The sequence below is a fragment of the Flavobacterium sp. genome (genome assembly GCF_044361015.1).
GTDB lineage: Bacteria > Bacteroidota > Bacteroidia > Flavobacteriales > Flavobacteriaceae > Flavobacterium.
In genome coordinates, this window is sequence record NZ_JBIKJL010000001.1 from 57,672 (window position 1) to 173,014 (window position 115,343).

The 115,343-nt window shown below is 32.2% G+C and carries 114 protein-coding genes and 2 pseudogenes (2 of these 116 cut by a window edge); 82 read left to right on the forward strand and 34 right to left on the reverse strand.

Annotated features, from left to right (window positions below):
- Positions 1 to 207 carry the 5' portion of a lycopene cyclase family protein gene (locus ACIQ2Z_RS00245; RefSeq protein WP_396182173.1) on the reverse strand. It extends 945 nt beyond the left edge of the window, so 207 of the gene's 1,152 nt are visible here — the first part of the coding sequence; its start codon is at positions 205 to 207; the stop codon falls past the left edge of the window.
- A 66-nt stretch (positions 208 to 273) separates the two neighbouring features.
- Complete coding sequence (locus tag ACIQ2Z_RS00250) at positions 274 to 792, reverse strand: hypothetical protein (RefSeq protein ID WP_396182174.1); 519 nt, start codon at positions 790 to 792, stop codon at positions 274 to 276.
- Positions 793 to 851: 59 nt separating this feature from the next.
- On the opposite strand from ACIQ2Z_RS00250, the gene rpiB reads away from it, so the two are divergent.
- The 10 genes and pseudogenes from rpiB to ACIQ2Z_RS00300 all read left to right on the forward strand — a co-directional run bounded on the left by rpiB (position 852) and on the right by ACIQ2Z_RS00300 (position 9,852).
- Entirely contained in the window at positions 852 to 1,283 is a 432-nt protein-coding gene (gene rpiB / locus ACIQ2Z_RS00255; protein ID WP_396182175.1) for a ribose 5-phosphate isomerase B, read from the forward strand.
- A 462-nt stretch (positions 1,284 to 1,745) separates the two neighbouring features.
- Positions 1,746 to 2,651: a cation diffusion facilitator family transporter gene (locus ACIQ2Z_RS00260; protein ID WP_396182176.1), complete on the forward strand. Its 906-nt coding sequence runs from the start codon at positions 1,746 to 1,748 to the stop codon at positions 2,649 to 2,651.
- Between the two features lie 131 nt (positions 2,652 to 2,782).
- Positions 2,783 to 4,918 (forward strand): Tex family protein, encoded by a 2,136-nt coding sequence (locus ACIQ2Z_RS00265; RefSeq protein WP_396182177.1) that lies wholly within the window; start codon positions 2,783 to 2,785, stop codon positions 4,916 to 4,918.
- Between the two features lie 32 nt (positions 4,919 to 4,950).
- Complete coding sequence (locus ACIQ2Z_RS00270) at positions 4,951 to 6,255, forward strand: AAA family ATPase (RefSeq protein ID WP_396182178.1); 1,305 nt, start codon at positions 4,951 to 4,953, stop codon at positions 6,253 to 6,255.
- On the forward strand, positions 6,252 to 6,941 hold the full coding sequence (locus ACIQ2Z_RS00275; RefSeq protein WP_396182179.1) for a retron system putative HNH endonuclease: 690 nt from the start codon (positions 6,252 to 6,254) through the stop codon (positions 6,939 to 6,941). Before ACIQ2Z_RS00270 ends, ACIQ2Z_RS00275 begins: the two co-directional genes overlap by 4 nt.
- Positions 6,942 to 6,958: 17 nt before the next feature.
- Positions 6,959 to 7,066, forward strand: a pseudogene (locus tag ACIQ2Z_RS00280) (S1 RNA-binding domain-containing protein); the annotation flags it as partial.
- Positions 7,067 to 7,095: 29 nt separating this feature from the next.
- Positions 7,096 to 8,829 (forward strand): SWIM zinc finger domain-containing protein, encoded by a 1,734-nt coding sequence (locus ACIQ2Z_RS00285; RefSeq protein WP_396182180.1) that lies wholly within the window; start codon positions 7,096 to 7,098, stop codon positions 8,827 to 8,829.
- Between the two features lie 26 nt (positions 8,830 to 8,855).
- A pseudogene (locus tag ACIQ2Z_RS00290) lies at positions 8,856 to 8,957 on the forward strand (S1 RNA-binding domain-containing protein); the annotation flags it as partial.
- Between the two features lie 20 nt (positions 8,958 to 8,977).
- A complete protein-coding gene (locus ACIQ2Z_RS00295; RefSeq protein WP_396182181.1) occupies positions 8,978 to 9,283 on the forward strand; it encodes a DUF6922 domain-containing protein in 306 nt (101 codons plus the stop codon).
- Positions 9,238 to 9,852: a nucleotidyl transferase AbiEii/AbiGii toxin family protein gene (locus tag ACIQ2Z_RS00300; protein ID WP_396182182.1), complete on the forward strand. Its 615-nt coding sequence runs from the start codon at positions 9,238 to 9,240 to the stop codon at positions 9,850 to 9,852. The genes ACIQ2Z_RS00295 and ACIQ2Z_RS00300 overlap by 46 nt, the downstream gene beginning before the upstream one ends.
- 65 nt (positions 9,853 to 9,917) lie before the next feature.
- Here ACIQ2Z_RS00300 and ACIQ2Z_RS00305 read toward each other — a convergent pair whose 3' ends face one another.
- A complete protein-coding gene (locus tag ACIQ2Z_RS00305) occupies positions 9,918 to 10,118 on the reverse strand; it encodes a twin-arginine translocase TatA/TatE family subunit (RefSeq protein WP_396182183.1) in 201 nt (66 codons plus the stop codon).
- A gap of 171 nt (positions 10,119 to 10,289) precedes the next feature.
- On the opposite strand from ACIQ2Z_RS00305, the gene ACIQ2Z_RS00310 reads away from it, so the two are divergent.
- The 17 genes from ACIQ2Z_RS00310 (at position 10,290) to ACIQ2Z_RS00390 (ending at position 28,028) form a co-directional block, all read left to right on the forward strand.
- Positions 10,290 to 11,159 carry a M23 family metallopeptidase gene (locus ACIQ2Z_RS00310; protein WP_396182184.1) on the forward strand — a complete coding sequence of 290 codons (870 nt, stop codon included), beginning with the start codon at positions 10,290 to 10,292 and terminating at the stop codon, positions 11,157 to 11,159.
- Positions 11,160 to 11,161: 2 nt separating this feature from the next.
- Positions 11,162 to 12,670 carry a GH3 auxin-responsive promoter family protein gene (locus ACIQ2Z_RS00315; protein WP_396182185.1) on the forward strand — a complete coding sequence of 503 codons (1,509 nt, stop codon included), beginning with the start codon at positions 11,162 to 11,164 and terminating at the stop codon, positions 12,668 to 12,670.
- A 67-nt stretch (positions 12,671 to 12,737) separates the two neighbouring features.
- On the forward strand, positions 12,738 to 14,432 hold the full coding sequence (locus ACIQ2Z_RS00320; protein ID WP_396182186.1) for a DUF6909 family protein: 1,695 nt from the start codon (positions 12,738 to 12,740) through the stop codon (positions 14,430 to 14,432).
- Positions 14,433 to 14,437: 5 nt separating this feature from the next.
- On the forward strand, positions 14,438 to 15,403 hold the full coding sequence (locus ACIQ2Z_RS00325) for a hypothetical protein (protein WP_396182187.1): 966 nt from the start codon (positions 14,438 to 14,440) through the stop codon (positions 15,401 to 15,403).
- A gap of 19 nt (positions 15,404 to 15,422) precedes the next feature.
- Positions 15,423 to 16,286, forward strand: a complete 864-nt coding sequence (gene rfbA / locus ACIQ2Z_RS00330) for a glucose-1-phosphate thymidylyltransferase RfbA (RefSeq protein ID WP_396182188.1) — start codon at positions 15,423 to 15,425, stop codon at positions 16,284 to 16,286.
- A 110-nt stretch (positions 16,287 to 16,396) separates the two neighbouring features.
- Entirely contained in the window at positions 16,397 to 16,948 is a 552-nt protein-coding gene (gene rfbC / locus ACIQ2Z_RS00335) for a dTDP-4-dehydrorhamnose 3,5-epimerase (protein ID WP_396182189.1), read from the forward strand.
- Positions 16,942 to 17,814, forward strand: a complete 873-nt coding sequence (gene rfbD, locus ACIQ2Z_RS00340) for a dTDP-4-dehydrorhamnose reductase (protein WP_396182190.1) — start codon at positions 16,942 to 16,944, stop codon at positions 17,812 to 17,814. The genes rfbC and rfbD overlap by 7 nt, the downstream gene beginning before the upstream one ends.
- On the forward strand, positions 17,811 to 18,872 hold the full coding sequence (locus tag ACIQ2Z_RS00345; protein WP_396182191.1) for an NAD-dependent epimerase/dehydratase family protein: 1,062 nt from the start codon (positions 17,811 to 17,813) through the stop codon (positions 18,870 to 18,872). Before rfbD ends, ACIQ2Z_RS00345 begins: the two co-directional genes overlap by 4 nt.
- 2 nt (positions 18,873 to 18,874) lie before the next feature.
- Positions 18,875 to 20,791 carry a hypothetical protein gene (locus tag ACIQ2Z_RS00350; protein ID WP_396182192.1) on the forward strand — a complete coding sequence of 639 codons (1,917 nt, stop codon included), beginning with the start codon at positions 18,875 to 18,877 and terminating at the stop codon, positions 20,789 to 20,791.
- A gap of 2 nt (positions 20,792 to 20,793) precedes the next feature.
- On the forward strand, positions 20,794 to 21,858 hold the full coding sequence (locus ACIQ2Z_RS00355; protein ID WP_396182193.1) for an NAD-dependent epimerase/dehydratase family protein: 1,065 nt from the start codon (positions 20,794 to 20,796) through the stop codon (positions 21,856 to 21,858).
- 2 nt (positions 21,859 to 21,860) lie between these two features.
- Positions 21,861 to 22,589: an FkbM family methyltransferase gene (locus ACIQ2Z_RS00360; RefSeq protein ID WP_396182194.1), complete on the forward strand. Its 729-nt coding sequence runs from the start codon at positions 21,861 to 21,863 to the stop codon at positions 22,587 to 22,589.
- Positions 22,586 to 23,320, forward strand: a complete 735-nt coding sequence (locus tag ACIQ2Z_RS00365) for a glycosyltransferase family 2 protein (RefSeq protein ID WP_396182195.1) — start codon at positions 22,586 to 22,588, stop codon at positions 23,318 to 23,320. Before ACIQ2Z_RS00360 ends, ACIQ2Z_RS00365 begins: the two co-directional genes overlap by 4 nt.
- Before the next feature lie 49 nt (positions 23,321 to 23,369).
- Positions 23,370 to 23,906, forward strand: a complete 537-nt coding sequence (locus tag ACIQ2Z_RS00370) for a hypothetical protein (protein WP_396182196.1) — start codon at positions 23,370 to 23,372, stop codon at positions 23,904 to 23,906.
- A gap of 59 nt (positions 23,907 to 23,965) precedes the next feature.
- Positions 23,966 to 24,625, forward strand: coding sequence for a class I SAM-dependent methyltransferase (locus tag ACIQ2Z_RS00375; RefSeq protein WP_396182197.1), 660 nt, complete (start codon positions 23,966 to 23,968; stop codon positions 24,623 to 24,625).
- A gap of 27 nt (positions 24,626 to 24,652) precedes the next feature.
- Positions 24,653 to 25,927, forward strand: a complete 1,275-nt coding sequence (locus ACIQ2Z_RS00380) for a flippase (RefSeq protein WP_396182198.1) — start codon at positions 24,653 to 24,655, stop codon at positions 25,925 to 25,927.
- Positions 25,928 to 26,731 carry a glycosyltransferase family 2 protein gene (locus tag ACIQ2Z_RS00385; RefSeq protein WP_396182199.1) on the forward strand — a complete coding sequence of 268 codons (804 nt, stop codon included), beginning with the start codon at positions 25,928 to 25,930 and terminating at the stop codon, positions 26,729 to 26,731.
- Between the two features lie 367 nt (positions 26,732 to 27,098).
- Entirely contained in the window at positions 27,099 to 28,028 is a 930-nt protein-coding gene (locus ACIQ2Z_RS00390; RefSeq protein WP_396182200.1) for an O-antigen ligase family protein, read from the forward strand.
- Here ACIQ2Z_RS00390 and wecB read toward each other — a convergent pair.
- Positions 28,006 to 29,118, reverse strand: coding sequence for a non-hydrolyzing UDP-N-acetylglucosamine 2-epimerase (wecB, locus tag ACIQ2Z_RS00395; protein WP_396182201.1), 1,113 nt, complete (start codon positions 29,116 to 29,118; stop codon positions 28,006 to 28,008). The genes ACIQ2Z_RS00390 and wecB overlap by 23 nt on opposite strands.
- 75 nt (positions 29,119 to 29,193) lie before the next feature.
- Between wecB and ACIQ2Z_RS00400 the strand changes: the two genes are divergently transcribed.
- From ACIQ2Z_RS00400 to ACIQ2Z_RS00425, 6 genes are all read left to right on the forward strand, one after another.
- Complete coding sequence (locus tag ACIQ2Z_RS00400) at positions 29,194 to 30,297, forward strand: glycosyltransferase (protein WP_396182202.1); 1,104 nt, start codon at positions 29,194 to 29,196, stop codon at positions 30,295 to 30,297.
- Positions 30,298 to 30,360: 63 nt separating this feature from the next.
- Positions 30,361 to 31,494, forward strand: a complete 1,134-nt coding sequence (locus ACIQ2Z_RS00405; RefSeq protein WP_396182203.1) for a DUF1972 domain-containing protein — start codon at positions 30,361 to 30,363, stop codon at positions 31,492 to 31,494.
- The gene (locus ACIQ2Z_RS00410) at positions 31,436 to 32,821 is read left to right on the forward strand and encodes an O-antigen ligase family protein (protein WP_396182204.1); all 1,386 of its coding nucleotides are present in this window, start codon (positions 31,436 to 31,438) and stop codon (positions 32,819 to 32,821) included. Before ACIQ2Z_RS00405 ends, ACIQ2Z_RS00410 begins: the two co-directional genes overlap by 59 nt.
- The gene (locus ACIQ2Z_RS00415) at positions 32,766 to 33,749 is read left to right on the forward strand and encodes a UDP-glucuronic acid decarboxylase family protein (protein WP_396182205.1); all 984 of its coding nucleotides are present in this window, start codon (positions 32,766 to 32,768) and stop codon (positions 33,747 to 33,749) included. The genes ACIQ2Z_RS00410 and ACIQ2Z_RS00415 overlap by 56 nt, the downstream gene beginning before the upstream one ends.
- A gap of 1 nt (position 33,750) precedes the next feature.
- Positions 33,751 to 35,118, forward strand: coding sequence for an undecaprenyl-phosphate glucose phosphotransferase (locus ACIQ2Z_RS00420; RefSeq protein ID WP_396182206.1), 1,368 nt, complete (start codon positions 33,751 to 33,753; stop codon positions 35,116 to 35,118).
- Entirely contained in the window at positions 35,118 to 35,897 is a 780-nt protein-coding gene (locus ACIQ2Z_RS00425) for a glycosyltransferase family 2 protein (RefSeq protein WP_396182207.1), read from the forward strand. Before ACIQ2Z_RS00420 ends, ACIQ2Z_RS00425 begins: the two co-directional genes overlap by 1 nt.
- On the opposite strand, the gene ACIQ2Z_RS00430 is transcribed toward ACIQ2Z_RS00425, so the two are convergent.
- Entirely contained in the window at positions 35,872 to 37,200 is a 1,329-nt protein-coding gene (locus ACIQ2Z_RS00430; RefSeq protein ID WP_396182208.1) for a phenylacetate--CoA ligase family protein, read from the reverse strand. The two genes, ACIQ2Z_RS00425 and ACIQ2Z_RS00430, sit on opposite strands and share 26 nt — an antisense overlap.
- 127 nt (positions 37,201 to 37,327) lie before the next feature.
- Here ACIQ2Z_RS00430 and purD point away from each other — a divergent pair, with 127 nt between their 5' ends.
- Complete coding sequence (gene purD / locus ACIQ2Z_RS00435; protein WP_396182209.1) at positions 37,328 to 38,602, forward strand: phosphoribosylamine--glycine ligase; 1,275 nt, start codon at positions 37,328 to 37,330, stop codon at positions 38,600 to 38,602.
- Here the strand turns inward: purD and ACIQ2Z_RS00440 are convergent.
- On the reverse strand, positions 38,594 to 38,824 hold the full coding sequence (locus tag ACIQ2Z_RS00440) for a uracil phosphoribosyltransferase (protein ID WP_290861086.1): 231 nt from the start codon (positions 38,822 to 38,824) through the stop codon (positions 38,594 to 38,596). The genes purD and ACIQ2Z_RS00440 overlap by 9 nt on opposite strands.
- Before the next feature lie 46 nt (positions 38,825 to 38,870).
- On the opposite strand from ACIQ2Z_RS00440, the gene ACIQ2Z_RS00445 reads away from it, so the two are divergent.
- Entirely contained in the window at positions 38,871 to 39,812 is a 942-nt protein-coding gene (locus ACIQ2Z_RS00445; protein ID WP_396182210.1) for a hypothetical protein, read from the forward strand.
- Here the strand turns inward: ACIQ2Z_RS00445 and upp are convergent.
- Positions 39,807 to 40,460 carry a uracil phosphoribosyltransferase gene (gene upp / locus ACIQ2Z_RS00450; protein ID WP_396182211.1) on the reverse strand — a complete coding sequence of 218 codons (654 nt, stop codon included), beginning with the start codon at positions 40,458 to 40,460 and terminating at the stop codon, positions 39,807 to 39,809. The genes ACIQ2Z_RS00445 and upp overlap by 6 nt on opposite strands.
- A gap of 69 nt (positions 40,461 to 40,529) precedes the next feature.
- Between upp and ACIQ2Z_RS00455 the strand changes: the two genes are divergently transcribed.
- Positions 40,530 to 41,135, forward strand: coding sequence for a DUF4254 domain-containing protein (locus ACIQ2Z_RS00455; protein WP_396173772.1), 606 nt, complete (start codon positions 40,530 to 40,532; stop codon positions 41,133 to 41,135).
- Between the two features lie 140 nt (positions 41,136 to 41,275).
- Positions 41,276 to 42,274, forward strand: coding sequence for a glycosyltransferase family 9 protein (locus ACIQ2Z_RS00460; protein WP_396182313.1), 999 nt, complete (start codon positions 41,276 to 41,278; stop codon positions 42,272 to 42,274).
- Between the two features lie 41 nt (positions 42,275 to 42,315).
- On the opposite strand, the gene ACIQ2Z_RS00465 is transcribed toward ACIQ2Z_RS00460, so the two are convergent.
- Together ACIQ2Z_RS00465 and ACIQ2Z_RS00470 are read right to left on the reverse strand one after the other, a co-directional pair.
- Positions 42,316 to 42,624, reverse strand: coding sequence for a hypothetical protein (locus tag ACIQ2Z_RS00465; RefSeq protein ID WP_396182212.1), 309 nt, complete (start codon positions 42,622 to 42,624; stop codon positions 42,316 to 42,318).
- A gap of 83 nt (positions 42,625 to 42,707) precedes the next feature.
- A complete protein-coding gene (locus tag ACIQ2Z_RS00470) occupies positions 42,708 to 43,760 on the reverse strand; it encodes a 2Fe-2S iron-sulfur cluster-binding protein (RefSeq protein WP_396182213.1) in 1,053 nt (350 codons plus the stop codon).
- 129 nt (positions 43,761 to 43,889) lie between these two features.
- On the opposite strand from ACIQ2Z_RS00470, the gene ACIQ2Z_RS00475 reads away from it, so the two are divergent.
- The 22 genes from ACIQ2Z_RS00475 (at position 43,890) to ACIQ2Z_RS00580 (ending at position 68,504) form a co-directional block, all read left to right on the forward strand.
- Entirely contained in the window at positions 43,890 to 45,362 is a 1,473-nt protein-coding gene (locus tag ACIQ2Z_RS00475; protein ID WP_396182214.1) for a DUF5687 family protein, read from the forward strand.
- 27 nt (positions 45,363 to 45,389) lie between these two features.
- A complete protein-coding gene (locus ACIQ2Z_RS00480) occupies positions 45,390 to 46,085 on the forward strand; it encodes an ABC transporter ATP-binding protein (RefSeq protein ID WP_396182215.1) in 696 nt (231 codons plus the stop codon).
- 142 nt (positions 46,086 to 46,227) lie between these two features.
- Positions 46,228 to 49,068, forward strand: a complete 2,841-nt coding sequence (locus tag ACIQ2Z_RS00485) for a gliding motility protein (RefSeq protein ID WP_396182216.1) — start codon at positions 46,228 to 46,230, stop codon at positions 49,066 to 49,068.
- A gap of 8 nt (positions 49,069 to 49,076) precedes the next feature.
- The gene (locus tag ACIQ2Z_RS00490) at positions 49,077 to 49,484 is read left to right on the forward strand and encodes a polymer-forming cytoskeletal protein (RefSeq protein WP_290861120.1); all 408 of its coding nucleotides are present in this window, start codon (positions 49,077 to 49,079) and stop codon (positions 49,482 to 49,484) included.
- Positions 49,453 to 49,680 carry an AtpZ/AtpI family protein gene (locus tag ACIQ2Z_RS00495; protein ID WP_396182217.1) on the forward strand — a complete coding sequence of 76 codons (228 nt, stop codon included), beginning with the start codon at positions 49,453 to 49,455 and terminating at the stop codon, positions 49,678 to 49,680. The genes ACIQ2Z_RS00490 and ACIQ2Z_RS00495 overlap by 32 nt, the downstream gene beginning before the upstream one ends.
- A complete protein-coding gene (locus ACIQ2Z_RS00500) occupies positions 49,677 to 50,075 on the forward strand; it encodes a hypothetical protein (RefSeq protein ID WP_396182218.1) in 399 nt (132 codons plus the stop codon). Before ACIQ2Z_RS00495 ends, ACIQ2Z_RS00500 begins: the two co-directional genes overlap by 4 nt.
- 117 nt (positions 50,076 to 50,192) lie before the next feature.
- Positions 50,193 to 51,332 carry a F0F1 ATP synthase subunit A gene (atpB, locus tag ACIQ2Z_RS00505; protein ID WP_396182314.1) on the forward strand — a complete coding sequence of 380 codons (1,140 nt, stop codon included), beginning with the start codon at positions 50,193 to 50,195 and terminating at the stop codon, positions 51,330 to 51,332.
- Positions 51,333 to 51,364: 32 nt separating this feature from the next.
- Positions 51,365 to 51,559, forward strand: a complete 195-nt coding sequence (gene atpE / locus ACIQ2Z_RS00510) for an ATP synthase F0 subunit C (protein ID WP_207758934.1) — start codon at positions 51,365 to 51,367, stop codon at positions 51,557 to 51,559.
- Positions 51,560 to 51,633: 74 nt separating this feature from the next.
- Positions 51,634 to 52,134 (forward strand): F0F1 ATP synthase subunit B, encoded by a 501-nt coding sequence (locus tag ACIQ2Z_RS00515; protein WP_396182219.1) that lies wholly within the window; start codon positions 51,634 to 51,636, stop codon positions 52,132 to 52,134.
- Positions 52,134 to 52,667 carry an ATP synthase F1 subunit delta gene (atpH, locus tag ACIQ2Z_RS00520; protein ID WP_396182315.1) on the forward strand — a complete coding sequence of 178 codons (534 nt, stop codon included), beginning with the start codon at positions 52,134 to 52,136 and terminating at the stop codon, positions 52,665 to 52,667. Before ACIQ2Z_RS00515 ends, atpH begins: the two co-directional genes overlap by 1 nt.
- Before the next feature lie 23 nt (positions 52,668 to 52,690).
- Entirely contained in the window at positions 52,691 to 54,268 is a 1,578-nt protein-coding gene (atpA, locus tag ACIQ2Z_RS00525) for a F0F1 ATP synthase subunit alpha (RefSeq protein WP_396182220.1), read from the forward strand.
- 88 nt (positions 54,269 to 54,356) lie between these two features.
- Positions 54,357 to 55,214, forward strand: a complete 858-nt coding sequence (gene atpG, locus ACIQ2Z_RS00530) for an ATP synthase F1 subunit gamma (RefSeq protein ID WP_396182221.1) — start codon at positions 54,357 to 54,359, stop codon at positions 55,212 to 55,214.
- Positions 55,215 to 55,453: 239 nt separating this feature from the next.
- Entirely contained in the window at positions 55,454 to 60,028 is a 4,575-nt protein-coding gene (locus ACIQ2Z_RS00535; protein WP_396182222.1) for a T9SS type A sorting domain-containing protein, read from the forward strand.
- Between the two features lie 5 nt (positions 60,029 to 60,033).
- Positions 60,034 to 60,963 (forward strand): T9SS type A sorting domain-containing protein, encoded by a 930-nt coding sequence (locus ACIQ2Z_RS00540; protein ID WP_396182223.1) that lies wholly within the window; start codon positions 60,034 to 60,036, stop codon positions 60,961 to 60,963.
- Positions 60,964 to 61,030: 67 nt separating this feature from the next.
- Complete coding sequence (locus ACIQ2Z_RS00545) at positions 61,031 to 61,462, forward strand: GNAT family N-acetyltransferase (RefSeq protein ID WP_396182224.1); 432 nt, start codon at positions 61,031 to 61,033, stop codon at positions 61,460 to 61,462.
- Complete coding sequence (locus tag ACIQ2Z_RS00550; protein ID WP_396182225.1) at positions 61,462 to 61,881, forward strand: hypothetical protein; 420 nt, start codon at positions 61,462 to 61,464, stop codon at positions 61,879 to 61,881. The genes ACIQ2Z_RS00545 and ACIQ2Z_RS00550 overlap by 1 nt, the downstream gene beginning before the upstream one ends.
- Before the next feature lie 174 nt (positions 61,882 to 62,055).
- Positions 62,056 to 63,525 (forward strand): lipopolysaccharide biosynthesis protein, encoded by a 1,470-nt coding sequence (locus tag ACIQ2Z_RS00555; protein ID WP_396182226.1) that lies wholly within the window; start codon positions 62,056 to 62,058, stop codon positions 63,523 to 63,525.
- Positions 63,526 to 63,960: a dUTP diphosphatase gene (gene dut, locus ACIQ2Z_RS00560; protein WP_396182227.1), complete on the forward strand. Its 435-nt coding sequence runs from the start codon at positions 63,526 to 63,528 to the stop codon at positions 63,958 to 63,960.
- 100 nt (positions 63,961 to 64,060) lie between these two features.
- The gene (locus tag ACIQ2Z_RS00565; RefSeq protein ID WP_396182228.1) at positions 64,061 to 65,071 is read left to right on the forward strand and encodes a sugar phosphate nucleotidyltransferase; all 1,011 of its coding nucleotides are present in this window, start codon (positions 64,061 to 64,063) and stop codon (positions 65,069 to 65,071) included.
- 61 nt (positions 65,072 to 65,132) lie between these two features.
- Positions 65,133 to 66,485: a tetratricopeptide repeat protein gene (locus ACIQ2Z_RS00570; RefSeq protein ID WP_396182229.1), complete on the forward strand. Its 1,353-nt coding sequence runs from the start codon at positions 65,133 to 65,135 to the stop codon at positions 66,483 to 66,485.
- Positions 66,482 to 67,255, forward strand: coding sequence for a DUF4292 domain-containing protein (locus ACIQ2Z_RS00575; protein WP_396182230.1), 774 nt, complete (start codon positions 66,482 to 66,484; stop codon positions 67,253 to 67,255). Before ACIQ2Z_RS00570 ends, ACIQ2Z_RS00575 begins: the two co-directional genes overlap by 4 nt.
- A gap of 10 nt (positions 67,256 to 67,265) precedes the next feature.
- On the forward strand, positions 67,266 to 68,504 hold the full coding sequence (locus tag ACIQ2Z_RS00580) for a murein hydrolase activator EnvC family protein (RefSeq protein WP_396182231.1): 1,239 nt from the start codon (positions 67,266 to 67,268) through the stop codon (positions 68,502 to 68,504).
- A 69-nt stretch (positions 68,505 to 68,573) separates the two neighbouring features.
- On the opposite strand, the gene ACIQ2Z_RS00585 is transcribed toward ACIQ2Z_RS00580, so the two are convergent.
- On the reverse strand, positions 68,574 to 69,083 hold the full coding sequence (locus tag ACIQ2Z_RS00585) for an acyl-CoA thioesterase (protein WP_396182232.1): 510 nt from the start codon (positions 69,081 to 69,083) through the stop codon (positions 68,574 to 68,576).
- 112 nt (positions 69,084 to 69,195) lie between these two features.
- A complete protein-coding gene (locus ACIQ2Z_RS00590; protein WP_396182233.1) occupies positions 69,196 to 70,170 on the reverse strand; it encodes an SPOR domain-containing protein in 975 nt (324 codons plus the stop codon).
- Positions 70,171 to 70,356: 186 nt separating this feature from the next.
- On the opposite strand from ACIQ2Z_RS00590, the gene dprA reads away from it, so the two are divergent.
- The gene (gene dprA / locus ACIQ2Z_RS00595; RefSeq protein WP_396182234.1) at positions 70,357 to 71,460 is read left to right on the forward strand and encodes a DNA-processing protein DprA; all 1,104 of its coding nucleotides are present in this window, start codon (positions 70,357 to 70,359) and stop codon (positions 71,458 to 71,460) included.
- Here dprA and ACIQ2Z_RS00600 read toward each other — a convergent pair whose 3' ends face one another.
- Together ACIQ2Z_RS00600 and trpS are read right to left on the reverse strand one after the other, a co-directional pair.
- On the reverse strand, positions 71,461 to 71,889 hold the full coding sequence (locus ACIQ2Z_RS00600) for a hypothetical protein (RefSeq protein ID WP_396182235.1): 429 nt from the start codon (positions 71,887 to 71,889) through the stop codon (positions 71,461 to 71,463).
- Position 71,890: 1 nt separating this feature from the next.
- Positions 71,891 to 72,862 (reverse strand): tryptophan--tRNA ligase, encoded by a 972-nt coding sequence (gene trpS / locus ACIQ2Z_RS00605; protein WP_396182236.1) that lies wholly within the window; start codon positions 72,860 to 72,862, stop codon positions 71,891 to 71,893.
- 137 nt (positions 72,863 to 72,999) lie between these two features.
- Here trpS and ACIQ2Z_RS00610 point away from each other — a divergent pair, with 137 nt between their 5' ends.
- Entirely contained in the window at positions 73,000 to 73,746 is a 747-nt protein-coding gene (locus ACIQ2Z_RS00610) for a lysophospholipid acyltransferase family protein (RefSeq protein WP_396182237.1), read from the forward strand.
- Between the two features lie 31 nt (positions 73,747 to 73,777).
- Here the strand turns inward: ACIQ2Z_RS00610 and ACIQ2Z_RS00615 are convergent, their stop codons facing one another.
- The 4 genes from ACIQ2Z_RS00615 to ACIQ2Z_RS00630 all read right to left on the reverse strand — a co-directional run bounded on the left by ACIQ2Z_RS00615 (position 73,778) and on the right by ACIQ2Z_RS00630 (position 79,992).
- Positions 73,778 to 75,094 carry an ammonium transporter gene (locus ACIQ2Z_RS00615; RefSeq protein ID WP_396182238.1) on the reverse strand — a complete coding sequence of 439 codons (1,317 nt, stop codon included), beginning with the start codon at positions 75,092 to 75,094 and terminating at the stop codon, positions 73,778 to 73,780.
- A 197-nt stretch (positions 75,095 to 75,291) separates the two neighbouring features.
- The gene (locus ACIQ2Z_RS00620) at positions 75,292 to 75,738 is read right to left on the reverse strand and encodes a hypothetical protein (RefSeq protein WP_396182239.1); all 447 of its coding nucleotides are present in this window, start codon (positions 75,736 to 75,738) and stop codon (positions 75,292 to 75,294) included.
- A 14-nt stretch (positions 75,739 to 75,752) separates the two neighbouring features.
- Positions 75,753 to 77,102 (reverse strand): DUF5689 domain-containing protein, encoded by a 1,350-nt coding sequence (locus ACIQ2Z_RS00625; protein ID WP_396182240.1) that lies wholly within the window; start codon positions 77,100 to 77,102, stop codon positions 75,753 to 75,755.
- A gap of 10 nt (positions 77,103 to 77,112) precedes the next feature.
- Positions 77,113 to 79,992 carry a carboxypeptidase-like regulatory domain-containing protein gene (locus ACIQ2Z_RS00630; RefSeq protein WP_396182241.1) on the reverse strand — a complete coding sequence of 960 codons (2,880 nt, stop codon included), beginning with the start codon at positions 79,990 to 79,992 and terminating at the stop codon, positions 77,113 to 77,115.
- 135 nt (positions 79,993 to 80,127) lie between these two features.
- Here ACIQ2Z_RS00630 and ACIQ2Z_RS00635 point away from each other — a divergent pair, with 135 nt between their 5' ends.
- The 4 genes from ACIQ2Z_RS00635 (at position 80,128) to ACIQ2Z_RS00650 (ending at position 84,013) form a co-directional block, all read left to right on the forward strand.
- Positions 80,128 to 81,171 (forward strand): endonuclease/exonuclease/phosphatase family protein, encoded by a 1,044-nt coding sequence (locus ACIQ2Z_RS00635; RefSeq protein WP_396182242.1) that lies wholly within the window; start codon positions 80,128 to 80,130, stop codon positions 81,169 to 81,171.
- Positions 81,172 to 81,235: 64 nt separating this feature from the next.
- Positions 81,236 to 81,772, forward strand: a complete 537-nt coding sequence (locus ACIQ2Z_RS00640; protein WP_396182243.1) for a 3-hydroxyanthranilate 3,4-dioxygenase — start codon at positions 81,236 to 81,238, stop codon at positions 81,770 to 81,772.
- 190 nt (positions 81,773 to 81,962) lie between these two features.
- Positions 81,963 to 83,516 (forward strand): aldehyde dehydrogenase family protein, encoded by a 1,554-nt coding sequence (locus ACIQ2Z_RS00645; RefSeq protein WP_396182244.1) that lies wholly within the window; start codon positions 81,963 to 81,965, stop codon positions 83,514 to 83,516.
- 125 nt (positions 83,517 to 83,641) lie between these two features.
- Positions 83,642 to 84,013, forward strand: coding sequence for a hypothetical protein (locus ACIQ2Z_RS00650; RefSeq protein ID WP_396182245.1), 372 nt, complete (start codon positions 83,642 to 83,644; stop codon positions 84,011 to 84,013).
- Between the two features lie 184 nt (positions 84,014 to 84,197).
- On the opposite strand, the gene ACIQ2Z_RS00655 is transcribed toward ACIQ2Z_RS00650, so the two are convergent.
- The 6 genes from ACIQ2Z_RS00655 to ACIQ2Z_RS00680 all read right to left on the reverse strand — a co-directional run bounded on the left by ACIQ2Z_RS00655 (position 84,198) and on the right by ACIQ2Z_RS00680 (position 88,603).
- Positions 84,198 to 84,569: a PhnA domain-containing protein gene (locus ACIQ2Z_RS00655; RefSeq protein ID WP_396182246.1), complete on the reverse strand. Its 372-nt coding sequence runs from the start codon at positions 84,567 to 84,569 to the stop codon at positions 84,198 to 84,200.
- Positions 84,570 to 84,692: 123 nt separating this feature from the next.
- The gene (locus ACIQ2Z_RS00660; RefSeq protein ID WP_396182247.1) at positions 84,693 to 85,178 is read right to left on the reverse strand and encodes a DUF6646 family protein; all 486 of its coding nucleotides are present in this window, start codon (positions 85,176 to 85,178) and stop codon (positions 84,693 to 84,695) included.
- A gap of 143 nt (positions 85,179 to 85,321) precedes the next feature.
- On the reverse strand, positions 85,322 to 86,050 hold the full coding sequence (locus ACIQ2Z_RS00665; protein WP_396182248.1) for a metallophosphoesterase: 729 nt from the start codon (positions 86,048 to 86,050) through the stop codon (positions 85,322 to 85,324).
- A complete protein-coding gene (locus tag ACIQ2Z_RS00670; RefSeq protein WP_396182249.1) occupies positions 86,043 to 87,194 on the reverse strand; it encodes an ATP-binding protein in 1,152 nt (383 codons plus the stop codon). The genes ACIQ2Z_RS00665 and ACIQ2Z_RS00670 overlap by 8 nt, the downstream gene beginning before the upstream one ends.
- 78 nt (positions 87,195 to 87,272) lie before the next feature.
- Entirely contained in the window at positions 87,273 to 87,665 is a 393-nt protein-coding gene (locus tag ACIQ2Z_RS00675) for a four helix bundle protein (RefSeq protein ID WP_396182250.1), read from the reverse strand.
- 68 nt (positions 87,666 to 87,733) lie between these two features.
- Positions 87,734 to 88,603, reverse strand: coding sequence for an aldo/keto reductase family oxidoreductase (locus tag ACIQ2Z_RS00680; RefSeq protein WP_396182251.1), 870 nt, complete (start codon positions 88,601 to 88,603; stop codon positions 87,734 to 87,736).
- Positions 88,604 to 88,861: 258 nt separating this feature from the next.
- Between ACIQ2Z_RS00680 and ACIQ2Z_RS00685 the strand changes: the two genes are divergently transcribed.
- The 8 genes from ACIQ2Z_RS00685 (at position 88,862) to ACIQ2Z_RS00720 (ending at position 97,766) form a co-directional block, all read left to right on the forward strand.
- The gene (locus ACIQ2Z_RS00685) at positions 88,862 to 89,866 is read left to right on the forward strand and encodes an AAA family ATPase (protein ID WP_396182252.1); all 1,005 of its coding nucleotides are present in this window, start codon (positions 88,862 to 88,864) and stop codon (positions 89,864 to 89,866) included.
- Between the two features lie 68 nt (positions 89,867 to 89,934).
- Positions 89,935 to 90,801, forward strand: a complete 867-nt coding sequence (locus ACIQ2Z_RS00690) for a DUF58 domain-containing protein (protein WP_396182253.1) — start codon at positions 89,935 to 89,937, stop codon at positions 90,799 to 90,801.
- Between the two features lie 49 nt (positions 90,802 to 90,850).
- Positions 90,851 to 92,461: a hypothetical protein gene (locus tag ACIQ2Z_RS00695; protein WP_396182254.1), complete on the forward strand. Its 1,611-nt coding sequence runs from the start codon at positions 90,851 to 90,853 to the stop codon at positions 92,459 to 92,461.
- 2 nt (positions 92,462 to 92,463) lie between these two features.
- Positions 92,464 to 93,465, forward strand: a complete 1,002-nt coding sequence (locus ACIQ2Z_RS00700; RefSeq protein ID WP_396182255.1) for a VWA domain-containing protein — start codon at positions 92,464 to 92,466, stop codon at positions 93,463 to 93,465.
- Between the two features lies 1 nt (position 93,466).
- Positions 93,467 to 94,507 carry a VWA domain-containing protein gene (locus ACIQ2Z_RS00705; RefSeq protein WP_396182256.1) on the forward strand — a complete coding sequence of 347 codons (1,041 nt, stop codon included), beginning with the start codon at positions 93,467 to 93,469 and terminating at the stop codon, positions 94,505 to 94,507.
- The gene (locus ACIQ2Z_RS00710) at positions 94,504 to 95,250 is read left to right on the forward strand and encodes a tetratricopeptide repeat protein (protein WP_396182257.1); all 747 of its coding nucleotides are present in this window, start codon (positions 94,504 to 94,506) and stop codon (positions 95,248 to 95,250) included. Before ACIQ2Z_RS00705 ends, ACIQ2Z_RS00710 begins: the two co-directional genes overlap by 4 nt.
- A gap of 5 nt (positions 95,251 to 95,255) precedes the next feature.
- Entirely contained in the window at positions 95,256 to 97,013 is a 1,758-nt protein-coding gene (locus tag ACIQ2Z_RS00715; RefSeq protein WP_396182258.1) for a BatD family protein, read from the forward strand.
- Positions 97,014 to 97,022: 9 nt separating this feature from the next.
- Entirely contained in the window at positions 97,023 to 97,766 is a 744-nt protein-coding gene (locus tag ACIQ2Z_RS00720) for a tetratricopeptide repeat protein (protein WP_396182259.1), read from the forward strand.
- On the opposite strand, the gene ACIQ2Z_RS00725 is transcribed toward ACIQ2Z_RS00720, so the two are convergent.
- Positions 97,750 to 98,277: a CvpA family protein gene (locus ACIQ2Z_RS00725; RefSeq protein ID WP_396182260.1), complete on the reverse strand. Its 528-nt coding sequence runs from the start codon at positions 98,275 to 98,277 to the stop codon at positions 97,750 to 97,752. The two genes, ACIQ2Z_RS00720 and ACIQ2Z_RS00725, sit on opposite strands and share 17 nt — an antisense overlap.
- A 123-nt stretch (positions 98,278 to 98,400) precedes the next feature.
- On the opposite strand from ACIQ2Z_RS00725, the gene ACIQ2Z_RS00730 reads away from it, so the two are divergent.
- The 3 genes from ACIQ2Z_RS00730 (at position 98,401) to ACIQ2Z_RS00740 (ending at position 100,309) form a co-directional block, all read left to right on the forward strand.
- Positions 98,401 to 98,757 (forward strand): hypothetical protein, encoded by a 357-nt coding sequence (locus tag ACIQ2Z_RS00730; RefSeq protein ID WP_396182316.1) that lies wholly within the window; start codon positions 98,401 to 98,403, stop codon positions 98,755 to 98,757.
- An 84-nt stretch (positions 98,758 to 98,841) separates the two neighbouring features.
- The gene (gene pheS / locus ACIQ2Z_RS00735; protein ID WP_396182261.1) at positions 98,842 to 99,861 is read left to right on the forward strand and encodes a phenylalanine--tRNA ligase subunit alpha; all 1,020 of its coding nucleotides are present in this window, start codon (positions 98,842 to 98,844) and stop codon (positions 99,859 to 99,861) included.
- Positions 99,862 to 99,901: 40 nt separating this feature from the next.
- Complete coding sequence (locus ACIQ2Z_RS00740; RefSeq protein WP_396182262.1) at positions 99,902 to 100,309, forward strand: hypothetical protein; 408 nt, start codon at positions 99,902 to 99,904, stop codon at positions 100,307 to 100,309.
- Positions 100,310 to 100,376: 67 nt separating this feature from the next.
- On the opposite strand, the gene ACIQ2Z_RS00745 is transcribed toward ACIQ2Z_RS00740, so the two are convergent.
- From ACIQ2Z_RS00745 to ACIQ2Z_RS00765, 5 genes are read right to left on the reverse strand one after another with little or no spacing between them, the layout of a single operon-like run.
- On the reverse strand, positions 100,377 to 101,372 hold the full coding sequence (locus ACIQ2Z_RS00745) for an NAD(P)H-dependent glycerol-3-phosphate dehydrogenase (RefSeq protein WP_396182263.1): 996 nt from the start codon (positions 101,370 to 101,372) through the stop codon (positions 100,377 to 100,379).
- Positions 101,373 to 101,399: 27 nt separating this feature from the next.
- Positions 101,400 to 102,200, reverse strand: coding sequence for an SDR family NAD(P)-dependent oxidoreductase (locus ACIQ2Z_RS00750; RefSeq protein WP_396182264.1), 801 nt, complete (start codon positions 102,198 to 102,200; stop codon positions 101,400 to 101,402).
- Entirely contained in the window at positions 102,187 to 104,577 is a 2,391-nt protein-coding gene (locus ACIQ2Z_RS00755; RefSeq protein ID WP_396182265.1) for a M28 family peptidase, read from the reverse strand. The genes ACIQ2Z_RS00750 and ACIQ2Z_RS00755 overlap by 14 nt, the downstream gene beginning before the upstream one ends.
- Positions 104,578 to 104,602: 25 nt before the next feature.
- Positions 104,603 to 104,953, reverse strand: a complete 351-nt coding sequence (locus ACIQ2Z_RS00760; protein WP_396182266.1) for a hypothetical protein — start codon at positions 104,951 to 104,953, stop codon at positions 104,603 to 104,605.
- 4 nt (positions 104,954 to 104,957) lie between these two features.
- Complete coding sequence (locus ACIQ2Z_RS00765) at positions 104,958 to 105,518, reverse strand: hypothetical protein (RefSeq protein ID WP_396182267.1); 561 nt, start codon at positions 105,516 to 105,518, stop codon at positions 104,958 to 104,960.
- Between the two features lie 282 nt (positions 105,519 to 105,800).
- On the opposite strand from ACIQ2Z_RS00765, the gene ACIQ2Z_RS00770 reads away from it, so the two are divergent.
- The 4 genes from ACIQ2Z_RS00770 to ACIQ2Z_RS00785 all read left to right on the forward strand — a co-directional run bounded on the left by ACIQ2Z_RS00770 (position 105,801) and on the right by ACIQ2Z_RS00785 (position 107,614).
- Entirely contained in the window at positions 105,801 to 106,130 is a 330-nt protein-coding gene (locus ACIQ2Z_RS00770; protein WP_396182268.1) for a single-stranded DNA-binding protein, read from the forward strand.
- A 117-nt stretch (positions 106,131 to 106,247) separates the two neighbouring features.
- Positions 106,248 to 106,574, forward strand: a complete 327-nt coding sequence (locus tag ACIQ2Z_RS00775) for a single-stranded DNA-binding protein (RefSeq protein WP_396172384.1) — start codon at positions 106,248 to 106,250, stop codon at positions 106,572 to 106,574.
- Positions 106,575 to 106,594: 20 nt separating this feature from the next.
- Complete coding sequence (locus tag ACIQ2Z_RS00780; RefSeq protein ID WP_396172375.1) at positions 106,595 to 107,047, forward strand: HRDC domain-containing protein; 453 nt, start codon at positions 106,595 to 106,597, stop codon at positions 107,045 to 107,047.
- A gap of 96 nt (positions 107,048 to 107,143) precedes the next feature.
- Positions 107,144 to 107,614 carry a CBS domain-containing protein gene (locus ACIQ2Z_RS00785; RefSeq protein ID WP_396172376.1) on the forward strand — a complete coding sequence of 157 codons (471 nt, stop codon included), beginning with the start codon at positions 107,144 to 107,146 and terminating at the stop codon, positions 107,612 to 107,614.
- Here the strand turns inward: ACIQ2Z_RS00785 and ACIQ2Z_RS00790 are convergent.
- From ACIQ2Z_RS00790 to metG, 5 genes are all read right to left on the reverse strand, one after another.
- Positions 107,611 to 108,513, reverse strand: coding sequence for a histone deacetylase (locus ACIQ2Z_RS00790; RefSeq protein ID WP_396172377.1), 903 nt, complete (start codon positions 108,511 to 108,513; stop codon positions 107,611 to 107,613). The two genes, ACIQ2Z_RS00785 and ACIQ2Z_RS00790, sit on opposite strands and share 4 nt — an antisense overlap.
- A 16-nt stretch (positions 108,514 to 108,529) precedes the next feature.
- Positions 108,530 to 109,939 (reverse strand): hypothetical protein, encoded by a 1,410-nt coding sequence (locus tag ACIQ2Z_RS00795; RefSeq protein ID WP_396182269.1) that lies wholly within the window; start codon positions 109,937 to 109,939, stop codon positions 108,530 to 108,532.
- A gap of 31 nt (positions 109,940 to 109,970) precedes the next feature.
- Positions 109,971 to 110,669 (reverse strand): HAD family hydrolase, encoded by a 699-nt coding sequence (locus ACIQ2Z_RS00800; protein WP_396182270.1) that lies wholly within the window; start codon positions 110,667 to 110,669, stop codon positions 109,971 to 109,973.
- Positions 110,666 to 111,232, reverse strand: coding sequence for a transposase (locus ACIQ2Z_RS00805; protein ID WP_396182271.1), 567 nt, complete (start codon positions 111,230 to 111,232; stop codon positions 110,666 to 110,668). Before ACIQ2Z_RS00805 ends, ACIQ2Z_RS00800 begins: the two co-directional genes overlap by 4 nt.
- Positions 111,233 to 111,313: 81 nt before the next feature.
- Positions 111,314 to 113,380 (reverse strand): methionine--tRNA ligase, encoded by a 2,067-nt coding sequence (gene metG, locus ACIQ2Z_RS00810; RefSeq protein WP_396182272.1) that lies wholly within the window; start codon positions 113,378 to 113,380, stop codon positions 111,314 to 111,316.
- A gap of 432 nt (positions 113,381 to 113,812) precedes the next feature.
- Here metG and ACIQ2Z_RS00815 point away from each other — a divergent pair, with 432 nt between their 5' ends.
- Together ACIQ2Z_RS00815 and ACIQ2Z_RS00820 are read left to right on the forward strand one after the other, a co-directional pair.
- A complete protein-coding gene (locus ACIQ2Z_RS00815; RefSeq protein WP_396182317.1) occupies positions 113,813 to 114,709 on the forward strand; it encodes an LD-carboxypeptidase in 897 nt (298 codons plus the stop codon).
- 403 nt (positions 114,710 to 115,112) lie between these two features.
- Positions 115,113 to 115,343, forward strand: partial view of a YraN family protein gene (locus ACIQ2Z_RS00820; protein WP_396182318.1) — the 5' portion only. It continues 129 nt past the right edge of the window; 231 of the gene's 360 nt are visible here — the first part of the coding sequence; its start codon is at positions 115,113 to 115,115; its stop codon lies off the right edge, out of view.

The following is a 115,343-nucleotide window of genomic DNA, read 5'->3' on the forward strand; positions in this document are numbered from 1 at the left end:
TGCTTTTTCCCAAGTTTTGGATAGGATGGAGTCGAATTCACCATAGGGTTTTTCCCAAAAACACCAAGTTCGGTCGTTTTGATTTTTGATTTCTTTATCAATGAGAAGAATTGATTTGTCATCAAACCAAGAATCATTCGCCATCCTATAAGCGGTGAGCAAACCTGATAAACCGGAACCGAGGATGATGTAGTTGTATTTTTTCATTGCTGTTTTTTTGCCGCTGATTCGTTGATTATTAATTTACTTATAAAACAGGAATCAGCTGCATCTTTAAAATCTATTCTTAAAATTCTTAAAATCCTCATTCAATCCCTTAAAATCCAAAACGCCTTTTCTGTTTTTCAAATGATCCAAAATAACAAACGTTTTTTCAATCCGTAGGTGTGAACTTTTGTATTTGTTTACCACATGAATTAGCGTTCGTTGTTTTCCGGGTGTGAGTTGATGAAAGAGTTCACTTCCTTCGGGGTCGCTGAAAAAAACTTCTTGCATTTCCTCGGAAAGGGGCATTCCGTATTTACTTTCGTCTTTCACTAATACTACTTCAATTTCGTCGTTTAAAAGTAAATTCAGTTTTTTACAGACTTCTCTATTCAATAAAATGTAATGAAAAGTCACTTTTGGAAGCATCGCACAATGAAAAGAATACTCGTTTTTTAACGTGCAAATAAAACGTTTGTCTTTAGCTTCAGTATGTAATTGTTGAAAAACGGACTCCGGGATTGGGATATGTAATTCCCAATACAAAGCTTTGTCATCAAAGGAGCAAATCTGTCCGTTAAATTTCATACCGAGCTCATTGAATTTGATTATTTTTGTAAAGATAAAAATAACAACTTAACGATAGTATGAAAATATCCATTGGAAACGACCATGCAGGTCCGGATTACAAAAAAGCAATTGTAGCATTTTTAGAGAAAAATGGTCACCAAGTATTTAATCACGGAACAGATATGGAAGACAGTGTCGATTACCCTGATTTTGGACATCCCGTTGCAACGGATGTGGAAACAGGAAAGGCAGATTTGGGAATTGTAATATGCGGCAGTGGAAACGGCATTGCCATGACGGTTAACAAACACCAAGGTATCAGAGCTGCTTTATGTTGGACCAAAGAACTAGCAGGTTTAGCAAAATTACATAATGATGCTAATATTATCAGTATTCCGGCACGATTTACTTCCATTCCGCAAGCAGTGGAAATGGTGGATACTTTTTTGAAAACAGAATTTGAGGGAGGAAGGCATCAGAATCGAGTGAATAAAATAAGTTGTTCATAACGATTTAAACCATTAAGGAATTAAGGTTCATTAAATTATGTTCTTAATTTTTCTTAGGGGTTTAAAATATTATTACTTTAAAACTAATGAATGGTATAATTTATAAAAATTGGGCCTTTAGATTTTTTGTTTATTTTTTTATTATAAATGTTATTCTGTTTTTTACAACAGTTTACTACACTAATTTATATGTGGATAATTATAGTGGAGGAAAATCATTTAATTATTTGATTATAAATATTTTAAACATTATTTTTTTTATTGGAGTAATTGTATTTTTAATAGCAAGTTTTATAAGGAAAGAAAAAAGAGATTTTAAATTTTATATTCCTCTTTTTGGAATATTTTTAATTTACTTACTGATTATTTTATTAGAATATTTTTTTAAGCATTAATTTTTCAAATAAAATTTTTTCCTTATTGAACCTCATTTCCTTAATGGTTAAAAAAAAATAAAACCAAATGTCCACCAACCCTAGAATTCACAAACACAACGTAAAAGGAAATAATTTAATTTATTCCATTTTACTCAACACCCTTATTACAATTGCTCAGGTGATTGGTGGAATTGTATCGGGAAGTTTGGCATTGATATCAGATGCGTTGCACAATTTTTCGGATGTATTATCACTTATATTTAGTTTAGTAGCTCACAAATTATCTCGTCGTAAAGCATCCGTTAATCAGACCTTCGGATTCAAAAGAGCCGAATTGATTGCTGCGTTTATAAATGCATCCACTTTGATTGTCGTTGCGTTTATATTGATCTACCATGCCATGATCAAAATCATGAAGCCAGAGCCTATAGATTCTAACTTAGTAATTTGGTTGGCTCTTTTAGGAATTGCAGTTAATGGTTTTTCTGTTTTATTACTTCGTAAAGATGCCGCTCACAATTTAAATATGAAATCGGCTTATTTGCATTTGTTTACAGATATGATGGCATCTGTTGCTGTTTTAACCGGAGGAATATTGATGAAGTATTACCAAATTTATTGGGTAGATAGTGTATTAACGATGCTCATTGCTATTTACTTAATTGTGGTAGGTATTGATTTGTTTTTAAAATCTACCAAAATGCTAATGCTGTTTACGCCTGAATACATTGACATTAAAGACATTGTTCGCGAAGTTCATCAAATTAAAGGAGTAGGGAAGTTACACCACATTCATGTTTGGCATTTGAATGAAGAAGAATTGCATTTGGAAGCTCATTTAGATTGTGCTGCTGACATTAAAATGAGTGAATTCAACGATTTATTACATGAAATTGAAGAAGTACTTTATGAAAAATTCAATATCAACCACGTGAATATTCAACCGGAATTTCAAAAAGTGGATCCAAAAGATTTTATTGTACAGGATTGATTTTATGTTAATTTAGTCAGTCTAATGACTCAGATTAGCTAAATTCAGTCAGTTAATTGATGGATTTTTCATTTTTTTTGCATTTACATGATAAAATTTCAACAAAAAAATCACTTAGAATTTATATCGTAATGACCAACATACAGTTTATACAAAACCAACTCAATGTACCCGTTAAAGGAATTGAAAACACCATAAATTTGCTTTCCGAAGACTGCACCATTCCCTTTATTTCCCGTTATCGCAAAGACCAAACCGGCAATTTAGATGAAGTGCAAATTGAACAAATATTTAAACTCAATAAACAATTTGAAGAGATTGTCAAACGAAAAGAATCGATTTTAAAATCGATTGACGAGCAAGGACAATTGACAACGGAATTAAAAGCAAAAATTGAAATCAGTTTCGACTTACAGGAAATAGAAGATTATTATTTACCCTATAAAAAGAAGAAAAAAACCAAAGCCGATACCGCTCGCGAAAAAGGATTAGAGCCGTTGGCTAAAATCATCATGGCTCAAAATAGTGATGATATCGAGTTTATTGCTTCTAAGTATTTGAATGACAAAGTAGCCAATGAAGACGAAGCCTTGCAAGGAGCTCGCGACATCATTGCCGAATGGATCAATGAAAATAGTTTTATGCGTAAAAATCTGCGTCGTTTGTTTCAACGAAAAGCCATTGTTTCAACGAAAGTGGTGAAAAGCAAAAAAGATGATGAAAATGCTCAAAAATTCAATCAATATTTTGATTGGGCGGAACCACTTTCTAAAGCACCTTCGCACCGGCTGCTGGCGATGCTTCGTGCAGAAGCCGAAGGTTTTGTAAAAATGAATGTCGAAATTGATCCCGAAGGTTCGGGAGCAGAAGCTCTGGAATTCATTGAAAATAATACTATTAAAAACAATAAAGAAACGGCACATCAACTAAAACTAGCCATCAAAGACAGTTACAAGCGATTGTTAGAACCTGCTATTTCCAATGAAACACTACAAGAATTTAAAATGAAAGCCGACGCGAAAGCGATTGATGTTTTTGCTCAAAATTTAAGTCAGTTATTGCTTGCTCCTCCTTTGGGAGAAAAGCGAATTTTGGCTATTGATCCAGGTTATCGTTCGGGTTGCAAAGTGGTTTGTTTGGATGAGAAAGGAGATTTGTTATACAATGAAACGATTTATCCGCATCCACCACAAAATGAACATGCGATGGCAATGAAAAAAATCCGTTCGATGGTTAATGCATACAATATTGAAGCGATATCTATTGGAAACGGAACAGCCAGTCGTGAAACAGAAATTTTCCTTAAAAAAATTGCCTTCGACAAACCAGTTCAAGTATTTGTAGTTTCAGAAGCCGGTGCATCCGTTTATTCCGCATCAAAAATTGCTCGAGATGAATTTCCAAATTATGATGTGACGGTTCGGGGCTCGGTTTCCATCGGAAGACGACTTTCCGATCCGTTGTCGGAGTTGGTAAAAATTGATGCAAAATCCATCGGTGTCGGACAATACCAGCACGATGTAGATCAAACGAAGTTGAAAGAAGAGTTGGACTCAGTGGTGGTTCGATGTGTAAATTCTGTGGGAGTAAATTTAAATACCGCTAGTAAATCCTTATTGAGTTATGTTTCGGGCATTGGTGAAAAAATGGCTGAAAATATTGTTGCTTACCGGCAAGAAAACGGTCCATTCGAAGATCGAAAGCAATTGAAAAAAGTCCCCCGTTTAGGCGAAAAAGCCTATCAACAAGCAGCCGCATTTATTCGCATACAAAACGGAAAAAATCCATTAGACAATTCAGCTGTTCATCCGGAAGCCTATGCTATTGTTGAAAAAATGGCGAAAGAGTTGAAAATTTCGTTAACTGATTTAATTGGAAATAAAGAGAAAATTGCTTTGATAAAATCTGAAAATTACACCAATGAAACCATCGGAATTTTAGGAATCAAAGACATTTTAAAAGAACTCGAAAAACCCGGATTAGACCCAAGAAAATCAGCAAAGGTTTTTGAATTTGACCCAAATGTCAAAAAAATGTCCGATTTAAGAACGGGCATGATTTTGCCTGGAATTGTCAACAACATTACTGCTTTTGGTTGTTTTGTAGATATTGGATTAAAAGAAAGCGGCTTGGTTCATATTTCACAATTGAAAGCCGGATTTGTTTCGGATGTGAATGAAGTCGTGAAGTTGCATCAACATGTGCAAGTAAAAGTAGTTGAGGTGGATGAAGTGAGGAAAAGGATTCAGTTGACGATGGTAATATAATTTTCGTATTTTTGTTAAATAGAGTTATAATAATGGAAATTAAAAATTTAAATAGAGAAAGTCAACTGTATTTCATTTCGTTAGATTTGGGAAGCGTAGGTTGTTTCAAGGAGGCTCAAAAGTTAGATTTGTCTGATAGTAAGGGGAAGTATTCACCTTGGACAATTATACTTGGAGATAATGGATCAGGTAAAACAACATTATTGAAAGTGATTGCAAATTCATTTATATTCAATGAGTTTAAGAACAATCAAAAATTTTATAGCCAAAAGCAACCTTTAACTATTATAACTAATCCTAATGGAATTTATAATAGTAAGAGTTTTGTTCGTTACAGATTAAATAATGATACAAATAAAAAAGATTATTTTATATCAATTAACTCTGATAAGGACGGATCTAATGTAAAAGAATTGACTTTTGACGCAGATTTGAATAACTTATTACTTTTTTCTTATGGTGCTTCTAGACGGATGAGTAAAAACCCAAGTTTTTCAAGTAACTCCTTTAATCAAGATAAACTTTCATCTCTATTTGATGAAAGTGTTGAATTAATAAACGTAGAAGAATGGTATTTGCAAAAGTATTTAGCTGTTCAAACCTCCGATATTGAAATTAAAAATCAATTAGTAAATCAATTAGAAATTATTAAAAATATTTTAATCGATTTTCTTCCTGATGTTTTTGATTTAAGAATAAAAGAAGTCAAAAATTTAAATGATAAATCTTCATTAGAAGTTAAAATTAATACTAAAGATTGGATTAATCTAAGAGATTTAAGCTTTGGTTATCAAACCATAACAGCTTTATTAGTAGATATAGCATCAAAAATGATGGAAGAATATCCAGAAAAAGACAACCCATTAGAACAACCTGTAATTATTTTGATTGATGAAATAGATTTGCATTTACACCCTAAATGGCAACGAACAGTTATTAATAAATTATCTCATCATTTTCCAAAAGCACAGTTTATTGTTACTGCTCACAGTCCATTAATTGTTCAAGCAGCTCAGGATAGAAATGCAAACATTGTAGTTTGTAGAAAAGAAGGAGATAAAGTTGTTATTGATAATAATCCGGAGAGTGTTAAAGGTTGGAGAATTGACCAAATTTTAACTTCTGATTTATTTGAAGTAGAAAGCCCAAGATCTAAAGAAACTCAAAAGGCTGTTGATGATTATATCAAATTAAAAGGCAAGAAAAACCTAGCTAAATCTGATTTAGAAAAATTAGAATCACTATCTCCTTTGGTTCAGGAAGTTTATGGACAAAAAAAGGAGGAAACAGAATTAGATATTAAACTAAAGAAGTTTGCAGAAAAATATTTAAAATGATAAAAGTAACTAGAACAGCAAAGCCAAATGTTTTAGTTCAGAATTCTTTAAATTGGACTGAACAGTATTTATTAGCAAAAGAAGTTTATAATCAATCAAATACATTAGCAAACAAAAGAGCAATAGGCACAGCTGAAAAACGCTATAATCATAAAGACGTAAAATCGGCTTTAAAGAAGATGTTTAATAAAAAATGTGCTTTTTGCGAAAGTCGTATCACACATGTTGATTACGGTCAGATTGAACACTTCAAGCCTAAATCTAAGTATCCTGAACTATGTTTTGAATGGAATAATTTTTTATTATCATGTTCTATTTGTAATGGAAAAGCCAATAAAGGAGATAAATTTCCTTTGGAAAATGAAGATGGACCTTTTATTCATCCAGTTGATGAGAATCCTCAAGATTTTTTTAAATTTGAATATGATGATTTAACTCAAACTTTTCTACTTTTCCCGGTTAATCAAAGAGCAGAAACTACTATCAAGATATTGGGTTTAAAAAGAGAGGATTTGGTTGAAAATAGAACTATTGAATTAAAAAAAATTCTATTTTTTTTGAAGGATTTAATTGGGGAAAATTTTGACAAACAAAAATTTAATGATTTTGAAAAAATGTTTTCTGAAAAGGATCAATACTTTGCTTTTATTTCAGCTTTGATTCAAAAAATTAGAAGTAATATTTAATACTACACTATTTTAAATTTTTTCATGAAAATAATGAAGTGGTGAAATTGCATCAACATGTGCAAGTAAAAGTGGTTGAAGTGGATGAAGTGAGGAAACGTATTCAGTTGACGATGGTGTTGTAAGAGTTTATTAAATAGGAAAAAATAAAAAAATGACTTTAAAAGATTTTGAAAGCCAAATAGATTCAAAAATACAACAAATAGGAAAAGAGTATTTTCAAGATGGGAATGTTGAATTTATAGAAGAAATAAAAAAAAATATTTGGGCGGCAGATGTTATTGGAACAGATGATTATCAAATCGAAATCCAATTAGGAAGTAAAGGCGAAATAAAAAAACATGAATGTAATTGTCCCTATGATTACGGAGCAATTTGTAAACATGTTGTGGCTGTTTTGTATGCTATTATCGAGCAAAAAACCATCAATATAACATCACAAAAAACAACAAATAGCAAGAAAGTAACTTTTGATAAAATGCTTCAAATGATTACTTTGCAAGAACATCAAGACTTTATAAAGCACTATTCCGTAATCAATAAAAATTTTAAAGATGAATTTGAGTTGTATTTTGCTGAAAAAAATCCATCGTTTAATGTAGAAAAAAAATATTCAGTATTAATAAAAAAAACTATCCGAAGCCATACTTCAAGAGGGTTTATTGATTATCATGCTTCTAATAAACTAGGCAAGGAATTACAAAAATACGTTGATAGTTCGGATCAATTTTTTAGCAAAAAAAATTATCGTGATGCTTTTGTTTTGTGTAAAGTTCTAATTCGAGAAATATGTCCTGTTTTTGATTATTGCGACGATAGTAATGGGTATGTTGCCGAATGTGCAGATCAAGCTATAGATAGTTTGTCTGAATTAACTAGGGTTAATGTTTCCATAGAATTTAAAGAACAAATAGCTAAATTTATAAAAGAGGAACTTCAAAATTCTATTTATTTCAATTATGGTAATTTTGGATATAACCTAACCGCTCAATATGCTGATATTTCGATAGCTATTCATAAAACAAATGATTTTATGGAGTTTATTAATGATAAAATTGAGCGATCTAAGAATAATGATTATGACAAGAAGTTTTTTATTCAGCAGAAAATACTTTTTCTAAAGGAACTAGGTCAAGAAGAACAAGTGCAACAACTTGTTCAACAAAATTTAGAAGTATCTGAGATTAGAACGATAGAAATAAATAGGCTTATTGAACAAAAAGAATATGGACAGGCAAAAATACTTTTAGCAGAAGGTATAAAAATTGCAGAAAAAAAGAACCATTCCGGAACAGTAGCTCAATGGGAAAGAGAGTTATTGAGGATTGCTGTTTTAGAAAATGATATTGTATTAATACGCTTTTTTTCTAAGAAATTTGCATTATATAATGGATTGAGTTTGCCTTATTATAATCAATGGAAAAACACTTTTTCAACAGAAGAATGGAAAGAAATAATTGAAAAAGAAATAGATGCAATTATTGATAAAGTCAATCAAGCAAGTAAAAAATATGTGTTGTATGATTTTAGAAGACTTAATTCTACTTTATTATATAATTTAGCACCCATTTATGTTCAAGAAAATTATCTTGACCGACTTTTTGAACTCGTTCAGAAAGAACAAAATCTCGACAATATATTAACCTATTTCTCTAATCTAAAAAATCAATATTCTATTGAAATAATAGAACTACTTGTTCCTTTATTCGAAAAGCAAGGAGAGCGTTCTGAGGGAAGAAGCCAATATAAATACTTAGCCCAAAAGATGCAATTTATAATAAATGATTTACCTGAATCTAAAGAAAAAATTCTTGCAGTAGCTCAAAAGTTGAAGGCCAAATATCCTCGTCGTCCAGCAATGATTGAAGAACTTGAAAAGTTGTTTTAGGTTTATATGATGAAATTAAATGTTTTTCCAACATGAATGAAGTCGTGAAATTGCATCAACACGTGCAAGTAAAAGTGGTTGAGGTGGATGAGGTTAGAAAAAGAATTCAGTTGACGATGGTGTTATAAAAACAATTAACTTTGTTACTATGAACAAACCCATTACTATAGCCGATTTTTCGCAACATCTTTTTTGGGATGTTGATTTGGATGGATTTGATTTCAATCAACACAAAAACTTTTTTATCCAAAGAGTTTTAGAATACGGAAAAATGAAGGATTGGAAATTAATCAAAGAATTTTATGGAATGGAAGCCATAAAGAAAGCCGCTTTAAACGCAAGGTCTTTAGATGCCGTCACACTTTCATTTGTTTCAACAATTTTTCAAATAGACAAAACCGAATTTAGATGCTACAAACACAGACAGTTGTTCCCGAACTTATGGAACTCTTAAGAAAACTCATGAAAGTTGAAGAATTCTCTAATTTTTATCTTGTCGGTGGCACATCTTTATCCTTGCAAATAGGTCATAGAAATTCAATTGATATTGATTTATTTGGTAATCAAAACATCGATTCGGATTTATTTATATCAATTTTGATTGATTTTGGGAAGACAGAAGTTTCAAAAAGTTCAAAAAACATTTTAATAACGGATGTGTCAGGAATTAAAGTAGATTTTGTTAATTATCAGTACAAACTTTTAGATGAGCCCATTGAAATTGAAGGAATTCGAATGGTATCCAAGAAGGATATTGCAGCCATGAAATTAAACGCTATTGCCGGAAGGGGCTCAAAAAAGGATTTTATTGATTTGTACTATTTATTAGATGAATTTTCCCTGAAAGAAATGGTAGATTTTTATTCGCAAAAATATTTTGACGGGTCAGAATTTATGGTTGTAAAAAGTCTTTCTTATTTTGAAGAAGCAAATGAACAACCACAACCTCAAATGATGAAAAGTTCGTTCAACTGGGAAACTTGTAAACAGAAAATCAGTAACGAAGTCATCAAACTTCAATAAAAAATTCCAAATCCCAATCGTATTAATTGGAATTTGGAATTTTTTTATTGGAATTTTCTAAAAAATTATTCCTTTTTTTCTTCTTCTTTTTTTGAATCAGCCGGTTGATCATCTTTAGCGGCATTTTTAAATTCTTTAATACCGCTACCCAAACCTTTCATTAATTCCGGAATTTTTTTACCTCCAAAAAGCAATAAAACAACAACGATAATTAATCCTATTTGCCAAGGACCTATCATTCCTAAAAATATAGCTAATGCATTCATAGTTTACATATTTGAAAGGACAAATGTAAAAAAAATTACGTGACTTATTTCTATTTCAAGTATTTCTTAACTTAAAAGTTAGTTAAAGTGAATGGTTTATTATTTAAAACAAGAAAAACACCACTTTTTAAAGACAGTTTAATTCCTATATTTGTATATTAAAATTGAATTATGTCTGAAAAACGGCTCAAAAGACAACGACTCAAGAAGCAATTGTTTACCAAGAATAGGTTGGTGATTTTAAATGAGGAAACCTTCGAAGAGATTTTTTCATTAAAACTCAACTTGATGAATGTTTTTGTTGTGCTTACTATTTCTTCTATTTTGTTAATCTCAATCACAACTTATATAATTGCGTTTACACCATTACGTGAATTTATTCCGGGATATGCTTCCAATAAACTAAAAAAAGATGCTACTATTTTAACGGTTAAATCAGATTCTTTGGCTATTGAAGTGAAGAAAAATGAAATGTACATAAATTCTATTAAAAAGATTTTAACAGGCGATTTGGAATATGCAAAATTTAATAAAGACTCTATATTGGCTCAAGAAAATCCGGAGAATTCAAAAGCAGATTTAAGTCCTTCAGAGGATGAAAAAAAACTCAGGGAACAAGTTGCTTTAGAAGACAAGTATAACCTTTTTGAAAAAGCTCAATCGAAAGTAAATTTAGTTTTATTTCCACCGGTAAGAGGCCACATTACTGAGAAATACAGTTCGGTTAATAAGCATTTTGCAGTTGACATTGCAGTTGCTAAAGACACACCCATTAAGTCAGTTGCCAATGGGAGTGTTGTTTTTGCAGATTGGACACCCTCCACAGGAAATGTGATAATTATTAAACATCGATATGGTTTACTATCTGTTTACAAACACGCGGCATCATTAACAAAAACACAAGGAGATGTGGTTAGAACGGGAGAAGTTATTGCACTTGCCGGGTCAACCGGAAAAGAATCAACCGGAATTCACTTGCATTTTGAATTATGGAAAGACGGTTTTACCATTGACCCCTCTCAATTTATAGATTTCGAATAATTATGCGAATTAAAGTTTTAGCGGCTAAACTTCTAGCCAGAAAAGCACACAAAGATACCCAAAAATGGGCATCAAAACCGGAAGAGATACAGCAAAAGGTTTTTAAAAGTTTGATTAAACAAGCTTCAGGAACTTTGTTTGGCAATGATCACCATTTTACGGACATTAAAACGCATAATGATTTTGTCAAATATGTTCCGGTGAGAGATTATGAGGCATTGAAATCGTATGTTGATTTAGTAGTTGAAGGGAAAGAGAATATTTTATGGAAAGGAAAACCAGTTTATTTTGCTAAAACCTCCGGCACTACCTCCGGAGCAAAATATATTCCGCTAACGAAAGAATCTATCCCGTTCCATATTCAGGCAGCCCGAAATGCTATTTTGAGTTATATTCACGAAACCGGTAAAGCAGATTTTGTTAAGGGGAAAATGATTTTCCTTCAAGGGAGCCCAATATTAGAAGAAAAAAACGGAATAAAATTAGGCCGACTTTCAGGAATTGTCGCTCATTATGTGCCAAAATACCTTTTTAAAAACAGAATGCCTTCCAGGGAAACCAATTGTATCGAAGATTGGGAAACCAAGGTGAATGCAATAGTAGAAGAAACTTTTCATGAAAACATGACTGTTATTTCAGGTATTCCGGCTTGGGTGCAGATGTATTTTGAAAAACTACAACAAAAAGGAAATAAGAAAGTAGGAGAAATTTTTAAAAACTTTAATCTCTTTATCTACGGCGGAGTCAATTTTGAACCTTATCGGGCCAAGTTTGAAAACTTAATAGGCAGAAAGGTAGACTCGATTGAATTATTTCCTGCTTCGGAAGGATTTTTCGCTTACCAAGATTCTCAGAAGGAAATAGGCATGTTATTACTTTTAAATTCAGGAATTTACTATGAATTTATTAAACCAGATGATTTTTTTACTGAAAATCCAAAAAGGCTCACCATTGGCGAAGTAGAATTAGGGGTGAATTATGCTTTAATCATTTCCACTAACGCGGGTCTTTGGGCTTATAATATTGGAGATACGGTTCAGTTTACCTGTTTAAAACCTTACAGGGTAATTGTTTCTGGACGAATTAAACATTTTATTTCAGCATTTGGTGAACACGTAATTGGTAAAGAAGTAGAATGTGCCTTAAAAGAAGCGATGGAAGGATCAACAATTCGTGTAAATGAATTTACGGTTGCCCCTCAAATTACTCCTAAAGAGGGCTTGCCTTTTCATGAATGGTTAATTGAATTTGACCCCGAAGCTTCGGGAGAGCCGGAAGATATGGATGCTTTTGCATTGAAAATTGATATCGCCATGCGGAAACAAAATGTATATTATGATGATTTGATTGTAGGTAAGGTTTTACGTAGCTTAGTTGTTACAAAAGTGAACAAAAACGGATTTCAGAATTATATGAAAACCATGGGTAAATTAGGAGGTCAAAATAAGCTTCCAAGACTAAGTAATGATAGAAAAATAGCAGATGCACTCAACCAAAATAAAAAAACCTAAATTTGCAAAAAATAAAAGTATACAAATTGATTTTTATTTGCAATTTGAAATACTTAATACCTTATAAATGAAAGAAATAAAAAACATTTCCCGTTCCCGAGCTCAAGAATCATCTTCAGCCATTGAACGATTATATATCACGATGCGTCACTTGTTTAATCGTGGCTTTTATAAACCGATGGGAATTTCAGGAGAAACTTTACGGGAAGCTTTATTACAATTACGTCCTGAAATTTATGGGTCCATTGCTGAAGAAAAAGTAGAATTAAATGGATTATTATACGTTATCGAACGCCTTCCGGTTGGAATTGAAGAATGCCGTTACATCAATTTAACTTCCGACGAAGGGTATTCTAAATCGCATTTTACTGCAATTGTTCCCCCTAAACGAAGAAGAAATTGTTACCGAATTGACGAAGAGCAGATGAACGTTGAAATCACACGCGGACGCTCTGATATTTATGATATTCTAACGCATTTGACTTTTATTTTCATCGAATCACATAAAATTAAAGATCGTGTATTATTAGATGAAAATCAACACGAAGTAACACGAGATTGGCAAAAAGTGGAACAGTATGTTTTGCAACCCAAAAAATTATCACAAATTGATAAAGAAAAGGCAATATCTCACGCATCGAATGTGTTAGGAAGAAGCTTTTCAGAGGTATTAGCCATTTATGATTCATTTGGAACTACTGAAAAACCAGATCGTTTTTTACACATCATCTATTGGTTGGGAAAATTAGCGATAGAAGAAATTGTTGAAAACAATAAACGAACGATTACATTCAGTCCAATTTTAAGAGAACGATTAGGACATCATATTCATGGAGAAATTTGGGCCACTCAAATTAAGGATGTTTTAAAGAAAAATGATTTATTAGGAAGACCTATTCATATCATTAGTGCCAATATGCATAGTGTGATGAACTCCATTTTTGCAACGAATGTGTTAAAAACAAAATTCAAGGATAAACCGGATTTCTATATTTATGAAGAATTAAGTAAATCCGGAGCCAATGATTTGAGAAATAAAGTTGAAGAAGTGGCTTTAAAATCAGGAGTGATATCAGTTTTAGACGAATCCGGAACAAATATAGATGTACAAATTTTTGATACAGCTAAAATAGATTTTTCAAAAACTTCTTTTTCAAAAGCTAAAGCAGGAGACCAAAAACCGGTTTTAATTGTAATGGACTATGCTTTTGGAGAACAAGCTTATGAAACCATAGACGAATTATTAAAACCATACAAAGAAGGAAAAAGCAAAGTAACCTTTTTAAATGTTGAATCAGTTTCCATAATGGGTAAAGCCGGAATTTTACAAGGAGGAAAAGGTGATATTATGATTCCATCGGCACATATCAACGAAGGTACGGGTGATAATTATCCTTTTGAAAATGAATTGACTGTTTCTATGTTTAATGGAAATGATATTCCCGTTTTTGCGGGACCTATGGTGACCGTATTAGGAACATCGCTACAAAATAAAGATTTATTGAAATTTTTCCATGAATCAACTTGGGGTGTTATTGGTCTTGAAATGGAAGGAGCTTATTATCAAAAAGCAATTCAATCAGCGTCCAAGATTAGAAAAAGCATACCACAAGAAGTAAAAGTGCGTTATGCGTATTATGCATCAGATAATCCCTTAGAAACAGGTAGCACATTAGCATCAGGAGGATTAGGCACAACCGGTGTAAAACCAACCTATTTAATTACGATTAAAATACTAGAACAAATTTTTAATTCAAAATAAAAATTATGAGCGTAAACTATTCAGATAACCAGGAAATTGATTTAGGACAAGTATCTAAAAAAATAGGACAAACCTATCAAAATTTTTTAGTCTGGATTTTTAGAGGAATTCTTTTTGTAAAAAGAAATTTCATTTTGTTGGTCGTTCTTTTTATTGTTGGAGCTGCATTAGGTTTTTATTTAGATAAAAAAGTAGCAAGTTATGATCATCAAATTATCATCTCACCAAATTTTGGTAGTACAGATTATGTATATGCCAAAATAGATTTGTTACAATCAAAAATTAATGAAAATGACACCACTTTTTTAAAAGAAATTGGAATAAAAGACTCAAAAAAGTTTGGAAAAATTTCTGTTATGCCAATAATTGATGTCTACAAATTTATAAGCAATAAAACGGAAAATTTTGATTTAATCAAACTATTAGCTGAAGACGGCAATATTGATAAAATTGTAGAAAATAAATTAACTAGTAAAAATTATCCTTTTCATGTGGTTTCATTCTCCACTTCTAAAATTTCTTCTGAAGAAAAAACAGTAAATCCTATTCTTAATTATTTAAATGACAGTCAATATTATAAAGCATTACAAAAAGAATATTTGAATAATATTCAGCTTAAAATGAGGGCTAATGATTCAATAATAAATCAAATAGATGCTTTAATGAATCAGTTTAAAAAGACCGCTAGCGGGTCTTCAAAAAGCGATAAATTGGTTTATTATAATGAGAATACACAACTTAATGAAGTCATTAAAACCAAAGACAATTTAGTGAGAGAACAAGGTTTGTTACGAATTGATTTAATAAGTTTAGATAAAGTTGTAAAAGACAATAGTGTAATTCTAAATAGTAAAGATACCAAAGGGACAAATGGAAAAATGAAGTTTTTGATTCCGTTTTTGTTTTTGATTTTATTCATGACAGTCAAAGGATTTATAAGATTTTATAAGAATCAATTGGCTAAGAATTAAAGGAATTAATACAAATTTAATGAAAGGAATTATTTTAGCCGGAGGATCCGGGACAAGATTACACCCGTTAACATTAGCGGTTAGCAAACAATTAATGCCTATTTACGACAAACCGATGATTTATTATCCGTTATCAACCTTAATGTGGGCGGGGATTAATGAAATTTTGATTATTTCAACACCTCATGATCTACCGTTGTTTCGTCAACTTTTAGGCGATGGAAGTAAGTTAGGTTGTCGTTTTGAATATGCCGTGCAAGAACATCCCAATGGTTTAGCAGAGGCTTTTATCATAGGAAATAAATTTGTTGGAAACGATAAAGTAGCTTTAATTCTTGGCGATAATATTTTCTACGGAACCGGTTTAGCTGAATTACTTCAAAAAAACAATGATCCAGATGGCGGAATTATTTACGCCTATCACGTTTTGGATCCGGAACGGTATGGAGTTGTTGATTTTGATGCAAACGGCAAAGTACTTTCGATTGAAGAAAAACCGGAAAAACCTAAATCAAATTATGCCGTTCCCGGAATTTATTTTTATGATAATTCCGTACTGGAAATAGCAGCAAACATCAAACCCAGTCATCGAGGTGAATTGGAAATAACCGATGTAAACAAAGAATATTTAAATCGAGGAAATCTTCAAGTGAGCATACTCGACAGAGGAACGGCTTGGTTAGACACGGGTACTTTTCAATCGCTAATGCAAGCCGGACAATTTGTTCAGGTAATTGAAGAGCGTCAAGGTTTAAAAATTGGAGCCATCGAAGAAGCCTCTTACCGAATGGGTTTCATCGATGCCAATCAATTGAAGAAAATTGCAGAACCATTACTAAAAAGTGGCTACGGCATTCATTTAATGAGTTTAATAGCCCCCTAACCCCCAAAGGGGGAAAGGAATGAAAACGAACTTTTCATGATTTTAAATAGTATTAATAAAAAACAAATGTCACCTCGCATTTTTCCTCCGCTGGGGGTTAAGGGGCTTATATGAAATTTATAGAAACAAAATTACAAGGTTGTTTTATTTTAGAACCGAACGTCATTCGTGACGAGCGAGGCTATTTTATGGAAAGTTTTAACGAACGTACTTTTCAAAATGCCTTGGAACAATCCGTACATTTTGTTCAAGATAATCAATCGTTTTCATCGCAAGGCGTTTTAAGAGGTTTACACTACCAAACGGGTGAGTTTGCTCAGGCAAAGTTGGTTCGTGTGATTCAAGGAGCAGTTTTAGATGTGGCTGTTGATATACGACCGGGTTCTAAAACCTTTGGGCAATATGAAGCAGTGGTTTTATCAGCTGAAAACCAAAAGCAGTTTTTTGTTCCCAGAGGTTTTGCTCATGGTTTTTTGGTTTTGAGTGAAACAGCCACTTTTTTTTATAAATGCGATAATTTTTACAACAAAGAATCGGAAGGTGGAATTATTTTTAACGATGATTCCATTGGAATCGACTGGAATTTCGATCTAGATCAACTAATCATTTCCGAAAAAGATACCCAATTACCCACCTTAGCAAACGCCAAGAAAGCATGGTAGTTTTAGTTACAGGAGCGGGCGGACAATTAGGCCAAAGTTTGCAATTTATTGCACCCAATTATCCTGATATTCAGTTTGTTTTTTGTGATTCAAGCACGTTGGACATAACCAATTTGAACAACGTTAAACAATTATTTAAACAAATTAAACCAAATTTTTGTATCAATGCAGCAGCTTACACTGCCGTTGATAAAGCGGAAAGCGAACCGGAAAAAGCCTATTTAATCAATGTGGTTGGAGCGAAAAATTTAGCTACCGTTTGCAAAGAATTTGACACTATTTTACTCCATATTTCCACCGATTTTGTGTTTGATGGTACGAAAAAGACACCTTATACCGAAGAAGATATCCCCAATCCAGAAGGAGTTTACGGACAAACCAAATTGGACGGAGAGCAAGCTATTCAGGAAATCTGGCACAAACATTTCATCATCCGAACTTCTTGGGTGTATTCGCAATTTGGAAACAATTTTATGAAAACCATGTTGCGTTTGGCTGCTGAAAGGGATAAAATATCAGTCGTAAACGATCAAATTGGTACCCCAACAAATGCAGTAGATTTGGCAGAAGTGTTGGTGAAGATTTGCACTTCCATCTTCCATCTTCCATCTTCCAACCTTTTCGGCATCTACAATTTCTCCAACGAAGGTCAATGCAGTTGGTATTTTTTCGCTAAAAAGATCTTCGAATTCAACAACATCAAAATCAATTTAGAACCTATTCCAACCACTAGTTTTCCCACACCGGCAAAACGACCGGGGTATAGTGTATTGGATAAAAGCAAAATTAAGAATACGTTTGGTCCCGAAATTTCGGGAGGGGTAAAGTATTGGGAAACGAGTTTAAATGAAATAGAAAAAGAATGAAAATAGTTGTCACTGGTGGTGCAGGTTTTGTTGGTTCTTCATTGTGCATTCAATTAAAAAGCAAATACCCTAACTATAAAATTGTAGCATTTGATAATTTGAAACGAAGGGGTTCAGAGCTAAATTTAAAAGATTTTCAAAAATCGGACATTGAATTTATTCATGGAGATATTCGAAACAATGAAGATATTTTAGCTTTGGGAGCATTTGATGTTTTGGTGGAAGCATCGGCAGAACCCTCAGTTACTGCAGGATTAGATTCGGACCCAACCTATGTAATCAATAATAATTTATACGGCTCAATTAATTGTTTTAATGCTTGTTTGAAACATAAAGCCAAACTTATTTTTCTATCTACCAGTAGAGTTTATCCTATAGAAACTATTGAAAAGGCTAACTTTATTGAGGAAGAAACCCGATTTTCTTTTGCTGAAAATCAAGAAAGCGAAGGGATTTCCAACCAAGGAATTTCTGAAAAATTAAGTCTAGAAGGTGCACGATCGTTTTATGGCACAACAAAGTTAGCTTCGGAATTATTTATTCAGGAATATGCTGCTTTTTACGGATTACAAGCAGCAATTACAAGATTTGGGGTGATTGCAGGTCCCAGACAAATGGGTAAAACAGATCAGGGTGTTGTTACCCTTTGGATGGCAAAGCACTATTGGAATCAATCGCTAAAATACATTGGTTATGGTGGCACAGGCAAACAAGTTCGTGATATTTTACACGTAGATGATTTGATTGAACTAATTGATTTGCAAATTCACCAAATTGAAAAGTTTACAGGTAAGATTTTTAATGTGGGTGGTGGACTGGAAAATAGTGCTTCATTACTCGAAATGACGGCTATTTGTGAAAAAATTACAGGAAATAAAATCACAATAGGTTCTGAAAAACTTACTCGACCAGCAGATTTGCGAATGTATGTTACAGATAACACTTTGATTGAAAGAGAAATTGGCTGGAAACCTAAAAAATCAGTGGAACAAGTTTTTGAAGATATTTATCATTGGATTAAAGAAAATGAAAATCAATTGGAATCTATATTGAAATAAAAATGAACTTAAAAAAACTAAAATTAAAAAGAGAGAACATCAATGCAATCTATTTAATATTCTCACTTTTTGCTTCATTTCTTATTTTTCCTTCTTTTTTTGAATACACATTATTTCCAATTCAATCAAATAAAGATTACATATGGAACTCTCTTGATCCTTCTTGGGCGATAACTCTTAATTATATTAACAATAATGATTTTATTTGGGGGAAGGACATTGTTTTTACTTATGGCCCTTTGTCTTTTTTTTCAACAAGAATTGGTTGGGGATGTAATAAATATATTTTTTTACTTTACGACCTATTTTGTTTTTTAAATTTTGCCTTAATTTTTTATTACAGCCTATTAAACAATAAAAACAAGTTACTGACATTAATTAGCATATTTATAGTAGTTTCGGTTGTGCCTACTTATCTTGGTGGTGCTAACGCACTTGTGCTTTTTTTGTTTTTACTTTTTTGGTTAGTAAGAAATATTGAAGAGTATAAACTAATCAATTACATTTTTCAAATTATTTTAATCTGTCTTCTATTTTACATAAAATTAAATACTGGATTGATTTCAATTGTACTATTTACTTTGACATTTATTTACTTGTTTTTTAGCAAAAAAGACAATAGAATCAGATTGATTATACTTTTTCTAATTCCCTTTATCTTGTTATTTTTGCTCTCATTTTTGTTAAATGTTCAACTTTTGGATTATTTACTTTCAGGAATAGAAATTGTTTCTGGTTATAATGAAATTATGTACCTTAACGATTCAACATTTATGTTTGATTCTATTTCTTTACTAATAATATTTTTATCATTATTAATTTTGATTTTCAATTTATTTCGTCAAAAAGAAAAACAACAACTTTTAAAGAATTTTACTTATTTCTCACTTTTTTCAATAGCGATCTTTATTCTTTACAAACAAGCTTTTGTTAGAGCTGATAATGGACACATAATGGAATTTTTTAAATATTGTGTTCTGTTGATTTTGTGTACAAAAGTTTTTTATGATTTTAAATGGCTAAGTCCTAAATCAATTATTGTTTCTGTAATAATTTTTTTACCGTTCTATGTTTGTTTTAAAAATTATGGTTGGACAATTTTTGATTTTAAAGATAATTTAGAGAAATCAGTTTATATAAATCAGTACAACTCATTTACTGAAACATCCGGAATGAAGTTACATCCAAATAATAATCAAATGCCAGAATCGGTAAAACAAAAGATTATGAATAATTCTGTCGACGTATTTCCTTGGAGTATATATATGCTATTAGAAAATAAATTAAATTATTTACCGCGACCAGTAATTCAGTCTTATACCGTTTATACAAAACATCTTGAAGAACTAAATTTTAACTTTTATAATAGTTCAAAAGCACCTAAGTATGTTTTGTATGATTATGCCTCTTTAGATTACAGATATCCGTTATTTGATGAAGCAAGAGTTAACTTAGTTTTGATGAAAAATTATGATGCGTTAGAAATGTTTACATTTAATGAAAGAAAAATTATTTTATTTGAAAGGAAAGAAAAAGTTTTACCAATAAAATTTACATTTATAAAAGAATATGCAATTTTGACCGATAGTCCTATAGTTCCTAAAAAAGATGTTTTTTATGAACTTGAGTTTTATTCAACATCTAAAGGTAAGATTTTTTCTATTTTAAGCCATGCACCTGAAATTAAATTCTCTATTAAGAAAAATAATAACGGAACAAACGAATATAGAACATCAAAATCTTTGTTGAAATCAGGTTTTTTTTCTGATTATCATTTAAATTCTACTGATGATTACTATAATTATTGCAAGAACTTACTAAATGAAGAAAACAAAATAAAATACTATACTTTTTATCCAGTTAATTCAGAACATTACAAAGAGAAGATTAAAGTTAAAGAATATAAAATAACACAATGAAAATGAATATATGCATTATCACAGGTTCCTCAGGACTTATTGGAAGTGAATCAGTAGCTTTTTTTGCTGAGAAATTTGATAAAATTATTGGGATAGATAACAATATGCGTCAAGTGTTTTTTGGAGCTAATGCTTCAACAGAATGGAATACGCAAAAATTAATTAAAGGTGTGCCAAATTTTGAACACCATGCAATTGACATTCGAAATGTAGAAGCGTTGGAACAATTGTTTTCAAAATATAATTCGGATATTAAATTAATTGTTCATACAGCAGCACAACCCAGTCATGATTGGGCTGCACGGGAACCACTGACTGATTTTACCGTGAATGCAAACGGAACATTAAATTTATTAGAGATGACGCGTTTGCATGCTCCGGAAGCTACGTTTATTTTTACATCAACGAATAAAGTATATGGCGATACACCCAATTATTTGCCATTAGTTGAGTTAGAAAAAAGATGGGAAATTGATCAATCGCATCCTTATTATAAGGAAGGAATTGATGAATTCATGAGTATTGACCAAACCAAGCATTCCTTGTTTGGAGCATCAAAAGTGGCAGCCGATGTGTTGGTTCAGGAATACGGCAACTATTTTGGAATGAATACCGGCGTTTTTCGAGGCGGTTGTTTAACGGGTCCTAATCATTCGGGAACTCAGTTACATGGCTTTTTATCTTACTTGATGAAATGTGCCATAACCGGAGATAAATATACCGTTTTTGGTTACCAAGGGAAACAAGTCCGCGATAACATTCACTCATGGGATTTGGTTAATATGTTTTGGCATTTTTATCAAAACCCAAAAAAGGGCGAAGTATATAATGCCGGTGGTGGGCGACATTCCAATTGTTCCATGGCAGAAGCGATTGAATTGTGTGAAAAAATTACCGGAAAACCCATGAACTATGAATACTCTGAAACAAACAGAGTAGGTGACCATATTTGGTGGATTAGTGATGTTTCTAAATTTAAATCACATTATCCTGCTTGGAATTGGAAGTATGATATTAATGATATTTTGACACAAATTTATCAAGCTACAATTAACAAAGCACAATAAAAATGACTAATAGATCCAGGTTAGTTCAAAAGTTGATTCATATTAATGAAGCAATTTTCTTTTATCCAAAACTCAAGAATTTTTACAAAACCCATTTAAATCAAAACAGAATCAATATAATTGATGTGGGTGCCAATAAAGGGCAATCCATTGATTTTTTTTTAAAAATCAATAAAAATGCTACCATAAATTCATTTGAACCAAACAAAAAGTTGTTTCATTTGTTACAAAACAAATACAAAACAAATACAAACATTACAATTCACAATTTAGGGTTGAGTAATGTTAAAGGAGAATTGATTTTTCATGAGAATGTTATGGACGAAACGTCTTCTTTTGAAGAGTTAAATTTTGAATCAAAATACTTAGAAAAGAAGGCAAAAGTATTAGGGGTTGCCAAAGAAAATATTATTGTAGATAATTATAAAGTTGAGGTAATCAGATTGATTGATTTTTTAAAAGACAGCCCTAACATAGGGTTCGATGTTTTAAAAATTGATGTCGAAGGACATGAATTACAATGCTTGCAAGGGTTGTTTCAAGAAGAAAGTGGGGTTTTGCCAATCAGATTTATTCAGTTAGAAAGTCATAATGATGATATGTATTTAAATAATAATCAACACCAAGAAATAGAAAACATATTATTCAAAAATGATTTTGAAAAGTGTATTACCATTAAACATGGTTTTGGAGATTTTGCAGAAATAATATATGAGAATAAAGGTAAATGAAACTTAGTATCGTAATACCCGCCTATAACGAAGAAGAGTCAATCACTGAAACTATCGACCAAATAGAAGAAGCGTTATCAAAAGTCAGCATTGACCATGAAATTTTTATTGTGAATGACAATTCCAAAGACAATACGTTAGAAGTTTTAGAGCAATTGGCTCAAAAATACACTGCTGTAAAATATGGAACAAATCTAGGCCCGAATGGTTTTGGTTATGCGGTTCGATATGGTCTAGAACGTTATACTGGTGATTGCGTAGCTTTGATGATGGCAGATTTATCAGACTCACCCTATGATTTGATTCGTTTTTATACCAAAATGGTTGAAGGTAATTATGATTGTGTTTTTGGGAGCAGATTTATAAAAGGAGGAAAAGTTATTGATTATCCCATCCTTAAAAAAATTATTAATAGACTTGCCAATTATGTAATTAAAGCGACCATGCGTATAAAGTATAACGATACTACCAACGCTTTTAAATTATATAAAAGAGAAGTTATTGATGGAGTAAAGCCCATTTTATCACCCCATTTTAACTTAACTATTGAATTACCTTTAAAAGCAATTATTCGAGGTTATTCGTATACAGTTGTGCCAAATTCATGGACAAACAGAAAATATGGCGTTTCAAAATTGAAGATTAGAGAAATGGGAAGTCGGTATTTCTTTATTTTGGTATATTGTTTTGTAGAAAAATATTTTTCTAGAGGTGATTTTAATAAGAAATAAAACATTGTAAAATTAATTTTTTTTTTACTTTTGCTAAAAAAATTTAAAAATGAGAATAAAAGTTTTAATGACGGCTGTGTTTTTGAACACCCTTTTAATTAGTTGTAAAAACGAAAAATCAGTAGATGATCTTCCTATTGTTCAAGAAAAAGTTGCCGAAAGCAAAGTCAGTGTAACAGTAGATATGCTTGTTACTGTTGACGACTCATTCCAATTATTTTATTCTGAAGACAATACTCTAAATTTTAGTGAAGATAAATGTGTTAGAGTTAATGTAAAAGGGAAAGAAACAACTCAAAAAATCGTATTCGAATTACCTGATGATGTTGGTTTTACTTTCTTGCGTTTTGATGTAGGTGAAAATAAACAACAAAAAGAAATGAAAATTGAAAATTTTGCTATAAAATATTACGATAAAAAATTTGAAGCAAAAGGCAATTTGTTCTTTCAGTATTTTTCCGCAAATGATCAGATAAAAATAGATATGGATAAATCGACTTTTATTACTCAAGGGGCAGATACTCATGATCCAGTTTTTTATCCTTTAGAGCCTTTGGGAGTCGAATTGAATAAGTTAATCAAGTAATAGAAAATAAAAAAAGTTATCTCAAAATAAAGGTAACTTTTTTTATTTAGACACAAAATATGAACTACAACGAAAAAGCTTCAAACTATTTTTCTAATATCAGAAATGACCTCACAAGCCTTATTAAAGCTGATGAAAATGGATTAAAAATCCTTGAAGTTGGAGCAGCTTATGGAGAAACACTCTACTATTTAAAAAATAATGGAATTGCAACTCATACGGTAGGCATAGATATTTTTGAAGACAAAAAAAATAAACAAAATTACAAAGAAGTAGACCGCTTTATTTTTGGAAATATTGAAGAACTGGAGCTTTCAGAATTTCATAACCATTTTGATATAATATTACTACCCGATGTTTTAGAGCATTTGATAGAGCCAAAAGCAGTTTTAGATAAACTTAAAAAATGCTTGAAACAAAATGGAAAGATTATAGTAAGTATGCCTAATATTAGGCACTATTCGGCAGTTTATAAAATTTTTATAAAAGGTGATTTTAGCTATGAAGAGAGCGGTATTTTTGATTATACTCATATGCGATTTTATTGTAGAAAAAATATAAAAGTACTCCTTGAATCTTCAGGTTACAAAGTTTTAAAACAGCAGAGCTCCATAAATAATTATAATGGCAAATCGTTCTCTAAAATTTTAAATAAAATAACATTTAGAATTTTCGAAGAATTTTTCTCCTATCAGTATTTTTTTGTCGCAAAAAATTAATTTAAAATTGGATAAACGAACGTAAAAATGATCCAATTAAATGCATCATTCAGAAAAATAATTTCCTCTTCCGGAATAAATTTTGGATTTAGAATTTTTGGACTTATTTCAACATTTTTTACAACAGTATTTATTTCGAGATATTTTGGATTAGCCACATTTGGAAGCTATTCACTAGTTTTTACAATTTCTCAAGCCGCTGCCATTATTTTTGCACTAGGACTACCCAATACATTAATAAAAATTATTGGGAACCATAATTATACCTTACAAAAAGCAAAGCAATTATTGTTAAAAGGGCTTAAGGCAGCATTACTGATTTCAATAATACCCATTCTATTCTTTTATTTTGGGTCAGATTTTTTAGCAAATGAAGTTTTTCACAATAGTGAATTGGCAAAATATTTTATAGTTGTTACTATTGCATTACCACTTTTTATTGCACATGAGTTGTTCTTATATTTTTTAATTGCAACGAAATCATTTATAAAGTACAGTTTTTTCATGTTTGTGCTACCCAACATTTTACTATTTGGTTTTTTATATTTGTTTTATTTGAATGGGAACAAAGGTTATTTTTCATTTATTGCTTTTTCACTAGCAATTTTTGTTACTGTTATTGTAGAAGCAATAACCGTGTTCGATTGGAATATTCGAAAAGAAAAATTGGAATTTTCCACCAAACAACTTTTAAAAATGGCGTCTCCTTTATTATTTAATGGTTTATTATTGTATTTGCTGAATTGGACAGATATTCTTATGCTGGGAGCAATGGTAAATGAAACGCAAGTTGGTATTTATAACATTGCTTATAAAGTAGGAAGTGTAGGTTTTTTAGTTATTGTATCTGTGAGTACTATTATTACACCCAGAATGGCAGAATTGTTTGGTGAAGGTAATATAAGTGAACTAAGAAAATTAACCCATCATGCTACTCGTTTAATTGCTGTTTTATCAATTCCTGTTGTTGTTGTTTTAATCATTTTTAACGAATGGATACTTTCCTTTTTTGGTAATGAAGCTGTTGCTGGTTCAAATACTTTAATTATAATTTCTCTTGGTGTCTTATTTAGTGCAATGGCAGGAAATGTAGATCAAATTTTAAATATGACCAATAACCATAAAATTTTAAGAAATATAACTATTCTTTGTTTCTTTGTTAATGTCATTTTAAATTTTATTTTAATACCAAAATTTGGAATTGAAGGTGCTGCGATAGCTAGTTTAATTACAAATGTGGTGATAAATTTATCTTGTGTCTATTACATAAAGAAGAAACTAGGATTTTATACTCTTTTTTAAATGAATCCGGAATTATCCATAATTATAGTAAACTACAACGGAATTAAGTTTTTGGAGGATTGTTTTAGCTCAATAGCTAATAAAATGTCCGGTATTGATTATGAAATAATTGTTGTAGACAATAGCTCCGCCGATGCTAGTTCCGATTTTATTCGTGTGCATTATCCTCAAATACATTTAATTGCATCTCAAGTTAATTTAGGATTTGGAAAAGGAAATAATAAAGGGGTAGAAATGGCAATAGGCAACTACATTCTGTTATTAAATAATGATACTATTCTTCTAGATGATATCCATCCAATTTTAAATTTTCTAAAAAGTGATAAAAACATCGGCCTTATAGGAATTAATATGTTAAACGCTGAAAAAAGATATTTACCCGCAGCGGGAAATTTTCCAAATTTTTTCAATATGTTGGTTTTAAAAAAATTATTAGCAAAAGGTTCCGAATTTAAAACTGGAATATTTTCTCAAGACTCCTATGATGTTGATTGGTTAGGAGGCTCTTTTTTGCTCTTACGAAAAGATTTATATCTTGATATTGGTGGTTTTGACGAAAATTACTTCATGTATGTTGAAGATGTTGATTTATCGAAAAAAATTGCAAACAAGGGATTAAGAAGGGTTTTTTTGCCTAAATACAACTACATTCATTTTGTAGGATTTAATAAATCAAAAAATCCATTATTAATTAAAGGTTATGAGTACTACATTTCAAAACACCATAAAGGTCTAGAGCGGTTGTTTTTAAATGTGGCCTTGAAAATTAATAAAACTGTAAAAAAAATTAAATCAGGTTTATAAAATTAAAGCTACTTTTGAAATAGTAAGTAACTTTCCAATTAGTATGAAAATTAACAGCACAAAATTTTACACGACTCTTTTTGTAATTGTTCTTTTTCTTCAATTATACTTACCGTCGTTTAAAGCAAATATTTTTCTTCAATTGTTTGTGCTTTTATTTTTTTTCATTTTTAATAGAGTTACTATATCCTATGCCTTTTTAAAAAGTAGTTATCCCATATTTATCCTATTTTTCATGGGATTTATAGGTGTGCTTTTATATAAACAGCCTTTATTGAATGTGTTTAAAGATGTTTTTCATTTTCTAAAACCTATTTTAGGTTTACTAATCGGGTATCTTTTCTATAAAAAAATCAATGATTTCCGATTGTTTTTAAAAACAGTTATAGTTGTAGGATTTTTGTCTGCAATAGTGCATTTGCTTATTCTAATAATATCAGGAGATTTATTTACTTTCTCAATAAATGTTATCAGAGGATTTGGCAGAGATAATTTTTTAGAATTGTTTGCGTTGTTCTTTTTACTTTATCAAAAAAAATTAAATCTAGCCCCACTTTTTAAGAACAATTTAGCCAGAAAAATAATTTTTATAGTCCTTTTAATTTCCAATATTCTGTACTTTTCTAGGACTATGATTGTTGTGGCTATTATTCTTTATATTTCAGTAAAAGGTTTTACAAAAATTACTAGAAATGGTATAAAGATAATAGGGGTCTTTTTCGTCTCAATTTTATTACTGTATGTCTATTTGTATTCTGTTAAACTAGATCGCAATAAACCGGGTCTAGAGTCATTTCTTTTCAAAATAAAAATTGCTCCTTCTGAAATTTTTACAACTAAAATTGACCGAGAAGACCACAAAGATTTATGGGATCATTGGAGAGGTTATGAGGCAAAAAGGGCAATTTATTTAATGAATGAAAATCCGGAAACTTATTTTTTAGGAAACGGTTTTGGCTCATTAGTTAATTTAAAGTTTTTTGCACCATTAACAGAAGATGATAAAGGTATAAAATACATATCTGAACTACATAATGGTTATATTTATGTATTATATAAAGTTGGGTCAATTGGTTTACTATTTTATCTTCTTTTTTTAATAAATCTCTACAGAAAAATTTATAAGTCAAAAGGTAAAATAGCATTATTGGTTTCTTCAATTGCTGTTGTTTATCTTTTTACTACATTAACTATAACAGGTATCTACAATAATAGAGATATTATAATCATGTTGTTAGGAGGTTTATTATATTTTAGTGAAAAAGATAATTTTATTACAGAGAAAGAATCCCTTTAATCTGCTCACAAGTAGTTCCATCTCCATAAGGATTAGAAGAAGTAGAAATACTTGAATAATAGGACTGATTATCTAATAGTTTTACAGCTTCTGATACAATTTTAGTTTTATCAGAACCAACTAAAATGGCTGTACCAGCGTCTACACCTTCTCTACGTTCGGTTACTTCACGCAATACTAAAACAGGTTTTCTTAAACTCGGAGCTTCCTCTTGAATGCCACCTGAATCGGTTAAAATCAAATAACTTTTGTCCATCATCCAAATTAATTCCGGATAATCCAAAGGAGTAATTAAATGGATATTGGTTGCAATTAATTTTTGATGGGCTATTTCTTTAATATTTGGATTTAAATGAACAGGATAAACAATTTCAACGGTTTCTCTATGAGCATTTGCAATTTCCAATAGTGCTGCACATATTTCTTCAAATGGTTTGCCAAAGTTTTCTCTTCGATGACAGGTGACCAGAACAATTTTTTTGGAAAAGTCAATGGCTTTAAACTCATTTAAAAATTTTGATTCATCTGCATTTTTGATTTTTTCTAAACCCATTAAAAGTGCATCAATTACTGTATTTCCAACCACATAAACATTTTTGGTGATGTTTTCATTATTGAGATTTTCTTTTGAAACCGGCGTTGGGCAAAAATGATAAGAGGCTAATTTTGAGGTCAACACCCGATTCATTTCTTCCGGAAAAGGAGAATGCATATCGTGACTTCTGAGTCCGGCTTCAATGTGAACCACTTCAATTTTTTGATAAAAAGCAGCCAAAGAAGCTGCTAAAACAGTAGTTGTGTCTCCTTGAACAAATACATAATCAAAAGTGTCTGTTAAAAGAATATCGGTGGTAATTCGTGCAATTAAATCAGCAGTCAGTTGATGAAGCGTTTGGTTGTGCTTCATGATATTCAAATCATAATCTACTTTTATGTCAAAAAAGCCAATTACTTGATCCAACATTTGACGGTGTTGAGCCGTTACAGCTACTTTTACGTCAAAGTTAGAATCATTGGAAAAGCTAGCAATTAATGGAGCCATTTTAATAGCCTCCGGACGCGTTCCAAATACAAAAAGAACTTTTTTCATGGACAAAGTAAAAAGATTTTAAAGAAATGTAAAACTACTAATTAAAACTATATTTGCAAGATAGAATAGTATACGATGAGAGTTTTATTTCAAACCCGAACCAATTTATTTCAAGCACCCGGTGGTGACATGGTTCAAATGCTTAAAACAAAAGAATTTCTTGAAAAAAAAGGCATACAAGTCGATATATCTTTAGATTTTGAACCTAATTTAGAAGGTTACGATTTGGTTCATTTATTCAATTTAATGGAGCCGCAAGATATTTATCTCCAGTTAAAAAATGCACAAAGGCAAAACAAAAAAGTAGTACTCTCTACTATTTACGGATTATATACCGAATTTGAACGAAAAGCAAGAGGAGGACTTTTTCAAAAAGTGGCCAATTTTTTATCCCCTTATCAAATTGTATATATTAAAACACTAATAAAGCATTACAAAGAAAAAAGAATGCACAAAGGTGTTATAAAAATGCTGTACAAAGGTCATTACGGGCTAATGAAAGAGATAGTTGACAACACAAGTGTTTTTCTTCCCAATTCAGATTCTGAAATGAAGCGTGTGGCAAGGGAATTCAAACTTAAAAACCCAAAATACGTTAGTATTCCCAATGCCATAGATAAATCTGTTTTTAAGGAATCAGATGACAATCAAGTGAATCCTTTTTTAAAATATAATGATTGTATTTTGTGTGCAGCCAGAATTGAAGGCAGAAAATCAACTCTAAATTTAGTTCGAGCAGTAAAAAATACTAATTACCAACTTGTTTTAGTTGGAAAAGAATCGCAAAATCAAAAGGAGTACGTGAATCAAGTACATTTGGAGGCTGGTGAAAACGTCACTTTTTTAGGTGCTATTTCACACGAAGAATTAAACAAACTATACCAAGTTTGTAAAGTTCATGCTTTGGTGAGTTGGATGGAAACGCCCGGATTATCATCATTGGAAGCAGCTGCAATGGGTAAAAATATTGTGGTAACCACCAAAGGTGATACCTATGATTATTTTGAAGATTATGCTTTTTATTGTCAACCCGATGATGTTGAATCAATCAAAATTGCAATTGATGAAGCTTATAATTCTCCGGTAAATCCTAAATTAAAAGAAAAAATTCTTGAGAAGTATACTTGGGAACAAACGGCTATTGAAACATTGAAAGCTTATGAATTGGCTCTTCAATAATTCATGCTTTTTTGATTAATTTTATTGTATTACATTCTGTTAGTTTCATGTAAAACCTTATTTTTGCCAGCAGACCAACCTAAAGAACGAATGAAAATAGCAATACTCGGTACACGCGGCATCCCCAATTACTACGGAGGTTTCGAACAGTTTGCCGAATTTTTTTCGGTGTATTTAGCTGAAAAAGGACACGAAGTTTATTGCTATAACTCTCACAATCATAAATTTCAGGAAAAAAATTTCAAAGGTGTACATATTATTCACCAAAACGATCCAGAGTATAAATACGGAACTTTTGGGCAATTTATCTACGATTACAATTGTATTTCAGATTCTCGCAAAAGAGATTTTGATATTATTCTGCAATTGGGTTACACTAGTAATTCAATTTGGTTTTTTATGCTTCCCAAAAAAGCGATTACTATTACAAATATGGACGGAATTGAATGGAAACGTTCTAAATATAGCAGACCGGTTCAACAGTTTCTTCGCTTTGCCGAACGTTTAGCAGCAATAAGTAGCGATCATTTGGTTTCCGATTCTATTGGCATTCAAAGCTTTTTGAAAAAAAGATATAAGAAAGAATCTACCTATATTGCTTACGGAGCTCATCCTTTTAACAGTCCAAACGAGTCAATTTTGAACGAGTATCAAGTTGAAAAAGATAATTTTAACATGATTATGGCCCGTTTCGAACCTGAAAATAATTTTGAAATGGTTTTGGATGGAGTTGAACGAAGTAATGATGAAACACCGATTTTGGTGATAGGTAATCATAATACAAAATATGGAGAATACTTAAAAACAAGATATAAAAACCAATTTAACATCAAATTTTTAGGAGCTATTTATAACCTTGAACATTTAAATAATCTTCGTTATTTTTCTAAATTATATTTTCATGGTCATTCAGTTGGCGGAACCAATCCTTCATTGTTGGAAGCAATGGCCTCTAAAGCTTTAGTTTTAGCCCACAACAATGATTTTAATCGTGGTATTTTAAAAGAAAACAGCTATTATTTTTCCAATGCAGAAGAAGTAAAAAATTTACTGCTCAAAATCAAAAAAAATGATAACTTGCAATTCATTCAAAATAACTTTGAAGCCATTATAAACAAATTTAACTGGGAGAAAATAAATGGGGAGTATCTTCAACTTTTTGAGCAATGTATGGCTAGACATCAAACAGGAAAATAAACAACATTTTTCTTTTATTCCCTTTTTGTTGGTATTGTGTACTATTCCGATGGCTTATGGAATAAACAATTTTTTTTTAGCTATATTCTCGCTTTCCGTTTTAATTAAATATTCCACTTCAACATTTCGACTTCAAAAATGGCTTTTACCTGTTGTGACTTTATTTCTATTAATGCTGCTTTCTTACTTTTGGAGCATTGATAAAGAAGCTACTTTAAAAGCAATTCCAAAGGAAATCAGTTTACTGTTGATTCCAATTTTGTTTATGGTGATGAAACCGTTTTCAAAGGAGCAAGTGCAAAAAATTATTAAATACTATAGCTATGCAATGGTTTTATACGTGGCTTTTTATTTAGTAAAAGCGATTATTCGATTTTTGTTAACGAACGATTCAAGCGTTTTTTTTTATCATGAATTGGTCACCAAAGAAGTCAATGCCATTCATGTTTCCGTCTATGTTGCCGTTGCCTTTTTTTATTTTTTTACAAAAGAAGTAAAAACGAAACTAGAAATTTTTTGCAGTCTTTTGCTTTTTGGATTTATATTATTGTTGTCTTCTAAAAACATTGTGTTGGTTTTTATCCTTCTGATTTTAATTGACTACTTTTTCTATTCTAAAATCGCCCACAAGATGCGATTAAGAAACATGTTGGTTTTTTTAGTTCTTTTGGTTACTTTGTTTTTTGCCGGCAAAATTAAAGAGCGTTTTCAAGCAGAATTTCAATCCAATACAGAAAAAAGTTTGAGTTCTACGGTAATTGATAAAGATTTGGTGGGTGTGAATGTGCTAAGTGTTTATGAAGCGTGGACCAATGAAAAGTTCACACCCAATGATTTTTTTCCTGGCACAGCTTTTCGGGCCTATCAAGCTAGAATGTTTTTTGAATTATTTCAGGAAGAAACTGTTTTTTGGAAAGGATATGGACTAAATGCCTCTTTTAAAAAATTAGAGGAAAAAGCCATTAAATATGATGTTTTTAGAGGAAATGAAACTCAAGAAGGTTACCAAACAAAAAACTTTCATAATCAATATATTCAAAATTTTGCTGAATTGGGATTTTTTGGTTTCCTGATTTTAGTCATAATGTTGCTTTTTACCCTTAAAAAAACTATACAGAGCAAAGATTTTATACAAATTGCTTTTGCAGTTCTAATGATAAGTTTATTTTTGACAGAATCTTTCTTATGGAGACAACGAGGGGTAATGTTTTTTACATTACTTTACTGTTTGTTTAGTACGGAGGATTATTTTGCCCCTAAAAAAATGTTTTATGAAAAGAATTTTAATAACAGGTGCCGCCGGATTTTTAGGCTCGCATCTATGTGATCGATTTATTGCTGAAGGTTATTATGTGATTGGGATGGATAACCTAATTACCGGTGATTTAAAAAATATCCAACATTTGTTTAAACTGGAAAATTTTGAGTTTTATTACCATGATGTAACCAAATTTGTATTTGTACCCGGCAACTTAGACTATATTCTACATTTTGCCTCACCGGCAAGTCCAATCGATTATTTAAAAATTCCTATTCAAACACTGAAAGTTGGTTCGCTTGGAACGCATAATTTATTGGGTTTGGCAAGAGTAAAAAATGCCAGAATTTTAATTGCATCAACCTCTGAAGTATATGGAGACCCATTGGTTCATCCACAAACGGAAGAATATTACGGAAATGTCAATACCATTGGTCCACGTGGCGTTTATGATGAAGCAAAACGTTTTCAGGAATCCATTACAATGGCTTATCATACTTTTCATGGTTTAGAAACTAGAATCGTTAGAATATTTAATACTTACGGACCAAGAATGCGATTAAATGATGGTCGTGTAATTCCTGCTTTTATCGGACAAGCATTGAGAGGAGAAGATTTAACGATTTTTGGCGATGGTATGCAAACACGTTCCTTCTGTTATGTAGACGATCAAGTGGAAGGTATTTATCGTCTTCTATTATCTGATTATGATTTACCGGTCAATATTGGAAATCCGGATGAAATCACGATTAAAGATTTTGCGGATGAAATAATTAAATTAACCGGAACAACTCAAAAAGTAGTTTATCATCCCTTACCAATTAATGATCCGTTACAACGACAACCAGATATAACCAAAGCGAGAGTAATTTTAGGATGGGAACCAAAAGTTTCAAGAGAGGAAGGAATGAAAATAACCTTTGATTATTTTAAAACACTTTCTACTGAAGAGTTGTTAAAAGAAGAACACAAGGATTTTTCTGGTTTTATTCATTAATATGGTAGCTAATCAAAAAGGAAGATATTCTAAATTTATTAGACCGATAAGCGTTTCACTAGACTTATTGGTTATTACATTGTTAGCTTTTTTCTTTTTTGAAGAATTAAATCTTGATTTTTTTCTTTTTGAAACATATCAAGTGGTATTTTGGATCTTAATTGCCTTTTTTGTCGGTTTTTATGAAGTATATCGATTTACTACGCCGGTTGAAATTTTATCTAAAATTTTAAAACAATCGATTGTATTTCTATTGGTTGTGATTGCCTATTTTCCTTTTGCAAAAGATTCTTTATTTAGCGGAAAAGCTGTAGCATTGTTTATGACATCAAGTTTTATTTTGATTGTATTTATCAAATATTTATTGTTTTATTATCTAAAAAAATATAGAATTGTAACCGGAAGTAATTTTAGAAATGCCGTTATAATTGGCTATACTGAAGAAGCAATTAATTTGAAAGAACTTTTTGAAAAAAGAAACGATTACGGATATCGGTTTTATGGTTATTTTTCAGATAAAAAAACAAACGAAGAAGTAAAAGGTAAAATAGCCGACATCAAAAATTATGTAATTGAAAATAAAATTGATGAAATATATTGTTCGCTTAACGAAATAACAAATGAACAATTAAAGGATTTAGTTGAATTTGCAGACGAAAACAACAAAACAATTAAATTTATTCCTGATACGAAACAGATTTTTTCTAAAAATCTAAAAATCGATTATTACGAAATGTTTCCGGTTCTTTCGTTGCAACGAACCTTATTGCACGAACCAACCACCAAAGCTTTTAAAAGAATATTTGATATCTTATTTTCGCTTTTTGTTATTGTTTTTTTACTGTCTTGGCTAATGCCTCTTTTAGCTATTCTGATTAAATTAGAATCAAAAGGTCCGATTTTCTTTAAACAAGGAAGACCCGGTTTAGAAGAGGAAGAGTTTTACTGTTATAAATTTCGATCCATGCAAATTAATCATACCACGGAAAAGGAGGCATCTAAAAACGATCCCAGAGTCACCAAAATTGGACGTTTTCTGAGAAAAACAAGTTTAGATGAAATGCCTCAGTTTTTCAATGTTTTAGTGGGAGATATGTCAGTTGTTGGACCAAGACCTCATCTTTGGTCTCAAAACAAAGCGTACGGCAATAAAGTAAAAAAATACATGGTTCGTCATTATGTAAAACCGGGAATCACAGGCTTAGCTCAAGTAAAAGGTTTTAGAGGCGAAATTGAAACCGATGAAGACATGATTAACCGCATTAAATTTGATGTTTTTTATATTGAAAATTGGTCTTTTGTTCTGGATTTAAAAATTATTATTCAAACTGTAATTAATATTTTTAAAGGAGAAGAAAAAGCGTATTAATGAATGTTTTAGTATCCATAATTACTCCAACCTTTAATTCTGCAAAATTTATTACAGAAACCATTAAATCTGTTCAAAATCAGACCTATGCTAACTGGGAAATGATTATCGTTGATGACTGCTCTTCCGATGAGACATTTGAAATAGTAGAACAACTATCTCAACGAGATACTCGCATAAAATGCTTTAAACAAGAAAAAAATGCCGGAGCCGGTGTTGCTAGAAGTAAAGCAGTAAACCAAGCAAAAGGAAATTATATTGCTTTTTTAGATGCAGATGATTTATGGAAACCTCAAAAACTGGAAAAGCAATTACGTTTTATGGTAACCAATCAATTGCATTTTACTTTTTCATTTTATGAATGTATGGATGAAGAAGGCGTTTTGCTTAATAAATTGATTACCGCTCCCCGAAAACTGAGTTATCGTCAGCTGTTTTTTTGTAATTATGTTGGTAATCTTACTGGTATTTATGATGCAGGTTTTTTTGGAAAAATTAGCATTTCTAACATTAGAAAACGACAAGATTGGATTATGTGGTTAACGATTTTAAAACAAACTAAAATTGCATTTCCGGTACCTGAAAATTTAGCGATTTATCGAATTCGGAAAAATTCAATTTCTTCTTCAAAAGTTGAATTAATCAAGCATAATTACAAAGTATATCGATTGTACCATCAACTTAATAGTGTAAATGCAGCAATCTGCACACTAATTTTTTTGTTCACGCAGTTAATAATTAAACCAACTTACATCAAGGTGCAGAAACCAACGATTTAAATTGTTTTAATTTCCCACTTTTACTGCGTTCTAATTTTTCTTTTCGAATGAAAGTAAAAGTTAAACCTTCTTCAAGATAATCGGTTAATTTTTTTTCAAAATAAAATATTCTTTCGTTTGAAAGTGGTTTTTCACTAACATATTCAATCTCAAATCTGTTTTTTTCTTTTTGAGTAATGATAAATTCTTTTAAGTTCCCATCTTCTTCCATAACGGTTTTCGTTATGGAATAAAATGTCATTCCAGGAGCTTTTTTTCCACTAGGTAGAAAAGCAAAATCATTGGTTCTTCCGGTTAATTTTTTTAATATTATTTTTTTTGAAGCTTTTTTTTCTAAAATACCCATATCACCGATTTTATAGCGAATAAATGGATGAGCCTTGTTGTATAAGGCAGTAATTACAATATTTCCTTCTTCTCCGAATGGTAATGGATTATTTTGATCGTCTAAAATTTCTACAAATAAATTTTCAGCGTTCACAATCCATTCACCTTCTTTGTTTTGAAAAGCAATTATATCAAGTTCAGAAGCACCATACTCATTCACAACAGGAACGCCTAACTGTTTTTCTAATAGAGCTTTATCTTCTTCAAAAAGCATTTCAGAAGTAACAATACATATTTTTAAAGTAGGACAAATTGCTTTTAAAACAATATTTTCTTTTTCTAAATATTTAGCCATCATCACAATGGAACTCGTGTAGCCATTGATGTAATGAAATTTTTTTGATTTAAAAATTTCGACAAATTTTTTTAATGCTTCATCCGACAAATCAAAAATGGGAAGACGATAGCGATTACTAAAAAAATCTTTCAATTTAACTTTATACTTATTCAAAAATTCCAATGGATAACCATAAAATCGTGCTTGATAGGCTTTGTTCAAATCTAAACCATACCAACCAAAACGATAATAAATAGAACTCCAAACTAAAGCATGACAAAATTTGTCTTTGGCAAAAATAAACGGATCGCCACTTGAACCTGATGTTCGATTGATATAAACATTTTTAGTATTAAAATCCGAAGATAATCTTTCTGAAAGTGATTGTTGAAAATCTGTTTTGGTTAAAACAGGTAAATCATTCCAATTTTCCAAAGAAAAATCAGCACTTTTATTTTTTGCTAAATTTTTATAAAATAAATTATTTGACAGATGATAAGCAACAATTTCCCTTCTTTTCTGATTGATAAAATCCTCAAATTTATCCTCCGGAATAGCAATAATTGACCTTAAATAAGCTTTTGCTTTTTCTAATGGAAATCCATTTAATTTGAGAGATAAATCAAGAATATTAAACACGGTCAGCTATTTTGTTCAAAAATAATAAAACCTTTAACTGAAAGCTATATTCTCAATCTTTTTTTGCAATATCGTTTTAACTTCTATTTAAATCACCTTATTTTTGCAATTCTAACAACAACACAACATGATAATTTTACTACTTGGTTCCGGCGGAAGAGAACATGCTTTAGCTTGGAAAATGCTTCAAAGTTCAAAATGCACTAAACTTTTTGTGGCTCCAGGAAATGCAGGAACTGCCACAATCGCCTCAAATGTTTTAATTAATCCAACCGATTTTGATGCAATTAAGAATTTTGTATTGCAAGAAAAAGTAGAAATGGTTGTCGTTGGACCTGAAGATCCATTAGTTTTAGGAATTTATGATTTCTTCAAAAATGATGATAATTTGTTTTCAATTCCGGTTATAGGACCATCAAAAGAGGGGGCAAAACTAGAAGGAAGTAAAGAATATGCTAAAGAATTTTTAATCAAACACAAAATTCCTACCGCAGCTTATGACAGTTTTACTGCCAAAACAGTTGAAAATGCATGTAAGTTTCTTGATACACTTTCTCCTCCTTACGTTTTAAAAGCTGACGGTTTAGCAGCAGGAAAAGGGGTTGTAATTCTGAACGATTTAGCTGCGGCTAAAATAGAATTGAGAAATATGCTCGTTCATCAAAAATTTGGAAAAGCCAGTTCAAAAGTGGTAATTGAAGAATTTTTGGATGGTATTGAATTGAGTTGTTTTGTATTAACCGATGGTAAAAACTATAAAATTCTTCCCACCGCTAAAGATTATAAACGAATTGGTGAAGGAGATACCGGCTTGAATACCGGAGGAATGGGAGCTGTTTCACCGGTCCCTTTTGCAGACGAAATCTTGATGGAAAAAATCGAGACAAGAATTGTTAAACCAACTATTGAAGGTCTTCAAAAAGATGGAATTGAATATAAAGGATTTGTTTTTATTGGATTAATAAACGTAAAAGGAGAGCCAATTGTCATTGAATATAATGTTAGGATGGGTGATCCAGAGACAGAAGTAGTGATTCCTCGAATTAAATCGGATTTGGTTGAATTGTTTTTAGCGGTTGCCAATGAAAAATTAAATGAAATTACTTTAGAAATTGATCAAAGGAGTGCCACAACAATTATGGTTGTTTCTGGTGGATATCCGGAAGAATTTGAAAAAGGCAAAATAATTTCCGGTTTTTCAGCAGTGAAAGATTCTATTGTTTTTCATGCCGGAACAAAATTTGAAAATGACACGGTAGTTTCTAATGGTGGTAGAGTACTAACGGTTACCTCTTATGGGAATAATTTTAAAGAGGCCATAAAAAAATCTTACCAAAACATAGAAAAGCTACATTTTGATAAGATGTATTATAGAAAAGATATCGGTTTCGACTTACTTTAAAAAAGAGTGAGCCGTTGTATCTTGATTTTCTTCGTTGTTAGCTTTATGTTGTTTCAATTGTAAAGTCCAATAAACAAGTGAAACAAAACAAACAAGCATGAATATGAAATTAAGGGTATTGGCACCCCACCAACTTGATAATTCTAAACTTCTGAAAAAATCAAAAGGAATGAATAAAAAGTCTACAAATAAGGTTTGAATTCCTTCGAAAAATGCTTTCATGGTATAAAGTATTATATTTACAATCGCAAAAGTATAAAATATCCTTATGATAGCAAGTGTTTTTAGTAAATCAAGACCATTTAATTACATTTTAATTACTAGTTTGTTGGTTTTTTGCTATTTCATTTATCAAATCAAGCATGTAATTAGTACAGATGATTCATCTTTGACGCTTTTTGATGTTCTTCAAAAAGGGACAGTTTTACTTTTATTAACTGCTTCATTATTCATTACGAATTTTATCACAAAGCGAAATGGATTGAGCAAAGACAATAGTTATTCATTTTTATTTTACTTTGCTTTCTTACTATTCATTCCTTCAGTTTTCAACAAAATAAATTTAATTCTGGCCTCTTTTTTTATTTTATTGGCATTACGTAGATTAATTTCTATGAAATCGTTAATTACGCCTAAAGAAAAAATATTTGATGCCTCATTATGGATATTTATAGCGACACTTTTTCATTTTTGGAGTATTTTATTTATTGTGATTGTTTTTGCCTCTATTATTTTTCACGTTTCCAGTGATTATAGAAATTGGATTTTACCTTTTATTGCTTTTTTTACTGTTGGGGTACTGTTTTTATTTTTTTCGTTACTAATTGATAAGGAATGGATAAGTATTGTTTGGAAACAAATAGATTTAAACTTTGATTTTCATTATTTTAGTAATTCTGTCGAAAATCTGGCTTTGATACTTTTCATTATTTTTTCATTATTTTTTCTATTTGCGATGCTACTTACTCTGTCGAGAAGACCTTTAATTTTACATGCATCTTATAAAAAAATAATTTTTAGCTTATTAATCAGCCTATTAATTTATGTTTTTTCACCCGTAAAAAATAATGATTTGCTTATTTTCAGTATTTTACCTCTTTCCATTTTAGCTACAGCCTATCTTGAATTTATAAGAGATTCAATGTTAAAGGAAATTATTACAAGTAGTATTGTAATCACGGGATTATTACTGTTTATGTTTCAATTATAATTTAACCCCATAGGCTAAATCACCGGCATCGCCTAAACCTGGCACGATATAGTTTTTTTCATTTAATTTATCATCTAAAGCAGCTACCCACAAATGGCAATTAGCAGGTAGATTTTTTTCTAAATAAGCTATTCCTTCAGGTGCAGCAATCACTACTGCAATATGAATTTCTTTTGGATTTTGGTCTAAATGTAGTTTGTTTAAAACCGCAACAATTGATTGTCCGGTGGCTAACATAGGGTCAATTAAAATCAAGGTTTTGTTTTCAAACGAGGGAGCAGCTTGGTATTCCACCAAAATATCAAAATAATCATCGTTCTTAGGATGGTGGCGATAGGCTGATACAAATCCGTTTTCAGCATTGTCAAAAATATTCATGAAACCGGTATGCAACGCCAAACCAGCCCTTAAAATAGAACATAAAACAACATGATCTTCTAAAGCACTTGTTTTTTTAATACCAAGTGGCGTTTGTACTTCAATTTTTTTGTACGGCAGTGTTTTGCTCAATTCATACGCCATGATTTCACCGATGCGTTCTATATTATTACGAAATCGCATACTGTCTTTTTGTACTGTAACATCACGAATCTGTGCCAAAAAATGATTGAGAATACTGTTTTGTTCGGAGATATAATGAAGATGCATAAACCTTATGTATTGGAATTAGTTTGATAAAGGTATAAAAAGTATATTTGTATTTTAAATTACAGACGTATGTTTTCACAAATAGCCTTTTCCGTTTTTGAACAAAGTATTGCTGATTATCACATTCATGACAGTGTGGATCAAGCTGTTAATAATCCGTATCCTAAGGATAAAATCGAACATTTGTTGTATGCTAAAAATTGGGTGGATACCGTTCAATGGCATTACGAAGATATTATTCGCGATCCGCAAATTGATCCGGTAGCTGCTTTGGTTTTAAAAAGAAAAATCGATGCTTCCAATCAAGTTCGTACGGATATGGTGGAATATATTGATAGCTATTTTCTTCAAAAATATAGCGGAGTAACAGTAAAAGCGGATGCAAAAATCAACACTGAAAGTCCGGCTTGGGCAATTGATCGTTTGTCGATTTTGGCTTTGAAAATTTATCATATGAATGAAGAAGCTAATCGAACAGAAGCTTCCGTTGAACATAGAGCCAAATGTCAAGAGAAATTAAATGTTCTATTGGACCAAAAAAGCGACATGTTTTCCTCAATTGATCAATTGTTGAAAGACATTGAAAGTGGCGATAAATTCATGAAAGTTTACAAACAAATGAAAATGTACAACGACGATGAATTAAATCCTGTGTTGTATCAAAATAAGAAGTAATTTTTTTTGAACCTTTAAGAGATTAAGAAAAGTTAAGCATATAAACTTAATGAACCTTTATTTCTTAATGGTTTTTAATTTCTAAAAATCATTAATTGTCTCAAAATCCACAACATATCGCCGTAATCAGACTCTCTGCAATGGGCGATGTTGCGATGACAGTTCCTGTTATACGAGCATTTGTAAAACAATTTCCTCAAGTAAAACTCACGGTAGTTTCCCGACCGTTTTTTAAACCTTTTTTTGACGGAATTCCGAATGTTGTTTTTTTTGCGGTTGATGTAAAAGAACGCCACAAAGGATTTTTCGGATTACTTCGATTATTTTCGGATTTAAAAAAATTAGATATTGATGCAGTCGCCGATTTACATAACGTTTTACGTTCTAAAGTTGTCCGAAACTTATTCGCTTTAAGCGGAAAAATAGTAGCTTTTACAGACAAAGGCAGAGCAGAAAAAAAGGCTTTAACAAGTTTGACAAATAAAGTCTTTAAACCCTTAAAACCAATGGTGGAAAGACATGTGGAAACTTTTCAAAAACTCGGATTTTCATTTGATTTAACCAATTTTCAATTTCCAGACAAAGCCGTTTTATCAGAAGAAATTAAAACAATCACTGGAAATAAAACTCAAAATTGGATTGGAATTGCTCCATTTGCTCAATATGAAAGCAAAGTGTATCCAATCGATTTAATGCAACAAGTGATTGATGCACTGACCCAAAATAATGCAATTAAAATTTTCCTTTTTGGTGGAGGAAACGAAGAAATTCAGAAATTAAATCAGCTTCAAAATAATCATTCAAACGTAATTGTCTTAGCCGGAAAATTAAAATTCAACCAAGAACTAGATGTGATTTCTAATTTAGATGTTATGCTTTCTATGGATTCAGGAAATGCACACATTGCTGCAATGTTGGATGTAAAAGTCATCACACTTTGGGGAGCCACACATCCATTTGCAGGATTTGCACCTTTCAATCAGCCGTTGGAAAACTGCATAACCGCTGACAGAAAGAAATATCCGCTTTTACCAACATCAATCTATGGAAATAAAAAAGTGGAAGGTTATGAAGATGTGATGCGAAGTATTTCACCGGAAAAAGTAGTGTTCAGTGTTCAGTCGCAGTTGGGAGTTTAGTTTTCAGTCGCAGTCACAGTTTTCAGTGACAGTTTATTGATTTACAAGTAAATTTTATTGTCTTTGCACATTTCCAAAATAAATGATTTTAAATTGGAAACAGCTTCTGCATAGTTTGGAGCTTCAAAACCAAACCGTTCGTGTTCCAATTGTTCTTTTTCCATCGCATTGCAACCTTTGATTACTTCGCGAATCATATCCAATAAAATCAGTTCTTTGTTATTGGTTTTTTCAAATTTGAAATCCACCAATTCATCTTCCAAACGCTCGCAATAGTCAATAAGTTCTTGTACTTCCGGTTCATCCAAAAGGTCTTGAGCTTTTTTAAATATTTCCAGTTTGTTTTTCATAGTCAATGACAATAACAATGGCAAAAATCAATTTCATCAAACAACTTTCAACCCCTAACCCGCAACCTTCAACTCGCAATTATTTAAACATCATCATAATCCACAACTATCTCACTAGAGGTTGGATGTGCTTGACAAGTTAAAATTAATCCGTCGGCAATTTCTTTATCAGTTAAAATCGTGTTCTTTTTCATTTCGGCAGAACCGTTAGTAATTCGTGCCAAACAGCTGCTACAAATACCTCCCTGACAAGAATAGGGAGCGTCCAATCCTTGTTTTAAAGCCGCTTCTAACACGTTTTGCTTTTGCGACATTTCAAAGGAAGTTTCATCACCGTCTAACAAAATGGTGATTTTAGTATGACCTTCTAACGATTTGCTAAGGGTGTTTTCAGCAGAAGAAGCCGAAAACAATTCGAATTTTATATCTTTTTCTTTGACATTATTTTCTTTTAACACGTGGCTTACGGTAGTAATCATTTCTTCCGGGCCACATAAATAGAACTTGTCAAATTCTTTTTCTTTATGTTTGTTTTTCAATACAAAGTTTGCCGTCGATTTTTCAATTCTTCCAAATGATTGGTCATCTGCTTTTTGTTGACTGAAGATATAATGCACAAAAAACCGGCCCACATATTTTAACTGCAAATCATGCAATTGTTTATAAAAAATCGTTTCATCGGCTGATTTATTTCCATAAACCAATACAAATGTGCTATTAGGTTCTTTTTGTAAAACCGTTTGAAGAATGGACATGACGGGTGTAATTCCACTTCCGGCAACAAAAGCTGCGTAGTTTTTTTGTCGGGATGCATCCGGTTCAAAAGTAAATTTTCCTTCGGGAGTGCCCACTTCAATCACTTTCCCAACAGTTAATTGTTCGTTGGCAAACTTTGAAAAATAGCCGTTTTTGATTGCTTTTACCGCTATTCGTAACTCGCCACTTTCCGGAGTGGAACAAATGGAATAGGCTCGGCGAATTTCAGTGCCGTCTAAAGTCAGTTTTAAATTAAGGTATTGTCCGGCAATAAATTGATAGTTTGCTTGAATTTCAGCAGGAACATGAAAAAGGATGGAAACAGCTTCCGGTGTTTCGCGTTTAATTTCTTTAACAGATAATTTAAAAAAAGTTGACATGGTAATTTTTTTTGCAAAGTTACGAATCTGAAAGATTTTGATTGAGTTTGAAAACTATTTTTTCAGCTTTGTAGTAACAAAAAAGATTTTAGACTACTAACTTTATAATTCATAAAACTCAACTTGTTTATGGTGAAACATTTTATCAGTCTCGAATGGAAATCATTTTTAAGATCGGCCTCTTTTCAAACTAATTTGGCAATAAAAATATTGATGCTTTTTGGAGCTCTGTATTTTATAGTGGTTTTTTCGATTTTAGGTGCAGGCTCTTATTTTATCATTGAAGATACGATGAAAACTGAACCTTTTGCAGTAATCAATCGATTCCTTATCTATTATTTTGTGTTTGATATAGTATTCCGCTTTTTTTTACAAAAAACTCCGGTTATGAATATTAAACCGTTGTTGTATATCAATATTAAAAAAGATGCAATTGTCAATTATACGTTAGGGAAAACAGTTTTGTCTTTTTTCAATATCATGCATTTGTTTTTCTTTGTGCCACTTTCCATCGTTTTATTAATTGAAAACTTTGAAGTTCTTGGCGTACTATCTTGGTTTTTCGGAATGATGCTCATTGTTTTGTTAATCAATTTTCTAAACATTCTGATTGACAAAAAAGACGTGATGTTTTATTCGTTTGTAGCTTTGTTTGCCGGTTTAGGAGCTTTGCAATATTTTGAACTATATGATGTAACCATTTATACACAATTGTTTTTTAAAGGCTTGTATGAAAGGCCATGGTTGATAGTTGTTCCTATTATAGCTTTAATTGGCGTTTATAAAATCACACACAGTTTCTTTAAAAGCAATTTGTACCTTGATGCCGGTTTATCTTCCAAACATGAAATTGCCACCACTCAAAATTTTGAATGGTTGGATCAATTTGGTACTTTGGGAACGTTTCTAAAAAACGATATCCGATTAATTACGCGAAACAAACGCGTGCGAATGGTTATTATCATGAGTGTCATGTTCCTTTTTTACGGATTAATTTTTATGACAGGAGCTATTGAAGCGTATGACGGTCCTTTTTCAATGATTTTTGGAGCCATTTTTGTGTCGGGCGGATTTTTATTCAACTTCGGGCAATTTGTACCAAGTTGGGATAGTTCGTACTACAATTTAATGATGAGTCAGAACATCAAATACCGCGATTATTTAAGCTCTAAATGGTGGTTAATGGTTATTGTTACAATTGTAGCAACCGTTTTGGCTTCGTTCTATTTATTTTTTGGTTGGAAAGTTTATCTGGCGGTAATTGCAGTAGCTTTCTATAATGTTGGAATCAATGCCTACATTGTGCTTTTAGCGGGAGCTTTTACCCGAACGCCTATTGATTTAACAAGTAATAAGAACGCTTTTGGCGATAAAAAAGCATTTAATTTTAAAACCTTTTTGCTGATTATTCCTCAAATTATCTTACCTGTTGCTTTGTACTTTGTCGGGAATTATTTTTTTAGTGATTTAGTTGGATTTGCATTTGTGGCAGGAGCGGGAATAGCCGGTTTTGCTTTAAAAGGCAAAGTGTTCAACATGATTGAAAACATCTATCAAAAGCAGAAATACGAAACCATTGCAGCGTATAAGCAAAAAAATTAATTAGTTCCATAATATAAAGATATAGCCATGATAAAAGTTCAAAACCTTACGAAATCCTACAACGGTGTAACCGTCTTAAACATTGATTATCTTGAAATTCCAAAAGGCGAAAGTTTTGGATTAGTAGGAAATAACGGAGCCGGAAAAACCACTTTTTTCAGTTTGTTGTTAGATTTGATTCAACCCTCCACTGGTTTAATAACCAGTAATTCCATCCAAGTTCATACCAGTGAACAGTGGAAACCGTTTACATCCGCTTTTATTGACGAAAGCTTTTTAATCGGTTATTTAACACCCGAAGAATATTTTTATTTCATTGGTGAATTGAGAGGTTGGAACAAAGCGGATGTGGATGCTTTTTTATTGAAATATGAGGATTTCTTTAATGGTGAAATTTTACAAAATAAAAAATATTTAAGAGACTTATCCAAAGGGAATTCCAAAAAAGTGGGAATAGTAGCAGCTTTAATTGGCGAACCGGAAGTCATTATTTTAGACGAGCCTTTTGCTAATTTAGATCCAACAACGCAAATTCGTTTGAAAAAAATTATCAAAGAATTGGCAGATGATAAAACGGTAACGGTCTTAGTTTCCAGTCACGACTTGCAACACACAGTTGAGGTTTCCAACAGAATCGTAGCTCTTCAAAAAGGAGAAATTGTAAAAGATTTAATTCCTTCTTCAGAAACGTTGAAAGAGTTAGAAGCATTTTTTGCGGCTTAAATAGACAATAAACAGGGACGTTCTTTCTTTTAATTTAGTCAGGAAGAACGTTTCTAAACAAAAAAACCGCAATATTTTTCTCTATTACAAAAAGAAACGTATTTTTACCCTTGCGATATACTAAAAACAGTACTTTTTAGTTATGCCATTAAACGTTTTTATTTTGAAATCCTCTATCTTTAGATATATTTTTGCTTCTTTTTTATTAGTCTTTCTGATTGCTTGTTCTACCAGAAAAGATAAATTAGTGAATCGAAAATTTCAGGCACTTAATACAGAATTTAATGTATTATATAACGGTAATTTAGCTTTAGAGGCTGGGTTAAAAGATATTATAACCAATTATAATGATAATTATTGGGAAATACTTCCAATTGAAAGAATGCAAGTTGCTGAGGAAGAAATTCTTCCGGGGGAAAATAAAAATGCAAATTTCGAAAGAGCCGAAGATAAGGCTACAAAAGCAATTCAAAAACGGTCAATGCTTATTGAAGGAAGCGAAAAAAACCCTCAAATGGATGAAGCATATTTGCTCTTGGGAAAATCACGATATTACGACCAGCGTTTTATCCCAGCATTAGAAGCATTCAATTATATTTTATATAAAAATCCGGATAGTGATAAAATTTATGAAGCTAAGATTTGGCGTGAAAAAACCAATGTTCGTTTGGAAAATGATGCTTTAGCCGTTAATAACCTTACAAAATTATTAAACGAAATTAAATTTAAAGACCAGATTTTTGCAGATGCAAATGCGACCCTTTCACAAGCCTATCTTAATTTAGAACAAAAAGACAGTGCCATTTCTAAATTAAAACAAGCCTTAAATTTTACTAAAAAAGACGAAGAAAAAGCTCGTTATCGCTTTATTTTAGGTCAGTTATTTGAATCTATAAACGAAAAAGACAGTGCTTTCGCCGCCTATCAGTCCGTTATCGATATGAAGCGAAAATCTCCAAGACAATATATTGTTCATGCTCAAATTAAACAGGCTCAACAGTTTGATTTCACTAAAGGAGACACGTTAGCCTTCATGACTGAGTATAATAAATTGATTGATGATCGCGAAAACAGACCTTATTTAGATTTTTTATTTCACCAAAAAGCGTTGTTTTATCACAAACAAGATAATGTTAAGGAAGCAGTTTTTAACTATAACAATTCTTTGGATTATCAAACAAGTGATAAATATATGATGGCTTCAAACTATCGAAATATTGCTGAAATATATTTTTACAAAGCTGAATATCAAACTTCCGGAAAATATTATGACAGTACTTTGGTGTTGCTCAATCAAAGAACAAGAGAGTTCAAAGCAATCCGAAAAAAGAGAGATAATTTAGAAGATGTAATTAAATATGAAGGAATTGCTCAACGAAATGACAGCATTTTAAATATTGCATCATTATCAGATGCTGATAAAATTGCTTTTTATGAAGATTACATCAATAAAATCAAAAAAGAAGATGAGTTTGCTGCAGAAGCAGCAAAAAATCTAAGAGAAGTAAGTGAAGATGAATCAAAATCAGGAAATTCTCAAAACCAAAATCAACTCGGAATAAAAAATAAAGCCAGTTTAGGACAAGCAAATCCTAAATCATCCACTTTTTATTTTTACAACCAGAGTTCCATAGATTTTGGAAAAAAAGAATTTATTAAAAACTGGGGAAAAAGATCATCAGAGGGAAATTGGAGACTTTCTAATAAAAAACAAACTATTTCAACAGAAGAGGAAGAGGAAGTTGTTGAAAATATAAAAGAAGAAAAAATTGTTGACGAAAAAGATAACTTAAGGTATTCACCTGAATTTTATATTGGACAATTGCCTAGTTCAAAAAAGGAATTAGATAGCATCGCGAAAGAGAGAAACTATGCCTATTATCAATTGGGAGTAATCTATAAAGAAAAATTTAAAGAATATCAATTAGCTGCTGATCGATTAGAAATTTTATTGAAAAGCAAACCTGAAGATCGATTGGTGTTGCCGGCATTGTATAGTTTATATAAAATATACGAAATCATTGATCCTGCAAAAGCCTTGACGATTAAAGAGAACATCATCACTCAATTCCCGGATTCTAGGTATGCTCAAATTTTAAGTAAATCGGGTACATCAGCAGAAAATCTAATTGACGACCCGGAGATTGTTTATAAGAACTTGTTTAAAGTATATGAAGATAGAGATTACAGACAAGTTATTGTAAGCGTAGAACCGGCTATTGAGAAATTCACCGGAGAAGAAACCTTGCCTAAATTTGAATTGCTTAAAGCAAATGTAATAGGGAAAATTAAGGGGGTTTTTGAATACAGAAAAGCTTTAAATTATGTGTCTTTAACTTATCCAAATTCTGAAGAAGGAAAAGAAGCTGAATTACTGCTTTCAGATAATATCCCTTATTTAGAAAGTCTGTATTTTGATCAGGCTGAACCAACCAGTTATAAAGTGCTTTATCATGCAGATAATTTAGAGGATAAAAAGACGAAGGTTTTAATTGAAAAAGTAACTAAATTTATTAAAGAAAGAAACCAAACTCAGTTAACTACCTCAATAGATTTGTATACTATGGACAAAAATTTCTTTGTGATTCATGGTTTGCGAGATGAAGAGTATGCTAAAGGCGTTGCGTCAATCTTGAAAGAGTTTAAAGATTATAAAATTTCAGAAAAAGCTATTATAATTTCCTCTGAAAATTATAAAATTGTTCAAATCAGAAAAAATTTAGAAGAATATTTGAACCCTGATTTAAGAGTTGTTCCGCCGCCATATGTTGCCAAGCCAAAACAACCAAAGCAAACAGAAGTGAAACAGGAAATTGTTATTCCAAATAAAAACCAGAAAAAGCCAGCACAAACTCAAAGCACTAATAATATGCAGCCTCCTTCCGGTATAGACGATCCAAAATCTACTCCAAAAGGAAATACAAGGCAAGATCCTGAATCACAAATGATGCCTCCTTCTCCTAATAATCCAAAAAAAGGGTAACCATGAACATGTTTAAAAAAGATTCAAAATCATATACCGATTTACTTGGGAAAACAAACCGAATAGTTGAAAGTACCATTATTAAAGGAGATATTTCTTCCTCAGCTGATTTTAGATTGGATGGTCATTTAGTTGGCAATTTTCAATCAAAAGGAAAATTAGTTATTGGCCCCGCCGGAAGCGTTAAAGGCGATATTATTTGTAAAAATGCCGATATTGAAGGTAAGTTTGACGGAAAAATACAGGTTACAGAAATTTTAAGTATTAAATCAAAAGCCAGTATCCACGGTGAGGTTATTTGCGGAAAATTGGCCGTAGAACCTGGTGCTGAGTTTAGTGCTACCTGCGTGATGAAACCTAATGTAAAATCACTACTACCTCAAAATGATTCCGGAACCGAAGAAAAAACCGCTTAATAAGTGGCTGCAACTCATCAATATTCCCATCCAAATGGGTGTGGTGATTTTTCTTTTTGCATACCTCGGACAGTTTTTAGATGAAAAATATGGGAATGTAAAAGACTCAAACACCAAAATTTTTACGATGATTGGCGTTTTTTTAGCTTTATATAACGTCTATCGTCAAGTGAACCAACTAAGCAAAGAAAAATGATAAGCATAAAAAAATTGTGGGACATTTATAAATACCTACTTGTTGTAGTTCCAATTTTTATCATACACATTATTATTTTTCAAGAATCAACGTTGAAGGATGCCGCTCAAGATTTTTATTACTCTATTCCATTTTTATATTTTATATATATTGTCTTCTCAAAAATTATTCTTTTTGTGATTATTAAAGTTTCCGAAAAGAATTTTGATTCTACCGGAATGACATTCTTGGTTTGTACATCAATAAAAATGGCAGTTTCCTATTTTATACTTCGTCCTATTTTAAATTCTTCTAGTGAAAACACCATTGAGAAAGTTAACTTTTTTGCCGTTTTCATTCTATTTTTAGCAATTGAAACACTAATCACCATACGATTATTGAACAAAAATCAGTAAACACACTTTTAAGTTGCATTTTAATCAATTTTTTTTTTCAATACACTTGCATAATAAAGAAAAAATGTACCTTTGCACCAAATTTTAGGAACCCAACTATTTAAGTTAAAAAACAATATGGTGATTTCAAAAAAACCACTTCATTTTATAGTTGCCTTGCTGGTATCGGTTTTACCGTTGGTAGCGGCTGCAAATAATCCGGATTCTACTGCTGTTCAAACAGTTGCTGTTACTGCTGAAGAGAAAGATTTAACTCATGAAGAACAAGGAGAAAAAGAAAGAGCGGAGTTTATTCAACATCACTTGCTGGATTCACATGAATTTCATTTGTTTTCTTACGGTAAACAAAGTGGAGAAGAAAAGCACATTGGATTTCCATTACCTGTGATTTTATGGGATAATGGTTTACAAGTATTCATGTCTTCTAAATTCCATCATGGAGAAAGTGTTGCAGAAAGTGATGGAAACTATTATAAATTGTATCACGAAAAGATATACAAAACGGATAGTACCGGAACCTTAAATATGGATGAGCATAATCATCCGAGCAATGTTAAACCATTAGATTTATCTATTACCAAAAATATATTTATGGTTTTAGTTGCCTCTTTCTTAATGTTTTGGCTATTTGTTAGTTTAGGAAAATCGTATAAAAAGAATAATGGTATTGCTACTGGTGTAGGACGTTTCTTTGAACCGATTATCTTATTTATAAGAGATGATATCGCTATTCCTAATATAGGAGAGAAACACTATAAGAAATATATGAGTTATTTGCTTACAGTATTTTTCTTTATTTGGTTTCTAAATATGTTCGGATTAACCCCTCTTGGTGTTAATGTAACTAATAATATCGCCATTACAGCAGCCTTGGCTATTTTAACATATATTATTACAACTATAACAGCTAACAAAAATTATTGGGGCCACATCTTCTGGATGCCGGGAGTTCCTGTTCTAATGAAAATTATTTTAGCACCAATTGAATTATTGGGAACTCTAATAAAGCCTTTCTCTTTAACAGTTCGTCTATATGCAAATATGTTAGCTGGACACGTTGTTTTAATGAGCATCATAGCTATGATGTATACGTTTAACAATATGATAGGAAGTAGTTTATCATTTGTTTTAGCATTTGCATTATCGATTTTAGAAATTTTAGTTGCCGGATTACAGGCATATATTTTCACAATGTTAACAGCACTTTATTTTGGTGCTGCTAAAGAGGAACATCATCACGAGGATGCTCATCATTAATAACTGAATGTTTAATTAAATATATATACATTATGACAATTCCAAATTTAGTAGGAGCAGGTTTGATCGTTATTGGTGCTGGTTTAGGTATCGGTAAAATTGGTGGTTCAGCAATGGACGCTATCGCTCGTCAACCAGAAGCTTCTGGAAAAATTCAAACAGCTATGCTTATTGCAGCTGCATTGATTGAAGGTATTGGTTTCGCTGCATTTTTCGTAGGGAAATAAATAGTATTAACAATTGTTGCAACGGTTGGTTGCAACAATTGTTTTTAAACAATTAAAATTAAAAAAACATATAAATGGAACAATTATTAGGTGAGTTCTCTACAGGCTTATTTATATTACAAACAGTGTTATTTGTTTGTCTAGTTTTGTTATTGAAAAAATTTGCTTGGAAACCAATTTTAGATGCCGTTAACGAAAGAGAAGAAGGAATCAGAAATGCTTTACTTTCTGCTGAAAATGCTAAGAAAGAAATGCTAAATCTTCAATCTTCTAATGAAAAGTTAGTAGCAGAAGCAAGAGCAGAACGTGATGCGATGATGAAAGAAGCTCGTGAAATCAAAGAAAAAATGATTAACGATGCAAAATCAGAAGCTCAATTGCAAGGTGAGAAAATGATTGCTCAAGCAAAAGCGGCTATCGAAAGTGAAAAAAATGCAGCAATGGCTGAGTTGAAAAATCAAGTTTCAACCTTATCATTAGAAATTGCAGAAAAAGTATTAAGAGACGAATTGTCTAACAAAGAATCTCAAACCAAATTGGTTGTTCAACTGTTAGGTGACGCTAAATTAAATTAATCCGTATGTCAAGAGCTGCGATTAGATATGCGAAAGCAATAATAGAAAATGCTGTTTCCAACGGAAGAGCTGATGCGGTGAATCAAGACATGAACTTGATTTTAAGTACCGTAAGTTCGAACGAAGAGTTACAACATTTTTTAATCAGTCCGGTGGTAAAACCACAAGCAAAGTATACAGCCATTGCTGAAATTTTTGCTTCGGTTCAACCGGACACCAAAGGATTGTTTTTATTGCTTAAGGAAAACAAACGTTTTGAAATTTTAGCAGAAATTGCCAAACAATACAACGCTCAACACGATGTATTGAATGGAATTGAAGTAGCTAAAGTAACCACGGCTTTTCCTATAACTCCCAATTTAGAAGCGAAAGTTTTAGCTAAAATCAAAGAGTTTTCATCAAGTAAAATCACTTTAGAAAACATAGTAGATCCATCAATCATTGGAGGATTTATTTTACGAATAGGTGACCAACAATACAATGCATCTGTTGCCAACAGATTGCAAGAATTAAAGAGAGAGTTTAGTAATTAATATTCCAAAAAAGATATATCATAATGGCGGAAATTAAACCTGCTGAAATTTCAGCAATATTAAAAAAACAATTATCTGGTTTTGAATCAGGTGCATCGTTAGAAGAAGTAGGAACAGTACTTCAAGTAGGTGATGGTATTGCTCGTGTTTACGGCTTATCAAATGCTCAATACGGAGAGTTAGTACAATTCGACAACGGATTGGAAGCAATCGTATTAAACTTGGAGGAAGACAATGTTGGGGTAGTATTGTTAGGTCCTTCAACAGGGATTAAAGAAGGTTCTACTGTAAAAAGAACACAACGTATCGCTTCCCTAAAAGTAGGTGAGCAAATGGTAGGTCGTGTAGTAGATACTTTGGGAAATCCAATCGATGGAAAAGGACCCATCGGTGGAGATCTTTATGAAATGCCATTGGAAAGAAAAGCTCCGGGAGTAATTTTCCGTCAGCCGGTAACTGAACCATTGCAAACGGGTATCAAATCAATTGATGCAATGATTCCGGTAGGAAGAGGTCAACGTGAGTTGGTCATTGGTGACCGTCAAACAGGTAAAACTACGGTTTGTATCGATACCATTTTAAATCAAAAAGAATTTTATGATGCAGGTCAACCTGTGTTTTGTATTTACGTAGCCATTGGCCAAAAAGCGTCAACTGTTGCCGGAATTGCAAAAACATTAGAAGACAAAGGAGCAATGGCTTATACGATTATCGTAGCGGCAAATGCTTCCGATCCTGCACCAATGCAAGTATATGCTCCATTTGCCGGAGCAGCAATCGGAGAATATTTCCGTGATTCAGGACGTCCGGCTTTAATTATCTATGACGATTTGTCTAAACAAGCTGTTGCTTACCGTGAGGTTTCTCTTTTGTTAAGAAGACCACCGGGACGTGAGGCTTATCCTGGAGACGTTTTCTACCTTCACTCAAGATTGTTAGAAAGAGCTGCAAAAGTGATTGCAGATGATGATATCGCTAAAAACATGAACGATTTACCGGAATCTTTACGTCCAATCGTAAAAGGTGGAGGTTCATTAACAGCTTTACCAATTATCGAAACACAAGCAGGTGACGTTTCTGCGTATATTCCAACCAACGTAATTTCGATTACAGACGGTCAGATTTTCTTGGATGGTGATTTGTTTAACTCAGGGGTTCGTCCGGCAATTAACGTAGGTATTTCAGTATCTCGTGTTGGGGGTAACGCTCAGATTAAATCAATGAAAAAAGTTGCCGGTACATTAAAATTAGACCAAGCTCAATTCCGTGAATTGGAAGCGTTTGCAAAATTTGGTTCTGATTTGGATGCCGTTACTTTAAACGTAATTGAAAAAGGAAGAAGAAACGTTGAAATCTTAAAACAAGCGGTAAACGATCCTTATAAAGTAGAAGATCAAGTAGCTATTATTTATGCAGGATCTAAAAACTTATTGAGAAACGTACCAGTTGTGAAAGTAAAAGAATTCGAAAGAGACTTCTTAGAATACTTGAATAACAAGCATAAAGATACTTTGAATGCATTAAAAGCGGGTAAATTCACAGACGAAATTACTGATGTTTTAGACAATGCAGCAAAAGAAGTTTCAGCGAAATATAACTAAAAAGTATATTGTAGGTTGTATACTGTAAAATGCAAATAGCAAATTACAGTATACAACATACAATTTTACAGTATACAATTTATAAAAGATGGCAAACTTAAAGGAAATACGTAATAGAATTACTTCCGTTTCATCGACGATGCAAATCACATCGGCTATGAAAATGGTTTCTGCAGCTAAGCTAAAAAAGGCTCAAGATGCCATTACGGCAATGCGACCTTATGCCGAAAAGTTAACGGAGATTCTTCAAAGCTTAAGTGCTTCGATGGAAGGTGAAATAGGTGGAGCTTATACAACCCAACGCGAAGTAAAGAAAGTTTTAATTGTTGCCATTACCTCAAATAGAGGTTTGTGTGGTGCTTTTAATACCAACGTAATTAAGCAAACGAAAGTTTTAGTAGAGTCTTATCGTGGAAAACAAGTGGATGTTTTTGCTATTGGAAAAAAAGGAAATGACGTTTTACGTAAAACATGTACGATTGTTGATAATAAAAGTGAAGTTTTTGATCACTTGTCATTCGACAATGTTGCAGCAATTTCAGACCTTTTAGCGGCTAAATTCATTGCGGGTGATTACGATAAAATCGAAATTGTATATAACCAATTCAAAAATGCGGCAACACAAATCGTTCAAACAGAACAATTTTTGCCATTAGCACCCGTTGTTGGAGCTGCAGCAAATGCCTCTGATTATATTTTTGAACCATCCAAAGAAGAAATCGTGATGACTTTGATTCCAAAATCATTGAAAACTCAATTGTATAAATCAATTCGTGATTCTTTTGCTTCAGAGCACGGTGCCCGTATGACTGCAATGCACAAAGCAACAGATAACGCGACGGAATTGAGAAATCAATTGAAATTAACTTACAATAAAGCACGTCAAGCTGCAATTACGAACGAAATCTTAGAGATTGTTGGTGGAGCAGAAGCGTTGAAAGGATAAGTAAAACATACCTTTACATTAAAAAGAGTCAAACATTAGTTTGGCTTTTTTTATTAAATGTAAAAGCTAAACATTTTTTCGTTATATTTGAAATGCTAATCCATTTATTTCTAAGTACATGAAATTAACTCTACTCTCAATCACTCAACACTCAACACTCAACACTCAACACTCAACACTCAACACTCAACACTCAAAAATTAAAGTTTGTTAAGTTATTTATTTTTACTTTCTTTTTAATGAATTATTTGATTCATGCACAACTACCCCAATCAAACCATTTTACGCCAGGTGGTTTAATGGATAATATTTTTGATAAAAGCGGAAACCAATATACATTCAATGATATTTTAATTAATACGCAAAGTACAGCAGAAAGTAGAGTAACTTTATTATCTTGTTCAAACAACTCCATTTTTAATTTGTATTTTGAAGAAGGAAGTGGTTGTGAAGATAATGCAGTTATTAATCATAATTTAAGGCGACAAGTTATTTGTAATGTGTTTGATGATTTATCTGCTTTTTTAACAACATCATCTTCTGCATTACAACCAACATCAACCACAAAAGTAAATATCTGGATTAGAAATATTGCTAATATACCAAACGTACCACCACAAGCATTAGGTTTAGCAAGTGGTTTTTATAATTTCCCAGCTAATGCTACTACAGGAGGAATAACGGACAATGAAATTTGGGAAACAATTCACAATGGAATAGATTCTTACACAAATGTTGTGAATCCTTTAATTACTGCTGGTAGTGGATCAAACTCTACTGGAATATTTTTTCATGGTTATATGGCTATTAACTTTGATGCATCAATTAATTGGAATTTAGACACTTCTGTATTTGCAAGTACAACAGAAAAAGATCTTTATACCGTAGTACTCCATGAAATAACTCACGCATTAGGTTTTAATAGTTTAATTGATGTTGATGGAAGTTCAAAATTTCCTGTCGATTTTAATTATTTTTCCCGATATGATTTGTTTTTAAAAAGCAATACAAATGTTCCTTTACTTTCTACAAATTCAACTGTAAATTTATATAATAATTCTTTCAATTCAACTTCATTATCTAGTACTATTTTACACCCAAATTGCACTATAAGCGGAAATGTCAATACAGGAAGTACTGTAAATACTACTGTTTGCAACAATGCAGTTAAATATTTTGGAGCGGTTTTTACTGTTCCTGTTTATACGCCAACTTGTTTCGAGAGCGGAAGTAGTTTAAGTCATTTTGAAGATGAACTCTATCCCAGTTGCAGCACTGCTTATGGTAATGATAGTTATTTTGTAATGAGTAATGCCAATGGAAATGGTGTAACAAAACGTTTTTTAAAACCAGAAGAGAGAAATGCTCTATGTGATTTAGGTTATGCTGTGAACACTATATACGGTGTAAGCGGTACAAAAATTAATGGGAATAATACTTTTTACGATTATGGAGGCTCAATGTGTGACGGTATAATAGTTGCAGGAATTAATGATGGAATTACTTATGGTGCAAATAATTCCGTCACTTATACTTTTTTTGGAAATACTAGTATATTTCCCAATATAAATATTTATAATATTTTGCTAAATGATCATAATGCAACTAGTTTTGAGGGTTTAGAGGATATTACAGGAAATTCTACTATATCAGTAACGTCTGGAAACTCTTCTACAGTTATAGAATTTAATAGCACTAGTGTTGGGTTACATTTATTGCGTTATGTACCTACTTACGGAGCACAAAAAGGAAATATAACATATATTTATGTCTATGTAATACCAAATTACCCTGAAGAATTATCCACTTGTGTTCCTTTACCAAATCCATGTGATTTAATTTTGAACGGTGATTTTGAACAAAATTCATCTGTACCAAATAACTGGTCGAATTTAAATTTGGCTTGTGGTTGGTGGGAAGATGGTATTTTTGGTCCGGATTATTTTCATATAGATTCACCAATTCAAACAGGAAGCCCCTCAATCCCTTGTAGTGGTGCGGGAAATCAAAACATTACAAATTTAAACAGTAAAGGTCATACTGGCTTTTTTGCTTTAAAAAATATTAATTCAAGTGAATTAAATGTATATGAAACAATTACTTCAAAATTATCTAATTCTTTAGAACCTAATACAGCCTATCAATTAAGTTTCAACATTTCTCTAGCAGAAATGACAAGTGCCAATCCAATTAAAGTACAAGCTTTTCTGAGTTCAGATTATATTCCAAGAGCATATCCATATAATCATGACATTAATAATGGTATATTTTTAGAAAATGCTACGTTTACCACCAATTCTGATAATAACCAGTGGGATACAGTTGTCTTCAATTTTACAACTAATAGTGGGGGCGAGCAGTATTTATATTTAGGCGGAGTTAATAATGTCCAATTTTCGACAAATCCTATTATCTCTTCTCCTTCAAATGGTTGTGCGTTCAATGAACTGAACGAAATTAGCGACAATTATATTTATTCCTATAACTTTATAGATAATGTCTCATTAATTCCAACAAATGATGCTAAATTTATACTTCCAGAGACAATGACATGTGCTTCTGAAAATATTGAGAATTTACACGCTTTTTTAAATGGAACACCTTTAGATGGTTACTTTTCAGGACTAGGCGTTTCAAATTCTATATCAACACCAGGAATTTATTCTTTTAATCCCGCTTTGGCTGGAGTAGGAACAATAGCAATTACCTATCATTATCAAAATAGCTCGGGTTGCCCTATTGCACTTATTAGAAACATATTAGTAACAGGTGCCGAAATTATTCCGCTATTTACTCCTGTTGATCCAATATGTATAGGCGCAGCCTACACTTTGCCAATACTATCAAATAATGGTTTTACTGGCACGTGGAGTCCTGATTTTAACAATCAGTCCACCACAACTTATACGTTTACACCTAATGCAAATTCTTGTGCAATCCCAACAACACTTACTGTAGCAGTAACAAATGAAAATGCCATATCACCAATTTTTATGAGTTTAGCCCCTGTTTGTATCGGAACTCCCTTTACCTTACCAACTCTTTCAAGTAATGGTTTTACAGGCACTTGGTCGCCAGAGATAAGCACTACTATTTCAACTCTATATATTTTTACACCAGATAATGGTCAATGTGCAACTCTTGCCCAAATGAACGTAGAAATAATTAACCCTGAAATCAATTTAGAAGGAAATTTAAATGTTTGCACAGGACAAAGTTCAACTTACAATTCCAACATTCATGGCGGTTTATGGTCTAGTTCTGATATTTCAATTGCAACAATAAATCCTGAATCAGGTGAACTTACAACTTTTAATACAGGTACAGTAACCTTAACATACACCCTTTCTAACTCTTGTTTATCATCGTCAAGTATTAATGTTAATATTATTGACCGAAATATAATCCCGGCGTTTAGTTTTCCTACAACTATTTGCAAAGGAACTACTCCACCAAGATTACCTGATATTTCTGATAATAATTTAAATGGTGTATGGGAACCACATCTTATTAATAATGTTCAATCAGGAAATTATACTTTTTTCGCAGAAAACAATTGTGTTGATCCATTTACAATAACCGTTACAGTAATTACAGGAGGTGAATTAATAGCAAACGATGATTATTTTTATTTACCTTATATACCAGAATCTCATTTATCTCCAAGTATTTTAAATAATGATTTATTTAATGGTGAACTAATTACTTCAAATTTTTTAGGGCTGACAATTCAATTAATTGGGGCGACTAATAATATTACAGTAAATTTTGATGGCACTTTAAATTTACCTCCAGATTTTGCACCTGGAACATATTCTTTTGATTACAAATTGAAAAATAGATGTTTACTTAGTGAACTTAAAAAAATAACACTTATCATTTTTGACGATGCACTAAATGCAAAAGAAAAATTTTTCGTAGATGTATGCTATAAACCGGATGCTTATATAACGGAACAAACCTTTTTAAATGATGTTTCTTTTGGCGAAATTCGTGCCACCTCAGAAAATGTGACTTTTAATAACATTAATGCTCCCGCAGGATTTTCAATTAATCCGGATGGCACTGTTAATGTACCTGCAAATGCTTTACCCGGTGATTATATTTTTACCTACACACTTTGCCCAAGTGGCAGCACAACGGGTTGTGTGAATGATATTATAGTAAGTTTTACTATTTATAACACCGTTCGAGCAGTAACAGATGTTTTTAATTTTGATACCAGTGGTAATTTTTTAGGCTCAAACCATGACGACCCTACCAGCTTCAACATATTAAAAAACGATGGCTATGCCGCTGATTGTGGGTTTTCTGCTCCTAATAGTTTTGTGGATGCTGATTTGGGTGAGAATATAGGTAATATCTTTATAAATTATATTAATAATACAGATTTATATTTTTATATTAATCCACTTAATGGTTCTGTATCGGGATCTGGCTCACCAGCAGGAACTTACCCTTTCACATATTATATTTCTGATGCTTTATACCCTAATGTTATCTCTACTTCTTATGGATGGATGCAAGTTTTAGACTCTTCAAGAATGATTAATAATAAGGATAAAACCTTAGAATATAATGCTATAATAATTGCTCCAAATCCTTTCAATAAATTATTTACTATTTATTTTGAAAACAATATTAAAGTTGGTAAAATAGAAGTTTTCGATATGCTTGGACAAAGAATTTATGAACATAATATTGAAAATTCTTTAAAAGTTGAAATTGATTTGTCAAATATTGCTAGCGGACCATATTTGGTGAAGATTTACGATGGAAAGCAATTTATAGATAAGTTAATTATAAAAAAATAAGTATTATGAGATGTTTTTTTATTTTTTTATTTTTAATTACAATTTCTAACTTTTTTGCACAAACGATAAATATTCCAGATTCAAATTTCAAGAATGTTTTAATTACTGCGGATAACGATGGAATTAATAATATTGCTAAGAATCTTGAAGGTCAATATTTTAAGATAGATTCTAACGATGATAATGAAATACAACTAATTGAAGCTCTTCAAGTTTCTTCTTTATCAATGAATAATAAAAATATTATAAATCTTGAAGGGTTGCAGTATTTTATTAATTTATCTGAATTATATTGTGGTAGTAACCCATTAACAAACTTACCTTTTTCAACATTAACACAAATAACAATTCTATTTATTCCAAATTGTGGTTTGTCAGCTATTGACTTGTCGAATTTAACTTCATTAAATTTTCTATATTGTCATGAAAATCAAATTAATACACTCGATTTAAGTGGTAATCATTTTTTGGATAAATTAATATGTAAAAATAATAATCTAACATTGATAAATATTAAAAACGGCATCAATCAAGATTTTAATTCTACATTCAACAACGACTGCTGGAAAACAGGCAACCCCAACCTAACCACTATTTGTGCCGATGAAAGTGAACTAGTTGCCGTACAAAATTTTCTTGATAACTGCGGTTCAGCTCAAGCTATAACAATTAATAGTAACTGCAATTTAAGTAACCAAGATTTTACAATAAACCAAATTGCAATTTACCCAAACCCTGTTAACGATGTTCTAAACATCAATTTAGAAAACAGTATCATTTCATCGGTTACAATTTTTAATACATTGGGTCAAAAAGTATATTTTAGCTATTCAACGACCAGCCAGATAGATGTTTCAAAACTGGAGGCCGGAGCTTATTTTTTAAAAGTGGATGGTTTAGAAGGTGAGTATTATGGTAGGTTTGTGAAGAAGTAAATGGATAGATAGTCAAATAAATAAATGACTTTTTTATCTTTGGCAAACTAGTTTTGTACCTATTAAAATGATTCAATTAAAAGAACTCACAACCAAAGCAGAAATGCTCAATCAATTACCTTTAATTCAGCAGTTGTATCCTGATTTTACAATACAGATTTATGAAGATTTGTTAGATGAAATGTTGCCAAACAATTATAAACAAGTCATTATTTTAGAAGATAATAAAAGCATTGGGTTATCCGGTTTTTGGGTGGGAACCAAATTATGGTGCGGAAAATATTTAGAACTCGATAACGTAATTGTACATCCCAATCATCGTTCTAGAGGCGTTGGTAAATTGCTAACGGAATATTTAAACAAAAAAGCTGTTGAAATGGGTTGTAAAGTGGTCGCTTTAGATGCTTATACCAATAATTTTCCTGCCCATAAATTTTATTACAACCATGGTTTTGTGCCAAAAGGGTTTCATTTCGTTAAATTTTTGGAAGAAAAATAATGAATAAATTACTAATCTTATTATTGTTCTTTCTTTTTAGCTGTGCTCCCAAAGAAGCATTCCAGCAAGAATTTCCTGTTGTGATTTCTAACTATTATTACTCAAACAATGGAAATAAAATTATTTTTATTGTCCAATTTGAAAAAGCAATTCCAGCGGAAATTCAACTTCAATCACTTTATTTCAGTAACCAAAAAACTGCAGTAGAAAAAATTTCCAATCAAAATTTCCAAGCCGTTTTTGTCAAACCTGATTTAATTTTTGATTCAAATCCAGAAAAAGAATATGGGAATGAACCACCTACTATTCAAAAATCTCAATTCAACTTAAAACCGACTGAAGCTGTTTTAGAATTTAAACAAGTTGGAAAAGTAAAGCACTATAAGTTTAGAGACGTAGTTGAAAGGGCTACAAATTAGCCAACTCAAATTTCAAAAAAAAGATTATTTATTATTCTATAGAATTTGTGAAACGTTGTAAAATAAGTAAAGCACAAAGTTTCTACTAAGATATTCAAAGAAATTTAAAACCAATGAATCAATCGCTTTACATTTTTTTAAACTAAATTTGAGCAATAAAACTAAAGAATTCTTTTGGGTATTTATAAATCACTTTTTAAACAAACGGCCATTTATGGGTTAGCAACTGTGCTTCCCAGAATGTTCAGTTTTATTTTAGTACCTCTTTACACCAATCCAGCTGTTTTAAACGTTCAGGAATATGGCGAAGTGTCTGTTATTTTTTCTTGGATGGTGTTGTTTAATGTGATTCTTGCTTACGGAATGGAAACCGCTTTTTTTCGTTTTTACAATAGTGATAATGATAAAAAATCGGTCATTGGAACAGCTACTGTTTCTATTTTTTGGACAACGATGGTTTTTTTAATTGGGTCACTTTTATTCAGAAATAAGATTGCCCAAATTACGCATATTGAGGTTGAATATATTACTTATACCATTTGGATTTTGGTGTTAGATGCTTTAGTAATTATTCCATTTTCTAAACTTAGGGCTTATCAACGACCCATTGCTTACGCGATGGTTAAAATTGGTAATGTGGTTGTAAATCTTGCTTTAAATCTTTTCTTTTTATTGTATTTACCTAAAATTGCCCTTTCAAATCCCGATGGGTTTTTGGCAAGTATCTATATTGAAAATTTTCAAATTGGCTATATTTTCGTCGCTCATGTAATTGCAAGTTTGTTAACTCTTATTGTTGTTTTGCCCAATTATATGCACATTCAATGGCATTTTGATTTCAAGTTGTGGAAACGAATGATGAACTATGCTCTTCCAATTTTGGTTGCCGGTATTGCATTTGCCATCAATGAAACATTCGACAGAATTTTACTTGATTATTTATTACCTAAAAATATCGCTAAAATTGACGTTGGAGCTTATTCTGCCTGTTATAAATTAGCCTTATTTATGACACTATTTGCCACAGCATTTCGTTTAGGAATTGAACCCTTTTTCTTTAGTCACGCCAATAATGAAGAAGCTCCAAAAACCTATGCAATGATTACCAAATATTTCATCATTTTTGGTTCGATTATTTTATTGGCTGTAATTGTATTTGCCGATCTTTTAAAAGTGCTTATTATTCGAGACGATTCCTATTGGGAAGCAATGAAAGTAGTTCCGTTGATTATTTTAGCCAATTTCTTTTTGGGAATTTATCATAATTTATCTGTTTGGTATAAATTGACTGATAAAACAAAAATGGGAGCCTATATTTCCATTGTTGGGGCAATAGTAACCCTAGTATTAAACTTTTTATTAATAGCAAATTATAGTTATGTGGGTTCAGCCATTGCAACTATTGCAGCTTATGGCAGCATGATGATAATATCTTATTATTTAGGGAATCGTTATTATCCTATACCCTATGATATGAAAAAAATCCTTCTTTATTTAGGCATTTCCATCTTGTTTTCAACCGTTTATTTTTATGGATTTAGAGAAAATTACTATATTGGAATTGGACTTTTATTACTTTTCGTTTATTTTGTATTTCAAAACGAAAAAAATACTATTTTACAACTATTGAAAAAAACAATTTAAATGCAAATTAACATTATTAATAACTCACAACATCCTTTGCCAAATTACGAGACAGTAGCTTCGGCAGGTATGGATTTAAGAGCAAACTTAACAGAATCAATTATACTAAAGTCGTTAGAACGAACTATTGTAAAAACCGGATTGTTTATCGAATTGCCAATTGGATATGAAGCACAAGTTCGTCCACGAAGCGGTTTAGCTGCAAAAAAAGGAATCACCGTTTTGAATTCTCCCGGAACAATTGATGCCGATTATCGTGGAGAAATAGGAGTGATTTTAGTAAATTTATCTAATGAGGATTTTGTCATTGAAAATGGTGAACGAGTGGCTCAATTGGTTATTGCCAAACATGAACGTGCCGAATGGATAGAAGTAACGGAATTATCTGAAACTTCCAGAGGCACTGGTGGTTTTGGTAGCACAGGAGTGAAATAAGCCCCTAACCCCCGAAGGGGGGAATTGGTAATGCTTGAAAAATTAAAAACCTATTGACCCCTAATAGGTATTCCCCCTCTGGGGGTTAGGGGGCTGATATATGAAAATAATAGTACCAATGGCCGGACGCGGCTCACGATTAAGACCACATACATTAACGGTTCCAAAACCATTAATCCCAATTGCTGGAAAACCAATTGTTCATCGATTAGTGGAAGACATTGCAGGTGTATTGAATCAACAAATTGAAGAAATAGCTTTTATCATTCATAAAGATTTTGGTAAACAAGTTGAAAAAGATTTAGTTTCTATTGCAGAAAAATTAGGAGCAAAAGGAACCATTTGCTACCAAAATGAGGCATTGGGAACTGCTCATGCCATCATGTGTGCGAAAGAAAGTATGTCAGGACCAATTGTTGTTGCCTATGCGGACACACTTTTTCGAGCTGAATTTACGTTAGACACTTCAGCAGATAGTGTTATTTGGGTAAAACAAGTGGAAGATCCAAGTGCATTTGGTGTTGTTCAGCTCAATAAACATAATCAAATTGTAGATTTTGTTGAAAAACCAAAGGAGTTTATCTCTGATTTAGCTATTATAGGAATATATTACTTTAAAAGTGGTGAAACTCTTCGCAAAGAATTACAATTTTTATTGGATAATAATGTAGTAAAGGGAGGCGAATATCAATTGACCGACGCGTTGGAAAACATGAAACAAAAAGGATTGAAATTTGTTCCCGGAAAAGTAGATGAGTGGATGGATTGTGGTAATAAAAATGTAACGGTAGAAACCAATACCAGAATGTTGAAATTTTTGCATCAGGATGGTGAAAAATTGATTTCAAAAGTATTAGTTTCTGAAAACTCAACCATCATTGAACCTTGTTTTATTGGGGATAATGTAGTGCTTAAAAACACCACAATAGGACCAAATGTGTCGTTAGGGACGGGTTGTAAAGTAGAAAATTCAACTATAAAAAATAGTTTGGTTCAAAATTTGACAGTAATAAAAAATGCAAACCTTGACAACGCCATGATTGGCAGTCATGTTTCATTTGATGGAAATTTTACCAGTATTAGTATCGGTGATTATTCTGTTTTAGAATAAAAATTTTTAATAAAGCGCTCGCTCTTCCTCTCTAAAGGAGAGGGGTTGTGGGTGAGGTATAATGAGAAAAAAACTATTTCATATCTTTCTTTTTGTTGGAATTTTATTCCAATATAACACTGCTTTTTCACAAGGAGAGCCTGAAGATATTGCATTAGATAATGATGAATTCCAAAATTCATTTTATGAATCTTTACGTGAAAAAGGAATTGAAAATTATGATAAAGCCATCAATGCGATGCAAAAATGTTTGCAATTACAACCTAATAATCCGGTTGTACATTTCGAATTAGGTAAAAATTATTTCTATCAAAAAGAATATACAAGTGCTTATAACAGTTTTGAAAAAGCAACTCAACTCGATCCTTCTAACCGATGGTATTGGGTTGGCCTATATGATGTGTCCTATGCCACCCGAAATTATGATAATGCGATTATCATTATCAAAAAACTGATTGAATTTAAAAAAGAATACAAAGAAGATTTAGTTTCGCTTTACATGTTTACACAACAGTATGATAAAGCATTGGAATTGATAAATGAGTTAACAGAAACGGTTGGTAAAACAGAAATCAGAGAACAATTCCTTGCCCAAATAATGACGGCAACAAAATACCAAGGAATTGAATCAGAGAAACTTTTAGAAGCTATCAAAAATAATCCGAAAGAAGAATCCAATTATGTCGCACTGATTTATTTATATTCAGAAAACAACCAAGAAGAAAAAGCATTGGAAATTGCTAAGTTGTTGGAAAAAGAAATTCCAAGTTCTGATTGGGCACAAGTAAGTTTGTTTAAATTCAATTTAGAAAACGAAGATGGAACTAATGCAGCATTGGCTATGCATAAGATTTTGAATAGTCCGAAAATCGATCAAAAAATAAAACATCGTGTTTTTAATGAATTTTTAATTTTTGCAAAAAATAATCCGGAATATACACTCGATTTGGAAAAAGCGATTCATTATTTTAAAGATGATAGAGAGGTAAAAGTGGCTAAAGAAGTTGGAAAATTTTACCAAAACAAACAAGATTGGCCTAACGCAGTGAAATATTATGAACTTTTTACTAATTCAAATCCTGAAGACCTTGAAAATATTCTTTTATTAATGAATGGATATGTTCATACCAATCAATTTAGCATTTTACTGAAAAAATCAGAATCTTATTTAGAATTATACCCGTTACAACCTGATTTTTATTATTATGCCGGATTAGCAAACAATCAATTAAAAAATTATAAAAAAGCAAAAGAGCAATTAGAAATAGGTTTAGACTATCTTATTGAAAATAAATCGTTAGAAGCAAATTTTTATTATCAATTAAGTGAAACCTACAATGGATTAGGTGATGTAAAGAAAAAAGAAAGTTATTTCATTAAAGCTGAAAAATTATTAAAAGAAAAAAAAGGATGAAGTATTTTCTAGTTTTATTTTTACTTGTACTTTCAACCGTTGGATGTAAATCAAAAAAAGGACTATTTGAAGGAAAAGCTACAAAAGATTTGGCAACGTTAAAAATTATTGAAAATCATTACGAACAAAATAATGATTATTCTACCGTTTATATTAGAGCAAATGCAAAATATAAAGACAGTAAACAATCCTTAGGTTTTTCTGCGGAAATTAAAATTCAAAAAGATGAAAAAATTTTAGTAAGTATACGTTTTCTAGGGATCACTATGGCAAAAGGACTAATTACACCCACTTTAGTGAAATATTATGAAAAAAACGGAAGCAATTATTTTGAAGGAGATTACACAACCTTAAGTAATTGGCTGGGTACTGATTTAGATTTTTATAAAGTTCAGAATATGTTTGTTGGACAAGCAATGGACGATTTACGAAAAGGAAAATACAGCAACACAATAGAAGACCGTTTTTATAAACTGGAAGATACAATTGATAAAATGAACAAAAAATCATTCTTTTTTGAATCTTCTAAATTTTTATTAAAGAAGCAGGAAATAGAGCAAGTGGCCAAAAACAGAAAACTTAAAGTTTCCTATCCTCATCATAAAGAATACAAAGAGGCTATTTTGCCATTAAATATTTTGATAGAAGCGTTACAAGACAATCAAAACAACACAATTTTGTTAGATTATAACACAGTTTCTTTTAACGAATCATTATCTTTTCCATATAGTGTTCCGGAAGGATATGATAGAATTTACATAGAAAATTAAATAGAAACAAATGACTAAGTCTTATTACACATTTCTTTTCCTACTTTCGATTTCCGGTTTATGGGCACAGCCTGGCACACAACAAAAACTGGAAGAAAGAAAGGCTCAATTGTTAGAAGAAATCAGAGCAAATGAACAAATACTTCAGGAAACTAAGAAGAAAGAAAAATCAGTTGTTGCGGTTATTCAACAGCAAAATGCAAAAATTCAATTGCGTGAAAAATTAATAAGCACTACAGAAAAACAAGCAAAATTACTGAATGATGATATTTATACGAATCAACTAAAAATAAACAAACTCAAAAAAGAGTTAGAGGTTTTAAAGGAAGATTACGCCAATATGATTGTAAAGTCTTATAAAAGCCGTTCAGAACGAAGCAGAGCAATGTTTTTACTTTCATCACAAAACTTTATGCAGGCTTACAAAAGAGTTCAATATATGAAGCAATATGCCGGTTATCGAAAAAGCCAAGGAGATGAAATTAAGATAAAATCGACAGAGTTAGCTGTTTATAACGAAAAATTAGCCGGACTGAAGATTGAAAAAATAAAAGTTATTCAAGAACAAGAAAAGGAAAAACAGGTATTGGTGAAGGAAAAAAAGGAACAAGAAGTTTTAGTTAATTCCATAAAAAAAGATAAAAAGAAAATTATTGCTGAGATCAAAAAGAAACAGCAGGAAGCAAATGAGATAGATAAAAAAATCCAGCGTTTTATTAGAGATGCTATTGCTGAGGAAAATAAAAAAACAGCCAAAAAAGCTGGCCCTAAAACGGTTTCTACCGGAACTTCAGCCACAAAAATTGTTTTAACGAAAGAAGGAAAAATAGAATCCGATAATTTTAAAGCGAACAAAGGCAAATTGCCGTGGCCAGTTGAAAAAGGATTTGTTTCTCAAAAGTTCGGCAACCAACCTCATCAAATTCAACCTAAACTAATTGTACACAGCAATGGGGTAGAAATTACAACAGAATCCGGTTCATCGGCTAGAGCCGTTTTTGCCGGGACAGTTTATTCTATTCAAATTTTGTCACCAATTAATACACTTGTGATGATTCAACACGGAGATTTTATAACCGTTTATCAAAACCTTAGTTCCGTTTCAGTTAAAAAAGGGGATAAAGTAAGTATTAAACAGACAATTGGTAAAATCCGAACAAATAATTCTACCGGAAAAACAGCTTTGAAATTTTCAGTCCTACAAAATGATACGTTCTTAAATCCTCAAAGTTGGATTTATAATATGTAAAAGTGAATGTCAAATTAAAAAAGCCAAACTTTTTATAAATCGTTTGGTTTTTTTTATTCTAAGCCAGTACTATAAAAACAAAGCTTTTAGTTCTGTTGCATCATGAGGTTTCATCTTGCCGGCTAAAACTAAACTCAATTGTTTTCGTCTTAACGCAGCTTCAAAACGTTGTTTTTCTAATTCTGTTTGTGGGTCTACTTGAGGAACGGCTGTTGGAGAACCGGTTTCATCAACAGCTACAAAAGTATAGATTGCTTCATTTGCTTTACTTTTAATCCCGGATTCTCTGTCTTCAATCCAAACATCTATAAAAATTTCCATAGAGGTATTAAAAGCTCTTGAAACTTTTGATTCTACAGTGACAACACTGCCCAATGGAATAGCTTTGTTAAAGGCTACGTGGTTTACGGAAGCCGTTACACAAATACGTCTTGAATGTCTTCTGGCAGTAATACTGGCAGCTCTATCCATACGGGCTAATAACTCGCCTCCAAAAAGATTGTTTAATGGATTTGTTTCACCCGGCAAAACGATGTCTGTTAATGTTGTAATAGAATCAGAAGGAAATTTTGGTTGCATACTTTATTTTTTTACAAAGGTAGAAAAACCAAAGTAAATCATTGAGAAAAGAGTAGGTATAAAAAAAAGCTTCAGTTAAGAAGCTTTAAGATTGATATTTTGAGCAAAGGGTTTATTTTTCTAGCTCTAAAACCAACATCCACGCGTCTTTATTATGCGTTTCTTTTATGGTTTGTAAAGCAGTTTTAGCTTCTTCTATTGTGGCATAGCTTCCATACAAAATGGGATATAAACCATGTTTATTTGGGGTAATTTTCTTGGCTTTGTAACCTAAATCCAATAAAGATTGGAGGGCTCTATCGGCATTGCTGATTTCTTTATAGGCACCGGCAACAATATGATATTGATTAGAATTACTTTCTTCCTCAACTGACAAAGTAACGGAAGGAATTGGGTTTTCAATAAAAAAAGTTGCTTGTTGAATTTTATTATCTACTTTTTGTTGAACAGCTTTTTCTACTAATAAGGTTTCATTTGCAATTTTCTTTTCATACCATTGGTTTCCGAAAAATCCTGCCATACCAATCCCAAAAGCAAAAACCGCAGCATATTTAATCCAAGAAGAAGTTCTTTTTTCAGGTGTGAAAAGAATGGGTGTTTTTTCTTCTAATTTTTCAACTTCTTTTTTATAAACTTCTCGTTTAATTTTTGGAGAGATAAAAGAGGTTAAACCAAAAGAATCTGTTGCATAATTTAAATTGTCAATTGGTTCAAAAACCAAGCTGTTTTCACTGTTTAGTGATAGTTTTCCAATATTTTTAAGTGTCAGTGCCTCGCTTTTTTGAATTGAAAATTTCCATGCGGTTATTTCTTCTTCAATCAAGGCAACAGCTTTTTCATAATCTATCTTTTCACAAAGTGATATGTGATTAGCTAGAAGACCATCATTGTTTTTCAAATGAAAATTAAATGACAATACTTTTTTAGGAGGATAAAATGTATTAGTATCCTGAACTAATTGAGCAGAACGGTTTTCAGTTAAAAAAGCACCAAATCCTGGTACCGTTACACATTGGTAGCGATACAATAATTGGGAAATGTGTTGTTCTATTCTCATCACAACAAAGAAAAAATATTCAACTCCCAAATCAAAATTTTACACTCAATTTTTATTAACAATTTACCAAAATTTGATAACTGTTTAATGGTCATAATATTAAATTTTGTTCTCTTTAAATTGAAATAGGTTTTAATCAATTTGGGAGAAAAAATTTAGCAAAAAAGCTTTTAAAACACACAAAAAATATGTTTCTTTGATTTTCATTTATACGCCATGACGACATCAGAATTATATTTTACGCTCGCCTTACTGCAAGCAGAAGGAGTAGGTGACATAGTTGCCAAAAAACTCATCAACCACTGTGGCTCTGCCGAAAAAGTGTTTGAAACCAAAAAGAATAGATTGTTATCCATTGACGGTATTGGTGAAATTTTATTAAAAAATCTTTCCGATAAAAGTGTTTTTAAGTTGGCTCAACAAGAAATCGACTTTGTTGAAAAAGAAAAAATAGCTTTTCATTCTTTTTTAGACGAAAAATATCCGGAGCGATTAAAACATTGTATTGATGGCCCTCCAATTATTTTTTCGTCGGGAAATATAGATTTGCGAGCTAAACGAATTATTAGCATAGTTGGTACGCGAAAAATAACAAGCTACGGAACAGAATTTTGCAAGAAACTTATTGAAGATTTAGCTCCATTAAATCCAGTTATTGTGAGTGGCTTTGCTTATGGTGTAGATATTATGGCTCACCAAGTTGCGATGGAACATAACCTGCAAACGATAGGTGTTTTAGCTCACGGACTAAACCAAGTATATCCCAAAACCCATAAAAAGTACATTTCAAAGATAGAACAAAATGGCGGATTTTTAACGGAATTTTGGAGCACTTCTAATCCTGAAAAAGAAAATTTTGTCAAAAGAAACCGAATTGTCGCAGGCATGTCAGAAGCAACTATTGTTATTGAAAGTGCCGATAGAGGAGGCTCCTTAATAACAGCTACGTTAGCCAATGATTATAACCGCGATGTTTTTGCAGTTCCCGGAAGAATTACTGACAAATACAGTCAGGGATGTAATAATTTAATTAAAACACAACGTGCACATTTGCTTTCCTCTGCAGCTGATTTAGTATACATTTTAAATTGGGAATTGGAGAATAAAAAGACTAAATCAATTCAAAAACAACTGTTTGTTTCATTGGAAAACGAAGAACAAAAAGTATATGATTATTTAGTTCAAAAAGGGAAAGAATTGATGGATATTATTGCTTTAGAATGTGAATTTCCAATCTATCAATTATCCTCCATTTTATTGAACATGGAGTTAAAAGGTGTTGTTCGGCCGTTACCCGGGAAATTGTTTGAAGCAATTTAATTATTGTACTTTTTCCCAAATGACCTCATATTTTGCATATTGACCGTTTTCAATTGACTCTAGTAGGTATATTTTAGGAAAGAGTTCGTTGATGTTTTGTTTGAATTCCATTTCTTCTTCCCGAGCTAATATTTCTTCAATGGTGACAATTTTATATTGTGAAACAACGGCTGCTTCAACGGTTTCAAATTTATTCTTCATTAATTCAAAAACAAAGATGTTTCGACACAAAATAAATCGCGTGACATTAACTTTTCGATGTCTTTTTTGGGTATAATTCAGTTTGATTTTTTTGACAGGAACTTTCGTAACAGGATATTGACAAGTTGCAGTTGCATCTTGGTTGAATAAAATATATACGGGTTGATTGCTTTGGCAAAAAACAGTTATACAGCCAAATAAAAACAACAGTAGTAAGATTTTTTTCATATTATAAAAATCCTAGTTTTTGTCTAACTCTTTTCAAAATACCGTCAGCAATCTTACTCGCTTTTTCAGCTCCCTCAGCTAATGCTTTGTCAATTTCAGGAAGATTGTTCATGTAATATTGATATTGTTCTCTTTCGGTTTTAAATCGATCAGAAATTAATTCATACAAAGCTTGTTTAGCATGTCCATATCCATAATTTCCTCTCAAGTAATTTGCGGTCATGTTTTTAATTTGTTCAGGGGTAGCAACTAATTTATAAATAGCAAAAACCTTGCAATTTTTTGGGTCTTTGGGTTCTTCTAGCGGTTTGCTGTCGGTTTCAATTGACATAATTTGTTTCCGTAAGGCTTTATCATCTAAAAAAATATTAATTATATTTCCCCGTGACTTACTCATTTTTTGCCCGTCAGTTCCAGGAATATACATGGTTTCTTCTTGAATTTTAGCATCGGGCAACACAAAGGTTTCACCCATTTGGTGGTTAAATCGTGAAGCTACATCTCGGGTGATTTCTAAGTGTTGTAATTGATCTTTTCCTACCGGAACGACTTCTGCATCATATAATAAAATATCAGCTGCCATGAGCATCGGATAAGAAAATAAACCAGCATTAACATCTTCCAGTCGGTCGGCTTTGTCCTTGAAAGAATGTGCCAGGGTTAATCGTTGGAATGGAAAAAAACAACTCAAATACCAAGACAATTCAGTTGTTTGAGGCACATCACTTTGACGATAAAAAACAACTTTATTGATGTCTAAACCGCAAGCTAACCAAGATGCTGCAACACTATACGTATTTTCGCGTAAAGATGAACCATCTTTTATTTGTGTAATAGAATGTAAATCAGCAATGAATAAAAAAGATTCATTTTCAGGCTGATTAGCCATCTCGATGGCCGGTAAAATAGCACCTAATAAATTACCCAAATGAGGAGTGCCTGTGGCTTGTATTCCGGTGAGTATTTTTGACATAATGCTTGGTATATATTCTGTAAAGTTCGCAAAGTTTTCTAAAAAGGTTGCAAAATTTAGAGGTTAAATATTTTTTGAAAAGAACAAAGTTAGTTATATGATTTAATATTTACATTGCTTTGCTTACATTTGGCTTCATGAAAATTTTTAAAATTCTATTTTGGTTGCTTTGGCGAGTGTGGTTTTATATCCTTATAGGAGTAATCATAGTTGTTCTTTTTCCTTTATTATTTGTTTCTATTTTGAAAGAATCATGGTATCCGTTCTTTTTTAGATTAGCTCAAGTGTGGGCTAGAGGAATTTTAATTGGAATGGGATTTTATACAAAAATAGTACAAGAACAAAAATTTAAAAAAGGGGAAAGCTATATGCTCGTGGCCAATCATTCCTCAATGGTGGATATTATGTTGATGTTGGTCGTTGCAAAAAACCCATTTGTTTTTGTGGGAAAAAAAGAACTTTCTAAGATTCCGTTGTTTGGGTTTTTCTACAAAAGAACTTGTATTTTAGTAGATAGAGAGAATTCAAAAAGCAGATTAGCGGTATATGAACGGGCTCAAAAAAGATTAAATCAAGGACTCAGTATTTGTATTTTCCCCGAGGGAATGGTACCCGAAGACGAATCCATTGTCTTGGCGGATTTTAAAGACGGAGCTTTTCGTTTGGCTATTGAACATCAAATTCCTATTGTGCCAATGTCTTTTTTAGACAATAAAAAAAGACTTTCTTACACAGTTTTTAGTGGTAGCCCCGGAATTATGCGAGTTAAAATGCACAAATTTATTTTAACCCAAGGGTTTACCGTTGATGACAAAAAAGCTATACGGGATAAAGCTTGGGATGTTATTTATAAAGAATTAGTAGCTTCTGAAAATGCAAAATAATTTTTCTTATTTTTCTTTGCTGACTTCACCATTAAAATTTTTCATCATGTTGTGATAAGTCTAAACCAATTATTTCAGACTCTTCAGAAACTCTTAACGGAATGATAAAATTAGTAATTTTATACAATGCTATTGAGCCAAAGAAAGTGAATCCTGCAACTAAAATTAAAGCCGCCATGTGATGGCCAAAAACTGACCAACCTCCGTGTAACAAACTTACATTTTCTCCTTCAGCAAAAATGGCGGTTAAAATCATTCCCATTATTCCTCCAACTCCATGACATGCAAAAACATCTAAAGTATCATCGATAGATTTTAATTTTTTCCAATAAAGCATTTTATTTGACACAATTGCGGCAATAAACCCAAAGAATATGCTTTGAGGAATACTAATAAATCCCGCAGCAGGAGTTATCGCCACCAACCCAACAACGGCTCCTACACATGCACCAAAAGCAGAAACTTTTCGTCCGTGAAGACGATCAAAGAAAATCCAAGTTAACATAGCAGAAGCTGATGCTACCGTAGTAGTAGCAAATGCCATAGCTGCTGTAGCATTAGCAGATAAGGCAGAACCGGCGTTAAATCCAAACCAACCAAACCATAACATTCCTGTTCCTAAAAGCACAAACGGAATATTGGTTGGAATATGATCGCTATTTTTACGTTTGCCAAGTACAAGAACACCAGCTAAAGCTGCAAAACCGGCACTCATGTGAACAACAGTTCCGCCCGCAAAGTCTTTCACTCCAAAATAGCTTCCCAACAGACCATTCGGGTGCCAAACCATATGACACAACGGTGTGTAAATAAACAGTGTAAACAGACAAATAAAAAGCAAATAAGAAATGAATCTAACTCTTTCAGCAAATGAACCGGTTATAATTGCCGGAGTTATAACGGCAAATTTCATTTGAAAAAGAGCAAATAAAATAAAAGGAATTGTAGAAGCCATTTTAGTATGTGGCAAAAGACCAACTTGATCAAAAAAGGCAAATTGGAAAGGATTTCCGAAAAGACCATAATGTTTTCCGGCAATACTAAATCCAATAGAATCACCATATGCTAAGCTAAACCCGACAATGACCCAAAGTAAGGTAACAACTCCCAAACAAATAAAACTTTGCAACATGGTGGAGATTACATTCTTTTTCCCGACCATACCACCGTAAAAAAAGGAAAGACCGGGTGTCATTAGCAATACTAAACAGGATGAGGTTAGCAACCAAGCCACATCAGCAGGGACAATCGTATCTGCTGAATTAAAAGTTGAAGATTCAAGTGCTTTTATTGGTGACCAAAATAACCCACTAATGGCTATAATACTAATTATAACAAATGAAATCATCCATCTTTTCTCTATTTTCACAACACACCCTATAAATTATTAGGGTAAAAATATAAAAAATCTATTTTAATTAAAGCTATACCCTATAAAAAATTAATTAATATTGTTTTTAAACAATAATTTAGGGTTTATTAAAATATAGAAATAAAAAAAGTGAAACCTAAGTCTCACTTTATATTTATAAAAAAGAATACTATTTATTCTTTTCGTAATTTCAGAAACACGATTTCATTTGTTTCGGTGTCAGTGTAACTTAGGTTGATTTCTTCATATGTTAATGTAACAATGGATAGAACATGTTCCATTGAAACTCCTTCACTATCCACATAGGTTAAAACAATTTTATTGTTTTCAACTTCATATGAACCGGTTGTTTGAAAATTTTGACAACTAGAATTAATGAATTCAAAATCATTTTCTTCAAAGGTTTTATTTTCATTTAAAACTAGGTTATCATGTTCACAATCGGTCGCATTAATATAATCTTCATAAACGATTGTATTGTTTGCGTTGATTGTACCAATTTGATTTACATACCATTTTCCAAGCACATAATTTTCTTGGACAAATGTTGTATCATCATCTTCATCACAAGAAATGAACAAGGCGAAGATTGACATAAATATAAGGGATACTTTTTTCATGTTATAGGGACTAATTATTCTCCGAAAACTTCAATATTATCAACCTGATAAGTAGTGGTGACTCCGGTTGCAGAACCTTCATATCTAAAAGCAACATAGACTGTACCATTAATTCCGGACATATCAATGTTTCCTGAACTATAAAAAGTGGAGGAATATGAAGTATCTTGAACATTTAAATTAACGCTAAACTGAGTCCATGTAGCGGCATTAATTGCAGCAGCTGTTCCGGAACCATCGTAATCTGTAGAATACCAAACTGAAAGAGCAATTCCATTTGCAAATCCTGTTTTGTAACCGAAACGTAAAAATTCAGCGGTTGTATTATCAAGATTTATAGCAGGAGTAATTAAGCGAGTATCTACATTATTTTCACCTGTTCCAAAAGCAGACATTTGTGCATATTTGTTACCACTGAAAATTCTAGCTTCCCATTTTTCTGCACCCGCATTTATGGATACATTAGACCAGCCCGGTAATGCAATAAATTGATTATTTCCTGTAGAAGTGATACCTTCAAAACTTTCAGAGAATAGAGGAGCCAATCTTTCTCCGGTTAATTGAATATCTCTTTCTGTTCTGGCAACAAATTGATAATCTGAACCAAATTTAGTCATTACTCCTCTAACTTTTCCTCTTCCTGTTGCAACCGGTTTTCCGGCATAATTAGCAAAACTACTGGTTCTGAAAATTACAGAATTTCCATCAGCATCAACTAACAAATGATTTGTAGCACCGCCTAAATCATTATTTGGATCATAATAAGTTGTAGTAATTGCTGCATCAGAAAACTGAACGGCATCAATTTCAATTAATGTATTGATTACAGCATCATTTTTAGCTTGAGCAACGGTCAAGGTTTTTACCAAATCGCTTTCAGGAACGATAGTACAAGAACGGCTTAAGACAGTTTTATATAAAGATTCAGAAAGTCTTCCAACAGAAGGGACATTAGAAGAATTCACGTAAATTCCACCAATACGCATTCCACCATTACTAACATCAGTATATAGGTCTTTCATTTTAATGAATACTTTTCTACCCGGTTCAAAATTGATAAAAGTTGAGGTAACATCAACAGGAACACTAAATGCTTTTGAACCATCTAAGGTTTGCATAGAGATTGATTTGTAAAAATTTCCGCCTTCATCACTTGAAGTAACATAGGCTTCAATGATATCATCAGCCAAATATTGAGAAATATTTGTTGAAGCAGGGATTTGAGCTACTTCTTTTGTTTTTTGCAACGTTGAATCCATACATTCCAATGTAGGAACAGCATAGTCATCATCGTTCACGCAGCTAGTAGTAAAACCTGCTACAAGAGCCATAAAAAAGATGGATTTTAAAAAATTAGTTTTCATAGTATTTTAATTATAAGTTGATGTAAAAGTTAACAAAATAGGTTCTTCCGTAACCATAAAAATATTTTGGAGCGAAAGATGGCGTTCCACTTGAAACGTCTTGATTTAATTCTCTGTAATTAGCATTTCTGGCTTGTTCAAAACCACCTGTTTTGTATGTAACGTCAAAAATGTTATTGATTGAAGCAAAGAAACCAATGGTATTTCTGTTCTTATTGCTTATTCTCCATGATTTACCGCCTACAAGGTTTACTAAAGTAAAGCTATCAAATTTTTCTTGTTTTAACAACTCTCTAGCTCTTTCTTCAGTAGCCTCTGGAAAAGGGTAACCGTTAATGTCTGCTGGATTTCTGAAGAAATTATCTGTTCTCATCAATGCAGAAACGTCTAGATAGCTATCTGCTAAATAATTTACGTTTGCTCCAATCCACCAGAATTTAGGGTCTCTATATTCCATACCTAAGGAATAAGCTTGTTGAGGTGATCCGGGGATTTTGTAATCTTTTAATTTAGAAGTTCCAAGGTCAATTAATGGAGGTAAATCATTTACTGCATTGGCATCCACATTTAAATATACATTAGGATTGTTTGCATAAGTATATTGTCCGTACGCAGCAGCACCATTCACTTTAATTGTTGAGGTGATTTGATATTCTAAACCAAATTCACCACCAATTTGAAGTTTATCCATACCGGTAACAAACTCAGCTACAAAAGCATCTCCACCATCATCATCAGTATCTTCTAAAGCACCTTCAGCAAAAAAGAAAGAAGTTTCCGTTGCATTTTGAATTTTAGAATAGTATCCTGTAATTTTTGCTTTTAATTTTGGTGTTCTAATAATATAACTTAAATCTGCACTGGAAATTGTTTCGCTGTCTAATCCGTCAAACACAAAATTACTTAAACGTGCATTTGGAAAAGTATTTCTTAAAGAAGGAGCTTTGGTCATATAGACACCGTTAAAATTAATAAAATGTCTACCGGTAAGTTTATAAGTCAATCCGCCTTTAAATCCAAAATTATCAAAAGCAATTTTTTCACCATCACCAAAAGAATTTGTTGGATAAATTCCATTTTTATAAAGACCTTCTCTTTGGTATTCAGAACGTGTAAATTCTTGAGCTACATAGAAATCAATTTTTTTGAAAGTAAATTTAAACTGAGTAAAAGCTCTTAATACGTTAGCATATAAGTTATAGTTGTAACCGTATTTATCACCTTCTACGACTTTTCTGTCCGGATTATTTAAATCCGACTGAGAAGCATCACCATCTTGAAAATTATCGATGTCGTCATAATAAAGACCACCTAGTAAATCTTCTAAATATTGATAGTTATTTGAATTTAATCTTGTGTAAGAGGCTCCACCATTAAGTCCAATATTGTCACTTAATTGAGAGTTTAGTATCGTATTAAATGTCCAAGTTTTGTCATCTGTTCTGTCTTGATACAAAACATACTTACTTCTTGCTTTTTCACGACCGATTTCCTGATTATTTTCATCAACAATAGGAATAGAATTAGCTAAATACATGGAATCCCAATTAATCTGACGTTGATTAAAGAAATTGGCATTTGTAGCTCCAACTAAATCAGGTGTAAAAATACCACCTAATCCACCCGGTTGATAAGCAGCAGGGTTTTGTTGCATTACATCATCCGGATTATTGTTGTACAATGATGAAAAATAACTTGGTAAATTTCTATAATAAGTTGGATCAGGATTTGTTACATCTTGAAAGTCTATTCTAGAATTCCCAATAGAACCAAATTGATACGTTACGTTTGAATTTAATTTAGTTTTAGGACTAATATTCCAATAATGACTTAACATGAAAATAGGTTCTTCTAAATCTCTATCTCTTGAATTTCTTTTTTCACCGTCTTGGTAACCCCAATAGGAATTATATTTTTCGCCGGCAATAGCAGTTACTTCATTCGTATTAGGAGAATTTTTCCCTCTACTGTTTTGAGCATAAATAGAAGTAAAGTTTAAACTATGACTATTATTGATTTTTTTCTCTATACTGGCAAAAACTGAATTTGCAGAATAATCTGTTCCTTCAAAATAACCTTCTTGAGCAAAACGTCTTGATGCTGAAATAACAAAAGCCCAACCGTCTTTGTCCATCCCTGAAGCATAGGTACCCATCATTCTCCAACTATAATTGGTATTGGTTCCAGAAAAAGATAATCTGGTTCCAGGTCTGAAAATGGAAGCTCTGGTATAAATTTGTTGAGTCCCTAAAATTCCACCAAAAGTATGGTCTGAAGCAGTAGAACCCATAGTGAAGTCTTGGTTTCTGGTAGCGTCATTTAAACCACCCCAATTTCCCCATTGTGGTCTGTTATCATAAATTTTGTTCATAATAACTCCATTTATCATGGTAGTACCATATTCGTTGTCAAGACCTCTTATTCTAAATCTTGCTTGACCCCAATTGAATGCACTTGCTTGTTGAAATACATCACGCGTTGCTTGCAGAAGTCCAGCGGTATTATCGGAGCCACTATTGTCATCTCCTAAATCTGATTCAGTAATGGTGACTAGACTTAACTGTTGCTCAGTCGTAATGTCTTCTTCAAGAGCAATTACACCTAAGTCTAACGTTTGTCCAGCTACAACATCAACTGATAATAATTGTTGTAGGTAACCTGTGCTTCTCACTAAAACTAAATGTTCTCCAACAGGTACATTTTCAATAATAAAAACACCTTGTGCATCAGTAAGTTTAATTAATGTTGTGTTTTGGACTGCAACAACAATACTCTGAAGCGGTTTTTGAGTTTTAGAATCAACGATTTTACCTGTAATACTAGATGTTTGTTGTCCAAAAACCACAATCACCTGCATCATGAGTAAAATACTAAAAACTAGTTTTTTCATAAAAAATATAGAATTAATTTACGTTCGTTAAGTTAATTATTTCTTAACAGCCCGCAAATGTACATCTTTTAATAATATTATTTACTTTTGGTGTAAAGTTTGTAATAAACTTGATAGTAATTTAATATACAATTTATGAAAATTAAACAGTTAATAGCTGTTTTTGTTGTGATTTTCGCAATAAACAGTGTCATTGCCCAAGACAAAAAGTATAAAGTGCATACCGTTGCGTTTTATAACCTTGAAAATCTTTTCGATACAAAAGATGATCCTAATGTTTTTGACGAAGAATATACACCAGCACAAGGATGGACGAGTGATAAATACCAACAAAAATTAAAAAATCTTGAAAGAGTTCTTTCAGAAATTGCAGTCAACGAAAAACAAGCTAATTCTCCAACAATCATAGGTGTTTGTGAAATTGAAAACAGAGGTGTTTTAGAAGATTTGATTAAAACACCTAAATTGTTAGCTAAAGATTACGGAATTGTTCATTATGATTCTCCCGATAGCAGAGGAATTGATGTTGGGTTTTTATATCAAAAGAAACACTTTACGCCAACAAGCTCTGCAAATATCCCATTAATCATAACTAATTTTGATGGTAGTGGAAAAAGAGTTTATACGCGGGATCAACTTTTAGTTAGCGGATACTTAGATGGAGAAGAAATGCATTTTATTATTAACCACTGGCCTTCCCGTTCAGGAGGTGAAAAAAGAAGCAGTCCTTATCGTGAAGCTGCAGGAGCCTTAAACAGAAAGATAATGGATTCTTTATTAATGATAAATCCTAATGCAAAAATTATTACTATGGGCGATTTGAATGATGGACCTTATAATAAAAGTGTAAAAAAAGAAATTAGTGCCAAACTTAAAAAAACAGAATTAAAAGAACCTGGCGATATTTTCAATCCTTTTGAACAAATGGCAAAAGATGGTAATTCTTCTTTGTTTTATCGTGATTCCGGTGATATTTTTGACCAAATTATGGTTTCGCAGCAATTTGTATTGGAAGATTTTTCAACCTACCAATATTGGAAAGCCGGTATTTACAACAAACCGTATATGATTCAGCAAACCGGACAGTATAAGGGATATCCTCTACGAAACTCACCTTCTGAACCGGGTTTTAGTGATCACTTCCCGGTTTATATTTACTTGGTGAAAGAATATAAATAAATGTAAAGCCGATTCATTTCGGCTTTTTTTATTTTATAACTTTACAATTCTAAAAGTTTATCTAATGGCTATACAAAAACCATTCAATCTAACTAAATGGATTGAAAAAAACCGTCACTTGCTTAAACCACCTGTTGGCAATAAAAATATTTATGTTGATTCCGGAGATTATATTGTGATGATTGTTGGCGGACCGAATGCCCGAAAAGACTACCACTACAATGAAACGGAGGAACTGTTTTATCAGCTGGAAGGGGAAATAACTGTTTATATTCAAGACAAAGGTGAGAAAAAAGCAATGAAACTTTCGGCAGGCGATATGTTTTTACTTCCTGCAAAAGTGCCACATTCTCCCAATCGTTCTGAAAATTCCATCGGACTAGTTGTCGAACGTAAAAGAGTTGGGAGAGATATTCCTGATGGTTTGTTATGGTTTTGCGACAATTGTAATCAAAAATTATACGAAGTATATTTCGAATTAAAAGACATCGAAGAAGATTTTTTAAAACACTTTGAGCACTTTTATAATTCGATTGAGTTGCGAACATGTAAAAATTGCGGTACTATCATGGAAACCGATCCGCGATTTACAGCCAAATAATCAAATCTGCGAATCAGCGGTAAAAAAAGCAACCGCGCTTATTCACAAATTTTTTTATAGACAAATCAGATGTTAATATCATTCAATAAGTTTCATTAGTAAGCTAAGAATGAAAACGAAGCAGTTTTCAAAATCGAAATATTTCGGTATCTTCGTAAAAAATATAACAAAAACCTTTAAAAAAGTTGTAATGTCAACAATCGCACAACAATTCGGCATGACCGAAGCTTTAGCAATATTAGGTGTAAAAGCCATTAACGAAGGAACTTCAACCGGAAATAACCATTTTGCAAATGGAGAAATATTGGAAAGTTATTCGCCTGTTGATGGTCAATTAATTGGAAAAGTAAAAACTACCACCGCAGCCGATTATGAAAAAGTAATGCAAACCGCAACTGCGGCATTCAAAACCTTCAGAGCAATGCCAGCTCCACAACGTGGTGAAATTGTTCGTCAATTTGGAAACAAATTAAGAGAATTGAAAGAGCCTCTAGGTAAATTAGTTTCCTATGAAATGGGTAAATCGTTGCAAGAAGGCTATGGTGAAGTGCAGGAAATGATTGACATATGCGATTTTGCTGTCGGTTTATCACGTCAATTAAACGGGCAAACGATTCCGTCTGAACGTACTAGCCACGTAATGCGAGAACAATGGCATTCTTTAGGCGTAGTAGGAATCATTTCTGCTTTTAATTTTCCTGTGGCTGTTTGGTCTTGGAACACTGCTTTGGCATGGATTTGCGGCGACGTTTGCGTTTGGAAAGCATCCGAAAAAGCTCCATTATGTTCTATCGCGTGTCAAAATATTATTGCAGGAGTTTTAAAAGATAATAATTTACCGGAAGGAATTTCTTGTATCATCAATGGCGATTACAAAGTTGGTGAAATGATGACTACCGACACTAGAATTCCTTTAATTTCTGCTACAGGATCCACCAGAATGGGAAGAATTGTTGGAACAACGGTTGCTCAACGTTTTGGAAAATCCTTATTAGAATTAGGAGGAAATAACGCTATTATCATCACACCAACTGCAGATTTAAAAGTTGTGGTTCCGGGTGCTGTTTTTGGTGCTGTGGGAACTGCCGGACAGCGATGCACTTCAACAAGAAGGTTAATTATTCACGAAACGGTTTATGATAAAGTGAGAGATGCGATTGTTGGAGCCTACAAACAATTAACAATTGGTAACCCACTCGATCAAAAAAATCACATCGGCCCTTTAATTGACGTCGATGCGGTAAATATCTATTTAGCAGCCATCGAAAAAGCGAAAGCGGAAGGTGGAAAAGTACTAGTTGACGGAGGTGTTTTGAATGGACAAGGTTATGAATCCGGTTGTTATGTAAAACCAGCCATTATTGAAGCCGACAATAATTTTGAAATTGTACAACATGAAACGTTTGCTCCAATTTTATACCTTATGAAATATAGCGGTGAAGTTGAAAACGCAATTGAATTACAAAACGGAGTTGCACAAGGATTGTCTTCTGCCATTATGACAAATGAATTGAAAGAAGCTGAGAAATTCTTGTCATTCTCCGGTTCAGATTGTGGAATTGCCAACGTAAACATTGGAACTTCCGGAGCAGAAATTGGAGGTGCTTTTGGCGGTGAAAAAGAAACCGGTGGTGGACGTGAAAGTGGCTCTGATTCTTGGAAAGTGTACATGAGAAGACAAACGAACACAATCAATTATTCTGACCAATTGCCTTTGGCTCAAGGAATTAAATTTGATTTGTAATCTTAAGAGGATAGAACAAAGAATATAGAAAAAAGAAAACCCTGCAAATTTTTAATTTTGCAGGTTTTTTTTACGCAACTAATTTACTTTTTTAGCATCTAAACAATAATCAAAAAAGTAAACACATGAAAAAAATCTTTTTATTATTGGCTTTCACACCGTTTTTACTTGCAATGACTTGCGATGATGACGATGAAGTTTATTGTACACAAGAAGCAAAAGCAGCATTGAATGTTTCGGTTAGTTTAGGGGCAATGAGTTCCATCACCAGTGAAGGTGTAACTGTGGTTGCAACAGATGGCAATTATTCAGAAACACTAGTAGTGGTGAATGAAAATGATCCAATTTTTTCCGGTGCTTATGAACGGGAAGGGAATTATATCATTATCGTTTCAAAAGAAGGATATCAAACCTACTCCACTGAAAGTATAACTGTCACTCGAGATGTGTGTCATGTAATTCCACAACAAATCCATGTGGTTTTGGTGCCAAATTAAAAGTTTATTAAACTAGTAATTTTTAACAGAAAACCCTGCAAAATAACTAATTATGCAGGGTTTTTTAATGGTATGATTTTCTCAAATAGAAAATTATTTCGTTTTCTTTACGTATTGAGTCAAAATATAAATACTTTGATTTTCAACGCGTCCTTCAATTAAATTAGCATTATCCCAAACCAATTTAATGGTTGTGAACAGCAGCTCCACGTTTTCCTGTAAAGTTAGCACCTTTTACATCTAAATCTTTAATCAAAACCACTGAATCGCTGTCTTTCAATATGTTTCCATTCAAATATTTGTGAATAATTTTTCCTTCTTCCTCATCTCCTTCATTGGTTGATTTTACCCACGCTAAAGCATCTTCATCCAAATACATCATTTCCAGTAAATCGTGATTTTTTAATCGGGCTAACATTCGCCAACAAACGATTTGTACAGGTAGATTCTCGTTCCACATGCTGTCATTTAATCCTCGCCAATCTGCTGCATTTGTTGTTTCTGGATTTTCTATTTGGTCTTTTAACGCTTTTGTAATCAAAATACTATTTTCCAAACTTTCCTCTGTTTTATGGGCTACAGTATAAACTACTAAATCGTCTTCAATTCTACTTATTTCACATTTTGAACCGCCTCGGTATTGTAGTTTTTTTCCGATGATGCTCGTTTGGAAATTTGATTATAGATTGAAAGAAGCACCAATACTAAATTGGAATTGATTGTTTAATTTTTCATAACCAACAGGGTTTTTGTCGTAAGAGGCAATTGGAAATCCAACTTCAGAAAACACTCCAAATCCGTCTGAAAAGAAATAACGAACCCCGGCATGTGCTCCAAAATTTCTAAGACCAATATTTAAACCGGGATAAATATCAATAGTTTCAGGTAACTTCATGACACTTCCAATATTGGCATTAAAACGAGCTTTGATGTCAAATTCATCTTTAAATTCAGAACCATCTCCATCAACACCTAAAAGATAGACAGTTTGCAAACCGATTGAAATATTTTCTCCAATTCCACGATCATAAAAGAAAGTAATTCCTGTTGCTTGATCTTGAAAGTTAACACCTAATTGAAATTTTTGATCTCCTTCTCCCCTGTAAGCTTGTGCATTAGCTAAAAATGCACTTAAAATCAATCCAAAAGTGAATAATTTTTTCATATGTATATAATTATTTTTTTTATAAGTTATTAGAATTACTTTATTTTTTATGGGTGTTTATTTACGCAAATGCGTTGTTAATATCGATTTCATTGTTATAAAAATTTTTCAAATATATTAATTTTAATTTTAACACGCAAACATTAATTTCTTCCTTTTTCATTGGGATATAATTGTGGCAAGGGTTCACTTTGCCAATATTCCTTAGTATCTACGTTTAAAATTGTTAATGGGCCAACAAATGCTGCACCGGTATCAATGTTCCAAATACAGGCTTTGTTTGTTGGAATTGTTTCGTTTATTCGTGTTGTTGGTGTATGGCCAATATAGATTTCGTTATATAATTTGAGACGTCTTGGATAAAAAATACTGTCTTTAGAAAGGGTAGGATTTAAACTTAGTGCAGTTTCCCACAAGGTTCTATCCCAATAAAATAATTTCGGAAAATATTCAAAATCAATTCCGTTCATATTGGTAAAACCGGCGTGAATAAAGAGTCTGTTTTGGTCATCAAGATAATAATCTTTTAATCCTTCTAAAAATTCGATGTGTCTTTTTCGTTCAACAGTAGAAACTTTTTGATAACAATCGATAGTTGATTGACCTCCGTGTTTAATCCACTCTTGATGATAGGAATTTGTTTTTAGATAATTCAACAATAAATCATCATGATTGCCTCGTATGAAAATACAGGTTTGTTTTTTATTTAATTCAATTAAAAAATCAAGCACTTGGGGTGATTCGCTCCAACCATCGACAAAATCGCCTAAGAAAATTAAAGTGTCTTCTCTTGTGACTTGGCTTCTTTCCAACACCTGATGTAAAGCCCGAAGACCACCGTGAATGTCACCAATTACAAATTTATTAGTCATTGTTTTTATCATATTTCATTTTTCTCAAAATGCGTAACGTTTCTTTAAAATTTACATAAACCGATGGGTTTTCAGTTGCTTTTAGTAAAGGTTTGGCATCAATTAATTTTTGTTTAGCGTCTTCAAATCCATTCAAAAAACAAATCATCAGCGTAGAAGGTAAATTCAACAAATCTCTTTTTTCTCTTTCAGATAAGGAAATTCCTTTTTGCAATTTCTGCAGCAAAGATAAGTTTGAATTGTAAATATGAAACATCATTTTTCGATTGTATTGAGGCGGTTCAAATAAAAAGAAAGTTTCAATTTTGTAATAACCGTTGTCAAAAAAGGTCAGCGTTTGCTTTTCTAGCGGATAATAACTCGTTTTGTCATTCAACCCTAACGGAACATATTCAGTAATCGAAAAAGTTTTATTATCATATTCTATCGTCACTTCATCAAAGGCGGAATAAAAAAGTTTTACTTGCTCATTAATTAATTCAATATCAACTCTGGAAAAGAAGGTTTTATCCCGCACTTTTTTCTTATGACCTGCCCAACAAACGACAAAAAGTTCTTTGAAAACATGGTAGTTGGTAGCCATATCTTTATGACGGTTATTTAAAAAATCTAAAACGCCTTCCAGAGTGTGTGAAATACTGTTTCTCGAATTATTTTCAATGCCAATTACTGTTTCAGTGTTCAATTTTGAAAAGGGAACTTTATCTTCTGTGGGGATTGAATTACTTCCTCTTCGAATAAAAACGGTACGAGCCTGAGTAGTGTGAATTCCTTTTTTAAAAAAGGAAACTTTGGAATTTGCTTTTATGGTAACCAATCCCACTACTTTATCTTTCGGTAGGTTTGGAAAAGGAACATTTTCATATTGAATTTTGGGAGGATTTTCTAAATAAGCATTCACTAAATTTTGAATTCGACTATCATCAAAAAAATCATCTCCGGTAATCTCATTATCCTTATCTTCTACACCCACAACGATATACGAATTATTGGTTGGGTTAGAATTAGATAATGCACAAATATGTTTTAAAAATTTAGCCTTCCCTTCTTTAGAATGCAAATTCAACTGACGTTTTTTGTCATAAAAGCTACTCTCATCGTTGTGAGCTAATAGGTTTTTGATAAGAAGGCGTTTGTTGATCATTTTTAAAGTTACGGGTTAGAAAGTTGCGGGTTACGGGTTGCGAGTTATGGGTTAACTCTCAACTTTACTGCCTTTTAACTATTTATCAAACTTACTGCCTTTATGATCAGATTTTACTAAATAAGCCATAAAAGAACCTATTTTTTTACTTTCTGTAATTGTTTTTTCTTTTAAGAATTCAAATTCTTCTTTAGAAATGTGATTTCTATCAAACGCTCTAAATAATTGTGATCTTAATTCACCACAAGAACCTTTTGAATAGCTTAAAAAGTTAATAAATTCTCTTCTGCCGTTTCTTTCAAATCCTTCAGCAATATTATCCATAATTGAACCAGAAGAACGATTCATTTGGTTCTTTAACTCAAAATCTTTTCCTAAGGATTTGTTTTCAAATTTATCCCAAACATCTTTACATATTTCTCTACCTAATTGCCATATATCAAGTTCTTCAAATGAATTAATTGTAGCCATAAATCTGTTTTTTTAATCTATCCCTTTTTAACCCGAAACTCGCAACCCGGAACTTTCTAACTTGAAATTTAAGGCACCTTATTCCCCATACTATCCGCCCAAATTTCAAACCAATCTTCAATATCCCATTTTATATGCTCGATTTTTTGCAATTGTTGAATGCGGGCAACATTAACAGTTCCGGCAACCGGAATAATGTTTGAAGGATGATGTTTAATCCAAGAAAGCAATAAAATATCGGCTCCTACTTCGTATTTTTCAGTTAATCGAACTAACACTTTTTTTAATCTTCTGGTTTGCTCAGAATCTTCTCTGAAAACATTTCCCAATGGATTCCATGCCATCGGACGGATGTTGTGAACTTGCATATGGTCTAAACTTCCGTCTAACATGGGCAGAAAATGAGTTGCAGAAAATTGAATTTGATTATACGACACGTTCGTTTTTTGTTGAATTAAATCCGTTTGAGAAGGCGTAAAGTTTGACAAACCAAAATCAATTATTTTACCTTCTTTTTTTAACTTTTCAATCGCTTCCGCAATTTCGTCAGCTTGCATTAAAGGGCTCGGACGATGAAGTAAAAAAACATCCAAATAATCAGTTTGAAGATTTTTCAGCGAATTTTCTACTGACCATACAATGTATTCCTTTGAATAATCATAATGCTTAATGCGATTATTTCGATTATCGGAAAGATGTTGAATGCCACATTTTGTGAACAATTGAATGGCTGAACGATTGATGTTACTTTGTTTAAAAGCTTCACCAAATGATGCTTCTGTAGTATATCCACCATAAATATCAGCATGATCAAATGTAGTTATTTTATTTTCTAAACAAATTAGAATTAAATTGGACATTTCAGCGACACTTAACTTTTTGTCCAAAACACCCCAATTCATAGTTCCTGCTACAACAGGAGATAATTTTATTTTCATTTTTTTATAATTTATGGCAATAGGTAAAGGGTAATTATTAATTAGGTGATTTTAACTTGAAACCTGAAACCTGAAACTTTCAAACCCGCAACTTTTTTTATTCGGTCTTAAAATTATAAAAACTAAATCACAAAACACTCTTAAAGCGTACTATTTCAAATAAGTTTTAACGCTATGTTAACATCTTGAAAGGAATAAAATTTTCAATTTGCACTGTTAAATTTAACAAATAAAATTTCGTTTATAAAACCAGATAAAATGGAAGAAAATACAACTACGTTGGATATTAGAGCCATCAATGAAAAAATTGAAAGAGAAAGTGCTTTTATTGATTTGCTGACCTATGAAATGAACAAAGTAATTGTTGGTCAAAAGCATATGATTGAACGTTTGTTAATTGGTCTTTTGGGGCAGGGACATATCTTGTTGGAAGGAGTTCCGGGTTTAGCTAAAACCTTAGCTATTAACACCTTATCTCAAGCTGTTCAAGGTTCGTTTAGTCGAATTCAGTTTACACCCGATTTACTTCCAGCCGATGTAATTGGTACGATGATTTACAACATCAAACAAAATGAATTTTCCATCAAAAAAGGACCCATTTTTGCCAATTTTGTGCTTGCTGATGAGATTAATCGTGCCCCGGCAAAAGTGCAATCTGCTCTGTTGGAAGCTATGCAGGAAAAACAAGTGACCATTGGTGACACGACTTTTAAATTAGACAAACCTTTTTTAGTATTAGCTACTCAAAATCCGATTGAACAAGAAGGAACTTATCCGTTACCCGAAGCTCAAGTCGATCGTTTTATGTTAAAAACAGTAATTGATTATCCAAAAATGGAAGACGAACGAATGGTTATTCGTCAAAATTTAAAAGGAAGTCATGAAAAAGTAAACGCCGTCATTTCTATTGAACAAATATTGAGAGCACAAGAAGCAGTTCGTGAAGTTTACATGGATGAAAAAATTGAAAAATATATTTTAGATATCATCTTCGCTACTCGTTTCCCTGAAAAATATAAATTAGAAAGTCTAAAACCATTAATCAGTTTCGGTTCATCTCCCCGAGGAAGTATCAATTTAGCTACTGCAGCAAAATGTTATGCATTTATCAAACGTCGTGGTTATGTAATTCCGGAAGATGTTCGTGCAGTGGTTCATGATGTGTTGCGTCATAGAATAGGCATCACGTATGAGGCAGAAGCTGAAAATATTACTTCAGTTGAAATGATCAACAAAATAGTAAATGAGATTGAAGTACCTTAAATTTTAGTTTACAGCTTTATATCTGTTAACTTTCTGCGACTGAAAACTGCGACTGAAAACTACTGAAGATGGAAACAAAAGATCTACTCAAAAAAGTACGAAAAATAGAAATCAAAACCCGAAGATTGAGCGATCACATCTTTTCGGGTGAATACCACACGTCTTTTAAAGGCCGTGGGATGACTTTTTCAGAAGTGCGTCAGTATCAATTTGGTGATGATGTTCGAGCCATTGATTGGAATGTAACAGCTCGCTACAACGATCCCTATATCAAAGTTTTTGAAGAAGAACGTGAGTTGACCATGATGTTAATGGTAGATATTTCCGGTTCTGAAAGTTTTGGAACAAAAAATCAGTTGAAAAGTGAAATTGTAACAGAAATAGCAGCAACAATGGCTTTTTCAGCTACTCAAAACAACGACAAAATTGGATTGATTTTATTTTCCGATGAAATTGAGCTTTATATTCCACCAAAAAAAGGGAAATCACACGTGTTGCGAATTATTCGTGAATTAATCGAATTTCAACCCAAAAGCAATAAAACTAATATTTCAAATGCATTGAAATTTTTATCCAGTGTGATGAAAAAGAAAGCTATTGTTTTTTTTATTTCTGATTTTATTACCGAGGATAATTATGAAAATACCCTTAAAATTGCAGGGAAAAAGCATGATATAACCGGAATTCGAGTGTTTGATATTCGTGAAGAAAAAATGCCAAATATCGGAATGGTAAATATGCTCGATGCTGAAACAGGCGAAACAATGTTAGTAAACACCAATTCAAAATCGATTAGGATGGAGTATGAAAAATATTACCACGAAAAAGTAATTTTTTTCAAAGAAACTTTTTCAAAATGTGGTTCAGGAACTGTAAACACAAGAGTAGATGAAAGTTATGTAACTAAATTATTAAGCTACTTTAAATCCAGATAATCATTAGCAAATTTCAAACTAACCTTTGTGAATAGCTGTGAAACAAAACATGAAAATAAAATTATATATATTCTTTATTCTGTTCTCAACCATAGTTTTTGCTCAACAAAAAAGAGTGACAACTTCGGTAGATAGTAATAAAGTTAAAATAGGAGCTCAAATTAATTTGACTTTAAAAACTTCGGTTGATACACTTTCAAAAGTGACTTTTCCGGAAGGTAAATTATTTGGACGTTTAGAAGTACTAGAAAGTTATCCTACCGATACAATCAAGGAAAATTTTAAGTATCAACTAATTAAGAAATATGGTTTAACTCAATTTGATAGCGGAAAATTTGTCATTCCTTCTCTACAAGTTATAATCAATTCAAAACCTTATCCAACTGATAGTGTTTTGGTTGAAATTTCAAATGTGGTAGTTGATACGCTAAAACAACAGATGTATGATATTAAAGATATTACCCAAGTTGATAATGACGGATGGCCTTGGTGGATATATCTATTGATTTTAGTTGTTTTAGCAGGGATTGGCTATTTGATTTATTATTTAATTCAAAAAAACAAAAAACCTAAAGTTGAAGAAATTGTTTATGCTTCGCCGATTGAAAAAGCAACAGCTCACCTAAAAACATTAGAAAAAAAGAGCTTAGTAGAAAGAGGAGAAGTTAAAGCTTATTATTCTGAGTTGACAGATATTGTCAGAACATATATTGAGGAAGCCATCGAAATTCCGGCAATGGAAAGCACTACCGACGAATTGATTGCAGCTTTCAAAATTGCAATTGTAAAAAAGAAATTAGCTTTAAATGATGAAACAATAAAAAATCTCGAAAAGGTTTTAAAACAAGCAGATTTAGTAAAATTTGCCAAATCAAAACCACTTGAATTTGAAATTGTAGAAGACAAATCAAAAATTGAAAAAACAATTTATAAAATTCACCAATCAATTCCTGAAGTTGTAGAAGAAGAGTTAGTAGACAATGATTTTAACAAAGATAAAATCCTAAAAAGAAAAAGAAAACGCAAAATCACAACCCTTGTTTTATCATTTATAGTTTTACTTTTTGTAGTGATGGGAATTTTAATTGTAACCAAAGGATTTGAATTTGTAAAAGACACAATCATTGGTCATCCAACCAAAGAGTTATTGGAAGGGGAATGGGTTTTGAGCGAATACGGTAATCCACCCATAAAAATTGAAACTCCAAAAGTGTTGAAACGAATGGATGTTTATAAATACATGAACAAAGAATCGTCTTCCTTGATGAAAGACATGCAAATGTTTGGATATGGAGCTATTTTAGATCATTATTACATTGTTATAATGACTAATAAATTTAAAGAAGAAATTAAGATTGACTTAGCAAAAGCAATGGAAGGGTCGCTCGAAATAATGGAAGCACAAGGAGCACAGAATATTTTATTGAAACAAGAAGAATTCAGTTCTAAAGAAGGTTTTAACGGATTAAGAGGCTATGGTACAATGACAATTATTGATCCAATAACAAAGAAAAGCAGAAAAGCCTATTATGAAATGATTTACTTTTCTCAAGAGGGAGGTTTGCAACAAGTCATGGTGTTACAAGATGAAGGAGATGAATCAGCTAATCAAATTACAGAACGAATTATGAATTCTGTTGAAATTGCCAAAATGAAATAACTATGGAAAACATCACCTTTTTACATCCAAAGTTTTTTTGGTTATTCACTTTATTGCCGGTTGCAATAGCATGGCATATTTGGAAGCGAAATAAACAAACGGCAACATTAAAAGTGAGTTCTTTGAAAGGATTTAAAGTAAAAAGTTCAGTCTTGCCTAAACTAAAACCAATTCTTTTTGTGTTAAGAATTTTAGTTTTAAGTTTTTTAATTGTTGCTTTAGCAAGACCAAGAACCGTTGACATCAGTAATAAAACAAAAACCACTCGTGGAATTGATATAGTTATTGCAACAGACGTTTCCGGGAGTATGTTAGCCAAAGATTTAAAACCAAATCGATTGGAATCGTTAAAAAAAGTGGCTGCTAATTTTGTAAATGACCGTCCCAATGATCGATTTGGTATAGTGGTTTATGCCGCTGAAAGTTATACAAAATCGCCTGTAACCAGTGATAAATCGGTTGTGATTAATGCCATCAAAAGTATTCAATATGATAATATTATTAAAGATGGAACCGGAATAGGAATGGGTTTGGCCACTGCCATTAATCGATTAAAAGACAGTAAAGCAAAAAGCAGAGTCATCATTTTGTTGACAGATGGGGTGAACAATGCAGGATTTATAGAGCCTGAAACGGCAGCTGATATTGCAAGAGAATATGGAATTAAAGTTTATACAATAGGTTTAGGAACAAATGGCATGGCTGAGTTTCCTTATGCCTATGCACCTAAAGGAGGTTTTTTATTCCGAATGATGCCTGTAGAAATTGATGAAGCTTTAATGAAAAGCATCGCAAAAAAAACAGACGGAAAATATTTTAGAGCCACTAGCAATAGTAAGCTCAAAGAAATTTATGAAGAAATCAATAAATTAGAAACAACAGAAATAGAAGAACAAAAGTTTTATAATTTCGACGAAAAGTTTCGTCCTTTTGTTTGGATTGCCGGATTATTATTATTGGTAGAAATTTTGTTAAGACAAACAATTTTTAGAGGTTTTATATAATATGTACGAACTGGACGAAAAAAAATATTTATACTTTTTAGCCATTATCCCAATAATTGTGCTGTTTTTTCTATTAAATTTATATTGGAAAACAAAAAAGCAACGTGAATTTGGAGATATTGAATTGGTAAAAAAATTAAGCCCTGACAAATCAATTTTTAAACCGATTTTGAAAATTGTTGTTTTGTTGTTCGCTTTTGTTTGCATTGTCATAGGATTAGTAAATCCAAAAATTGGCACTAAATTAGAAACTGTTAAACGAGAGGGAATTGATGTGGTATTTGCCATCGACATTTCAAAAAGTATGTTGGCAGAAGATGTTGCTCCTAACCGTTTAGACAAATCCAAACAAATTGTTTCTCAAATCATTAATCAGTTGGGAAGTGATAGAATCGGAATTGTAGCTTATGCAGGTAGTGCTTTCCCTGTTTTGCCCATAACGACTGATTATGGTGTGGCAAAAATGTATTTGCAAAGCATGAATACCGATATGGTTTCCTCGCAAGGAACTTCATTGGAAGATGCAATTAGGATGTCGGCTAACTATTTTGACAAAGGCAATTCGACAAATAAATTGATAGTTTTAATTTCTGATGGTGAAGATCATTCAGAAGGTTTTGAAGGAGCCATTGAAGAAGCCAAAAAAATAAAGGCAAAAATTATTACCATCGGTGTTGGAACAGAAAAAGGAGGCCCAATTCCTATCAAAAGAAATGGTGTTGTGGAAAGTTTTAAACGAGACCAAAATGATGAGGTGGTTGTTACAAAATTAAACACCGAAGTTCTAAAACAAATTGGAAAAGGAACCAAAGGTGGTTATGTATATGGGAGCAATACCAAAGAAGTGCTAGAATACGTTAAAAAAGCATTGGATAATATTGAAAAAACAGAATTTGAAACGACACAAATTGCTGATTTTCAATCACAGTTTCAATGGTTCTTAGGTTTTGCTTTTTTATTTTTAATGATAGATGTTTTTCTATTGGAACGAAAAACAGGATGGATAAACAAGTTGAATTTATTTAATGAAAAGAAAGCATGAAACAAAATTTAACCATTTTACTTTTAATGCTATCCTATTTTCTACAAGCTCAGGAAGAGAAAAAAGAAAAAGATAAAGTATTACCAAAAGCTAATAAAGAATTTGTGGCTAAAAATTTTACAGAAGCAGAAGCACAATACCGTGTTTCAAATTCTAAAGGAGTTTCCGGAGCCACACCAGTCTATAATTTAGGAAATTCTATTTATAAACAAAATCAGCCAAGCGAAGCAAAATATGCTTATGCGAAAGCCATAGAAAAAGCCAAAACTAAACCGGAAAAACACAAAGCTTTTCACAATTTAGGTAATGTGTTTATGAAAGAAAAGCAATATGCAAAAGCCGTTGAAAGCTATAAAAATGCCTTACGGAATAATCCAACCGATGAAGAAACCCGATATAATTATGCCTTAGCAAAACTGTATTTAAAAAACAATCCGGAAGATCCTGAAAAAGACAAAAAAGACGACAAAAAAGACGACAAAAATCAGGATAAAAAAGATGACGGAGATAAAGATAAAAAAGAAGATAAAAAAGACGGCGATAAAGACAAAAATCAGGATAAAAATGACGGGAAAAAAGACCAAGATCAAAAAAGTCAGTCAAAGCCACAACCATCCGGGATTTCAAAAGAAAGTGTCCAAAATTTATTAGACGCAGTCAATAATGAAGAAAAGAAAGTGCAGGAAAAAGTGAATGCTCAAAAAGTAAAGACGAAACCTGTTCAAACGGAAAAAGATTGGTAAAAAAAATGAAAAAGTTTCTATTCATAGTATTATTAAGCTGTCAGGCAATTTTTGCCCAAGTTCAGTTTGAGGCCAAAGTGAGTAAAAACTCGTTGGGTTTAAATGAACGTTTAAGGGTAGATTTCACCATGAATGTAGACGGTGATAATTTTATTCCGCCTTCGTTTGATGGCTTTAGAGTCGTTGGCGGGCCAAGTCAGCAAGTGAGTCAGTCATGGGTTAATGGTAAAAGTTCATTCAATAAAACTTATTCCTATTTTTTATTGCCTACACAAAAGGGTACTATTTCAATTAAACAAGCTGCAATCGAGTACAATGGACAAGTTTATAAAACAACACCTATTTCAGTAAAAGTTTCGGATGCCGTTGAACAACCCAGAGATCCGATTGACAATTCAGTTTCCATAAACGATGCTTTATATTTAGTGGCCGATGTCAGTAAAACAAATCCATATTTAAACGAACCTATTACGGTCGTTTATAAACTGTATTTCAGTCACAATATTGGAATTACAAATTGGCAGGAATTAGATAAGCCTAAATATAATAATTTTTGGAGTCAAAACATTGATATTAAGCAATTAATAGCAGAAGAAGGAACTTTTAAAGGGGAACGTTTTCGTTACGTGGTACTCAGAAAAACAGTTTTGTATCCTCAAAAAACGGGTAGTCTTGAAATTGAACCCTTGTCATTGGATATCGATGTTGAATTGCCTACTAACCGAAGAAATATTTTTGGTCAAGTAATGTTGACCAAAGACCATAAACGTGTTTCTGCAGGAAGTAAAATAATTTCTGTAAAACCGCTTCCCGAAAATGGCAAACCAATTGATTATTCAGGAGCAGTCGGTAAATTTGATTTTAAAGTTATCCCATCCCGAACCAATTTAAAAAATGGTGAAAGCATGGATTTAGAAGTGAGTATTTCCGGAAACGGAAACCTCAAATTGTTTAGTTTACCTAAACCGGTTGTGCCTACAGCCTTAGAAATGTATGATCCGGTACATACCGAAAATGTGAATACTCCTTTGACAGGAATGAGTGGAAAAATTACTGATAAATATACCATAATTCCACAATTTAAAGGAAATTACACTATCAAACCTTTGCGGTTTTCATACTTTGATTTAAGTACGGGGAAGTATAAAACGATTATATCAGAAGAAATTATAATTAACGTGACAGATGGACCATTCCAAAATGGTAATCTGACAGCAAAAACAACAGAATCTGTTGATAAAAAAGCTATTTCTGCCGGGGATCAATTTAAATTCATTCACTTAAAAACGAAATTTTCTTCCATAAATAAGCAAGATTTCTTTGGTTCAAACCTTTATTATGTTTTAGTTAGTATTCCCTTTTTATTGATTCCGTTTATTGTTTTATTCAAAAAGAAAAAAGAAGCTATTGATAGAGATGTTGTTGGGAATAAATTGAAATTAAATAATAGGTTAGCAAAGAAATATTTGTCAGAGGCTAAAAAACAATTAGGTAATAAAGAACCATTTTATGTAGCATTAGAAAAATCACTGCACAATTTCTTGAAAGCAAAACTTAAAATTGAAACTTCAGAAATGAGTAAAGAGATTATCAAAGAAACTTTAGCAAATAAAAAAGCACAAACGGAAACTATTGAATTTTTTATTCAACTGACTGAAAATTGTGAATTGGCAAGGTATGCTCCATCATCAACAGTTGCTATGCAACACGATTATGACAAAGCGGTTTTAGTAATATCAGAACTGGAAAAACAAATTTCTTAATTAAAAACCATGAAGAATATAATTTATCTATTCCTCTTTTTAACTCAAACTTTTTGGGCTCAAAGTGTTTTTGACAATGGAAACGATCAGTATCGAAAAGGAAATTATCAAGAAGCAATTAAGGCTTATGAGAGCATTTTAGAAGGTAAAAAAGAATCATGTGATTTATATTTTAATTTGGCGAACAGCTATTACAAACTCAATAAAATTGCTCCTGCGATATATTATTATGAAAAAGCACTTTTGATAAGTCCCAACGATAAAGACATCAGAAACAATTTAAAATTTGCTAAAAACAGAACTATCGACGATATAAAAGAAACTCAAAAAGTTGGTTTTGAAAAGTTACTCAGAAATTTTACAGGCTTATTTCACTACAATACTTGGGGAATAATTTCTATAGGATTTTCTGTCTTATTTTTACTTTTTTTCATGGGGTATTATTTTTCTCAAACAGCCATTTTTAAACGTGTTTTCTTTTTGGGGATGCTCTTTATTCCATTCTTGATTTTTGCCGCTATTGGGGCTGCTATATTTGACAAAAATGATTATCAAAGCGAGCGTCCGGCTATTGTTTTTGAAGAAATACTTTCCGTTAAAAATGAACCTCGGGAAAATGCAACAGAGGCTTTTGTGTTGCATGAAGGTACAAAAGTTTACGTTCTTGAAACGATAGAAAATTGGAAAAAAATCCAACTTTCAGACGAAACAGAAGGATGGGTTCAAAAAGAGGCAATCAAAGAGTTGAAGTAGTCTCGTCGTAACTCTTTTTAATATCATCAATCCATCGCGTTAACATCGGCATCAAAAAGGCTGTTGTAGTTAATATTGGTTTGTAGAATATTGATTTCTCTTGTTTTTCTTTAGAAATAAATTGATTGTTAATATTTATCTTTTGGACTAAATTCAAAAAAATTCCAATTAACAAAGCTGTTTTCAGCACACTAAAAATTCCGCCGGCTAATTTGTTTACCCAACCTAAAAAAGCAAAATCGGCTATTTTAGTAAATATTTTTGCTAATAAATGAACTCCAATAACTACCAAAATTAAAGTCAATATAAAAGCAGTAATTTGAATGGTTTGCGGATTCCAACTCACAAACCCTTCTAAAAAAGATTTCACTAAATAGGAAAATTTAATTGCAAGAAAAACACCCAATACGAAAGAAATTATTGAAGCGATTTCTACAAAAACACCATTTTTGATTCCATTGTATAAACTAAAAACAAGTAATAATCCAATTGTAATATCTAAAAAATTCATTTCTAATTTTTTACTAAAATAGTAATTTATGTTTAATCAATATCAACTTCTTATCTTTGCCAAAAAATAATAGTGATTGATGGCAGAAATTATTCTTCCATCTTCCCACTTTCATCTTCCATCATGTCAAGAGATATTCAATTAAAAGAACGTTGGGAAAACGTTGTCCAACTATTATCAAATCAATTTGCTGAAGGCGAAATGCTTGATTTAGATGCCATTATATATTTAATTGGTGTTCAAGAGTTGGGTAAAGTGAAACAAACTTTCAAAAAGGACGAAAAAATTGAGTTAATGCACATTGCAATTTGTCGATTATTAGAACCTTATGGTTATTATGAATTTGAATTTTTTGATAATGATGGTTGGCCTCATTATAAAGTAAAAGAAGTATTACCGCCACTAAAAGCAGGCGAACAATCCGTTTTGATGAAAGATGCCATTGTAAATTATTTTCTGGAAAGAGAATTAATCAATTAATTCATTTTATTTTGAGATCGGACAAGTTGCAACTAGTCCCTATTAATAAATTTTCCCTAAATTTGTAGCTTTATATCACGAACGATGATAGATAAGATTAAAGAATATATTAGCGAAGCTCAGGCTTTTCAAACGGATAACAAAGAAACTTTAGAACAATTCCGAATAAAATATTTAGGAAGCAAAGGCTTATTGAAAGACTTGTTTACCGAGTTTAAAAATGTTCCTAATGAACAGAAAAAAGAATTCGGACAAGTTATTAACACACTAAAGAATACAGCCGAAGAGAAAGTGAAATCTATTATAGAATTACTGGAAAGTAAAGAAGAGACAGTTGGTCTTTTTGGCGATTTGACTCGCCCGGGAGAACCTTTTCCGATAGGTTCTCGTCATCCAATATCATTAGTAAAAAATCAAATTATCGATATCTTTTCCACCATCGGATTTAACGTTTCCGAAGGTCCAGAAATTGAAGACGATTGGCATAATTTCACTGCCTTGAACTTGCCCGAATACCATCCGGCGAGAGACATGCAAGACACTTTTTTCATCCAAACCAATCCTGATGTTTTGCTTAGAACACATACCTCATCTGTGCAAGTTCGTTATATGGAAAACAACAAACCACCAATTAGAACGATTTCTCCGGGACGAGTTTTCCGTAATGAAGCCGTTTCTTCGCGTTCACACTGTATTTTCCATCAAGTGGAAGGATTGTATATTGATAAAGATGTTTCGTTTGCCGATTTAAAACAAACACTTTTATATTTCACCAAGGAAATGTTTGGAAAGTCAAAAATTCGTTTGCGACCGTCTTACTTTCCATTTACTGAGCCAAGTGCTGAGGTAGATATTTATTGGGGTTTAAAAACCGAAACAGATTACCGTATCACTAAAGGAACCGGCTGGCTAGAAATTATGGGTTGCGGAATGGTTGATCCAAACGTTTTGAAAAACTGTGGCATAAATGCTGACGAATACAATGGTTTTGCTTTTGGAATGGGCATTGAACGTATTGCTATGTTATTATACCAAATTGGCGACATTCGAATGTTTTATGAAAATGATGTGCGTTTTTTAGAACAATTTAAATCTAGTATATAATTTAACTAGCAATTAAACCTTTCAGGTTTAGATAATTTGAATGAAATCCGATATTATTATCCCAAAAGTAGAAAATGTATTTATGGCCGCTGTACAGGAGTGGAGCGATGACTTTATGGATAAGGTTTGGTATGTTTATCTTGTAAACGACAGTGATTTTGATTTAGATAGCGTAATGGTTGTTTCCAAAGCTTTCGGAACGATAAAAGGAGAAATGAAAAAAACATCTTTGCTGCGTCATGCTTTTATCAAAGTTCCATCTGTTTCAGTAATAAAAGTGGAAATGGTTGAGCAAAGTGTCTTGGCACTTAACAATGAATTTATGGTGACTTATTTTATTGGAAACACGTTATACGATAAAAAATTTATTTTCAGAACCAACACTATTAATGAACAGGCTACTCAAGAAGTGCCTGTTTTGTTTAAGAATGGGGTGGTGGTGAAGTAAAAGAATATAGAAAATAGAGAATAGAAAATAGACCAAATCTATAAGTTTTAAGTCTATTCTCTTAATATTAATCCAGCTTATCCGTCAGTTTTTTAAACACACTTTTAGGATCTTTCCCTTCGTATAAAATTTCATAAACGGCGTCAATAATTGGCGTTTTTGCTTGATAGTTTTGGTTCAGTTTATAGGCACTTTTCACCGCATAATAACCTTCCGCAACCATGCTCATTTCCATCATAGCACTTTTTACGGTATATCCTTTTCCAATCATATTTCCAAACATTCGATTTCGGGAAAACACAGAATAACCGGTCACTAATAAATCGCCTAAATAAGCAGAATCATTAATATTCCGTTTCATGCGGTGTACTTTTTTGATGAACTTTTTCATTTCACGAATGGAATTACTCATCAATAAAGCCTGAAAATTGTCGCCATATCCTAAGCCGTGAGCCATACCGGCTGCGATGGCGTAAATATTTTTTAACATGGCAGCATATTCCGTTCCGATAATATCATCGGAAATTTTTGTTTTGATGTATTTACAAGATAAATTTTGAGCCACCACTTTTGCTTTTTTTGCATCAGCACAAGCAATTGTCAAATAAGAAAGACGTTCTAAAGCAACTTCTTCTGCGTGACATGGACCAGTAATAACACCAATATTTTCATAAGGGATGTCGTATTTTTTGTGAAAATGTTCACCAACAATTAAAAACGTTTCCGGAACAATTCCTTTAATGGCAGAAAAAATGACTTTATGTTCAAATGATTCCGTTAATTTTTCTAATTCAGTATTTAAAAAGGCAGAAGGAATTGCAAAGATAAGGTAATCGGCATAAGCAACCGCTTTGTTTATATCAGTAGTAAGCTTTAATTTATTGGTGTTAAATTCAACAGAACTCAAATAGTTAGGATTGTGTTTTTCTGCTTTGATGTGGTCAATCGCGGTTTGATTTCGCATATACCAACAAATTTCTGTTTGGTTTTCGCAAAGCATTTTTGCTATCGCAGTTGCCCAGCTACCACCACCGATAACAGCAAATTTTGGTGAATCGTTCATTTTGTTTGTTTGTTTGGAAAGGTAAATTTAACTTAAATTTTTAAAATCATATCCCAAAATTCGAATCAATTTATCGGAACTAATTGTTTTTCCAATAGAAGTCAGACTTTCATTAAATTGCGGAAAAGCTAAATTGTATTCTATCGCTTTTTCTGTATAATATCTTTTTCGGGTAGGATGAAAAGGAGCCACAGCATTAAAAACTTCACCCCAACAATCCTGTTCCATTATTCTTTCAATAATTGCAATGCAATCTTCCTGATGAATTAAATTAATTGGAGCTTCCGGATTTTCCAAGTTAGTTCTTCCGGCTAAAAAACGAATTGGATGTCTGTCTTCACCAATTAAACCACCAAAACGAAGGATTGTTGTTCGAAAAAAAGTAATGTTTTGTAATAATTTTTCAGAAGCCAAAAGTTGAAGACCACTTTCTGTCTCTGGATTTGGAATTGTATTTTCAGTTACTACGGTATTATCATCTGCATAAACGGAAGTTGAACTGATAAAAAGCACTTTATTTATTGTAGACTGTTCAATAAAAGGAAGTAATATTTTTATTTTTGAGACAAAACTTTCGTTAGAATTTCCTCTTAATTTGGGAGGAATAGCAATGATAAGTATTTCAGAATTTAGAAGAAAGTTTGAGATATCTCCTTGAATTTCATTTTCATCAAGAGATAAGAGAAAAGAGAAAATGCCCACTGGCTTCATTACTTCTAATTTAGAAAAGGAAGTTGTCGAACCGTTTATTGAATAATTTTTGCTTAGTAGTGATTTTGCTAAGGGAAATCCTAACCAGCCACATCCTAAAATACTAATTTGCTTCAAGACTATCTTTTTTTATGATAATTGAATCTTTAATTACTTCGTAATTCTCGGAATCTAAATTTTGTTTTTCGATTGGTTTTGCCTTAAAAATTTTCTTTTTCACCACAATTGCATCATTTAGAACAAAAGGCATTGGGATAAATTCATCCGGACGATTTGGAATAGAAAACATCGAATTTTCCAATAAATCAAAGGCTGAAATCATAACTTCCATTTCTAAATCGGCTTCTTTTGAGATTTGGAAACTAAGTGTCAAAGGTTTATTGTCAATGGGATAATAATTTAATAATCTTGAATCTTTTCTTTTGTAAAAGCTTCCTTTTTGATTTATAGCTATAATTCCATTGGCTTTCATATTGTGAAATTTCAACTTTTCATCTGCAAAAACATCCATTCTATTCATATTTCTGTTTGGATTAATTTGTAATGTAACAGAACGGTAATTCCCAATGATTGTATCGCGAAGAAAAGTAAAAGTAGGTTCTGAAATATTTTTTCTTGGAGCTTCAGCAGCATAACTAAATCCGGAATTATATTTACTGCTTACTGTGTTTTTATTTAAATTATCACCTGATTTTGGAGATTCTCCTAAATATTTTTTTGTCCAAGGATCCAATACTTTATCATAAGTTGCCCAATAATATTTATGTGAATTAGCATCAGCAATGTATAATAAACTATTTGGCTTAGCCTTTCCTTTTTCAAAACCACTAGTGAAGTGAGCTTTGATTAAAAAAGCAAAAGCAAGAACAAAAAACAACCATCCCCAAACTTTTTTATTGGAAAAAGCTCCAAAAACCGGAATTAATAATGAGAAAACAAAGACTACAAATAAAGCACTTCCGGTTAACATTTTTAGCCCTAACCCAATTGGAAATAATTGAATAAAAGGCACCAAAATAACCAGCATTGGAATGCTTAACGCAATGTTTAAAAGCAAATTTGACTTATTGTTGTAAACAAATTTACCTAAACTAAATATACCAAAATAGGCAGGAACAATAAAAAAAGATGCTCCTTCTAAATAGACAATAACAACTATATTGATGATTAACCAAAAGAATAACGGAGCTACAAAAAAACTTACAGTAGTTTTAGAATTTACAAATTTAGAATAAATCCAAAAGCAAATGGCGATAGAAATGAAGACAAAAGCAAGTATGTAACTATGACCATTATATGTAAATCCATGAAGCATATCTTGGTATTCGGGATATAAGGACTGAATCATTTTCCATCCAAAGAAAACAACAATTCCGGAAATTAGCAATGAACCAAAAAGTGGAATGAATCCTTTTAATACATCTTTGAAATCTAACACATGTTTTCCTAATCCAAGAATGACAACCCCAAAAAACAAAACATATGCAACAATCAATAATGGTAAATTCCAACTAAAAGGATAGTGAATAAAACCAAAGGGAATACTAAAATAAATATGATCTTCATTTGTTTTTAAATTTCTTAGATCTGCATTTGAAAAATGAGTAAGCAAAGGCATTAAATAGGTTGCTTGATGTTCTAAAGATTCCGGAGTAAAGTTTTCAAAATTATCTTGAACAGTATGGTAATCAAAATGGTCGTCAATAAAAGCAAAATTAAAACCCGGAATATCGGCGGTCTCTCTAAAAGCAGTTAAATCCGTATCATTAGGAAGCATTTTGTAGATGCTATACATCAGTGAATTTGATAAGGTATAATCAGGATTAGCCTCAGCAAAACCTTTAATTAAATTGGCATTACCACCATTGGTTTCCGCAAGCATCATCGAAGGGCCTTTGGTGCCACGAGCTTCAAAGTTCAACACAAGTCCTACATTTTTTGCCCACGGATGTTCTGAAGCAAAAGCATACGCCCCATTTAAACCGAGTTCTTCGGCATCAGAAAACACTATGATTATATCGTTTTTGTTTGGAGAATTATTGTGAAGAAAGGTTCGAATACCTTCTAAAATAACAGCTAATCCATTCGCATCATCACTGGCTCCATACGATTTTGAATGTGGAGCACTATCGTAATGTGTTAATAATAGCAAGGCTTTTGAAGAATCGGAACCTTTGATTCGGGTAATAATATTTTGTGTTTCAACTAAGTTGTTCCATTTACTTAAAACAGCACTTTTTTGAATTTCGGTTTCTAAACCCAATTTTTTTAATTCAGTATCCAGATAACTAACAACATTCTGATGATAAGAACTGCCTACATAATGTGGTTCTTTCGAAATAGTTTTTATATGCTTTAATGCTCTTACGGTAGAAAATTCAGAAAGAGGGACATTTTCCTTTGAAGATTCACTGGGCATCATTCGATAAAAAATAAAAGCAATAATTCCGGTAATCAGTAATGCCGAAAGTAGTGAGGTATAATTTTTTTTCATCATTATGTAGGTTAGTTACTTTAAATTAATGGTCTTTTTTGACTAGCATATAATAATCGTTTTCTAAAACCATATAGCCCTGATCATATAAAAAATGATAGGTATTACCCGTTTTTGTATGCAAAATAGAAGTGAAATAGTCAAAATCAAAACCTTTACTAAGTAACTTTGATTTGGTGGTTTTACTCTTTCCCTCCACATTTAGTTCGCACAAAATACGGTAATTTTTGCGTAACTTGTTATTGATGTTACGCATTAAATTGGTACTGTCTTTGTTTATTTTGTTATTGTAAGCATTCCTACAACCGTCGCTGCAAAATTTTTTATCTTCGCGGCCAATAATTTTTTCGTCACATTCTAAACAGTTTTTTGTCATAATTTCACTTTAAATTTTCAATGTCATTAAGTAGATTTTTACCTTTTCTTTCGATATCAGTTGTAATATCTTGGTATTCTTCTAAGTTGTCTTTGCTAATTGAAATCTTTTGATTCATACTTTTTATATTTAAAATCTTAATTTCATACCCCCAGATAACATCTTCTTCTGCTTCTTCAATGATTTCAATTCCTTCTCTCAAATTTCCTAGAAATCTTGTCATTATAATGTAATCAACATCAATTTTCTCAATAATTGGAATACAATATTTCTTGTCAAAAACTCCTTGAAAAGTAACTCCTAATAGTTTTCTGTTTGGAAAAGGAACGATAGTAAAACCTTCCTTTTTACTAATTTCAGATTCAATAGTTCTATTAAAATCATTCTGGCCATAACCGTTAGAACATTGTAAAACGATAATCTTTTTGTTAGATTTTACTTCATTTTCGATAGAATCATTTTCAGAAATATTGACTTTTGTTTTATTAAAGACAGCTTCATTATTCTTTGTATTTGTATCAACAGTTACTTGATGTAATTCATTTTTTGAATTACAACTAATCATAAAAATGAAAATTAAAGTAAATATTTTTAAGGAATTATTCATTTTGTTTAAGAATTTAATTTTAATAGATTAAAATAAATTTTCTTTATGTTTTAAGGTATATAGTTTTGTTTTTCTGCAAGATACAAAAAATTATTTTCCATTTGCAAACGGTTACAAACAGTTACAACCGAAAGTAAATGATTTTGTACCGAATAAATTTTGCAAACCGTTAAATCTTTGCATCGTCGAAAACAAACAACGACAAAATTAATTTATAAACCATTTAAATTTTTACAAGCCATGAAAGCATTAAAAAACAAAGTTCAGTTAATCGGTCATGTAGGCAAAGACCCAATCATCAAAGATTTTGAAGGAGGAAAAAAATTAGCCAATTTATCACTCGCAACCAAAGATGTCTATTTGAGCAAAAAAGGAGATCAAGTAGAACAAACCCAGTGGCACAATATTGTAGCTTGGGGAAAAACGGCAGAAATCATCGAACGATTTGTTGAAAAAGGAAAACAAATTGGCATCACCGGAAAACTTACTTCCAGAACTTATGATGATAAAGAAGGAAACAAACGCTACGTGACAGAAGTAGTTGTGAGTGAATTGCTTTTGATGAAATAATTAATCAATAGCAATACAAAAGTCAAATTCAAAAATCAATAATAAACAATTTTAATTATTAATAGAATCTAGAACGAGTTCAGATTAAAACTTTAAATTTTATACGCCATGAACACAATGAAAAACAGAGTACAGTTAATCGGTCATGTAGGAAATGACCCGGAAGTAAAAACCTTTGAAGGTGGAAAAGTAGCCAATTTAAATATTGCTACGAATGATTCATACACCAACAAAAAAGGAGAGAAAGTAGAACAAACGGAATGGCATCGTATTGTTGCCTGGGGTTCTACAGCAGAAATTATCGAAAAATTCGTGACCAAAGGAAAAGAGATTGCCATTGAAGGTAAGTTATCCACCCGAAGCTACGACGATAAAGATGGAAACAAACGCTACATTACAGAAGTGGTTGTTAGTGATGTGATGTTATTAGGAAAATCAAATTAAACCATTAAACACAAGAAATCATGAATATTAAACATTTCAGAGTTCGTGTGAGTGGGGAACATTTACAGAACGATCAAAACGCCATCAATCAATTTTTGAATGAAGTAGTCGTTAAAAAAACAGCCACCAATTTTATTGCAGGAATGATTGATTATTGGTCCGTATTAGTCTTTTTCGAACCTAAAATTAGCGAATCGAAAGAATCCAAAGAAGAGGAAAAAGTGACTGTTTCCAGTTTTGAAGAATTAAGTTCGGCAGAGCGAAATACCTTAAATTCCTTGAAAAATTGGAGAAGCGAAAAATCAAACAAATTAGGTTTGCCACAATACATGATTTGTCACAATTCGGAACTTATGACCATTGCAAAAGTTAAACCGGAATCAGTTGATGAGTTAAAGAAAATCAAAGGTTTTGGTGAACAAAAAATCTCTCGTTATGGTACAGATATTATTTCTTTATTGAGAGCGAGTTAATTAGTTTGATCCATTTTTGATTAGTTTAAAAAACCATCTGCTGCGTCGGATGGTTTTTTTTGTATATTTAAAGTCCTAATTTTAAATTAATTAACCATGGCAATAAAAAGTTATCAAGGAGAATTAGTTGGTAAAGCAGCTCCAAAAGCAGAAGAAATCCGAGTGGAACATTACATGAACAAGGCTGTTGTAAGTTTTAAAACAACTCAAGATATTATAGAAATCATGGATGCTTTAGTGAAAAATGGAATTTCCGGAGGACCCATTGTTTCAGAATCTAATGAAGTGATTGGTTTTATTTCCGAGGGTGATTGTATTAAGCAAATGACAGAAAGTAAATATTATAATTTACCGTTAGAAGAAATGAGTATTGAGCATTACATGACTACAAGTGTCATTTGTGTGGGTCCTGAAGACAGTTTATTAGATATCGCAAACAAGTTTTTAGCGACCAAAAAAAGAAATTTTCCGGTGGTTCACGACGGAAAACTAATAGGTTTAATTAGTCAGAAAAATGTTTTAAAAGCGGTGCTTGATTGGAAAGGCACACATTATCCGCGTCATTAATAGAACAATTCTTTAGCTACTCTATACGTGTTTGCATGAGCATCAACAATCGTTTTGATGTTCGGTGAATAACCACCACCCATACTTACTTGAACGGGAATTTCGTATTTTTTACATAAATCAAATACAATTTCATCTCTTTTTTTACAACCTTGTATTGTGCAGGAAAGTTTTCCTAGTTTGTCTGATTCTAAAATATCAACACCAGCCAAATAAAATATAAAATCCGGTTTTTGTGAATCAATTATATGAGGAAGATTATTCAAAAGTAGTTTTAAAAACGAATCATCAGTAGTTCCATCAGGTAAATCGATATCTAAATCAGAACATTCTTTTTTAAACGGATAATTTGATTTGCCATGCATTGAAAAGGTAAAAACTGAGGTGTTATTTCGAAAAATCTGTGCGGTTCCGTTTCCTTGATGTACATCTAAATCAACAATAACTATTTTCTTGGCTAACTTTTGATTGAGCAGAAACATTGCACCGATTGCTTGATCGTTCAATAAACAAAAAGCTTCGCCATGATTACTATATGCATGATGTGTTCCGCCGGCAATGTTAAAGGCAATTCCTTTCTCAAAAGCTTTTTCACAACCTATAATTGTGCCGTTGGCAATTCGCAATTCGCGTTCAACAAGCTCTTTTGACAACGGAAACCCAATTTTTCGTGCGGCTTTTGGTTCCAATGTTAATTGAATCAAATCATTTACATATTCGGAAGTGTGAACGGACAAAACATGTTTCAAATCCGGAAGATCCGGTTCAAAAAAATCAGATGAAGCAGCGGTTCCTTCATATACCAACTGTTGTGGCAGCAATTCATATTTTTGCATCGGAAACCGATGACCATCAGGTAAAGGATGTTTATAAATAGAATGAAAAGCAATGGGAATCATTGATAGCGATCAAAAGTTATAGGCCATAACCATCTTCAAATTTTCGCAATATAATTTGCTTCGCTTTTGAGTCGTAATAGGTTAGAATAAAATAGTCTTTATATTTTATAGTGTTTTGAAGCGTTATCGTACTGTTTTCTTGTAAAAATCCGGACATAAAGTCAATGGCTAAGGGACTAAACGGAATATTTTTAGATTTAAATTCGGTGTCAAATCGACACTCAAAATACACATTTTGTAAAACCTCATCAAATCCGGCATCCGGCATAGGTACATCACCTCCTAACATAAGCCCACCAATAGTAATCAATGCCCCTAAAGCCACGCCGTCATAAGAAACAACGTTGTTGGTTCCGCCGACAGTGAGAAGTAAATCCCCTTGCATTTCGTAGACGGATATTCCCGTCGATTTATTGTTTAATCGCTTTAAAAACTTTTGCGTGTTTTTTATCTCTTGTGGTTGATAATCAGCATTTTGATAATATAATGGAGAATTTTTAAAACTAATTTGTTCACTTTCCAATACACTGTAACTAATCACGGGTTCAATTCCCTGATAATCGTGCTTAGCAAGTACTAATTGCGTTTCATTTGCTTTAAATTGGTACAGTTTTTCCTGAACATAAAAAGAATTGGAATTTCCTGCACCGGAAGCTAATGTAGGTTGTGAAAAAAGTTTTTCAGTAATTGCAAACGTATTCCAATCGATTTCAAAGGCTTGTGTTTGTAAAGAAAAAGGGTCCAACGTTATAAGTAATTTATCTTTTAAAGGATAAATTTTTATTTTATTAACGGCTAAAAATAATGGGGTAAAAAAATCATTGTCAATAATTTCAATTGGATTTGTTGCGAGGTATTCTGCAATCGCCGCTGGAGCAGAACCGGGTAAATTTAATTTAAAAGCACTAAAATCTAAAATTTTTTCATCGTAGCGGTTACCTCTGAGAATATATAATTTTAGTTGCTTATCTTTCTTTTGATAACTCAAAAAATACAGTTGATTGTTTTGTTCAAACGATGCTAGGATGTTTTCATCAGTAAATGGAATGTCAAAAAAAATAGTGGCTATTTTACGTTGAACAAAATCATAAGTAACTGCCATCACTTTTCTGTTGTCCTCAGTTGCCCAATAGAAAACAATATTTCTTTTATGATTAAAACTGTTCCCAATAACTCTTGGATAATTTTTATCCGTTTTTGTTTGTAAGCTATCATCAAAAAAAAGAGCAGAATTGTATTTTAACAGCGTTGTATTGTCTTTATCTGCCGCTAAAACATAAAGTTCATGCGTTGAAACATCAACTTTTGAAATCAGTTGATGATATATGGTTGATCTTTTGAATTCTAAGTCAGTCGAAACAATTTTAGTTTGGCTAAATAAACCAAACATGCAAAACAACAACACTAAGGTTAAACTCTTTTTCATGATTTTTAAGCTACTGTTAATCAAAGATACTTTAAATTGCTCGCTCCATTAAAATTGGAAGAACTTCTCCTATGTTATTTAACGTTTTGAAATTACGATGTTCAATCGTATAATCAATTCGCTCATAGGCCCAAGTAGTTTGATAAGGGATGTGAATCGCGTGACCTTCCAATTTCAAAACAGGTAATACATCCGATTTTAAAGAATTTCCAATCATCACAAAATTATCCGGTTGAATATCCAATCGGCCCAGCATTTTTTGATAATCTATTTCCGTTTTATCCGACATCACTTCAATGTGGTGAAAGTAATGACCAATGCCCGAATCATGTAATTTTCGGTGTTGGTCTTTTAAATCACCTTTGGTGGCAACAATTAATTTATGTGTCCCGTTTAATTGTTGTAAAACATTTGCTACTTCCGGTAATAATTCAACTGGTTTTTGCAACAAATCTTTTCCAATGGCCATAATCTGTTCAATCCCTTTTCCTGTAATCTGATGATTGGTTAGTTGCAAAGCTGATTCAATCATCGAAAGTGTAAAAGCCTTGATGCCAAAACCATATAAGGGTAAATTCTTGACTTGATGATTTAAAATCAGACCCAGTATTTCCTGACTCGAAGCAAAATCTTGAAACAAACGACAAAAGCGTTCCTGAGCTTCATCAAAATAAGGCTCGTTGTGCCACAAGGTGTCGTCTGCATCAAAAGCGATTACTTTTTTGGTCATAAACAGTAAAATTTGTCTTCACTCCAATTGGATGGATTGTTTTCTATATAATTTTGAATACGTTCAAACGAAATTGAATTTCGGATAATATGATCGTGAAATTTCGAATGCCATTTAAATTTTGGATTTATTACGCGTGATTCTCTTGTTACAATAGACTTATAAGAACGAATTATTGATGAAATTGAACCTGATTTTGGCGAAATTTCAGAAAAAAATCGATTTTTACCATCTTCCTTTGTACAGACGTTGCATTGCAACGTCTCTATCGTTGCCGTATTATTAATAATCAAAATCCCATGAACGTGATTTGGCATCACCACATAATTTCCTAATTCAACAAACGGAAAATGTTCCGGTATTTTTTCCCAAAAACTTTCTGCTAGGATTCCGATTTGTGATAATTCCATTTCTTTGGATGCTTCATTGACAACAATTTCTCCAAAGAAATGTTTTCGATTGGCTGTGCAAATGGTGATAAAATAGGCACCATTACTTCTATAATCCCAATTTTTTAGGCGTGCAGAATCTATGCGATATTTATTATTGAATTTTTTTGGCATACATTTTTCATTTTGGCTTTTAAAATATTAATTTTATTCTGTACAGACGTTGCATTGCAACGTCTCTACCATTCGATAATTTTATGAAATCATCGCCCCATTATCAACCCCATCACCATCCGGATTCACAAATACCAATTTCCCTTCCGCATTATTGGTCATCAAAATCATTCCTTCACTATCAACGCCACGCAAGGCTCTTGGTGCTAAATTGGCTAAAATTGTCACGCGTTTTCCAACTACTTCTTCCGGCGAAAAATGTTCGGCGATTCCCGAAACGATGGTACGAACATCCATTCCTGTATCCACTTTTAAAACTAGCAACTTATTTGCCTTAGGCATTTTCTCTGCTTCAATAATTGTACCAACCCGTAAATCAAGTTTGGCAAAATCTTCAAATGTTGCTGTTGGTTTTTGAGGTTCTACAGTTTTGCTTTCCATTTTATTAGCAGTTTTTGTCGCTTCTAATTTGTCTATTTGTTTTTGGATTTCGGCATCTTCAATTTGAGCAAACAAAATTTCTCCTTGACCAATTTGGTGGCCGGATTTTAACAATTCAGATGATTTGGAAATCAATTCCCAATTAATTACGGTAGAGACGTTGCATTGTAACGTCTTTAACAATTTTTGCGTTGTAAACGGCAAAAAAGGTTCTGATAAAACACCCAATCCCGCAGCAATTTGCAAAGCCACATACATTTGTGTTTTCACACGTTCCGGATCTGTTTTTACCATTTTCCATGGTTCTTCATCTGCTAGATATTTGTTTCCTAAACGGGCAACATTCATCAATTCTCCTAACGCTTCTCTGAATCGGTAGCGTTCGATAGAACTTGCTATAACCGCCGGATAGGCTTTCAGTTCGGCTAATGTTTGTTCATCAACGGCTAAAAATTCATTGGGTTGAGGAACAATTCCGTTGTAATATTTGTGTGTTAAAACCACCACACGATTAATGAAATTACCGTAAACCGCAGCCAATTCATTATTATTTCTTGCCTGAAAATCTTTCCAGGTAAAATCATTGTCTTTGGTTTCGGGAGCGTTTGCGGTTAAAGCGTAACGTAACACATCTTGCTTCTCCGGAAAATCAAGTAGATATTCATGCAACCAAACAGCCCAATTTTTAGAAGTCGATAATTTATTTCCTTCCAAATTTAAAAACTCATTTGCTGGAACATTATCGGGTAAGATATAGCTTCCTTCTGCTTTTAACATCGCCGGGAAAATGATGCAATGGAATACGATATTGTCTTTTCCAATAAAATGAACCAGTTTAGTGTCGGCATCTTTCCAATAAGGTTTCCAATCTTTTCCTTCGCGTGCCGCCCATTCTTTGGTGGATGAAATGTAACCAATCGGAGCATCAAACCATACATATAATTTTTTGCCTTCGGCACCTTCCACGGGAACATCAATACCCCAATCTAAATCTCTAGTCACAGCTCGTGGCTCTAAACCGCCGTCAATCCATGATTTTACTTGACCGTATACGTTTGGTTTCCAATCATTTTTATGGCCGACTAAAATCCATTCAGTTAAAAAATCTGAATATCGGTCTAATGGTAAAAACCAATGTTTAGTTTCTTTTTTTATGGGTGTTGTGCCGGTAATAGTCGACTTCGGATTGATTAAATCAGTAGCATTCAATGTAGAACCACATTTTTCACATTGATCGCCATAAGCTTCTTCATTGCCGCATTTCGGACACGTTCCAACAACAAAACGATCCGCTAAAAACTGGTCGGCTTGTGCATCGTATAATTGTTCAGTTACTTCTTCAATAAAATCACCTTTGTCATAAAGCGTTCTGAAAAATTCAGAAGCCGTATCGTGATGAATTTTTGATGAGGTACGTGAATAATTGTCAAACGAAATGCCGAAATCCAAAAACGATTGCCGAATGATTCCGTCATATTTATCAATAACTTGTTGCGGCGTGATGCCTTCTTTTTTCGCCTTCATTGAAATGGCCACACCATGTTCGTCACTTCCGCAAATAAAGGCTACGTCTTTTCCTTGCAAACGTTGGTAACGGGCATAAATATCTGAAGGAACGTAAACACCTGCTAAATGTCCAATGTGAATCGGACCGTTAGTGTATGGCAATGCCGCAGTAATTGTATATCTTTTGGGATTCTCTATCATATGATTTTGTTTCTCGCCAAGTCGCAAAGACGCAAAAAGGCAACCGTTAAAGTTTTCTGTTGCAAAAATAAGTTTTTTATCGCATAGACAAGTTGCTAAGCCTTCACAGATTGCAAATTATTTTTTAGAAGCTAATCCGGCTATTCGTTGCAAGCTTTTTTGTCTTGTTGTTTTTTTCTAAGCCAAAAAAGTAGCTCCCAAGGTCGCTCTTTTTCACCAAGAAAAAATACAACAATCCGGCAAAAGGCTTTCCACTACTATCCGGGCTAGATATAAGTGCCGGAAAGAAGTATCTATTTTATAAAAACTTGTTACAAAAAATAAATAGTTGTTAATTTGTTACATAGAAACCAATCAACTATGAAACATACTGTTCTACTTTGGTTTGTTTTGGCTCTTTTTTTCAATGCTAACGCTCAAATGGACAAAAAAATGATCACACCTCCTTATCTAAAAAAAGGCGACACGGTTGCTATTGTGGCAACTGCCCGAAAACATATTGACGATGACTTGAAACTCGCCAAAGAATTTTTAGAAAATTGGGGTTTAAAAGTTTTGATTGGTAATTCGATCGGACTGGATCAAAATCAGTTGGCAGGTACCGATGTAGACCGAGCTAAAGACTTTCAACAGCAATTGGATAATCCGAATGTGAAAGCGCTTTGGTGTGTTCGAGGCGGCTATGGAACGGTTCGAATGGTTGACTTGATTGATTTTACAAATTTTAAAATCCATCCCAAATGGGTCATAGGTTTTAGCGATGTGACGGTTTTACACAGCCATATTCATAACTTAGGAATTCAATCCATTCACGGAATGATGCCGGTGAATATTCCCAGAGCAACTCCCGAAGCCAAAGAGAGCTTGCGGAAAGCATTGTTTGGCGAAAGTCTTTCGTATGCCATTCCGTTTGATTCGATGAATAAATTTGGCAAAGCCAAAGGTGAATTAGTGGGAGGGAATTTATCTATATTATACAGTTTGTTTGGTTCGGATTCAGCAATTGATTGCACGGATAAAATTTTATTCTTGGAGGATTTAGATGAATATTTATACCACATCGACCGAATGATGATGAACTTAAAACGCAATGGTTGTTTGGAAAGTTTGAAAGGAATTGTGGTGGGAAGCATGACCAAAATGAAAGACAATGATATTCCATGGGGGAAAGATGCCTTGCAAATTATTGAGGACGTAACTAAAGCCTACAATATTCCGATAGTTTACAATTTCCCGGCAGGGCACATTCCGGATAATCGGGCGTTGGTTTTTGGAAGACAAGTAACGTTGGAAGTTAGTGAAAAAGGAACGGTTTTGAAGTTTGAATAATTTTATATTTTTTTAGAACACAGATTTTTAAAATCAAAGAAATTAGAATAATAGTTTTTTTAAATTCTTTAAATTTTACTAATTTTTATCATCTGTGTTCAAAAACTCTCTTAATGGAATTTGGATTTTAAATTTTTGAAGGGAACACAGATTTTTAAAATCAAAGAAATTAGAATAATAGTTTTTTTAAATTCTTTAAATTTTACTAATTTTTATCATCTGTGTTCAAAAACTCTCTTAATGGAATTTGGATTTTAAATTTTTGAAGGGAACAAAGATTTTTAAAATGAAAGAAATTAGAATAATAATTTTTTTAAATTCTTTAAATTTTATTAATTTTTATCATCTGTGTTCTGAAAAGTAGTTTTTTTTTGGAATTTGAACATTGGAATTTCTTTTTATTATGGCCCAACACAATGAATTAGGCAAAGAAGGCGAAAAAATAGCCGCTGATTTTCTACAAAAAGCGGGCTATGAAATCTTAGAACGCAACTGGGTTTTTCAAAAAGCCGAGTTGGATATTGTGGCCCAAAAAGCCAACATTTTAGCCATTGTGGAAGTCAAAACCCGAACCTCTGCCGATTTTGGTTTACCGCAAGATTTTGTAAAAGGGAAAAAGATTCAAAATTTAGTC

Excerpts from the sequence above, each read along its gene's own strand:
- ACIQ2Z_RS00250 (WP_396182174.1), bottom strand. The coding sequence starts at position 792 with ATGAAATTTAACGGACAGATTTGCTCCTTTGATGACAAAGCTTTGTAT.
- rpiB (WP_396182175.1), top strand. The coding sequence starts at position 852 with ATGAAAATATCCATTGGAAACGACCATGCAGGTCCGGATTACAAAAAA.
- ACIQ2Z_RS00260 (WP_396182176.1), top strand. The coding sequence starts at position 1,746 with ATGTCCACCAACCCTAGAATTCACAAACACAACGTAAAAGGAAATAAT.
- ACIQ2Z_RS00265 (WP_396182177.1), top strand. The coding sequence starts at position 2,783 with ATGACCAACATACAGTTTATACAAAACCAACTCAATGTACCCGTTAAA.
- ACIQ2Z_RS00270 (WP_396182178.1), top strand. The coding sequence starts at position 4,951 with ATGGAAATTAAAAATTTAAATAGAGAAAGTCAACTGTATTTCATTTCG.
- ACIQ2Z_RS00275 (WP_396182179.1), top strand. The coding sequence starts at position 6,252 with ATGATAAAAGTAACTAGAACAGCAAAGCCAAATGTTTTAGTTCAGAAT.
- ACIQ2Z_RS00285 (WP_396182180.1), top strand. The coding sequence starts at position 7,096 with ATGACTTTAAAAGATTTTGAAAGCCAAATAGATTCAAAAATACAACAA.
- ACIQ2Z_RS00295 (WP_396182181.1), top strand. The coding sequence starts at position 8,978 with ATGAACAAACCCATTACTATAGCCGATTTTTCGCAACATCTTTTTTGG.
- ACIQ2Z_RS00300 (WP_396182182.1), top strand. The coding sequence starts at position 9,238 with ATGCTACAAACACAGACAGTTGTTCCCGAACTTATGGAACTCTTAAGA.
- ACIQ2Z_RS00305 (WP_396182183.1), bottom strand. The coding sequence starts at position 10,118 with ATGAATGCATTAGCTATATTTTTAGGAATGATAGGTCCTTGGCAAATA.
- ACIQ2Z_RS00310 (WP_396182184.1), top strand. The coding sequence starts at position 10,290 with ATGTCTGAAAAACGGCTCAAAAGACAACGACTCAAGAAGCAATTGTTT.
- ACIQ2Z_RS00315 (WP_396182185.1), top strand. The coding sequence starts at position 11,162 with ATGCGAATTAAAGTTTTAGCGGCTAAACTTCTAGCCAGAAAAGCACAC.
- ACIQ2Z_RS00320 (WP_396182186.1), top strand. The coding sequence starts at position 12,738 with ATGAAAGAAATAAAAAACATTTCCCGTTCCCGAGCTCAAGAATCATCT.
- ACIQ2Z_RS00325 (WP_396182187.1), top strand. The coding sequence starts at position 14,438 with ATGAGCGTAAACTATTCAGATAACCAGGAAATTGATTTAGGACAAGTA.
- rfbA (WP_396182188.1), top strand. The coding sequence starts at position 15,423 with ATGAAAGGAATTATTTTAGCCGGAGGATCCGGGACAAGATTACACCCG.
- rfbC (WP_396182189.1), top strand. The coding sequence starts at position 16,397 with ATGAAATTTATAGAAACAAAATTACAAGGTTGTTTTATTTTAGAACCG.
- rfbD (WP_396182190.1), top strand. The coding sequence starts at position 16,942 with ATGGTAGTTTTAGTTACAGGAGCGGGCGGACAATTAGGCCAAAGTTTG.
- ACIQ2Z_RS00345 (WP_396182191.1), top strand. The coding sequence starts at position 17,811 with ATGAAAATAGTTGTCACTGGTGGTGCAGGTTTTGTTGGTTCTTCATTG.
- ACIQ2Z_RS00350 (WP_396182192.1), top strand. The coding sequence starts at position 18,875 with ATGAACTTAAAAAAACTAAAATTAAAAAGAGAGAACATCAATGCAATC.
- ACIQ2Z_RS00355 (WP_396182193.1), top strand. The coding sequence starts at position 20,794 with ATGAATATATGCATTATCACAGGTTCCTCAGGACTTATTGGAAGTGAA.
- ACIQ2Z_RS00360 (WP_396182194.1), top strand. The coding sequence starts at position 21,861 with ATGACTAATAGATCCAGGTTAGTTCAAAAGTTGATTCATATTAATGAA.
- ACIQ2Z_RS00365 (WP_396182195.1), top strand. The coding sequence starts at position 22,586 with ATGAAACTTAGTATCGTAATACCCGCCTATAACGAAGAAGAGTCAATC.
- ACIQ2Z_RS00370 (WP_396182196.1), top strand. The coding sequence starts at position 23,370 with ATGAGAATAAAAGTTTTAATGACGGCTGTGTTTTTGAACACCCTTTTA.
- ACIQ2Z_RS00375 (WP_396182197.1), top strand. The coding sequence starts at position 23,966 with ATGAACTACAACGAAAAAGCTTCAAACTATTTTTCTAATATCAGAAAT.
- ACIQ2Z_RS00380 (WP_396182198.1), top strand. The coding sequence starts at position 24,653 with ATGATCCAATTAAATGCATCATTCAGAAAAATAATTTCCTCTTCCGGA.
- ACIQ2Z_RS00385 (WP_396182199.1), top strand. The coding sequence starts at position 25,928 with ATGAATCCGGAATTATCCATAATTATAGTAAACTACAACGGAATTAAG.
- wecB (WP_396182201.1), bottom strand. The coding sequence starts at position 29,118 with ATGAAAAAAGTTCTTTTTGTATTTGGAACGCGTCCGGAGGCTATTAAA.
- ACIQ2Z_RS00400 (WP_396182202.1), top strand. The coding sequence starts at position 29,194 with ATGAGAGTTTTATTTCAAACCCGAACCAATTTATTTCAAGCACCCGGT.
- ACIQ2Z_RS00410 (WP_396182204.1), top strand. The coding sequence starts at position 31,436 with ATGGGGAGTATCTTCAACTTTTTGAGCAATGTATGGCTAGACATCAAA.
- ACIQ2Z_RS00415 (WP_396182205.1), top strand. The coding sequence starts at position 32,766 with ATGAAAAGAATTTTAATAACAGGTGCCGCCGGATTTTTAGGCTCGCAT.
- ACIQ2Z_RS00420 (WP_396182206.1), top strand. The coding sequence starts at position 33,751 with ATGGTAGCTAATCAAAAAGGAAGATATTCTAAATTTATTAGACCGATA.
- ACIQ2Z_RS00425 (WP_396182207.1), top strand. The coding sequence starts at position 35,118 with ATGAATGTTTTAGTATCCATAATTACTCCAACCTTTAATTCTGCAAAA.
- purD (WP_396182209.1), top strand. The coding sequence starts at position 37,328 with ATGATAATTTTACTACTTGGTTCCGGCGGAAGAGAACATGCTTTAGCT.
- ACIQ2Z_RS00440 (WP_290861086.1), bottom strand. The coding sequence starts at position 38,824 with ATGAAAGCATTTTTCGAAGGAATTCAAACCTTATTTGTAGACTTTTTA.
- ACIQ2Z_RS00445 (WP_396182210.1), top strand. The coding sequence starts at position 38,871 with ATGATAGCAAGTGTTTTTAGTAAATCAAGACCATTTAATTACATTTTA.
- upp (WP_396182211.1), bottom strand. The coding sequence starts at position 40,460 with ATGCATCTTCATTATATCTCCGAACAAAACAGTATTCTCAATCATTTT.
- ACIQ2Z_RS00455 (WP_396173772.1), top strand. The coding sequence starts at position 40,530 with ATGTTTTCACAAATAGCCTTTTCCGTTTTTGAACAAAGTATTGCTGAT.
- ACIQ2Z_RS00460 (WP_396182313.1), top strand. The coding sequence starts at position 41,276 with ATGGGCGATGTTGCGATGACAGTTCCTGTTATACGAGCATTTGTAAAA.
- ACIQ2Z_RS00465 (WP_396182212.1), bottom strand. The coding sequence starts at position 42,624 with ATGAAAAACAAACTGGAAATATTTAAAAAAGCTCAAGACCTTTTGGAT.
- ACIQ2Z_RS00470 (WP_396182213.1), bottom strand. The coding sequence starts at position 43,760 with ATGTCAACTTTTTTTAAATTATCTGTTAAAGAAATTAAACGCGAAACA.
- ACIQ2Z_RS00475 (WP_396182214.1), top strand. The coding sequence starts at position 43,890 with ATGGTGAAACATTTTATCAGTCTCGAATGGAAATCATTTTTAAGATCG.
- ACIQ2Z_RS00480 (WP_396182215.1), top strand. The coding sequence starts at position 45,390 with ATGATAAAAGTTCAAAACCTTACGAAATCCTACAACGGTGTAACCGTC.
- ACIQ2Z_RS00485 (WP_396182216.1), top strand. The coding sequence starts at position 46,228 with ATGCCATTAAACGTTTTTATTTTGAAATCCTCTATCTTTAGATATATT.
- ACIQ2Z_RS00490 (WP_290861120.1), top strand. The coding sequence starts at position 49,077 with ATGTTTAAAAAAGATTCAAAATCATATACCGATTTACTTGGGAAAACA.
- ACIQ2Z_RS00495 (WP_396182217.1), top strand. The coding sequence starts at position 49,453 with ATGATTCCGGAACCGAAGAAAAAACCGCTTAATAAGTGGCTGCAACTC.
- ACIQ2Z_RS00500 (WP_396182218.1), top strand. The coding sequence starts at position 49,677 with ATGATAAGCATAAAAAAATTGTGGGACATTTATAAATACCTACTTGTT.
- atpB (WP_396182314.1), top strand. The coding sequence starts at position 50,193 with ATGGTGATTTCAAAAAAACCACTTCATTTTATAGTTGCCTTGCTGGTA.
- atpE (WP_207758934.1), top strand. The coding sequence starts at position 51,365 with ATGACAATTCCAAATTTAGTAGGAGCAGGTTTGATCGTTATTGGTGCT.
- ACIQ2Z_RS00515 (WP_396182219.1), top strand. The coding sequence starts at position 51,634 with ATGGAACAATTATTAGGTGAGTTCTCTACAGGCTTATTTATATTACAA.
- atpA (WP_396182220.1), top strand. The coding sequence starts at position 52,691 with ATGGCGGAAATTAAACCTGCTGAAATTTCAGCAATATTAAAAAAACAA.
- atpG (WP_396182221.1), top strand. The coding sequence starts at position 54,357 with ATGGCAAACTTAAAGGAAATACGTAATAGAATTACTTCCGTTTCATCG.
- ACIQ2Z_RS00535 (WP_396182222.1), top strand. The coding sequence starts at position 55,454 with ATGAATTATTTGATTCATGCACAACTACCCCAATCAAACCATTTTACG.
- ACIQ2Z_RS00540 (WP_396182223.1), top strand. The coding sequence starts at position 60,034 with ATGAGATGTTTTTTTATTTTTTTATTTTTAATTACAATTTCTAACTTT.
- ACIQ2Z_RS00545 (WP_396182224.1), top strand. The coding sequence starts at position 61,031 with ATGATTCAATTAAAAGAACTCACAACCAAAGCAGAAATGCTCAATCAA.
- ACIQ2Z_RS00550 (WP_396182225.1), top strand. The coding sequence starts at position 61,462 with ATGAATAAATTACTAATCTTATTATTGTTCTTTCTTTTTAGCTGTGCT.
- dut (WP_396182227.1), top strand. The coding sequence starts at position 63,526 with ATGCAAATTAACATTATTAATAACTCACAACATCCTTTGCCAAATTAC.
- ACIQ2Z_RS00565 (WP_396182228.1), top strand. The coding sequence starts at position 64,061 with ATGAAAATAATAGTACCAATGGCCGGACGCGGCTCACGATTAAGACCA.
- ACIQ2Z_RS00570 (WP_396182229.1), top strand. The coding sequence starts at position 65,133 with ATGAGAAAAAAACTATTTCATATCTTTCTTTTTGTTGGAATTTTATTC.
- ACIQ2Z_RS00575 (WP_396182230.1), top strand. The coding sequence starts at position 66,482 with ATGAAGTATTTTCTAGTTTTATTTTTACTTGTACTTTCAACCGTTGGA.
- ACIQ2Z_RS00580 (WP_396182231.1), top strand. The coding sequence starts at position 67,266 with ATGACTAAGTCTTATTACACATTTCTTTTCCTACTTTCGATTTCCGGT.
- ACIQ2Z_RS00585 (WP_396182232.1), bottom strand. The coding sequence starts at position 69,083 with ATGCAACCAAAATTTCCTTCTGATTCTATTACAACATTAACAGACATC.
- dprA (WP_396182234.1), top strand. The coding sequence starts at position 70,357 with ATGACGACATCAGAATTATATTTTACGCTCGCCTTACTGCAAGCAGAA.
- ACIQ2Z_RS00600 (WP_396182235.1), bottom strand. The coding sequence starts at position 71,889 with ATGAAAAAAATCTTACTACTGTTGTTTTTATTTGGCTGTATAACTGTT.
- trpS (WP_396182236.1), bottom strand. The coding sequence starts at position 72,862 with ATGTCAAAAATACTCACCGGAATACAAGCCACAGGCACTCCTCATTTG.
- ACIQ2Z_RS00610 (WP_396182237.1), top strand. The coding sequence starts at position 73,000 with ATGAAAATTTTTAAAATTCTATTTTGGTTGCTTTGGCGAGTGTGGTTT.
- ACIQ2Z_RS00615 (WP_396182238.1), bottom strand. The coding sequence starts at position 75,094 with ATGATTTCATTTGTTATAATTAGTATTATAGCCATTAGTGGGTTATTT.
- ACIQ2Z_RS00620 (WP_396182239.1), bottom strand. The coding sequence starts at position 75,738 with ATGAAAAAAGTATCCCTTATATTTATGTCAATCTTCGCCTTGTTCATT.
- ACIQ2Z_RS00625 (WP_396182240.1), bottom strand. The coding sequence starts at position 77,102 with ATGAAAACTAATTTTTTAAAATCCATCTTTTTTATGGCTCTTGTAGCA.
- ACIQ2Z_RS00630 (WP_396182241.1), bottom strand. The coding sequence starts at position 79,992 with ATGAAAAAACTAGTTTTTAGTATTTTACTCATGATGCAGGTGATTGTG.
- ACIQ2Z_RS00635 (WP_396182242.1), top strand. The coding sequence starts at position 80,128 with ATGAAAATTAAACAGTTAATAGCTGTTTTTGTTGTGATTTTCGCAATA.
- ACIQ2Z_RS00640 (WP_396182243.1), top strand. The coding sequence starts at position 81,236 with ATGGCTATACAAAAACCATTCAATCTAACTAAATGGATTGAAAAAAAC.
- ACIQ2Z_RS00645 (WP_396182244.1), top strand. The coding sequence starts at position 81,963 with ATGTCAACAATCGCACAACAATTCGGCATGACCGAAGCTTTAGCAATA.
- ACIQ2Z_RS00650 (WP_396182245.1), top strand. The coding sequence starts at position 83,642 with ATGAAAAAAATCTTTTTATTATTGGCTTTCACACCGTTTTTACTTGCA.
- ACIQ2Z_RS00660 (WP_396182247.1), bottom strand. The coding sequence starts at position 85,178 with ATGAAAAAATTATTCACTTTTGGATTGATTTTAAGTGCATTTTTAGCT.
- ACIQ2Z_RS00665 (WP_396182248.1), bottom strand. The coding sequence starts at position 86,050 with ATGACTAATAAATTTGTAATTGGTGACATTCACGGTGGTCTTCGGGCT.
- ACIQ2Z_RS00670 (WP_396182249.1), bottom strand. The coding sequence starts at position 87,194 with ATGATCAACAAACGCCTTCTTATCAAAAACCTATTAGCTCACAACGAT.
- ACIQ2Z_RS00675 (WP_396182250.1), bottom strand. The coding sequence starts at position 87,665 with ATGGCTACAATTAATTCATTTGAAGAACTTGATATATGGCAATTAGGT.
- ACIQ2Z_RS00680 (WP_396182251.1), bottom strand. The coding sequence starts at position 88,603 with ATGAAAATAAAATTATCTCCTGTTGTAGCAGGAACTATGAATTGGGGT.
- ACIQ2Z_RS00685 (WP_396182252.1), top strand. The coding sequence starts at position 88,862 with ATGGAAGAAAATACAACTACGTTGGATATTAGAGCCATCAATGAAAAA.
- ACIQ2Z_RS00690 (WP_396182253.1), top strand. The coding sequence starts at position 89,935 with ATGGAAACAAAAGATCTACTCAAAAAAGTACGAAAAATAGAAATCAAA.
- ACIQ2Z_RS00695 (WP_396182254.1), top strand. The coding sequence starts at position 90,851 with ATGAAAATAAAATTATATATATTCTTTATTCTGTTCTCAACCATAGTT.
- ACIQ2Z_RS00700 (WP_396182255.1), top strand. The coding sequence starts at position 92,464 with ATGGAAAACATCACCTTTTTACATCCAAAGTTTTTTTGGTTATTCACT.
- ACIQ2Z_RS00705 (WP_396182256.1), top strand. The coding sequence starts at position 93,467 with ATGTACGAACTGGACGAAAAAAAATATTTATACTTTTTAGCCATTATC.
- ACIQ2Z_RS00710 (WP_396182257.1), top strand. The coding sequence starts at position 94,504 with ATGAAACAAAATTTAACCATTTTACTTTTAATGCTATCCTATTTTCTA.
- ACIQ2Z_RS00715 (WP_396182258.1), top strand. The coding sequence starts at position 95,256 with ATGAAAAAGTTTCTATTCATAGTATTATTAAGCTGTCAGGCAATTTTT.
- ACIQ2Z_RS00720 (WP_396182259.1), top strand. The coding sequence starts at position 97,023 with ATGAAGAATATAATTTATCTATTCCTCTTTTTAACTCAAACTTTTTGG.
- ACIQ2Z_RS00725 (WP_396182260.1), bottom strand. The coding sequence starts at position 98,277 with ATGAATTTTTTAGATATTACAATTGGATTATTACTTGTTTTTAGTTTA.
- ACIQ2Z_RS00730 (WP_396182316.1), top strand. The coding sequence starts at position 98,401 with ATGTCAAGAGATATTCAATTAAAAGAACGTTGGGAAAACGTTGTCCAA.
- pheS (WP_396182261.1), top strand. The coding sequence starts at position 98,842 with ATGATAGATAAGATTAAAGAATATATTAGCGAAGCTCAGGCTTTTCAA.
- ACIQ2Z_RS00740 (WP_396182262.1), top strand. The coding sequence starts at position 99,902 with ATGAAATCCGATATTATTATCCCAAAAGTAGAAAATGTATTTATGGCC.
- ACIQ2Z_RS00745 (WP_396182263.1), bottom strand. The coding sequence starts at position 101,372 with ATGAACGATTCACCAAAATTTGCTGTTATCGGTGGTGGTAGCTGGGCA.
- ACIQ2Z_RS00755 (WP_396182265.1), bottom strand. The coding sequence starts at position 104,577 with ATGAAAAAAAATTATACCTCACTACTTTCGGCATTACTGATTACCGGA.
- ACIQ2Z_RS00760 (WP_396182266.1), bottom strand. The coding sequence starts at position 104,953 with ATGACAAAAAACTGTTTAGAATGTGACGAAAAAATTATTGGCCGCGAA.
- ACIQ2Z_RS00765 (WP_396182267.1), bottom strand. The coding sequence starts at position 105,518 with ATGATTAGTTGTAATTCAAAAAATGAATTACATCAAGTAACTGTTGAT.
- ACIQ2Z_RS00770 (WP_396182268.1), top strand. The coding sequence starts at position 105,801 with ATGAAAGCATTAAAAAACAAAGTTCAGTTAATCGGTCATGTAGGCAAA.
- ACIQ2Z_RS00775 (WP_396172384.1), top strand. The coding sequence starts at position 106,248 with ATGAAAAACAGAGTACAGTTAATCGGTCATGTAGGAAATGACCCGGAA.
- ACIQ2Z_RS00780 (WP_396172375.1), top strand. The coding sequence starts at position 106,595 with ATGAATATTAAACATTTCAGAGTTCGTGTGAGTGGGGAACATTTACAG.
- ACIQ2Z_RS00785 (WP_396172376.1), top strand. The coding sequence starts at position 107,144 with ATGGCAATAAAAAGTTATCAAGGAGAATTAGTTGGTAAAGCAGCTCCA.
- ACIQ2Z_RS00790 (WP_396172377.1), bottom strand. The coding sequence starts at position 108,513 with ATGATTCCCATTGCTTTTCATTCTATTTATAAACATCCTTTACCTGAT.
- ACIQ2Z_RS00795 (WP_396182269.1), bottom strand. The coding sequence starts at position 109,939 with ATGAAAAAGAGTTTAACCTTAGTGTTGTTGTTTTGCATGTTTGGTTTA.
- ACIQ2Z_RS00800 (WP_396182270.1), bottom strand. The coding sequence starts at position 110,669 with ATGACCAAAAAAGTAATCGCTTTTGATGCAGACGACACCTTGTGGCAC.
- ACIQ2Z_RS00805 (WP_396182271.1), bottom strand. The coding sequence starts at position 111,232 with ATGCCAAAAAAATTCAATAATAAATATCGCATAGATTCTGCACGCCTA.
- metG (WP_396182272.1), bottom strand. The coding sequence starts at position 113,380 with ATGATAGAGAATCCCAAAAGATATACAATTACTGCGGCATTGCCATAC.
- ACIQ2Z_RS00815 (WP_396182317.1), top strand. The coding sequence starts at position 113,813 with ATGATCACACCTCCTTATCTAAAAAAAGGCGACACGGTTGCTATTGTG.